This window comes from Nocardioides marmorisolisilvae, assembly GCF_003725775.1.
Taxonomy (GTDB): domain Bacteria; phylum Actinomycetota; class Actinomycetes; order Propionibacteriales; family Nocardioidaceae; genus Marmoricola; species Marmoricola marmorisolisilvae.
This window is the reverse complement of record NZ_RJSG01000002.1, coordinates 1,014,251-1,123,736: the sequence shown is the minus strand read 5'-3', so window position 1 is coordinate 1,123,736 and position 109,486 is coordinate 1,014,251. Positions and strand designations below refer to the sequence as shown.

The 109,486-nt window shown below is 69.1% G+C and carries 121 protein-coding genes and 4 tRNA genes (2 of these 125 cut by a window edge); 34 read left to right on the top strand and 91 right to left on the bottom strand.

The window, feature by feature from the left end; genetic code table 11:
- The 7 genes from carB to EFL95_RS09395 all read right to left on the bottom strand — a co-directional run.
- Positions 1-680: the start of a carbamoyl-phosphate synthase large subunit gene (carB, locus tag EFL95_RS09425; protein ID WP_123233732.1), read on the bottom strand. Its footprint begins 2,617 nt before the window's first position; the window shows 680 of its 3,297 coding nt (coding positions 1-680); it begins with the start codon at positions 678-680; its stop codon lies off the left edge, out of view.
- A gap of 1 nt (position 681) precedes the next feature.
- Positions 682-1,803, bottom strand: a complete 1,122-nt coding sequence (carA, locus tag EFL95_RS09420) for a glutamine-hydrolyzing carbamoyl-phosphate synthase small subunit (RefSeq protein WP_123233731.1) — start codon at positions 1,801-1,803, stop codon at positions 682-684.
- On the bottom strand, positions 1,796-2,293 hold the full coding sequence (locus EFL95_RS09415; protein ID WP_123233730.1) for a PH-like domain-containing protein: 498 nt from the start codon (positions 2,291-2,293) through the stop codon (positions 1,796-1,798). The genes carA and EFL95_RS09415 overlap by 8 nt, the downstream gene beginning before the upstream one ends.
- A gap of 1 nt (position 2,294) precedes the next feature.
- Positions 2,295-3,596, bottom strand: a complete 1,302-nt coding sequence (locus tag EFL95_RS09410; RefSeq protein WP_123233729.1) for a dihydroorotase — start codon at positions 3,594-3,596, stop codon at positions 2,295-2,297.
- Entirely contained in the window at positions 3,593-4,564 is a 972-nt protein-coding gene (locus tag EFL95_RS09405) for an aspartate carbamoyltransferase catalytic subunit (protein WP_123233728.1), read from the bottom strand. The genes EFL95_RS09410 and EFL95_RS09405 overlap by 4 nt, the downstream gene beginning before the upstream one ends.
- The gene (pyrR, locus tag EFL95_RS09400; RefSeq protein ID WP_123233727.1) at positions 4,561-5,139 is read right to left on the bottom strand and encodes a bifunctional pyr operon transcriptional regulator/uracil phosphoribosyltransferase PyrR; all 579 of its coding nucleotides are present in this window, start codon (positions 5,137-5,139) and stop codon (positions 4,561-4,563) included. The genes EFL95_RS09405 and pyrR overlap by 4 nt, the downstream gene beginning before the upstream one ends.
- A 138-nt stretch (positions 5,140-5,277) precedes the next feature.
- Entirely contained in the window at positions 5,278-6,168 is an 891-nt protein-coding gene (locus tag EFL95_RS09395) for an NADP-dependent oxidoreductase (protein WP_183407112.1), read from the bottom strand.
- A 103-nt stretch (positions 6,169-6,271) separates the two neighbouring features.
- Here EFL95_RS09395 and EFL95_RS09390 point away from each other — a divergent pair, with 103 nt between their 5' ends.
- Both EFL95_RS09390 and EFL95_RS09385 read left to right on the top strand, forming a co-directional pair.
- Complete coding sequence (locus tag EFL95_RS09390) at positions 6,272-6,670, top strand: winged helix-turn-helix transcriptional regulator (protein WP_123234892.1); 399 nt, start codon at positions 6,272-6,274, stop codon at positions 6,668-6,670.
- Between the two features lie 61 nt (positions 6,671-6,731).
- The gene (locus EFL95_RS09385; RefSeq protein WP_221176357.1) at positions 6,732-8,069 is read left to right on the top strand and encodes a WS/DGAT/MGAT family O-acyltransferase; all 1,338 of its coding nucleotides are present in this window, start codon (positions 6,732-6,734) and stop codon (positions 8,067-8,069) included.
- 1 nt (position 8,070) lies between these two features.
- Here EFL95_RS09385 and EFL95_RS09380 read toward each other — a convergent pair whose 3' ends face one another.
- A complete protein-coding gene (locus tag EFL95_RS09380) occupies positions 8,071-9,423 on the bottom strand; it encodes a dihydrolipoyl dehydrogenase family protein (protein WP_123233725.1) in 1,353 nt (450 codons plus the stop codon).
- A 44-nt stretch (positions 9,424-9,467) separates the two neighbouring features.
- Between EFL95_RS09380 and EFL95_RS09375 the strand changes: the two genes are divergently transcribed.
- Positions 9,468-10,442 carry an MFS transporter gene (locus tag EFL95_RS09375; RefSeq protein ID WP_342773194.1) on the top strand — a complete coding sequence of 325 codons (975 nt, stop codon included), beginning with the start codon at positions 9,468-9,470 and terminating at the stop codon, positions 10,440-10,442.
- 31 nt (positions 10,443-10,473) lie between these two features.
- Here EFL95_RS09375 and nusB read toward each other — a convergent pair whose 3' ends face one another.
- From nusB to EFL95_RS09265, 22 genes are all read right to left on the bottom strand, one after another.
- Positions 10,474-10,854, bottom strand: coding sequence for a transcription antitermination factor NusB (gene nusB / locus EFL95_RS09370; RefSeq protein WP_123233723.1), 381 nt, complete (start codon positions 10,852-10,854; stop codon positions 10,474-10,476).
- Positions 10,854-11,417 (bottom strand): elongation factor P, encoded by a 564-nt coding sequence (efp, locus tag EFL95_RS09365; RefSeq protein ID WP_123233722.1) that lies wholly within the window; start codon positions 11,415-11,417, stop codon positions 10,854-10,856. Before efp ends, nusB begins: the two co-directional genes overlap by 1 nt.
- Before the next feature lie 99 nt (positions 11,418-11,516).
- Positions 11,517-11,948, bottom strand: a complete 432-nt coding sequence (locus EFL95_RS09360) for a type II 3-dehydroquinate dehydratase (RefSeq protein WP_123233721.1) — start codon at positions 11,946-11,948, stop codon at positions 11,517-11,519.
- Positions 11,945-13,051: a 3-dehydroquinate synthase gene (gene aroB, locus EFL95_RS09355; protein WP_342773193.1), complete on the bottom strand. Its 1,107-nt coding sequence runs from the start codon at positions 13,049-13,051 to the stop codon at positions 11,945-11,947. Before aroB ends, EFL95_RS09360 begins: the two co-directional genes overlap by 4 nt.
- Positions 13,035-13,547, bottom strand: a complete 513-nt coding sequence (locus EFL95_RS09350) for a shikimate kinase (RefSeq protein WP_342773192.1) — start codon at positions 13,545-13,547, stop codon at positions 13,035-13,037. Before EFL95_RS09350 ends, aroB begins: the two co-directional genes overlap by 17 nt.
- 17 nt (positions 13,548-13,564) lie before the next feature.
- Positions 13,565-14,743 carry a chorismate synthase gene (gene aroC, locus EFL95_RS09345; RefSeq protein WP_123233719.1) on the bottom strand — a complete coding sequence of 393 codons (1,179 nt, stop codon included), beginning with the start codon at positions 14,741-14,743 and terminating at the stop codon, positions 13,565-13,567.
- A gap of 43 nt (positions 14,744-14,786) precedes the next feature.
- Entirely contained in the window at positions 14,787-15,566 is a 780-nt protein-coding gene (locus tag EFL95_RS09340; RefSeq protein WP_123233718.1) for a prepilin peptidase, read from the bottom strand.
- Complete coding sequence (locus EFL95_RS09335; protein ID WP_246004875.1) at positions 15,563-16,393, bottom strand: shikimate dehydrogenase; 831 nt, start codon at positions 16,391-16,393, stop codon at positions 15,563-15,565. The genes EFL95_RS09340 and EFL95_RS09335 overlap by 4 nt, the downstream gene beginning before the upstream one ends.
- Positions 16,394-16,395: 2 nt before the next feature.
- Positions 16,396-17,562: an endolytic transglycosylase MltG gene (gene mltG / locus EFL95_RS09330; protein WP_123233717.1), complete on the bottom strand. Its 1,167-nt coding sequence runs from the start codon at positions 17,560-17,562 to the stop codon at positions 16,396-16,398.
- The gene (gene ruvX, locus EFL95_RS09325; RefSeq protein ID WP_123233716.1) at positions 17,559-18,056 is read right to left on the bottom strand and encodes a Holliday junction resolvase RuvX; all 498 of its coding nucleotides are present in this window, start codon (positions 18,054-18,056) and stop codon (positions 17,559-17,561) included. Before ruvX ends, mltG begins: the two co-directional genes overlap by 4 nt.
- 1 nt (position 18,057) lies before the next feature.
- Positions 18,058-20,736: an alanine--tRNA ligase gene (gene alaS, locus EFL95_RS09320; protein WP_123233715.1), complete on the bottom strand. Its 2,679-nt coding sequence runs from the start codon at positions 20,734-20,736 to the stop codon at positions 18,058-18,060.
- Entirely contained in the window at positions 20,736-21,068 is a 333-nt protein-coding gene (locus tag EFL95_RS09315; RefSeq protein ID WP_123233714.1) for a DUF6167 family protein, read from the bottom strand. Before EFL95_RS09315 ends, alaS begins: the two co-directional genes overlap by 1 nt.
- On the bottom strand, positions 21,065-21,559 hold the full coding sequence (locus EFL95_RS09310) for a hypothetical protein (RefSeq protein ID WP_123233713.1): 495 nt from the start codon (positions 21,557-21,559) through the stop codon (positions 21,065-21,067). The genes EFL95_RS09315 and EFL95_RS09310 overlap by 4 nt, the downstream gene beginning before the upstream one ends.
- 11 nt (positions 21,560-21,570) lie before the next feature.
- Positions 21,571-22,929, bottom strand: a complete 1,359-nt coding sequence (locus EFL95_RS09305; RefSeq protein WP_221176356.1) for a replication-associated recombination protein A — start codon at positions 22,927-22,929, stop codon at positions 21,571-21,573.
- Between the two features lie 66 nt (positions 22,930-22,995).
- A complete protein-coding gene (locus EFL95_RS09300; protein ID WP_123234887.1) occupies positions 22,996-24,066 on the bottom strand; it encodes an ABC transporter ATP-binding protein in 1,071 nt (356 codons plus the stop codon).
- Positions 24,067-24,188: 122 nt separating this feature from the next.
- Positions 24,189-25,256, bottom strand: a complete 1,068-nt coding sequence (locus EFL95_RS09295) for an ABC transporter ATP-binding protein (protein ID WP_123233712.1) — start codon at positions 25,254-25,256, stop codon at positions 24,189-24,191.
- Between the two features lie 13 nt (positions 25,257-25,269).
- Positions 25,270-26,283, bottom strand: coding sequence for an ABC transporter permease (locus EFL95_RS09290; RefSeq protein ID WP_123233711.1), 1,014 nt, complete (start codon positions 26,281-26,283; stop codon positions 25,270-25,272).
- 172 nt (positions 26,284-26,455) lie between these two features.
- Positions 26,456-28,168, bottom strand: a complete 1,713-nt coding sequence (locus EFL95_RS09285) for an ABC transporter substrate-binding protein (RefSeq protein WP_123233710.1) — start codon at positions 28,166-28,168, stop codon at positions 26,456-26,458.
- A 105-nt stretch (positions 28,169-28,273) separates the two neighbouring features.
- Positions 28,274-29,299: an ABC transporter permease gene (locus EFL95_RS09280; protein WP_123234886.1), complete on the bottom strand. Its 1,026-nt coding sequence runs from the start codon at positions 29,297-29,299 to the stop codon at positions 28,274-28,276.
- 165 nt (positions 29,300-29,464) lie between these two features.
- Positions 29,465-31,231 (bottom strand): aspartate--tRNA ligase, encoded by a 1,767-nt coding sequence (aspS, locus tag EFL95_RS09275; RefSeq protein WP_123233709.1) that lies wholly within the window; start codon positions 31,229-31,231, stop codon positions 29,465-29,467.
- The gene (gene hisS, locus EFL95_RS09270; RefSeq protein WP_123233708.1) at positions 31,228-32,604 is read right to left on the bottom strand and encodes a histidine--tRNA ligase; all 1,377 of its coding nucleotides are present in this window, start codon (positions 32,602-32,604) and stop codon (positions 31,228-31,230) included. Before hisS ends, aspS begins: the two co-directional genes overlap by 4 nt.
- A complete protein-coding gene (locus EFL95_RS09265) occupies positions 32,604-33,338 on the bottom strand; it encodes an MBL fold metallo-hydrolase (protein WP_123233707.1) in 735 nt (244 codons plus the stop codon). The genes hisS and EFL95_RS09265 overlap by 1 nt, the downstream gene beginning before the upstream one ends.
- Positions 33,339-33,462: 124 nt before the next feature.
- On the opposite strand from EFL95_RS09265, the gene EFL95_RS09260 reads away from it, so the two are divergent.
- On the top strand, positions 33,463-34,704 hold the full coding sequence (locus tag EFL95_RS09260) for a DUF349 domain-containing protein (RefSeq protein ID WP_246004872.1): 1,242 nt from the start codon (positions 33,463-33,465) through the stop codon (positions 34,702-34,704).
- Positions 34,705-34,708: 4 nt separating this feature from the next.
- On the opposite strand, the gene EFL95_RS09255 is transcribed toward EFL95_RS09260, so the two are convergent.
- The 9 genes from EFL95_RS09255 to ruvC all read right to left on the bottom strand — a co-directional run bounded on the left by EFL95_RS09255 (position 34,709) and on the right by ruvC (position 43,932).
- Entirely contained in the window at positions 34,709-37,081 is a 2,373-nt protein-coding gene (locus tag EFL95_RS09255; RefSeq protein WP_123233706.1) for a RelA/SpoT family protein, read from the bottom strand.
- 26 nt (positions 37,082-37,107) lie between these two features.
- On the bottom strand, positions 37,108-37,653 hold the full coding sequence (locus EFL95_RS09250; RefSeq protein WP_123233705.1) for an adenine phosphoribosyltransferase: 546 nt from the start codon (positions 37,651-37,653) through the stop codon (positions 37,108-37,110).
- Positions 37,650-38,882, bottom strand: a complete 1,233-nt coding sequence (gene secF / locus EFL95_RS09245; RefSeq protein ID WP_123233704.1) for a protein translocase subunit SecF — start codon at positions 38,880-38,882, stop codon at positions 37,650-37,652. Before secF ends, EFL95_RS09250 begins: the two co-directional genes overlap by 4 nt.
- A complete protein-coding gene (secD, locus tag EFL95_RS09240) occupies positions 38,882-40,621 on the bottom strand; it encodes a protein translocase subunit SecD (RefSeq protein ID WP_123233703.1) in 1,740 nt (579 codons plus the stop codon). Before secD ends, secF begins: the two co-directional genes overlap by 1 nt.
- Positions 40,622-40,635: 14 nt before the next feature.
- Positions 40,636-40,947: a preprotein translocase subunit YajC gene (gene yajC, locus EFL95_RS09235; protein WP_183407111.1), complete on the bottom strand. Its 312-nt coding sequence runs from the start codon at positions 40,945-40,947 to the stop codon at positions 40,636-40,638.
- A gap of 161 nt (positions 40,948-41,108) precedes the next feature.
- Entirely contained in the window at positions 41,109-41,585 is a 477-nt protein-coding gene (locus EFL95_RS19220) for a hypothetical protein (protein ID WP_148045024.1), read from the bottom strand.
- Positions 41,586-41,690: 105 nt separating this feature from the next.
- Positions 41,691-42,734 carry a Holliday junction branch migration DNA helicase RuvB gene (gene ruvB / locus EFL95_RS09230; RefSeq protein WP_342773208.1) on the bottom strand — a complete coding sequence of 348 codons (1,044 nt, stop codon included), beginning with the start codon at positions 42,732-42,734 and terminating at the stop codon, positions 41,691-41,693.
- Between the two features lie 71 nt (positions 42,735-42,805).
- Positions 42,806-43,417, bottom strand: a complete 612-nt coding sequence (gene ruvA, locus EFL95_RS09225) for a Holliday junction branch migration protein RuvA (RefSeq protein WP_123233701.1) — start codon at positions 43,415-43,417, stop codon at positions 42,806-42,808.
- A complete protein-coding gene (gene ruvC / locus EFL95_RS09220) occupies positions 43,414-43,932 on the bottom strand; it encodes a crossover junction endodeoxyribonuclease RuvC (RefSeq protein ID WP_221176428.1) in 519 nt (172 codons plus the stop codon). The genes ruvA and ruvC overlap by 4 nt, the downstream gene beginning before the upstream one ends.
- Positions 43,933-44,060: 128 nt before the next feature.
- Between ruvC and EFL95_RS09215 the strand changes: the two genes are divergently transcribed.
- Positions 44,061-44,543, top strand: coding sequence for a cupin domain-containing protein (locus EFL95_RS09215; RefSeq protein WP_123233699.1), 483 nt, complete (start codon positions 44,061-44,063; stop codon positions 44,541-44,543).
- An 11-nt stretch (positions 44,544-44,554) separates the two neighbouring features.
- On the opposite strand, the gene EFL95_RS09210 is transcribed toward EFL95_RS09215, so the two are convergent.
- The 19 genes from EFL95_RS09210 to EFL95_RS09120 form a co-directional block, all read right to left on the bottom strand.
- A complete protein-coding gene (locus EFL95_RS09210) occupies positions 44,555-45,319 on the bottom strand; it encodes a YebC/PmpR family DNA-binding transcriptional regulator (RefSeq protein WP_123233698.1) in 765 nt (254 codons plus the stop codon).
- A complete protein-coding gene (gene pdxT, locus EFL95_RS09205) occupies positions 45,319-45,951 on the bottom strand; it encodes a pyridoxal 5'-phosphate synthase glutaminase subunit PdxT (protein ID WP_123233697.1) in 633 nt (210 codons plus the stop codon). The genes EFL95_RS09210 and pdxT overlap by 1 nt, the downstream gene beginning before the upstream one ends.
- A gap of 27 nt (positions 45,952-45,978) precedes the next feature.
- Complete coding sequence (locus tag EFL95_RS09200) at positions 45,979-46,938, bottom strand: signal peptidase I (RefSeq protein WP_183407110.1); 960 nt, start codon at positions 46,936-46,938, stop codon at positions 45,979-45,981.
- Positions 46,939-46,979: 41 nt separating this feature from the next.
- A complete protein-coding gene (locus EFL95_RS09195; protein ID WP_123233695.1) occupies positions 46,980-47,573 on the bottom strand; it encodes a TasA family protein in 594 nt (197 codons plus the stop codon).
- Positions 47,560-48,252 (bottom strand): LPXTG cell wall anchor domain-containing protein, encoded by a 693-nt coding sequence (locus EFL95_RS09190; RefSeq protein WP_123233694.1) that lies wholly within the window; start codon positions 48,250-48,252, stop codon positions 47,560-47,562. The genes EFL95_RS09195 and EFL95_RS09190 overlap by 14 nt, the downstream gene beginning before the upstream one ends.
- Complete coding sequence (locus EFL95_RS09185) at positions 48,249-48,833, bottom strand: signal peptidase I (RefSeq protein WP_123233693.1); 585 nt, start codon at positions 48,831-48,833, stop codon at positions 48,249-48,251. Before EFL95_RS09185 ends, EFL95_RS09190 begins: the two co-directional genes overlap by 4 nt.
- 22 nt (positions 48,834-48,855) lie before the next feature.
- A complete protein-coding gene (locus EFL95_RS09180; RefSeq protein ID WP_123233692.1) occupies positions 48,856-49,425 on the bottom strand; it encodes an alternate-type signal peptide domain-containing protein in 570 nt (189 codons plus the stop codon).
- Positions 49,426-49,620: 195 nt separating this feature from the next.
- Complete coding sequence (locus EFL95_RS09175) at positions 49,621-50,433, bottom strand: S26 family signal peptidase (protein ID WP_123233691.1); 813 nt, start codon at positions 50,431-50,433, stop codon at positions 49,621-49,623.
- A complete protein-coding gene (locus EFL95_RS09170) occupies positions 50,430-51,827 on the bottom strand; it encodes a LamG domain-containing protein (protein ID WP_123233690.1) in 1,398 nt (465 codons plus the stop codon). The genes EFL95_RS09175 and EFL95_RS09170 overlap by 4 nt, the downstream gene beginning before the upstream one ends.
- Positions 51,828-51,834: 7 nt before the next feature.
- Complete coding sequence (locus tag EFL95_RS09165; RefSeq protein WP_123233689.1) at positions 51,835-52,455, bottom strand: hypothetical protein; 621 nt, start codon at positions 52,453-52,455, stop codon at positions 51,835-51,837.
- Positions 52,456-52,582: 127 nt separating this feature from the next.
- Complete coding sequence (locus tag EFL95_RS09160; protein WP_123233688.1) at positions 52,583-53,257, bottom strand: hypothetical protein; 675 nt, start codon at positions 53,255-53,257, stop codon at positions 52,583-52,585.
- A gap of 92 nt (positions 53,258-53,349) precedes the next feature.
- Positions 53,350-54,069, bottom strand: coding sequence for a TetR/AcrR family transcriptional regulator (locus tag EFL95_RS09155; RefSeq protein WP_123233687.1), 720 nt, complete (start codon positions 54,067-54,069; stop codon positions 53,350-53,352).
- A complete protein-coding gene (locus EFL95_RS09150) occupies positions 54,066-55,718 on the bottom strand; it encodes an FAD-dependent oxidoreductase (protein WP_123233686.1) in 1,653 nt (550 codons plus the stop codon). Before EFL95_RS09150 ends, EFL95_RS09155 begins: the two co-directional genes overlap by 4 nt.
- A 27-nt stretch (positions 55,719-55,745) precedes the next feature.
- Positions 55,746-56,714, bottom strand: coding sequence for an AurF N-oxygenase family protein (locus tag EFL95_RS09145; protein ID WP_123233685.1), 969 nt, complete (start codon positions 56,712-56,714; stop codon positions 55,746-55,748).
- Between the two features lie 94 nt (positions 56,715-56,808).
- Positions 56,809-57,366 (bottom strand): DUF6891 domain-containing protein, encoded by a 558-nt coding sequence (locus EFL95_RS09140; protein ID WP_123233684.1) that lies wholly within the window; start codon positions 57,364-57,366, stop codon positions 56,809-56,811.
- On the bottom strand, positions 57,363-58,280 hold the full coding sequence (gene pdxS, locus EFL95_RS09135) for a pyridoxal 5'-phosphate synthase lyase subunit PdxS (protein WP_123233683.1): 918 nt from the start codon (positions 58,278-58,280) through the stop codon (positions 57,363-57,365). The genes EFL95_RS09140 and pdxS overlap by 4 nt, the downstream gene beginning before the upstream one ends.
- 55 nt (positions 58,281-58,335) lie before the next feature.
- Positions 58,336-58,989 (bottom strand): phosphatidylinositol phosphate synthase, encoded by a 654-nt coding sequence (pgsA, locus tag EFL95_RS09130; RefSeq protein ID WP_123233682.1) that lies wholly within the window; start codon positions 58,987-58,989, stop codon positions 58,336-58,338.
- Positions 58,990-59,001: 12 nt separating this feature from the next.
- Positions 59,002-60,033, bottom strand: a complete 1,032-nt coding sequence (locus tag EFL95_RS09125; RefSeq protein ID WP_123233681.1) for an ATP-binding cassette domain-containing protein — start codon at positions 60,031-60,033, stop codon at positions 59,002-59,004.
- Positions 60,030-61,082: an ABC transporter permease gene (locus EFL95_RS09120; protein ID WP_123233680.1), complete on the bottom strand. Its 1,053-nt coding sequence runs from the start codon at positions 61,080-61,082 to the stop codon at positions 60,030-60,032. Before EFL95_RS09120 ends, EFL95_RS09125 begins: the two co-directional genes overlap by 4 nt.
- Positions 61,083-61,314: 232 nt before the next feature.
- Here EFL95_RS09120 and EFL95_RS09115 point away from each other — a divergent pair, with 232 nt between their 5' ends.
- Positions 61,315-63,030, top strand: coding sequence for a sigma-70 family RNA polymerase sigma factor (locus EFL95_RS09115; protein ID WP_123233679.1), 1,716 nt, complete (start codon positions 61,315-61,317; stop codon positions 63,028-63,030).
- 18 nt (positions 63,031-63,048) lie between these two features.
- Here the strand turns inward: EFL95_RS09115 and EFL95_RS09110 are convergent, their stop codons facing one another.
- The 4 genes from EFL95_RS09110 to EFL95_RS09095 form a co-directional block, all read right to left on the bottom strand.
- Complete coding sequence (locus tag EFL95_RS09110; RefSeq protein WP_246004871.1) at positions 63,049-63,594, bottom strand: HIT family protein; 546 nt, start codon at positions 63,592-63,594, stop codon at positions 63,049-63,051.
- Positions 63,595-63,596: 2 nt separating this feature from the next.
- Positions 63,597-65,597 carry a threonine--tRNA ligase gene (thrS, locus tag EFL95_RS09105; RefSeq protein ID WP_123233678.1) on the bottom strand — a complete coding sequence of 667 codons (2,001 nt, stop codon included), beginning with the start codon at positions 65,595-65,597 and terminating at the stop codon, positions 63,597-63,599.
- 130 nt (positions 65,598-65,727) lie between these two features.
- Entirely contained in the window at positions 65,728-66,210 is a 483-nt protein-coding gene (locus EFL95_RS09100; RefSeq protein ID WP_123233677.1) for a carboxymuconolactone decarboxylase family protein, read from the bottom strand.
- Positions 66,207-67,301, bottom strand: a complete 1,095-nt coding sequence (locus tag EFL95_RS09095; protein ID WP_123233676.1) for an NAD(P)H-dependent amine dehydrogenase family protein — start codon at positions 67,299-67,301, stop codon at positions 66,207-66,209. The genes EFL95_RS09100 and EFL95_RS09095 overlap by 4 nt, the downstream gene beginning before the upstream one ends.
- 51 nt (positions 67,302-67,352) lie before the next feature.
- Here EFL95_RS09095 and EFL95_RS09090 point away from each other — a divergent pair, with 51 nt between their 5' ends.
- The 4 genes from EFL95_RS09090 (at position 67,353) to EFL95_RS09075 (ending at position 69,829) form a co-directional block, all read left to right on the top strand.
- Positions 67,353-67,778, top strand: a complete 426-nt coding sequence (locus EFL95_RS09090) for an SRPBCC family protein (protein ID WP_123233675.1) — start codon at positions 67,353-67,355, stop codon at positions 67,776-67,778.
- A 233-nt stretch (positions 67,779-68,011) separates the two neighbouring features.
- Positions 68,012-69,130: a tyrosine-type recombinase/integrase gene (locus tag EFL95_RS09085; protein ID WP_221176355.1), complete on the top strand. Its 1,119-nt coding sequence runs from the start codon at positions 68,012-68,014 to the stop codon at positions 69,128-69,130.
- 92 nt (positions 69,131-69,222) lie between these two features.
- Positions 69,223-69,501 carry a hypothetical protein gene (locus tag EFL95_RS09080; protein WP_183407109.1) on the top strand — a complete coding sequence of 93 codons (279 nt, stop codon included), beginning with the start codon at positions 69,223-69,225 and terminating at the stop codon, positions 69,499-69,501.
- 115 nt (positions 69,502-69,616) lie between these two features.
- On the top strand, positions 69,617-69,829 hold the full coding sequence (locus EFL95_RS09075) for a helix-turn-helix domain-containing protein (RefSeq protein WP_123233673.1): 213 nt from the start codon (positions 69,617-69,619) through the stop codon (positions 69,827-69,829).
- A 916-nt stretch (positions 69,830-70,745) separates the two neighbouring features.
- Here the strand turns inward: EFL95_RS09075 and EFL95_RS09065 are convergent.
- A complete protein-coding gene (locus EFL95_RS09065; protein ID WP_123233671.1) occupies positions 70,746-71,180 on the bottom strand; it encodes a hypothetical protein in 435 nt (144 codons plus the stop codon).
- Between the two features lie 638 nt (positions 71,181-71,818).
- Between EFL95_RS09065 and EFL95_RS19215 the strand changes: the two genes are divergently transcribed.
- The 6 genes from EFL95_RS19215 to EFL95_RS09045 all read left to right on the top strand — a co-directional run bounded on the left by EFL95_RS19215 (position 71,819) and on the right by EFL95_RS09045 (position 76,597).
- Positions 71,819-72,040: a hypothetical protein gene (locus EFL95_RS19215; protein ID WP_148045023.1), complete on the top strand. Its 222-nt coding sequence runs from the start codon at positions 71,819-71,821 to the stop codon at positions 72,038-72,040.
- A 104-nt stretch (positions 72,041-72,144) separates the two neighbouring features.
- The gene (locus tag EFL95_RS19210) at positions 72,145-72,465 is read left to right on the top strand and encodes a helix-turn-helix domain-containing protein (protein ID WP_148045022.1); all 321 of its coding nucleotides are present in this window, start codon (positions 72,145-72,147) and stop codon (positions 72,463-72,465) included.
- Positions 72,462-73,463 (top strand): hypothetical protein, encoded by a 1,002-nt coding sequence (locus EFL95_RS09060; RefSeq protein WP_123233670.1) that lies wholly within the window; start codon positions 72,462-72,464, stop codon positions 73,461-73,463. The genes EFL95_RS19210 and EFL95_RS09060 overlap by 4 nt, the downstream gene beginning before the upstream one ends.
- The gene (locus EFL95_RS19205) at positions 73,460-73,933 is read left to right on the top strand and encodes a hypothetical protein (protein ID WP_148045021.1); all 474 of its coding nucleotides are present in this window, start codon (positions 73,460-73,462) and stop codon (positions 73,931-73,933) included. The genes EFL95_RS09060 and EFL95_RS19205 overlap by 4 nt, the downstream gene beginning before the upstream one ends.
- A complete protein-coding gene (locus EFL95_RS09050; protein WP_123233668.1) occupies positions 73,930-74,220 on the top strand; it encodes a hypothetical protein in 291 nt (96 codons plus the stop codon). Before EFL95_RS19205 ends, EFL95_RS09050 begins: the two co-directional genes overlap by 4 nt.
- A complete protein-coding gene (locus tag EFL95_RS09045; protein ID WP_148045020.1) occupies positions 74,213-76,597 on the top strand; it encodes a phage tail length tape measure family protein in 2,385 nt (794 codons plus the stop codon). Before EFL95_RS09050 ends, EFL95_RS09045 begins: the two co-directional genes overlap by 8 nt.
- A 109-nt stretch (positions 76,598-76,706) precedes the next feature.
- Here the strand turns inward: EFL95_RS09045 and EFL95_RS09040 are convergent, their stop codons facing one another.
- The 5 genes from EFL95_RS09040 to EFL95_RS09020 form a co-directional block, all read right to left on the bottom strand.
- Positions 76,707-76,931, bottom strand: coding sequence for a DUF2188 domain-containing protein (locus EFL95_RS09040; protein ID WP_123233666.1), 225 nt, complete (start codon positions 76,929-76,931; stop codon positions 76,707-76,709).
- Entirely contained in the window at positions 76,924-78,498 is a 1,575-nt protein-coding gene (locus EFL95_RS09035) for a tetratricopeptide repeat protein (protein ID WP_123233665.1), read from the bottom strand. The genes EFL95_RS09040 and EFL95_RS09035 overlap by 8 nt, the downstream gene beginning before the upstream one ends.
- Positions 78,495-78,734 (bottom strand): type II toxin-antitoxin system RelE family toxin, encoded by a 240-nt coding sequence (locus EFL95_RS09030; RefSeq protein ID WP_123233664.1) that lies wholly within the window; start codon positions 78,732-78,734, stop codon positions 78,495-78,497. Before EFL95_RS09030 ends, EFL95_RS09035 begins: the two co-directional genes overlap by 4 nt.
- A 4-nt stretch (positions 78,735-78,738) precedes the next feature.
- Entirely contained in the window at positions 78,739-78,999 is a 261-nt protein-coding gene (locus tag EFL95_RS09025) for a type II toxin-antitoxin system Phd/YefM family antitoxin (protein WP_183407108.1), read from the bottom strand.
- Positions 79,000-79,091: 92 nt separating this feature from the next.
- Positions 79,092-80,201: a tyrosine-type recombinase/integrase gene (locus tag EFL95_RS09020; RefSeq protein WP_148045019.1), complete on the bottom strand. Its 1,110-nt coding sequence runs from the start codon at positions 80,199-80,201 to the stop codon at positions 79,092-79,094.
- A gap of 28 nt (positions 80,202-80,229) precedes the next feature.
- On the opposite strand from EFL95_RS09020, the gene EFL95_RS09015 reads away from it, so the two are divergent.
- Positions 80,230-80,886 carry a DUF2510 domain-containing protein gene (locus tag EFL95_RS09015; RefSeq protein WP_123233661.1) on the top strand — a complete coding sequence of 219 codons (657 nt, stop codon included), beginning with the start codon at positions 80,230-80,232 and terminating at the stop codon, positions 80,884-80,886.
- A gap of 354 nt (positions 80,887-81,240) precedes the next feature.
- Here EFL95_RS09015 and EFL95_RS09010 read toward each other — a convergent pair whose 3' ends face one another.
- From EFL95_RS09010 to EFL95_RS08995, 4 genes are all read right to left on the bottom strand, one after another.
- Positions 81,241-82,431: a tyrosine-type recombinase/integrase gene (locus EFL95_RS09010; RefSeq protein ID WP_183407107.1), complete on the bottom strand. Its 1,191-nt coding sequence runs from the start codon at positions 82,429-82,431 to the stop codon at positions 81,241-81,243.
- Complete coding sequence (locus tag EFL95_RS09005) at positions 82,428-82,766, bottom strand: hypothetical protein (RefSeq protein WP_123233659.1); 339 nt, start codon at positions 82,764-82,766, stop codon at positions 82,428-82,430. Before EFL95_RS09005 ends, EFL95_RS09010 begins: the two co-directional genes overlap by 4 nt.
- 111 nt (positions 82,767-82,877) lie before the next feature.
- Positions 82,878-82,952: transfer RNA gene (locus EFL95_RS09000), tRNA-Val, on the bottom strand.
- A gap of 57 nt (positions 82,953-83,009) precedes the next feature.
- A complete protein-coding gene (locus EFL95_RS08995; protein WP_123233658.1) occupies positions 83,010-83,330 on the bottom strand; it encodes a PGPGW domain-containing protein in 321 nt (106 codons plus the stop codon).
- Positions 83,331-83,641: 311 nt separating this feature from the next.
- Here EFL95_RS08995 and EFL95_RS08990 point away from each other — a divergent pair, with 311 nt between their 5' ends.
- Positions 83,642-84,067, top strand: coding sequence for an SsgA family sporulation/cell division regulator (locus EFL95_RS08990; RefSeq protein ID WP_123233657.1), 426 nt, complete (start codon positions 83,642-83,644; stop codon positions 84,065-84,067).
- Positions 84,068-84,215: 148 nt separating this feature from the next.
- On the opposite strand, the gene EFL95_RS08985 is transcribed toward EFL95_RS08990, so the two are convergent.
- Positions 84,216-85,037, bottom strand: a complete 822-nt coding sequence (locus EFL95_RS08985) for an aminotransferase class IV (RefSeq protein WP_123233656.1) — start codon at positions 85,035-85,037, stop codon at positions 84,216-84,218.
- A gap of 126 nt (positions 85,038-85,163) precedes the next feature.
- Between EFL95_RS08985 and EFL95_RS08980 the strand changes: the two genes are divergently transcribed.
- The 5 genes from EFL95_RS08980 to EFL95_RS19505 all read left to right on the top strand — a co-directional run bounded on the left by EFL95_RS08980 (position 85,164) and on the right by EFL95_RS19505 (position 88,122).
- A tRNA-Gly gene (locus tag EFL95_RS08980) sits at positions 85,164-85,236 on the top strand.
- 20 nt (positions 85,237-85,256) lie between these two features.
- Positions 85,257-85,327 (top strand) — tRNA-Cys (locus EFL95_RS08975).
- 25 nt (positions 85,328-85,352) lie between these two features.
- Positions 85,353-85,424: transfer RNA gene (locus tag EFL95_RS08970), tRNA-Val, on the top strand.
- 167 nt (positions 85,425-85,591) lie between these two features.
- Positions 85,592-87,874, top strand: a complete 2,283-nt coding sequence (locus EFL95_RS08965; protein ID WP_123233655.1) for an Ig-like domain-containing protein — start codon at positions 85,592-85,594, stop codon at positions 87,872-87,874.
- Between the two features lie 107 nt (positions 87,875-87,981).
- Positions 87,982-88,122, top strand: coding sequence for a hypothetical protein (locus EFL95_RS19505; protein WP_183407106.1), 141 nt, complete (start codon positions 87,982-87,984; stop codon positions 88,120-88,122).
- A 207-nt stretch (positions 88,123-88,329) separates the two neighbouring features.
- Here EFL95_RS19505 and EFL95_RS08960 read toward each other — a convergent pair whose 3' ends face one another.
- The 3 genes from EFL95_RS08960 to EFL95_RS19500 form a co-directional block, all read right to left on the bottom strand.
- Positions 88,330-88,509: a hypothetical protein gene (locus EFL95_RS08960; RefSeq protein ID WP_123233654.1), complete on the bottom strand. Its 180-nt coding sequence runs from the start codon at positions 88,507-88,509 to the stop codon at positions 88,330-88,332.
- Between the two features lie 5 nt (positions 88,510-88,514).
- The gene (locus EFL95_RS08955) at positions 88,515-88,712 is read right to left on the bottom strand and encodes a hypothetical protein (protein WP_123233653.1); all 198 of its coding nucleotides are present in this window, start codon (positions 88,710-88,712) and stop codon (positions 88,515-88,517) included.
- Positions 88,713-88,810: 98 nt separating this feature from the next.
- A complete protein-coding gene (locus EFL95_RS19500) occupies positions 88,811-88,954 on the bottom strand; it encodes a GPGG-motif small membrane protein (protein WP_183407203.1) in 144 nt (47 codons plus the stop codon).
- Positions 88,955-89,040: 86 nt separating this feature from the next.
- On the opposite strand from EFL95_RS19500, the gene EFL95_RS08950 reads away from it, so the two are divergent.
- Together EFL95_RS08950 and EFL95_RS08945 are read left to right on the top strand one after the other, a co-directional pair.
- The gene (locus tag EFL95_RS08950) at positions 89,041-89,730 is read left to right on the top strand and encodes a GAF and ANTAR domain-containing protein (protein ID WP_123233652.1); all 690 of its coding nucleotides are present in this window, start codon (positions 89,041-89,043) and stop codon (positions 89,728-89,730) included.
- Between the two features lie 235 nt (positions 89,731-89,965).
- Positions 89,966-90,784: a SigB/SigF/SigG family RNA polymerase sigma factor gene (locus tag EFL95_RS08945; protein WP_123233651.1), complete on the top strand. Its 819-nt coding sequence runs from the start codon at positions 89,966-89,968 to the stop codon at positions 90,782-90,784.
- Here the strand turns inward: EFL95_RS08945 and EFL95_RS08940 are convergent.
- Positions 90,781-91,257, bottom strand: coding sequence for a hemerythrin domain-containing protein (locus EFL95_RS08940; protein ID WP_123233650.1), 477 nt, complete (start codon positions 91,255-91,257; stop codon positions 90,781-90,783). The genes EFL95_RS08945 and EFL95_RS08940 overlap by 4 nt on opposite strands.
- 5 nt (positions 91,258-91,262) lie before the next feature.
- Complete coding sequence (locus tag EFL95_RS08935) at positions 91,263-91,595, bottom strand: STAS domain-containing protein (protein WP_123233649.1); 333 nt, start codon at positions 91,593-91,595, stop codon at positions 91,263-91,265.
- Positions 91,596-91,959: 364 nt separating this feature from the next.
- Between EFL95_RS08935 and EFL95_RS19495 the strand changes: the two genes are divergently transcribed.
- Positions 91,960-92,127, top strand: coding sequence for a hypothetical protein (locus EFL95_RS19495; protein WP_183407105.1), 168 nt, complete (start codon positions 91,960-91,962; stop codon positions 92,125-92,127).
- A gap of 10 nt (positions 92,128-92,137) precedes the next feature.
- Here EFL95_RS19495 and EFL95_RS08930 read toward each other — a convergent pair whose 3' ends face one another.
- From EFL95_RS08930 to EFL95_RS08910, 5 genes are all read right to left on the bottom strand, one after another.
- Positions 92,138-93,136 (bottom strand): potassium channel family protein, encoded by a 999-nt coding sequence (locus tag EFL95_RS08930; protein ID WP_123234881.1) that lies wholly within the window; start codon positions 93,134-93,136, stop codon positions 92,138-92,140.
- A 108-nt stretch (positions 93,137-93,244) separates the two neighbouring features.
- Positions 93,245-93,595 carry a hypothetical protein gene (locus tag EFL95_RS08925; RefSeq protein ID WP_148045018.1) on the bottom strand — a complete coding sequence of 117 codons (351 nt, stop codon included), beginning with the start codon at positions 93,593-93,595 and terminating at the stop codon, positions 93,245-93,247.
- A 66-nt stretch (positions 93,596-93,661) separates the two neighbouring features.
- Entirely contained in the window at positions 93,662-93,934 is a 273-nt protein-coding gene (locus tag EFL95_RS08920; protein ID WP_123233647.1) for a hypothetical protein, read from the bottom strand.
- A gap of 68 nt (positions 93,935-94,002) precedes the next feature.
- The gene (locus tag EFL95_RS08915; protein ID WP_246004870.1) at positions 94,003-94,971 is read right to left on the bottom strand and encodes a YihY/virulence factor BrkB family protein; all 969 of its coding nucleotides are present in this window, start codon (positions 94,969-94,971) and stop codon (positions 94,003-94,005) included.
- 59 nt (positions 94,972-95,030) lie between these two features.
- Positions 95,031-95,585 (bottom strand): hypothetical protein, encoded by a 555-nt coding sequence (locus EFL95_RS08910; RefSeq protein WP_183407104.1) that lies wholly within the window; start codon positions 95,583-95,585, stop codon positions 95,031-95,033.
- Between the two features lie 22 nt (positions 95,586-95,607).
- Between EFL95_RS08910 and EFL95_RS08905 the strand changes: the two genes are divergently transcribed.
- Positions 95,608-96,747 (top strand): phosphotransferase, encoded by a 1,140-nt coding sequence (locus EFL95_RS08905; RefSeq protein WP_183407103.1) that lies wholly within the window; start codon positions 95,608-95,610, stop codon positions 96,745-96,747.
- 1 nt (position 96,748) lies between these two features.
- Here the strand turns inward: EFL95_RS08905 and EFL95_RS08900 are convergent, their stop codons facing one another.
- A complete protein-coding gene (locus EFL95_RS08900; protein WP_123233644.1) occupies positions 96,749-98,197 on the bottom strand; it encodes a glycine hydroxymethyltransferase in 1,449 nt (482 codons plus the stop codon).
- A 288-nt stretch (positions 98,198-98,485) separates the two neighbouring features.
- Between EFL95_RS08900 and EFL95_RS08895 the strand changes: the two genes are divergently transcribed.
- From EFL95_RS08895 to EFL95_RS08885, 4 genes are all read left to right on the top strand, one after another.
- Entirely contained in the window at positions 98,486-100,204 is a 1,719-nt protein-coding gene (locus tag EFL95_RS08895; RefSeq protein ID WP_123233643.1) for a nitrite/sulfite reductase, read from the top strand.
- Between the two features lies 1 nt (position 100,205).
- Positions 100,206-100,382 carry a hypothetical protein gene (locus tag EFL95_RS19490; protein ID WP_183407102.1) on the top strand — a complete coding sequence of 59 codons (177 nt, stop codon included), beginning with the start codon at positions 100,206-100,208 and terminating at the stop codon, positions 100,380-100,382.
- Positions 100,379-101,125, top strand: a complete 747-nt coding sequence (locus EFL95_RS08890) for a phosphoadenylyl-sulfate reductase (RefSeq protein ID WP_123233642.1) — start codon at positions 100,379-100,381, stop codon at positions 101,123-101,125. Before EFL95_RS19490 ends, EFL95_RS08890 begins: the two co-directional genes overlap by 4 nt.
- 67 nt (positions 101,126-101,192) lie before the next feature.
- Entirely contained in the window at positions 101,193-101,936 is a 744-nt protein-coding gene (locus EFL95_RS08885; protein WP_123233641.1) for a sirohydrochlorin chelatase, read from the top strand.
- 6 nt (positions 101,937-101,942) lie between these two features.
- On the opposite strand, the gene EFL95_RS08880 is transcribed toward EFL95_RS08885, so the two are convergent.
- The 4 genes from EFL95_RS08880 to EFL95_RS08865 are packed head-to-tail and all read right to left on the bottom strand — an operon-like array spanning position 101,943 to position 105,773.
- On the bottom strand, positions 101,943-103,775 hold the full coding sequence (locus EFL95_RS08880) for an asparagine synthase-related protein (protein WP_183407101.1): 1,833 nt from the start codon (positions 103,773-103,775) through the stop codon (positions 101,943-101,945).
- Between the two features lie 35 nt (positions 103,776-103,810).
- Positions 103,811-104,185: a DUF3037 domain-containing protein gene (locus EFL95_RS08875; RefSeq protein ID WP_123233639.1), complete on the bottom strand. Its 375-nt coding sequence runs from the start codon at positions 104,183-104,185 to the stop codon at positions 103,811-103,813.
- A complete protein-coding gene (locus EFL95_RS08870; protein ID WP_246004869.1) occupies positions 104,182-104,949 on the bottom strand; it encodes a HipA family kinase in 768 nt (255 codons plus the stop codon). The genes EFL95_RS08875 and EFL95_RS08870 overlap by 4 nt, the downstream gene beginning before the upstream one ends.
- Positions 104,946-105,773 carry a PPK2 family polyphosphate kinase gene (locus EFL95_RS08865; RefSeq protein WP_123233638.1) on the bottom strand — a complete coding sequence of 276 codons (828 nt, stop codon included), beginning with the start codon at positions 105,771-105,773 and terminating at the stop codon, positions 104,946-104,948. Before EFL95_RS08865 ends, EFL95_RS08870 begins: the two co-directional genes overlap by 4 nt.
- A 54-nt stretch (positions 105,774-105,827) precedes the next feature.
- Between EFL95_RS08865 and EFL95_RS08860 the strand changes: the two genes are divergently transcribed.
- The 3 genes from EFL95_RS08860 to EFL95_RS08850 are packed head-to-tail and all read left to right on the top strand — an operon-like array spanning position 105,828 to position 107,850.
- The gene (locus EFL95_RS08860; RefSeq protein ID WP_123233637.1) at positions 105,828-106,910 is read left to right on the top strand and encodes an ATP-dependent DNA ligase; all 1,083 of its coding nucleotides are present in this window, start codon (positions 105,828-105,830) and stop codon (positions 106,908-106,910) included.
- Positions 106,907-107,443: a hypothetical protein gene (locus EFL95_RS08855; protein ID WP_123233636.1), complete on the top strand. Its 537-nt coding sequence runs from the start codon at positions 106,907-106,909 to the stop codon at positions 107,441-107,443. Before EFL95_RS08860 ends, EFL95_RS08855 begins: the two co-directional genes overlap by 4 nt.
- Positions 107,443-107,850 (top strand): hypothetical protein, encoded by a 408-nt coding sequence (locus EFL95_RS08850; protein ID WP_123233635.1) that lies wholly within the window; start codon positions 107,443-107,445, stop codon positions 107,848-107,850. Before EFL95_RS08855 ends, EFL95_RS08850 begins: the two co-directional genes overlap by 1 nt.
- A 1-nt stretch (position 107,851) precedes the next feature.
- On the opposite strand, the gene EFL95_RS08845 is transcribed toward EFL95_RS08850, so the two are convergent.
- The 3 genes in view from EFL95_RS08845 to EFL95_RS08835 are tightly spaced (at most 41 nt apart) and all read right to left on the bottom strand, a layout consistent with a single transcriptional unit that may run on beyond the window.
- The gene (locus EFL95_RS08845) at positions 107,852-108,085 is read right to left on the bottom strand and encodes a hypothetical protein (protein WP_148045015.1); all 234 of its coding nucleotides are present in this window, start codon (positions 108,083-108,085) and stop codon (positions 107,852-107,854) included.
- 41 nt (positions 108,086-108,126) lie between these two features.
- On the bottom strand, positions 108,127-108,570 hold the full coding sequence (locus EFL95_RS08840; RefSeq protein ID WP_123233633.1) for a PaaI family thioesterase: 444 nt from the start codon (positions 108,568-108,570) through the stop codon (positions 108,127-108,129).
- Between the two features lie 18 nt (positions 108,571-108,588).
- A protein-coding gene (locus EFL95_RS08835) for a DNA polymerase domain-containing protein (protein WP_123233632.1) crosses the window boundary here: on the bottom strand, positions 108,589-109,486 show its 3' portion. The gene runs 182 nt beyond the window's last position; only the last 898 of its 1,080 coding nucleotides appear in the window; its start codon lies off the right edge, out of view — the gene reads right to left on this strand; it ends in the stop codon at positions 108,589-108,591.

The following is a 109,486-nucleotide window of genomic DNA, read 5'->3' as shown; positions in this document are numbered from 1 at the left end:
TTGTCGGCCTTGTCGCGCATCACCTCCAGCTCGTACTCCTTCCAGCCGATGATCGACTCCTCGATGAGGACCTCGGTGGTCGGGCTGGCGGACAGGCCGGCACCGGCGATCCGGTGCAGGTCGGTCTCGTCGTAGGCGATGCCGGAGCCGAGGCCGCCCATGGTGAAGGAGGGGCGCACCACGACCGGGTAGCCGAGCTCGACGACCGCCTTCTCGACGTCGTCCATCGAGTGGCAGACGAAGCTGCGGGCGACCTCACCGCCGACCTTGTTCACGATGGCGTTGAACAGCTCGCGGTTCTCGCCGCGGTGGATGGCCTCGAAGCTGGCGCCGATCATCTCGACGTCGTACTTCTCGAGTACGCCGTTCTCGTGCAGCGCGATCGCGGTGTTCAGCGCCGTCTGGCCGCCCAGGGTCGGCAGCACCGCGTCCGGACGCTCCTTGGCGATCACCTTCTCGACGAACTCGGGCGTGATCGGCTCGACGTACGTCGCGTCGGCGAACTCCGGGTCGGTCATGATCGTGGCCGGGTTGGAGTTCACCAGGATGACCCGGATGCCCTCCTCCTTGAGCACCCGGCAGGCCTGGGTGCCCGAGTAGTCGAACTCGCAGGCCTGGCCGATGACGATCGGCCCGGAGCCGATCACCAGGATGGACTTGATGTCGTCGCGCTTCGGCACGTCAGGCCTTCCGGTCGTTCATGAGGGTCAGGAAACGGTCGAACAGGTAGGCCGCATCGTGCGGACCCGCCGCTGCTTCCGGGTGGTACTGGACCGAGAAGGACTTCAGCGCGCCCTCCCCGTCGCGGAGCTCCAGGCCCTCGACCACGTCGTCGTTCAGGCAGACGTGGCTCACCGTCACCTCGCCGTACGGCGTGGAGGTGCTGCCCTCCAGCGGTGCGTCCACGGCGAACCCGTGATTGTGGGCGGTGACCTCGACCTTGCCGGTGGTGCGGTCCATCACCGGCTGGTTGATGCCGCGGTGGCCGTACTTGAGCTTGTAGGTGCCGAAGCCGAGCGCCCGGCCGAAGAGCTGGTTGCCGAAGCAGATCCCGAAGTACGGCAGGTCCCGACCGAGCGCCTCCTTCAGGAGCTCGACCTGGCCGGTCGTGGCCGCCGGGTCACCGGGGCCGTTGGAGAAGAACAGCCCGTCGGGGTTGACCGCCAGCACGTCCTCGATGGTCGCGGTCGAGGGCAGCACGTGCACCTCGATGCCCCGCTCGCTCATCATCCGCGGGGTGTTGGCCTTGATGCCGAGGTCGACCGCGGCGACCGTGGCGACCTTCTCGCCGATCGCCGGGACCACGTAGGCCTCGGAGGTGGTGACCTCGTCGGAGAGCTCGGCGCCGGTCATCTCCGCACTCGCCAGCACCCGCTCGAGGAGTGCCTTCGGGTCGGTCTCGGTGCTGGAGATGCCCACCCGCATCGCCCCGCGCTCGCGCAGGTGCCGGGTCAGCGCGCGGGTGTCGATCCCGCTGATGCCGACGACGCCCTGCTCCTTGAGCTCGGCGTCCAGGCTGCGCACCGAGCGCCAGTTCGACGGGACCCGGGCAGGGTCGCGCACCACGTAGCCGCTGACCCAGATCCGGCGGGACTCCGGGTCCTCGTCGTTCATGCCGGTGTTGCCGATGTGCGGCGCGGTCATCACCACGACCTGCCGGTGGTACGACGGGTCGGTGAGCGTCTCCTGGTACCCGGACATGCCGGTCGAGAACACCGCCTCGCCGAAGGTTTCCCCCTCGGCGCCGTAGGTCTCGCCCCGGAAGGTCCGTCCGTCCTCGAGGACGAGGATGGCCTCAGTCATTGCTCTCCCCTGCTTTGCCGTTGGTGTTGGTTCTCACGAGCTTCGAGATGGTCCTGACCCACGCGCCGACCTCGGGCTGGGCGGGACCGGTGTTCTTGCCGAGCTGGGCCTTGGCCACGTCGCGCACGCTCTTGGCGGCGTCGAGGCGGAACCCGGTCTCCCAGTCGCGGCCGTCGTGCTGCCAGCGGATCACCAGCAGGTCGGGCACCGGTTTGCCGCCGAACTGCCGGTCGCCGCGCGCTCCGCGCAGTGCCTCGGTACGGATCCGGAACGACCCCGCGATGCGGACCACGTCGATGGCCTCGGCGGACAACGACAGCCGCGCCGCGCTGCGGGCCGACAGGCTGTGCCCGATGACCCGGCGCCCGTCCGCATCCAGGGTGCCGAGGTAACGAGCGCTCGCCTGCAGCTTCGCCGGCGGCAGGTCGGCGATCGGCGGGATCGGCACCAGCTCCGCTATCCCGTCCGAGGCTCGCTTGAACAGACCCACGTCAGGCCAGCTTCCCGTCCAGGACGGTCGGCCGTCCCCGCAGGAAGGTCGCCACCACGCGGCCGGGCAGCTCCATGCCGGCGTACGGGGTGTTGCGCGAGAGCGAGGCCATCTCGCTGGCCTCCACGGTCCGGGTCACCGCCGGGTCGTAGAGCACGACGTTGGCCGGCTCGCCCTCGGCCAGCGGGCGGCCGTGATCCTCGAGCCGACCGATCCGGGCCGGCGCGTAGGACATCCGCTCGGCCACGTCGGCCCAGGTGAGCGCTCCGGTGTCGACCATCGTGGCCTGCACGATCGAGAGCGCGGTCTCCAGGCCGAGCATCCCGAAGGCGGCGGCCTGCCACTCGCAGTCCTTGTCCTCGTGCGGGTGCGGGGCGTGGTCGGTGGCGACGATGTCGATGGTGCCGTCGGCCAGACCGGCGCGCACCGCCTCGACGTCGGCCGCGGTCCGCAGCGGCGGGTTGACCTTGTAGATCGGGTCGTACGTCGCGGCCAGCTCGTCGGTCAGCAGCAGGTGGTGCGGGCAGGCTTCCGCGGTGACGTTCCAGCCCTTCGACTTGGCCCACCGGACGATCTCGACCGAGCCGGCGGTGGACAGGTGGCAGACGTGCAGCCGGGATCCGACGTGGGCGGCGAGCAGGCAGTCGCGGGCGATGATCGCCTCCTCGGCGACTGCGGGCCAGCCGCGCAGGCCGAGCCGGCCGGAGAGCTCGCCCTCGTTCATCTGGGCATCCTCGGTCAGCCGGGGCTCCTGGGCGTGCTGGGCGACGACGCCGTCGAACGCCTTGACGTACTCCAAAGCTCTCCGCATCAGCACCGGGTCCGCGACGCACTTGCCGTCGTCGGAGAACACCCGCACCCGGGCGGCGGAGTCCGCCATCGCGCCGAGCTCGGCGAGCTGCTCGCCCTTGAGGCCGACGGTGACCGCACCGACCGGGAAGACGTCGCAGTGACCGGCCTCGCGGCCGAGCCGCCAGACCTGCTCCACGACGCCGGCGGTGTCGGCGACCGGGTCGGTGTTCGCCATCGCGTGCACGGCGGTGAAGCCGCCGAGCGCCGCGGCCTGGGTGCCGGTGTCGACGGTCTCGGCGTCCTCGCGGCCCGGCTCACGCAGGTGGGTGTGCAGGTCGACCAGCCCGGGCAGGGCGATCAGGCCGGTGGCATCGATGACCTCGACCTCGGGCGCGATCGCGTCGGCCACCGCGAGGTCGCTGCCGATCGCGAAGATCCGGCCGTCCTCGAGGTAGATGTCGGTCGCCTCGCCACCCAGGATCCGGGCCTTCTTCAGCAGGTAGCGGCTCACGCGTTGTTCTCCTCGTCGCCTTCGTTGGTTGAGCTCGTCGAAACCGCCGGCTCGGAGCCGCCCAGCAGCAGGTACAGGACGGCCATCCGGACGGCGACACCGTTGGTGACCTGCTCGACGATCACCGAGCGCTCGGAGTCGGCGACGTCGGCGGTGATCTCCATGCCGCGGATCATCGGGCCGGGGTGCATCACGATGGTGTGGTCCTGGAGGGCGCCCATCCGGCGGGCGTCCAGGCCGTAGCGGCGCGAGTACTCGCGCACGCTCGGGAAGTAGGAGGCGTTCATCCGCTCGCGCTGGACCCGCAGCATCATCACCGCGTCGGCCTTCGGCAGCACAGCGTCCAGGTCGTAGGAGGTCTGCACGCCCCAGGTCTCCACCCCGAGCGGGAACAGCGTCGGCGGCGCGACCAGGGTGACCTCGGCGCCGAGCGTCTGCAGCAGCAGCGCGTTGGAGCGCGCCACCCGGCTGTGCAGCACGTCGCCGACGATGGCGATCCGGCGGCCGTCCAGGTCGCCGAGGTGGCGCGTCATGGTGAAGGCGTCGAGCAGCGCCTGCGTCGGGTGCTCGTGGGTGCCGTCCCCGGCGTTGACCACGCTCGAGGTCGACCAGCCGGCGTTCGCCAGGTTGTGCGGGGCCCCGGAGGCCCAGTGCCGGACGACGACCGCGTCCGCGCCCATCGCCTCGAGAGTGAGCGCCGTGTCCTTCAGGGACTCGCCCTTGGACAGCGAGGAGCCCTTGGCGGCGAAGTTGATCACGTCGGCAGACAGGCGCTTGGCAGCCGCCTCGAAGGACATCCGGGTCCGGGTGGAGTCCTCGAAGAACATGTTCACGACCGTGCGGCCGCGCAGGGCGGGCAGCTTCTTGATCGGCCGGTCGGCCAGCGCCCGCATCTCCGCGGCGGTGGCCAGGACCAGCTCCGCGTCGTCACGGGTCAGGTCGCCCGCACTGAGCAGGTGCTTCTTCATCGGATCGTCACCGCGTCCTCCCCGTCGTACTCGCCGAGCCGGACGGCGACCTTCTCGGCCGTCGAGGTCGGCAGGTTCTTGCCCACGAAGTCCGCCCGGATCGGCAGCTCCCGGTGACCGCGGTCGACCAGGACCGCGAGCTGGACCGCGCGCGGGCGGCCGATGTCGTTGAGCGCGTCCAGCGCCGAGCGGATCGTGCGGCCGGAGTACAGGACGTCGTCGACCAGCACCACGACCTTGTCGTCGATGCCGCCGGCCGGGATCTCGGTCGGTGAGAGCGTCCGGGCCGGACGCATCCGCAGGTCGTCGCGGTACATGGTGATGTCCAGCGAGCCGACCGGCACCTCGGCGCCCTCGACCTCGGACATCTTCGCGGCGACCCGCTGCGCGAGGTGGACCCCGCGACTCGGGATGCCGAGCAGGACGAGGTCCTGGGATCCCTTGTTGCGCTCGAGGATCTCGTGGGAGATGCGCGACAGTGCCCGGGAGATGTCACGGGCGTCCAGGACGGTGCGTCCCTCGCTGGAACCCGGGGCAGAAGCCTCGTCGGGCAGCGCAGGCTGGGTAGGCGGCATCGCGCCTGACCTCCTTCTCCGCCTCACAGGACGGCTCGTTAAAGGATGTCGAACTCGGGTCCCACCCTAGCAGCCTCCGGGGACGCCGACAGCGGCGGCACCAGCCCTCGGACCGGTGCCGCCGCTGTCGTGACGGACTCAGGCGGTGACCACCCAGCGACCGCGGTTGCCGCCGGCCGCGACGTACGCGAAGGCCGTCGCGTGGTCCTCGATCGGGACCGATCCGGCCACCCGGACCGTCAGCTCACCGGTCGCGGCCTGCTCCAGCAGACCGGCCAGCGCGGCGCCGTCGGGCACCACCCCGACGGCGGTGACGGTGCGGCCCTCGGTGGCCTCCAGCGGCAACGACGGCTGGACGCCCACGAACAGGCCACCGGGTCGGACGGCCGTGAGGGCGGGCTCCTGGAGCGCCGCGGCGTCGAAGACCACGTCGTAGGTCGCATCCAGGTCGGTGACCAGCTTGGCGCCGCGGGCGGTCACGAACTCCGCATCGGCGTCCCGAGCCAGTCCGCTGAGCTCCCAGCCGGCGCCGGCGAGCAGCTCGAGGGCGAACCCGCCGACCGCACCGGCAGCACCGGTCACCAGCAGGGACCGACCCTCAGCGGGACCGAGCAGCCGGATCGCCTGCTGGGCGGTGAGCGCGTTGAGCCCGACCGAGGCGGCGTCGACGTCGCTCAAGCCGCTCGGCACCAGCGCCAGGTCGTCGGCCGGCACCAGGGCGTGGTCGGCGAGACCGCCGAGCGGGACGTTGATGGCCGGGAAGAGTCCGGAGACCCGGTCGCCGACCGCGAACGCGGTGACCCCGGAGCCGACGGCCTCCACGGTGCCGGCCAGGTCCCAGCCGAGACCGATCGGCCGGTCGTGGGTGATGACGCCGATCTGGTGGAACACGCCCGCGGTGAGCACGACGTCGATCGGGTTGACGGTCGCGGCGTGGACCCGCACCAGCACCTGGTCGGTGCCCGGCTGCGGGGTCGGGACCTCGGTGAGCTCGGTGGAGCCGTTGCCGAGGGTGGTGATCGCCTTCATGGTGTTCTCCTTGGTTCTGAGGGGTAGTAACTTCATCTTGGATGGGTTACTCTCTTTTGGTAAGTACGTACTTGGAAGTGCGTCAGGTACCCCGAGGAGAGCCATGCCGACGATGACCGCCGAGCGCCGCCGGGCGGAGGCCAAGCGCGAGTACGACGCGTTCATGGCTGACTGCCCCAGCCGCAAGCTGCTGGACCGGATCAGCGACAAGTGGGTCGCGCTGGCGCTCGCCAGCCTCTCCGAGGGACCGCAGCGCTACTCCGAGCTCAGCCGCCGCCTGGCCGGGGTGAGCCAGAAGATGCTCACCCAGACGCTGCGCACCCTGGAGCGCGACGGCCTGGTCTTCCGGGTCGTCACGCCGTCGGTCCCGGTCCGGGTCGACTACGAGCTCACCGACCTCGGGCACTCGCTCCAGGAGACGATGCTGGTGCTCAAGGCGTGGGCCGAGGAGCACATGGACCAGGTCGAGGCAGCCCGCACGGCGTACGACGCGGCGGTCTGACCGCCCACGAAACCCCTCCGCGCCCCTACGATGGCGCCTGCACCCGTCGGAGGGAGGTTCTGTGGTCAAGCTGCTCAGCCCCGTGGACAGCATGTTCGTCCGGATGGAGACCTCGCGCGCTCCCCTGCACATCGGCTGCGGCGCGATCTTCGAGCTTCCCGAGGGCGCCGGCCCCGGGTTCGTCCGTGACCTGCACCAGGCTTTCGCCCAGCTCGACTGGGTGCCCTTCCCCTACGACAGCGTGGTCGACCACGGCCCGGCCAACGCACTCTCCCGCTGGGTCAAGACCCGGCCCGACCCGTCGTACCACGTCCGGCTCTCGGCGCTGCCGAGCCCGGGCAACGACGCCCAGCTCGGCCAGCTGATCGAACGGCTGCACTCGAACCCGCTCGACCTGTCCAAGCCGCTGTGGGAGGCGCACGTCATCGAGGGGCTGGAAGGCAACCGCTTCGCCTTCTACTTCAAGGCCCACCACGGGGCGACCGACGGCCTCGGTGCGATGCGCACGATCAAGCAGTGGCTGAGCACCGACCCGAACGGTCTCGGCGGTCCCGGAGGCGAGGACGCCCCGGACAAGAAGGAGCTCGAGAAGGCGGACCGCGCGGCGATCCGCGTCGCACGCGGGATCGTCTCCAGCCTCGGTGCCACCGGCGAGATGGCCGGCAAGGTGCTCGAGATGGCGATGGGCGCGAACAGCGCCGTCCTCGGAGCCCTGCGCACCCCCCGCACCCCCTTCAACAAGCGGGTCACCCGGAACCGGCGCATCGCCAAGGCCGAGCTGGACCTCGGCCGGATGCGGGCGATCGCGAAGGCGACCGACACCACCGTGAACGATGTCGTGCTCACTGCCCTGGCCGGGTCGGTTCGCCGCTACCTCGCCGAGCAGGAGCAGCTCCCGAAGCGCTCGCTGACCGCCTCGGTCCCGGTCGGCATCGACCGCGACGAGGAGACCATCAACGCGGCCGCCGGGTTCGTGTGCCCGCTCGGCACCGACATCGAGGACCCGGTGGAGCGGCTGCGCCGGATCAACGCGGTGACCTCGCGCGGCAAGAAGGAGCTGGTCGCCCTCTCCCCCAGCGCGCTGCAGCAGTTCACGCTGGCCGGGCTGCTGCCGATCGCCTTCTCGCAGAAGGTCGTCACGGCGCCGCCGCTGTTCAACTTCGTGGTCTCGAACCTGGTCCTGTCCAAGGAGCCGCTCTACCTGGCCGGCGCGAAGCTGGTCAGCATGGTGCCGGTCTCGTTCCTCTCCGACGGCTACGGCCTCAACGTCACCCTGATCGGGTACGGCGACAAGGTGACGCTCGGGTTCGTCGGGTGCCGCGACACCATCCCGCACCTGCAGCGCCTGGCGATCTACACCCACGACGCGCTCGACGACCTCGAGAAGGCCGCCGGCTGAGTCAGAGCAGCGCGCGCAGCACCGGCAGCAGCGAGCGGTAGTACGTCGGGTAGGCGAAGTGCATCTCGGCCAGGGCCGCGATCGGGACCTCGCCCTGGATCGCGGTCTGGATCAGCGCGACGATCTCGCCGCCGGTGCTCGCTGCGACACAGCCACCCACGAGGACGCCCCGCGCGCGGTCGGCGACCAGCTTGACCATGCCCGGCTCCTCGGCGAGCCAGCCCCGGGTGCCCAGGTCACCGGTGGCGACCACGACGTCGATGCCCTGCTCGCGCGCCTTCGCCTCCGAGAGCCCGACCGACCCGATCTCCGGGGTCGTGAAGGTCGCCCGCGCCACGGCCCGGTAGTCGGCCCAGGGACCGTCGCTGTTCGTGAGGTCCCGGACCACGATGTCGGCCTGGTACATCGAGACGTGCGTGAAGGCTCCCTTGCCGGTGATGTCGCCGATCGCCCAGACACCGTCCGCGACCCGCATCCGCTCGTCGGGCTCGAGCACCCGGGCCATCGGATCCAGCCCGACGTGCTCCAGGCCGAGGTCACCGAGGTTGTTGCGTCGCCCGGCGGCGACCAGCAGCCGGTCGGCCTCGACGGTGCGGTCCTCCTCCAGCGCGATGCTGAACCGGTCGTCGGCGTGGGTCACCGAGTCGATGTGCACGCCGGTCAGGACCTCGATCCCGGCGTCGCGGAACGCCTTCGTGAGCACCTCGGAGGCTTCCGGCTCCTCGGGGGCGATGATCCGGTCGGCAACCTCGATCACGGTGACCCGGACGCCGAAGGACGCCATCACCTGCGCCAGCTCGCAGCCGATCGGGCCACCCCCGATGACGGCCAGCGACTCCGGCAGCTCGGTGGCGCGGACGATCTCCCGGTTCGTCCAGTACGGCGTGTCCGCCAGGCCCTGCACCGGCGGGGCCGAGGGCGTGGTGCCGGTGTTCAGCACGATCCCCCGGCGAGCCACGTACGAGGCTTCCCCGACCGCCACGGTACGCGGGGCGGTGATCCGTCCGCGGCCACGCACGAACGTCGCACCGGCAGCGACCAGCCGGTCCACCGCCACCTGGTCGTCCCAGTCGTCGGTGGCCTCGTCGCGGATCCGGGCCGCGACCGGCGACCAGTCGGGCGTGGCCGTGGCGGTGCCGGCGAGCTGGTTCACCCGCGCTGACTCCTGGAGCGTGCGTGCGGCGGTGATCATCATCTTCGACGGGACGCACCCGAAGTAGGGGCACTCGCCTCCGACCAGGCGCTCGTCGACGGCCACCACCTCCAGCCCGGCCTTCGCCAGGCTCGCGGCGGCGTGCTCACCACCGGGCCCGAGACCGATCACCACGACATCGCACTCGACCGCATCGCTCATGCGTCCAGCCAAGCAGGCGCCGGAAGCCGCGACCACCCCCGGAGATGACGAAGGTCTCACGAACGCCGCGTAAGGACGTCGGTCCCCGGGCCTCAGGTACTCAGACCCTGTCCGTACCGCGAAGGACCCGCGTGCACCCCTCCGACCGTCAGCGCCGTGCGATCGCGCTCGCCGCCTTCCTGTTCACGACCGGTGGCCAGGCGGTGCTCGTGCTCCTGCCGGCCCACCTCGTGCTCGACCTCGGCCTGGCACCGGCGGCGTACGGGGCGCTGGGGGCCGTCGCCGTCGACACGTCCGTGATCGCACTGGCAGTCGGTCGGTACCTGGCGGGGCGGACGCCCGGCCGCCTGGGCCTCGTCAGCGGCGGGGCCTCCGTCGCCGTGGTCTCGGCGGTGCTGCTCCTCCACTGCACGCAGGCGGCCCCGCTGATGGCCGTGCTGCTGGTCGGGACGGCGGCGCTCGGTCTGTGCCATCCGGCCTGGCGCGCCCTGACCGAGGTCTCCGGGGCCGCGGACGCAGCCGGCACCGCCCGCCGCACCGGCCTCGTCCTCGGTCAGCTCGTCGCCCTGGTCGCCGCGCTGCTGGACGAGGTGCCGGGGGGCATCGTGGCCGGCTCCTGCGCGGGACTGCTCGGCGTCGTGGTCCTCGCGCTGGTCGTCGAGGACCGACGTGCGCCGTTGGCACCCCGTCGTTCCGCCACGCTTGCCCGGGCACGCGCATCCCTGGAGCACGCCGCTGTTCGTCAGGCGGCCTGGTACGGCCTCGCGGCTGGATCGTGCCTGGGTTGCGGCGCCGTCGCTGTGGCCGCCATGCCCGGAGCTGACCCGCTCGCCCTGACCGCCACGTCCGGGCTCGCGACCGCGGTCCTGGTGGTGACCGGAAAGGTGCTGGCCACGCGATCCACCCGGGCGATCCGTGACGACCTCGCCGAGGCCGCACGGTCCGTTGTCAGCCACGCCCTGCTGGTCGGCGCAGCGGCCGCAGCGCTGGTCATCGGCCTGGCAGTGCAGTGCCGGTGAGGCTCAGCGCGTGAGGTTCAGTGCGTGAGGTTCAGCGGCGGGCGACGCTGGCGAGCACGCCGTTCACGAACGCGGGCGACTCGTCGGTCGACAGGTCGCGCACCAGGTTCAGCGCCTCGCTGATCGCGACCGCGTCCGGGACGTCGTCGACGAACAGGATCTCGTAGGCCGCCAGGCGCAGCACGTTGCGGTCCACCGCCGGCATCCGGTCCAGCGACCAGCCCTGGGCGTTGTCGGCGATCAGCGCATCCAGCTCGTCGCGCTTCTCCTCGACGCCGCGGACCAGCTCGCCGGTGTACTCGTTCGCCGGCGCCTCACCGGCATCGAGCAGCTCGACCGCCGAGAGGCCCTGCGCCTCCGCCGCGAAGATCAGGTCGAGGGCGCGCTTGCGGGCCTTGGAACGTGCGCTCATTAGCCCTTCACGCGACCCAGGTACGAGGAGTCCCGGGTGTCGACCTTGATCTTCTCGCCCTGGTTGATGAACAGCGGGACCTGGATCTCGTGACCGGTCTCCAGGGTGGCCGGCTTGGTGCGACCGGTGGCGCTGTCACCGGCCAGGCCCGGCTCGGTGAAGGTGATCTCGAGCTCGACCGAGGCCGGGAGCTCGATAAACAGCACGCGGCCGTCGTTGGTGGCGACGATCGCCTCCTGGTTCTCCAGCATGAAGTTCTTGGCGTCGCCGACCAGCTCAGGGCTGACCTCGGTCTGCTCGTAGGAGCTGGTGTCCATGAAGACGTAGTTGCTGCCGTCGTTGTACAGGTACTGCATCGTCCGCTTGTCGACGTTCGCGGTCTCGACCTTGGTGCCGGCGTTGAAGGTCTTGTCGACGTTCTTGCCGGACTCGACGTTGCGCAGCTTGGTGCGGACAAACGCCGGGCCCTTGCCGGGCTTGACGTGCTGGAACTCGGTCACCTGCCACAGCTGGCCTTCGATGTTGAGAACCATGCCGTTCTTGAGGTCGTTCGTCGTTGCCATGCGCGCAGGAACCTTGTCGTGTCTCGGGATGTTGTCGGTGGGTCGGGCGCTCACGGGGAGCAGGCCGACGGGAGAGTCTAGCCCGACCGCGATGCCTGGTCAGGTGCGGGCCAGGTGCTCCAGGGCCATCCGGTAGCCGTCGATGCCGTAGCCCGCGATCACCGCGGCGGCGTGCGGGGTGACCACCGAGGTGTGCCGGAAGACCTCCGGGCGCTTCTCCGGGTCGGAGATGTGCACCTCGACCAGCGGCGCGACCAGCTGCCCGCAGGCGTCGAAGATCGCGTAGGAGTAGTGCGTCCAGGCTGCCGCGTTCAGCACCACCGGGTTCTCGTTGTCCGCGGCGTCGTTGAGCCAGTCCAGCAGCTCGCCCTCGTGGTTGGTCTGACGCACCTCGACCTCCAGGCCGAGGTCCTGGCCCCAGCCGACGCAGAGGTCGGCAAGCTCGGAGAAGGTCGTGTAGCCGTAGATCTCCGGCTGCCGGCGACCCAGGCGCCCCAGGTTCGGGCCGTTCAGGACGAGGACCTTGTTCATCGCACACCCGCCAGGTGCTCGTACGCCGCCCGCAGGTGCTCCTCGGAGGGGTCGGCGAGGATCGCCGGCTGCGCGAGACCGTCCAGAACCACGAACCGCAGGTGCGACCCGCGGGACTTCTTGTCCACCCGCATGGTGGCCAGCAGGGTCTCGAAGGCGGCCTGGTCGAACCGGGTCGGCAGGCCGACCGCCTCCAGCGCGCTCGCGTGCCGGGCGGCCAGCTCGTCGTCGGTGCGACCCGAGAGCCGGGCCAGCTCGGCCACGTAGACCATGCCGAGAGCGACCGCCTCGCCGTGCCGGATGCGGTAGTCGGTGGCCTTCTCGATCGCGTGCGCCATCGTGTGGCCGTAGTTGAGCACCTCGCGGCCGGGGTGGCCGCCGCTGCCGCCGGTCTCCTTGAGGTCGTCGACCACCACGGCGATCTTGACCGCGATGGCCCGCTCGACCAGCTCCCGCAGCTCCGCCGAGCGGGGCTCGAGCGCGTCGGCGGGGTTCTTCTCGATCAGTTCGAGGATGGCCGGGTCGGCGATGAAACCGCACTTGACCACCTCGCCCAGGCCGGCGATCAGCTCCGGCTCGGCCAGCGTGCCCAGGACGTCGAGGTCGCAGACCACGCCGGCCGGCTCGTGGAACGAACCGACCAGGTTCTTCCCGGCACCGGTGTTCATCCCGGTCTTGCCGCCGACCGCCGCGTCGACCATCGCGAGCAGGGTCGTCGGCACGTGCACGACCGGGACGCCGCGCAGCCAGGTCGCGGCGATGAACCCGCCCATGTCGGTGGTGGCCCCGCCGCCGACGGTCACGACCGCGTCCGAGCGGGTGAACCCGGCGGCACCGAGCTGCTCCCACGCCTCGAGCGCGACGCCGCCGGTCTTGGCGACCTCGCCGTCGGGGAGCACGATCCGGAGCACGTCGTAGGCGTCCAGCCCGGCGATGACCTTGTCGGCCAGGTGCACCAGCGGCTCCGGGTAGCAGACCGCGACCCTCTCGGGGCGGTCGCCGATCATCCGGGCGACCTCGCCGAGCACGCCGTGCCCGACGACCACGTCGTAGGGGGACGCGCCGGCCACGTGCATCCGGGTCTCGCTACCGGTCATGGGCATGACCACCATCCTGCACCAGCGCGAGCACCCGGTCAGCAACCTCGGCGGCGCTGAGGCCGTCGGTGGGCACGGTGTGGCGGGCGACCGAGGTGTAGATCGGGGTGCGCTCGTCGAGCAGCTGCCTGATCCGGCCGCGCACGTTGCCGAGCAGCAGGGGCCGGGAAACTCCCAGCCCGACGCGGGAGGCCGCATCCGAGAGACCGACCTCCAGGAAGACGACCTCGTGCGCCGCCAGCAGCTCCCGCGTGTCCGGGTCCAGCACGGCACCACCGCCGAGGGCGAGCACGCCGTCGTGGCTCTCCAGGGCACGAGCCACCGCGGCACGCTCCAGCGCGCGGAAGTGCGCCTCGCCGTCATCGACGAAGATCTCCGCGACCGGCTTCCCGACCTCGTCCTCGACAAGCTGGTCCGTGTCGGCGAACCCGACGCCGAGCGCAGCGGCGACCAGGCCGCCGACCGTCGTCTTGCCGGCACCCATGGACCCGATCAGGACCACGCGTGGCCCCGCGGTGGTCACGAGTACCTCAGCGAGCCCAGGTAGCTCTCGAGGTTGCGCTTGGTCTCGCCGAGCGAGTCCCCGCCGAACTTCTCCAGCACCGCATCGGCGATCACGAGGGCGACCATCGCCTCGGCCACGATGCCCGCCGCCGGGACGGCGCAGACGTCGGAACGCTGGTGGTGGGCCACCGTTGCCTCACCGGTGGCGACATCGACCGTGCGCAGGGCCCGCGGAACGGTCGCGATCGGCTTCATCGCCGCACGCACCCGCAGGGTCTCGCCGGTCGACATGCCGCCCTCGGTCCCACCCGAGCGGCCCGAGACCCGGCGCAGGTGCCCGTCCTCGGTGACGATCTCGTCGTGGGCCAGCGAACCCGGGGTCGCGGCGAGCTCGAAGCCGTCGCCGACCTCGACGCCCTTGATCGCCTGGATGCCCATCAGCGCGCCGGCGAGGCGGGAGTCCAGGCGGCGGTCCCAGTGCACGTGCGAGCCGAGGCCCGGCGGCAGACCGTGCACGACCACCTCGACGACGCCGCCCAGGGTGTCGCCGTCCTCGTGCGCCTGGTCGATCCGGGCCACCATGGCGGCCGAGGCGTCCGGGTCGAGGCAGCGCACCGGGTCCTCGTCGAGGCGCGGGGTGTCGCCGGGCTGCGGGACCGACCCTGCCGGAGCCGGTACGCCGCCGAGCTCGACGACGTGGGAGAGCACGGTGATCCCGCCGACCTGCTCCAGGAAGTTCGTGGCCACCCGTCCGAGCGCCACGCGTGCGGCGGTCTCGCGGGCGGAGGCGCGCTCGAGGATCGGCCGGGCCTCGCCGAAGTCGTACTTCTGCATGCCGGCGAGGTCGGCGTGCCCCGGGCGCGGACGGGTCAGCGCGGCGTTGCGGCCGGTCTCCTTCAGCAGGGACGGGTCGACCGGGTCGGCCGACATCACGGTCTCCCACTTCGGCCACTCGGTGTTGCCGATCTGGATCGCGACCGGGCCGCCCTGGGACAGACCGTGCCGGACACCGCCGGTGATCGTCACCTCGTCCTGCTCGAACTTCATCCGCGCTCCGCGGCCGTAGCCGAGCCGCCGACGCGCGAGCGCGTCAGCGATGTCGTCCGAGGTCACCTGCACGTGCGCAGGCAGGCCTTCGAGGATCGCAGCGAGTGAGGGGCCGTGGGACTCCCCCGCGGTCAGCCAACGGAGCATGGCGTGAGTCTTTCACGCGGGCGCACCTGGTTTCCCGCGTGGCCTAGTAGCCGAGACTGCTCGCGACCCACGGACCGAAGGCGATCCCGGTGACCGCGCCGACGAGCAGGAACGGTCCGAACGGGACCCGCGCCTTGAGCCGGGACTTGTCCCGCAGCACCGCGGCGAGCACCAGTCCGGGGACGGTGAACTCCAGGAACGCGGCGTAGACACCGATGACCACCTCGGACCAGCCGAGGTAGCCGAGCACGAAGCCGAGCAGCGCGGCCAGCCGGACGTCTCCGAAGCCCATGCCCGAGGAGCGGAACCACCACAGCACCCAGAAGATGCTGCGGACGACGACCAGCCCGATGAACGCCCGGACCAGGGCGTGGCGGTCGTCCTGGGCGATGGCCACCACGGTCCCGAGCACGATGGCGACGCCGGTGGCGGGGAGCACCAGCCGGGTCGGCAGCAGGCGGGTCCGCGCGTCGATCACGGCCAGGGCGATCCCGACGCCGATCAGCGGCAGCGCCAGCAGCAGCGTCCACTCCCGGCCGAGCGCCAGACCGAGGACGGCACCGACGACCGCCCCTGCCAGCACCGCTCGGATGGTCAGGCCCGGCGCGTCGGCCAGGTCGGCGTACAGGATCTTGGGGGGCGGCGGCTCGGCAGGCTCCGGCACCTCGGCCGCCACGTCGTCGCTGTCCGGCTCCTGCTCAGGCTCGGGTTCGGGTTCGGGCTCGGGCAGCTGTCCGATCAGCGGTCGCACGGTCAGGCCGCCGAGGCCACCCGAGGCCAACCCGATGATCCCGGCCTGGATCGTCTCGGCGTCCCACGTCATCGCGGGGACCGTGCCGCCAGGGCGCCCTCGCCGGCAGCACGCATCGCGGCCGTCGGGGCGGTCATCGTGGTCATCAGGTTCACCTGGAGCGCGGCCTGGTTGATCAGCAGGTCGAGCCCGCTGATCAGGATCCGGCCGGAGACCAGGGCACGGGCGGCGAGCGGTGTCGGCCACGGGTCGTAGGTGACCTCGAAGACCACCGGGCACGGGTCGGCGCTGTGCACCAGCCAGTCCGTCTGCGCGGCGGCCGGGATCGTGGAGACGACGAGGTCGACCGCGCCGACCGGGTCGCCGAGGGTGCCGACCTGGATCTCGGGGCCGTTCTCGGCGCGGGCGACGACCTCGATGGTCTCCACCGCGCGCGACGGCTCGCGCACGAGCAGCCGGGCGTTCTCGCAGCCGAGCTCACCCAGGGCCAGCAGCATCGAGGCCGCGGTCGCTCCACCGCCGAGGACGACGGCGTTGGTGAACGGTCCGGGCACGCGCTCGCGGAGCGCGGCGATCGCGCCCGGGATGTCGGTGTTGTAGCCCTTCCGGATCGCTCCGTCGAAGACGACGGTGTTCGCCACACCCGACAGCCGGGCCCAGTCGTCGACGACGTCGAGCATCGGCATCACGGTGCGCTTGAGCGGCATCGTCAGCGACAGACCACGCCAGGAGCGGTCGAGGCCGTCGACGAAACCCTGCAGCTCGCGCTCCTCGATGTCGATCGCCTGGTAGGTCCAGCGCAGGCCGAGCTCGGCGTACGCCGCCCGGTGCAGGACAGGCGACAGGGAGTGCTCGATCGGGGAACCGAGCACCGCGCACTTCATCACCGGGTCGACCATCGTCAGCAGGCGTCCGAGGTCTGGCAGTACTGGTGGAAGAGGTTCACGTTGGCCTGGTGCTGGGCGAAGGTGTCCGCGAACCGGGTCTCGCCGGTCTTCAGGTTCACCACGACCCAGTACAGCCAGGACCCCTTGGCCGGGTGCAGTGCGGCCTCGATGGTCTTCTCCCCCGGCGACCCGATCGGGCCCGGCGGGAGGCCGGTGTTCTTGTAGGTGTTGTACGGCGAGTCGATCTGGCGCTGCGCGTCGGTCGTGTAGACCGTGCCGGTGAGGTTGTTCGCGTACGCGACCGTGGCGTCCGACTGCAGCGCCATGCCCTTGTCCAGACGGTTGTAGATCGCCCGCGCGATCTTCGGGTAGTCCTGGTCGCGGCTTCCCTCGTACTCCAGGATGCTGGCGATCGTCAGGATCTGCTCCGGGGTGTACCCGAGCGCCTTGGCCCGTGCGGCCAGGTCGAGGCTCGCGGTGACCTCCTTGGTCTTGGCGATCATCTGCTTGAGCAGCTCGCTGGCGGTCTCTCCCGGGACGACCGAGTACGTGGCCGGGAACAGGTAGCCCTCGACCTTGCCGCCCGCCGAGGCGGGCAGACCGAGCGCGGCCGGGTGCTTCAGGGCCGCGTTCAGCTGGGCGGCGGTGATGTCGGTCTTCTTGGCGATCGCCTTGACGATCTCCTTGACGCGGTAGCCCTCGGGGACGACGACCAGCGCCTGGACCAGGTTCTTGGGGTTGATCAGCACGGCCAGGGCGTCCTTGGCCTTCATCTGCTTCTTCAGCTGGTAGTAGCCGACCTGGATGCTGCGCGAGCGGCTGTCCGCCCGTGCCGCGTCGGTGAACGCTCCGACGCTCTTGACCACACCGGCGTCCTTGAGCGTCTGCGCGATCGCGGTCGAGCTGTCGCCGGAGTGCACCTGGACGACCACCGACCCGGAACCCGGCCCGGCGTAGTCGGCGCTGACCCCGACCAGGGACTTCACCTTGTCGACGGCCCAGCCGCCGCCGAGGAAGGCGCCGCCGATGACCAGCACCAGCACCAGCAGCATCGGGATGCACCCGCGCGGGGTGCGCGAGGTCGACTCGGCACGACGGGACCCGGCCCGCGGCAGCGCGACCGAGTCCGGCTCGGGCTCGTGCTCCTCGGCCGCGAAACCGCCCACTCCGATGTCGCTCACGGCGTCTCTTCTCGCTCTCCGGTCACCTGGACCTGCTCCCCGGTCGGCCTGCCGAGCGTGCGCTCGGCGTCGATCGCCCCCTGCAGGATCACCACCGCTGCGGCCTGATCCACGACTGCCCGACGCTTCTTGCCCTTCTTGCCGCGCTCCCGGAGCACCGCCTCGGCGGTGACCGTGCTCATCCGCTCGTCGACCAGGTGAACCGGACGCGGTGCCACCCGGACCGCGAGCTCCTGGGCGAACGCTCGAACCTTACCCGCCGCTGGTCCCTCGCCCCCGGCCAGCGATCGGGGCAGCCCGACGTACAGCAGCGCGGCGCCGAGCTCGTCGGCCAGGTCGGCCAGTCGCTCGAGGTCGCCGTCGGCGCGCGGCACGGTTTCCACCGGTGTCGCGAGGATCCCTGAGGGATCGCAGGTGGCCACCCCGATCCGGGCGTCCCCCGGATCGATGCCCAGGCGCACTCCGGGCACGCTCACCGGTTCGAGATCACCCATCTCAGCGTGCGGAGATCGCTCCGCGGACGGCCTCGAGGGCCTCGGCGACCTTGGCGGCGTCGGTTCCACCACCCTGGGCCACGTCGTCCTTGCCGCCGCCCTTGCCGCCGAGCAGCGTCGCAGCGGCGCGCACCAGGTCGTTGGCCGAGACCCCGGCAGCGCGGCCGGCGTCGTTGACCGCGGCGACCACGGACGGCTTGCCGTCCTGGACGCCGATCACGAGCACCGCAGCGGGGCGGTCGGCCGGCATCCGTCCCCGGACGTCCAGCGCGAGCGTGCGCGCCTCGCCGCCACCGGCGCCCTCGACGATCTCACCGACGAACGAGACCCCGGCGAGGTCGACCGCGCGCGCGGCGAAGTCACCAGCGGCGGACAGCAGCTGGGAGAGGCGGACCTTCTCGATCTCCTTCTCGGCGCTGCGCAGTCGCTCGAGCAGGTCGTCGATGCGCTCGGGCAGCTGCTCCGGCCGCGCTTTCAAGGTCTCGCTGAGCTGGGCGACGATCACGTGCTCGCGCGCCAGGAACCGGTACGCGTCGGAACCGACCAGCGCCTCGACCCGACGGACACCGGAGCCGATCGAGGACTCGCCGAGCAGCTTGACCACGCCGAGGTGGCCGGAGCGCTCCACGTGGGTGCCACCGCAGAGCTCGCGGGCCCAGTCGCCGACGGAGACGACCCGGACGACGTCGCCGTACTTCTCGCCGAACAGCGCCATCGCGCCGGACTTCACGGCGTCCGCCTGGGACATCAGCTCGGCCTGCACGGCCAGGTCGGCGAGCACCAGGTCGTTGACCCGGGCCTCGACGTCCTCCATCGCGGTCTGCGGCACGGCGCCGGTGGCCGAGAAGTCGAAGCGGAAGCGCCCGGGCGCGTTCTCCGAGCCCGCCTGGGTCGCGGTCTCGCCGAGCGCCTCGCGGAATGCCTTGTGCACCATGTGCGTCGCGGTGTGCGAGCGGCTGATCGAGCGGCGCCGCTCGATGTCGACCAGCGCCTGTGCGGGCGTGCCGAGGCCGACCTCGCCGCCGAGCACCTTGACCCGGTGCACGATCAGGCCGGTGATCGGCGACTGCACGTCAAGCACCTGCAGGCGAGCACCGTTGCCGAGCTCGATGACGCCCTCGTCGGCGAGCTGGCCGCCACCCTCGGCGTAGAACGGGGTCCGGTCCAGGACCAGCTCGACCTCGGCGCCCTCGCCGGCCGAGGAGATCACCGAGCCGTCGGCGCCGATCAGACCCCGGACGGCGCCCTCGGAGACGACCTCCTCGTAGCCGGTGAATTCGACCGCACGGCCGAGCTCGTCGGCGATCTCGCGGTAGGCGCCGGTCTCGGCGTGCTTGCCCTTCTTGGACTTCGCATCGGCCTTGGCACGGTCGCGCTGCTCGGCCATCAACCGGCGGAAGCCGTCCTCGTCGACGGCCAGGCCCTTCTCGGCCGCCATCTCCAGGGTCAGGTCGATCGGGAAGCCGTAGGTGTCGTGCAGTGCGAACGCGCGGTCGCCGGAGAGCACGCTGACCCCGGCCGACTTCGCCTCGTCCGCGGCCAGGTCGAAGATCGTCGTACCGGTCTTGAGGGTCTGCCGGAAGGCGTCCTCCTCGGCGTAGGCGACGGTGGCGATGCGCTCCCAGTCGGCCTGGAGCTGCGGGTAACCCTGCGCCATCAGGTCGCGGCTGACCGGGAACAGCTCCGGCAGGGCGCGGTCCTCGTAGCCGAGCAGGCGCATCGAGCGCACCGCGCGGCGCAGCAGGCGCCGCAGCACGTAGCCGCGGGACTCGTTGCCCGGGGTGACGCCGTCACCGATGAGCATCATCGAGCTGCGGACGTGGTCGGCGACGACCCGGAACCGGACGTCGTCACCGGGGTCGGCACCGTAGCGGCGCCCGGTCATCTCCATCGCGCGCTCGATCACCGGGAACATCACGTCGATCTCGTACATGTTCTGCTTGTCCTGGAGCAGGAAGGCCACCCGCTCCAGACCCATGCCGGTGTCGATGTTCTGCTTCGGCAGGGACCCCGCGATGTCGAAGTCCTCCTTGCTGCGCACCGCGGAGAGCTCGTCCTGCATGAAGACCAGGTTCCAGATCTCCAGGTAGCGGTCCTCGGCGTTGAAGTCGCCGTCTGCCCCGTACGCCGACCCGCGGTCGTAGAGGATCTCCGAGCACGGGCCGCCCGGACCCGGGACGCCCATCGACCAGTAGTTCTCCTTCTTCCCGAGCCGGATGATCCGGTCGTCGGGCAGACCGGTGGCCTTGCGCCACAGGTCGACCGCCTCGGGGTCCTCCTCGTAGACGCTCGGGTACAGCTTGGACTCCTCCAGCCCGAAACCGCCGTCGGCGATCGGCTTGGTGACCAACTCCCAGGCCAGGTCGATGGCTCCGGCCTTGAAGTAGTCGCCGAAGGAGAAGTTGCCGCACATCTCGAAGAAGGTGCCGTGCCGGGTGGTCTTGCCGACGTCTTCGATGTCGGGCGTCCGCACGCACTTCTGGATGCTCACCGCACGGGTGTACGGCGGCGTCTCCTGGCCGAGGAAGTACGGCTTGAACTGCACCATGCCGGCGTTGACGAACAGCAGGTTGGGGTCGTCGACCAGCAGCGGTGCCGAGGGCACGGCGGTGTGGCCGGCGGCCTCGAAGTGCTCGACGAAGCGACGGCGGATGTCGGCCGACGTTCCAACGGGGTCCATCAGTGCTTGCCTTCCAGCGCAGGGGTGCCGGGGTGCGTCCCGGGGAGATCGTAGGGGTGCAGCGGTGATTCGTCGGTGGTGCTCGCGGTCAGTTCGAGAGGACCATCAAGCACGCTGTGCCGTTCCAGGAGGGCAAATCGCTCGCGCAACTCGGTTTCGCGCTCGTCCATCCCGGTGCGGACCTCGTCGAGGAACAGGTGCGCCCCGACCTGGAGTCCGGCCAGTCGGTCGCGGACGCCGTCGGGGGTGAAGGCCTCGGCCGCGCGCCGGGCGCGGATCATCACGTAGACGCCGGCGCCGGCACCGGCCACGAACCAGAAACCGCGCCTCACGCCAGACCCTCCTGGGCGCGCTCCGCCGCACGGATGTCGCGCTGGTACTGCTTGAGCAGCTGGCGGCGCCGCTTGCGGGCGGCGCGCACCTCGCGCCGCATCTCGAACCAGATCCGGTTGCGCGACTCCGGCGAGAGCGCGCGACGCAGGCCGTGGCCGAGCGCAGCCACCTTGACCAGCGGCTCCCCCATCGTGGCGGAGAGCACGAGCCGGTCCGGGACCTGGATCTGGTCCTCGGGGACTGCCGGAGCGCGGACCACCCCGACGTCGGTGATCAGGTACGCCGGTTCCTCACCCTCCGGGGCGACGGTCACCAGGGCGGTCAGCTCCTCGAGTCGCGCCCGCAGGTCGTCGGCCTCGTGCTGGGCGGCGGCGAGCATCGCTTCGAGATCAGCCCGGGTCCGGCTGCGCCTGCGGACGACGGTGACCAGCCCGACTCCGAGCAGCGCCACGAGAGCGCCGCCCACGGCAGCCAGGATCACCGTTCCCATGGGGGTTGACCCTACCTGCCGCGGATCATCCGCCGAATCCGCTCCCAACGCTCGCGGAACCCGGCTTCGGCCCCGAGCGCGGTCGGTTGGTAGTACTCGGCGTCGAGGACGACGTCCGGGGCGTACTGCTGCTCGGCGATCCCGTAGGGCTCGTCGTGCGCGTACACGTACCCGACACCGTGACCCAGCGCCTTCGAGCCCGGGTAGTGGGCGTCGCGCAGGTGGGGCGGAACCGCGCCGATCCTGCCTGAGCGCACGTCCGCGATAGCCGCGTCCACCGCCTTGATCACCGCGTTCGACTTCGGCGCCAGCGACAGCTCGATCACCGCCTGCGCCAGGTTGATCCGCGCCTCGGGCATGCCGATCAGCTGCACCGCCTGCGCCGCGGCGACCGCGGTGGTCAGGGCGGCCGGGTGCGCCAGGCCGATGTCCTCGCTCGCCGAGACCACCAGCCGCCGCGCGATGAACCGCGGGTCCTCCCCTGCCTCGATCATCCGGGCCAGGTAGTGCAGCGCCGCGTCGACGTCCGACCCGCGGATCGACTTGATGAACGCGCTGATCACGTCGTAGTGCTGGTCGCCGTCGCGGTCGTAGCGCACCGCGGCCTTGTCGACCGCCGTCTCTGCCGTTCCGAGGTCCACCTCGGCGAGACCTTGCGCCTGGGCTGCTCCGGCGGCGGCCTCCAGGTAGGTCAGGGAACGCCGGGCGTCTCCCCCGGCGAGCCTGACCAGGTGATCGAAGGCGTCCTCGCTGACCTTCACGGCGCCGTCCAGGCCGCGCTCGTCGGCGATGGCCGCGCGCAGGACGTCGCGGACGTCGTCATCGGTCAACGGTTCCAGGGTGAGCAGCAGCGAGCGGGACAGCAACGGCGAGATCACTGAGAAGTGCGGATTCTCGGTGGTCGCCGCGATCAGGGTCACCCAGCGGTTCTCCACCCCGGGCAGCAACGCGTCCTGCTGCGCCTTGGTGAACCGGTGGACCTCGTCGACGAACAGCACCGTCTCCTGCCCGGTGGCCGCCAGCCGAGCACGAGCGCCGTCGATGGCGGCACGAACCTCCTTGACGCCGGCTGCCACCGCCGACACCTCGACGAAGACCCGGTTGGTCTGGCCCGAGACGATCGCGGCGATCGTGGTCTTGCCGGTGCCCGGCGGCCCCCACAGGAGCAAGGACATCGGCTGGTCACCCTCGATCAGTCGCCGCAGCGGCGAGCCGGCCGCCAGCAGGTGCTGCTGACCGACCAGCTCGTCCAGGGTGCGCGGGCGCATCCGGACGGCCAGCGGCGCTGAGGCGTGCACGTTGCCCGCGAGGGTGCCGCCGCCCGCCGGAGCGGGCGGTGGCGCAGCCTCGAACAGCCCTTCGTCGTCCACGGAGCCAGCCTAGGCTGAGGCGAAGCCGAAGTCCTGAGGGGTTGCGCAGCAACCGTCTCGAAGGGCTCAGGCGCTAGCCGTCTGTCCGGTCGACAGGTTCAGCCAGTGGTCCTCGAACCCCGGCTGGTTGGCCGGAGCACCCTCGCCGCCGTTCGCGCTCTGCGGGATCGGCTCGGCCGGGTGCGCACCGAGCTCGCCGGCGAAGTGGCAGGCCACCTTGTGACGCGGACCGATCTGCAGCAGCGGCGGCTCGACCCGGGAGCAGATCTCCTGGGCGAACTGGCACCGGGTGCGGAACCGGCACCCCGAGGGCGGGTTGATCGGGCTCGGGACGTCGCCCTTGAGCCGGATCCGCTCGCGCCGACCGCCGATCTGGGCCTGCTTCACGTCCGGGACGGCGGAGAGCAGCGCCTGGGTGTACGGGTGGTGCGGCCGCCCGTAGAGCGTCTCCCGGTCCGCGATCTCGACGATCTTGCCCAGGTACATCACCGCGATCTCGGGGCAGAAGTGCCGGACGATCGCGAGGTCGTGGGCGATGAACAGGAACGCGATGTTGAACTCGCGCTGCAGGTCCTGGAGCAGGTTGATCACCTGCGCCTGGATCGACACGTCGAGTGCTGAGACCGGCTCGTCCGCGACGAGCAGCTTCGGCTGCAGGGTCAGCGCGCGGGCGATGCCGATGCGCTGGCGCTGGCCGCCGGAGAACTCGTGCGGGTAGCGGTTGTAGTGCTCCGGGTTCAGGCCGACGATCTCGAGGAGCTCCTCGACCCGGGCCTTGATCTTGTTGTCCGGCAGCACGTTGTGGATCTTCAGCGGAGCGCTGATGATCGCGCCGACCGAGTGCCGCGGGTTCAGTGACGTCGCCGGGTCCTGGAAGATCATCTGGATGTCGCGGCGCATCGGCAGCATCTGCCGCTGGGAGATGTTCGCGATCTCCTTGCCGTCGAACTTGATCGAACCACCGGTCGGGTCGTACAGCCGGGTGATCAGTCGTCCGGTCGTCGACTTGCCACACCCGGACTCGCCCACCAGACCGAGGGAGCTGCCCTCGGGCACCTGGAACGAGACCCCGTCGACGGCCTGCACGTGGCCGACCGTGCGGTTGATGATGCCGCCGGACTTCACCGGGAAGTACATCTTCAGGTCGTCGACCTCGAGGATCGGCTTGGCCGACGGGTCCAGCTGCGGCGGCGGAGCGCCGACGACCACCTCGGGGACGTCGGGGATGTCTTCGGAGGCCGGCGTCAGGTTGATGTCGGTCACGGGGTCTCCTCCACCAGGTCGGGAGCGATCTCGGGCAGCACCTCGACGCGGTAGACCTCGTCCGGGTTGGGCAGGTGGCAGCGCTTCACGTGACTGCCGCCGCTGCGCGCCGGGGTCAGGTCGGGAAGCTCGGTGAAGCACAGGTCGCCGGGCACCTTGTCGCGGTGCACGCAGCGCGGGTGGAACGCGCAGCCCTTGGGCGGGCTGAGCAGGCTGGGCGGACTGCCCGGGATCGGGATCAGCCGGGCGTCGGTGTCGCCCTGGACGTCCGGCACGCTGGAGAGCAGTCCCCAGGTGTAGGGCATCTCCGGGTGCGTGAGGATCTCCTTGCACGGGCCGTACTCGACGGCCCGGCCGGCGTACATCACCAGCACGTCGTCTGCCATCTCGGCCACCACGCCCAGGTCGTGGGTGATGATGATGATCGCCGAGTTGAACTCGCGCTGCAGGTCCTGGAGCAGGTCGAGGATCTGCGCCTGAACGGTCACGTCGAGCGCGGTGGTCGGCTCGTCGGCGATCAGCAGGCCCGGGTCGTTCATCAGTGCCATCGCGATCATCGCGCGCTGGCGCATGCCGCCCGAGAACTGGTGCGGGTAGTCGTCGACACGGCGGTCCGGCTGCGGGATGCCGACGCGATCGAGCATCTCGATCGAACGGGTGCGCGCCGCCTTCTTGCTGACGTCGTTGTGCACCAGGTAGGCCTCACCGATCTGGTTGCCGACCGTGTAGTACGGGTGCATCGCCGAGAGCGGGTCCTGGAAGATCATCGCGACGTCCTGGCCGCGACGACGGCGCATCTGCTCGTCGTTGAGCTGGAGCAGGTCCTCGCCGTCGAGCAGGATCTCGCCGCTGACGATCGCGTTCGTGCCGCGGTGCAGTCCGAGGATCGCCGAGCTCGAGACCGACTTGCCCGAGCCCGACTCGCCGACGATGCCGAGGGTGGTGCCCTTCGCCAGGTCGAAGCTGAGTCCGTCGGTCGCCTTCACGATGCCGTCCATCGTCGGGAAGTGGACCTTCAGGTCGCGTACGGACAGCAGGACGTCCGCGTTCGTGGTGGTGGTCATTCCTCAGTTCCCCTCAGCCGACCCGCACCCGCGGGTCGATCACTGCGTAGAGCACGTCGACGATGATGTTGGCCAGGATCACGAAGGACGCCAGCACGATCACCAGTCCGACCAGGATGGGCAGGTCGTTGTTCGTCGCAGCAGCGACCGCGAGACCCCCGAGCCCGTTGAAGTTGAACACCGTCTCGGTGATGATCGCGCCGCCGAGCAGGCCGGCCAGGTCGAGACCGGCCATCGTGACCAGCGGCGTGAAGGCCGCTCGCATCGTGTGCTTGGTGAGGATCCGGCGCGCAGGCAGACCCTTCGCCTTGGCGGTACGGATGTAGTCCTCGGACATCGACTCGAGCACGAACGCGCGCGTCATACGCACGTAGCCCGCCATGAAGAACAGCGCCAGCGTGAGCGCCGGGAGGATCAGGCCGGTGAGCCAGCTCCACGGGTTCTGGGAGAACGGTATGTACTCGGGTGTCGGGACCAGCTGCCACTTGATCGAGACGAACTTGTAGAGGAAGAGCCCGATGAAGAACGTCGGGAAGGCGTAGAAGATCAGCGAGATGCCGACGATCCCGCGGTCGATGATCGTTCCCTTTCTCAAGGCGGCTATCACCCCGAAGAGGACGCCGCCGGTGATCCAGAGGATGAAGGCCACGATGGCCAGCGAGAGGGATATCGGGAACGAGGTCTTGATGAGCGTCGTCACGTTCTGGGTGAAGTACTTGGAGTACCCCAGGCACGGCGCGGTGCAGTGGACGACGAGCTCGGGGTGATCCTTCTCGAGCTTCTTGTCCTCAGGGAAGTTGCGGCCCTTGACGATGCCCTGCATGAACTGGCCCCACTGGACCAGGACGGGCTTGTCGTAGCCGAAGGCCTTCTTCGTCACCGCGATCTGGGCCGGCGAGCAGATCTTGCCGCAGGCGTGGCGCTCGGGGTGAAGCGGGCCGGAGAAGAACAACATCATTGTCACGAGAGTCATCACGACCAGGAGGACGAGTCCCGAAATGGTGCGACGAACGATGTAGGCGAACACGGGCAACCACCTCCGAGGGCCGGATCAGCCCTCGCTTGAACGGAGTCCGGCTCGGGCCGGACGTTGTGGCTCACGTGTCCGGAGCGGGGGCACGGGCCCCCGCCCCGGCATGTCGGGTGGCCCGCTCGTGGCGGACCACCCGACTCACGTGTCGGACGGGATGGATCAGCTACTACTGCTTGACGCCGATTCCACCCAGCTCCGGGTAGCCGTTCGATGCCGGGCTACTGATGTAGTTCGCAACGTCCGAACCGTGCAGGAAGTAGAACAGAGTGATCTCCAGCGGGATGTAGGCAACGTCCTTGCCCAGCTGGTCGTCGATCTCCGCGTACTTCGCGGCCTGGTCGTTCACGTCACCCATCTGAGCGGCCTCGTCGATCATGCTGTTGACGGTGTCGCTCTTGTAGTTGCCGTAGTCCTGACCGTTCGACTTCGCGGTCAGGTTGATCCGGCTGTCGAACAGCGGCGGAATCACCGTGGCGATCGACGGCCAGTCAGCACCCCAACCGCCCCACGTCACGTCGAAGTCCGCAGTCGGGTCCTGGACGATGTCGTAGTACGTGTCGGTCAGCGGGTTGAGGGTGACCTTGAAGCCGGCCGCGTCCCAACCATCCTTCAGCGCCGCCGCCTGCTTGTCGCTGGTCGGCGTGCCACCCGAGTAGGTGAACTTGATCGGGTACGGGAGCTTCTCGCCCGAGTCCTTCAGCGCCTGCTTCGCGGCGGCGAGGTCACCGGCCGGGAGCATCGAGAAGTTCGGGTTGGGCTTGTAACCGACCAGCGCCGGGTTCACGATCGACTGGGCCGGCTTGTAGGCCTTGTCGCCACCACCGGCAGTGATCCAGCCGTTGATGTTGGTCGAGAGCTTCAGCGCCTCACGAACCTTCGGGTTCTTCATCTTGTTGAAGTTCGGCAGCACGTAGTCCACGAACGGCGACTCCGTCAGCGTCGCCCGGTCGGCAACCGCACCCGTGATCTGGGTGTAGTAGGCCGGCGGGATGGCGCGGTCGGTGATCGCGGTCTTGTCCTGACCGACGTCAGCGATGAGACGGTCCGCGATGATCTCGTTCGTCAGACCCTGCTCGAACACGATCTTGTCCGGCAGCGCCTTGCGGATGTTGTCGTCGCTCCACTCGGGGTTGCGCACGAAGGTGCCGCCCTTGGCGACGTCCCAGGTGCCCTCGAGCTTGTAAGGACCGTTCGAGAACACGGCGTAGTTGGACTTGTCGCCCTGGTCCTGGTCCTTGCGGTACGGACCGAAGGAGTTCAGCGACGCGATCGCGAGCGGGAAGTCCGGGAACGGCTTGCTGAAGTTGTAGGTGATCGTGTTGCCGTCGCAGGTGATCGCCTTGTCGAAGTCAGCAGCGTTGTCGTTCTTGTACGGACCGTCGTAGAGCGGGAGACCGTCCTTGCCCTTCGGGACGTCGAGGAAGCCCAGGATGTAGTTCGGGCCACCGATGATGACGTCGGTCGCGAAGGTGCGCGAGGCGCCGTACTTGAAGTCCTCACACGTGATGGCCTTGCCGTCCTGCCACTTCACGTCGTCCTTGATCGTGAACTTCCAGGTCTTGCCGTCGTTCGACGACGTGCCGGTGTCGGTGGCGAGGTCCGCCTGCGGGACGACGGCAGCAGCCTTGTCGGTCGTGACCGGGAAGCTGACCAGCTGGCGGTAGACCAGACGGTTCATGTCAGCCAGGTCGCGGCCGATGTACATCCGCTGCGGGTCGAGGTGCTCGGCCGGGCGCTTGGTCAGGTAGTAGAGGGTGCCGCCCTTGGCGTCAGTCGTCTTCCCCTTCCCACCGTCGGAGCTGCTTCCGCACGCGACGAGCGTTACCGAGACGACAGCCGCTGCCGCAATTGCGGCGATCGGCTTTCGATAGCTAGCCATTAGATCTCCTTCTCTGTGACGCGCCGGGTCCGGCGGACACTTCCGGCAGCGGTTTGCTGCCGAAACTCGTGGGCCATTTAGTTGTGAACTGGCAATTGGGTGGTGCTAGTTGGTGCTCTTCGGGTCGAGCGCATCGCGCAGACCGTCACCGAGCAGGTTGAAGCTGACGACGATGATCGCGATGAGCGCCGCCGGGAAGAAGAAGAACTCGAAGTCGGAGACCGAGTAGGCGATCGAGTCGGTCAGCACGTTGCCGAGGGTCGGCGTCGGCGGCTTGACGCTCACCTGGAGGTAGGCCAGCGCGGCCTCGGCCGAGACGTAGGCCGGCATCGTCAGGGTGAAGTAGACGAGCAGGGGCGCCCACAGGTTCGGCACGATCTCCTTGAAGTAGATCCGCCACTTCGAGGCGCCCAAGGCCCGCGCGGCCTCGATGAACTCACGTTCGCGGATCGAGAGCACCTGGCCGCGTACGAGTCGGGCAATCGGCGGCCAACCGAACAGCGCGAGCACGAGGATCACGTAGACGGCCTGGACCGTGTTGCCGTTCTCCCCCTTCGGGATGTGCAGAGTGCCGCCGAGGAAGCCGACCATGGTCCCGGAGAGGGCCAGCAGCATCAGGGTCTGCGGGAACGACAGCGTCAGGTCGATGATCCGACCGACGACGGAGTCGACGATGCCGCCGACGAAGCCGGAGACGATGCCGAGAACGGTGCCGATCAGAACGGCCAGGATCGTCGCCGAGAGCGCGATACCGAGCGAGTAGGTGATGCCGAGCCACAGCCGGCTGAGCACGTCACGCCCGAGGCCCGGCTCGATCCCGAGCGGGTGGTGCCAGGTGATTCCACCGAACTTGCCGAGCGGGATACCGCCCTGGTTGACATCGAGAAGGTCGGAGTGCGGCGTGTTCGGCTTCAGGACCTTGAGCTTGACCAGCAGCGGGGCCGCGATGGCGGCGACGACGTAGAGCACGACGATCGAGAACGAGATCATCGACAGCTTGTCGCGTCGGAACCGACGCAGCGCCAACTTGGTCGGAGAGAGGCCTGCAATACCGCTGGTCCCTACCGGCTCCAGCGAGTCAGCGTCGTGCTGTGCTTCGTGACTCGACAGATCTGACGCCGAAAGAGACATGTTGACCTCAATCTTTCCCGTGGACACCGCTGCCGGTGCGAGGATCGCCCGCATCCGTCGGCGACTCTATGTGACGCACAGCGCATCCACGGTCACGTGGCGGTAACGATATGGACACGGTGGGAACCGTCTTCCGTCACCTTTCCACGCGTGGCGCAGAACTCCCTAGGAAGCGGGTTCGGCCTTCGCGTCGACGCCCGCTTCCTTGCGCTGCGCCGCCGTGATCGGGGCCGGTGCAGCCGTCAGCGGGTCGTACCCGCCGCCGCTCTTCGGAAACGCGATCACGTCGCGGATCGAGTCGGTGCCTGCGAGCAGGGCGCAGATGCGGTCCATGCCCACGGCGATGCCGCCGTGCGGCGGCGCGCCGTACTGGAAGGCGTCGAGCAGGAACCCGAACTTCTCCTGCGCCTCGTCCGCGGACAGGCCCATGACGCCGAAGACGCGCTTCTGGATGTCACCGCGGTGGATACGGATCGACCCGCCGCCGAGCTCGTTGCCGTTGCAGACGATGTCGTAGGCGTAGGCCAGGGCGCTGCCCGGGTCGGTGTCGAAGGTGTCGAGGAACTCCGGCTTCGGGCTCGTGAACGCGTGGTGCACGGCGGTCCAGGCACCAGCGCCGACCGCGACGTCACCACTGGCGACGGCCTCCGAGCTCGGCTCGAACAGGGGGGCGTCGACGACCCAGGTGAAGGCGAACACCGAGTCGTCGAGCATGCCCGCGCGTCGTCCGATCTCCAGCCGGGCAGCACCGAGCAGGGCTCGGCTCGACTTCACCGGGCCGGCCGCGAAGAACACGCAGTCCCCCGCGCTCGCTCCCACGTGCGCGGCCAGACCGGCCTGCTCGGCCTCGGACAGGTTCTTGGCGACCGGACCGCCGAGCGTGCCGTCCTCGTTGAAGAGCACGTAGGCCAGGCCCTTGGCCCCGCGCTGCTTGGCGAACTCCTGCCACGCGTCCAGCTGCTTGCGGGGCTGGCTCGCGCCGCCGGGCATGAGAACAGCACCGACGTACGGCGCCCGGAAGACGCGGAACGTGGTGTCGCGGAAGTACTCGGTGCACTCGACGAGCTCGAGACCCATCCGCAGGTCTGGCTTGTCGGAACCGAAGCGCGACATGGCGTCGGCGTAGGTCATCCGCGGGATCGGTCGCGGGATCTCGTGGCCGATCAGCGCCCACATCGCGGCGAGCACTTCTTCCATCAGGGCGAGCACGTCGTCCTGGTCCACGAAGCTCATCTCGACGTCGAGCTGGGTGAACTCCGGCTGCCGGTCGGCGCGGAAGTCCTCGTCCCGGTAGCAGCGTGCGATCTGGTAGTAGCGCTCCATGCCCGCCACCATCAGCAGCTGCTTGAACAGCTGCGGGCTCTGCGGCAGCGCGTACCAGCTGCCCGGCTGCAGACGTGCAGGGACCAGGAAGTCGCGCGCGCCCTCCGGGGTCGACCGGGTCAGCGTCGGGGTCTCGATCTCGACGAAGTTCCGGGCGGCCAGCACGTCGCGCGCTGCCTTGTTGACCTCGCTGCGCAGACGCAGCGCGGCCGCCGGGGCCGGGCGGCGCAGGTCCAGGTAGCGGTGGCGCAGGCGCGCCTCCTCGCCGACCTCGACGTGCTCGTCGATCGGGAACGGGAGCGGAGCCGCCTCGCTGAGGATGACCACGTCGGCGGCGACGACCTCGACCTCACCCGTGGGCAGGTTCGGGTTGACGTTGCGCTCCTCGCGCCGGACGACCTCACCGGTGATCTTGAGGCAGTACTCGTTGCGCAGCTTGTGCGCCACCTCGTCGTCGCGGATGACGACCTGCACCACGCCGCTGGCCTCGCGGAGATCGATGAACGTCACCCCGCCGTGATCGCGTCGGCTGGCCACCCAGCCTGCGAGGGTCACGGTCTGGCCGACGTGCTCGGCGCGCAGGGCGCCGGCGTCGTGGGTGCGGATCACTTCTCTGTCTCCATCTGGTTGGTTGTGCTGGTCGAAACCGTGATGCGGGGCTTCAGGTCTGCAGGCGGCGGCGTCCAGGTCGCCGGGTCGACCGCGACCTGCTCACCGCTGCGGATGTCCTTGATCTGGGGACCGTCCTCGGTGGAGAAGAGAACGTACGGGATGCCGCGGCGCTCGGCGTAGCGGATTTGCTTGCCGAACTTCTGCGGAGAGGGCGCGACCTCGCACGGGACGCCGCTGCTGCGCAGCTGGGTCGCCAGCGTGTCGCTGTCGGCCCGGCCGGCCTCGTCGGTGAGCGCGACCAGGACCACGCTCGGCACGCTGCGGTCCGCGACGAGCTCGCCGCGGTTGAGCAGCGGGACGAGCAGCCGGCTCACGCCGAGCGAGATGCCGACGCCGGGGTACGTCGTCCGGCCGTCGCTGGCCAGGGAGTCGTAGCGGCCGCCGGAGCAGATCGAGCCGAGCGACTCGTGCCCGTCCAGGCGGGTCTCGAAGACGGTGCCGGTGTAGTAGTCCAGCCCGCGCGCGATCTTGAGGTCGGCCTCGATGCGCACCCGGTCGGTCACCAGCGCCGCGCACCCGGCGACCACGTCGGCCAGCTCGGCCAGCCCCTCGTCGAGGAGCGGGTGCTCCACGCCGAGGCCGCGGACCTTGTCCACGAAGGACGTGTCCGGGGTGCAGATGGTGGCGAGCTCCAGGCAGCGGTCGGCCTGCTCCTCCGAGAGGCCGGACTCGACGAGCTGGGTGCGCACGGCGTCCGCGGGCAGCTTGTCGAGCTTGTCGATGAGCCGCATGGTCTCGTCGAGGTCGTCGATACCGAGACCCGCGTAGAAGCCCTGGATCAGCTTGCGGTTGTTGACCTGGAGGCGGAAGCCCGGCAGACCGAGCACGTCGGGGTGCGCGATGCGTCCGAGCGCGTCCAGCATCACCCGGGCGATCTCCAGGTCGTGGTGAACGGGAAGCTCGCCCGCCCCGACGATGTCGATGTCGGCCTGGGCGAACTCGCGGTAGCGGCCGTCCTGGGGACGTTCGCCGCGCCAGACCTTCTGGATCTGGTAGCGCCGGAACGGGAACTCGAGCTTGCCGGCGTTCTCCAGGACGTAGCGGGCGAACGGCACGGTGAGGTCGAAGTGCAGTCCGAGGCCCTTGTCCTTGCCGCCGTCCTCCTCCTGGAGCCGGCGCAGGACGTAGACCTCCTTGGAGGTGTCCCCCTTGCGCAGCAGCTGGTCCATCGGCTCGACCGCACGGGTCTCGATGTTCGCGAACCCGTGCAGCTCGAAGACGGTCGCCAGCGTGTCCAGCACCGTCGTCTCGACGTAGCGCTGGGCCGGCAGGAATTCGGGGAACCCGCTGAGCGGTGTGGGCTTGGCCATCACAGTCCCCTGGTGACCTGGCCGAGGGGACCGTCGTCGATGAGGTCGAGCAGGAACGGGTTGCTCATCCGCTCCTGGCCGATCGAGGTCTGCTCGCCGTGGCCGGGCAGCACCGCGATGTTGTCGGCCAGCGGCAGCACCTTGTCGCGCAGGCTCTGCAGCATCGCGCCGTGGTCGCCCCCGGGCAGGTCGGTACGCCCGATCGACCCGGCGAACAGCAGGTCGCCGGAGAACATCACCTCGGCGATGCCTTGTCCTGAGCCTGTCGAAGGGTCCTGGTCGCCATAGGGGGTGCGGAAGATGATCGAGCCGGGCGTGTGGCCCGGGGTGTGGTCGACGAGGAACTCCAGGCCGGCGAGCTCGAGGGTCTGGCCGTCGACGATCTCCTCGACCTTGTCCGGCTCCGCGAACTCGTACTTGCCGCCGAGCAGCATCGCGGTGGTCTCGGCTGACATCCCCGCCATCGGGTTCGCCAGCAGGTGCCGGTCGCTGGGGTGGATGTACGCCGTCGCGTCGTAGGTGCCGGCCACCGGGGCGACGCACCACATGTGGTCGACGTGCCCGTGGGTCACCAGCACCGAGACCGGCTTCAGGTTGTGCTCGCGGATCACCGCGTCGACACCCTCGGCCGCGTCCTTGCCGGGGTCGATCACGACGCACTCCGCGCCCGCACCGGTCGCCACCACGTAGCAGTTGGTGCCCCACGGCCCGGCCGGGAAGCCTGCGATCAGCACTGACGAATCTCCTGCTCAGGGGTGGTGGACAACGGGCCCAAGCCTACTGGCAGCACCGCCGACGGCCGTCATGCGTACGATGAACCCCGCAACTGATGCTCCACAGGCCAACGGAGGGGTCACAGTGACCGCGCAGGGCAACGAAGGCGCCGGCTTCGGTCGCGTCGAGGCAGACGGGACCGTGTACGTCCGCATCGGCGACGAGGAGAAGGTCGTCGGGCAGTACCCGGAGGGTACGCCGGAAGAAGCACTGGCTTTCTACACCCGGAGGTTCGAGGGCCTCGAGTTCGAGGTGCACCTGCTCGAGCAGCGGGTGCGCACCGGTGCGATGTCCCCCGACGAGGCCACCACCTCGATCAAGAAGGTCGCGGACCAGCTCGAGGTGCCCAACGCCGTCGGTGACTTCACCGGTCTGACAGCCCGCCTCAACGCCCTCAAGCCGATCATCGGCATGCAGCGCGAGAAGCGCCGCGAGGAGCGCGCCCAGAAGGTCGAGGAGTCGCGGGAGCGCAAGAACGCGATCGTCACCGAGGCCGAGAAGATCGCCGCCGGCACCGACTGGCGCAACGGCGCGAACCGGCTGCGCGACCTGCTCGCGGAGTGGAAGGAGCTGCCGCGCCTGGAGAAGGCTGCGGACGACGAGCTCTGGCACCGGTTCTCCGGAGCCCGCACCAGCTACACCCGCGCGCGCAAGGCGCACTTCGCCGTCGTCTCCGAGCAGCGCGACAGCGCGCGGGTGGCCAAGGAGCGCCTGGTCAAGGAGGCCGAGGCGCTCGCCGGGTCCACCGACTGGGGAGGCACCGCAGCGAAGTACCGCAGCCTGATGTCGGAGTGGAAGGCGGCCGGTCCGGCGCCCAAGGACGTCGACGACGCGCTCTGGAAGCGCTTCCGCGGAGCGCAGGACCAGTTCTTCGGCGCCCGCGACGCCGCCAACGCCGAGCTGGACCAGGAGTTCGCCGCCAACGCCGAGGTCAAGAAGACGATCCTGGTCGAGGCCGAGGCGCTGCTGCCGGTCACCGACCTGTCGGCGGCCAAGAAGGCGTTCCGGGACATCTCCGAGCGCTGGGACGCCGCCGGCAAGGTGCCGCGCGACCAGATCAAGTCCCTCGAGGCCCGCATCCGTAAGGTCGAGCAGGAGATCCGCGCGCTCGAGGACGCCCAGTGGAAGAAGTCCGACCCGGAGAAGTCGGCGCGCGCCGACGGCATGGTCGGGCAGCTCCAGGACGCGATCGCCAAGATCGAGGCCGACCTCGAGAAGGCCCGCAGCGCCGGCGACGCCAAGAAGGTCAAGGACCTCGAGGACAACCTCGAGTCGCGCAAGGCGTTCCTGGAGATGGCGAAGCAGACCGCTTCCGAGTTCAGCTGATCGGTCAGTGGGTGACGCGGTAGGCGTCGAACACCCCGTCGATCGACCGCACCGCCTTCAGCACTGCACCCAGGTGCTTGGGGTCGCCCATCTCGAAGGTGAACTTGCTCTTCGCAATCCGGTCGCGGCTGGTGTTCAGCGACGCCGACAGGATGTTCACGTGCTGGTCCGAGAGCACCAGCGTGATGTCGGAGAGCAGCCGGGCCCGGTCCAGAGCCTCGACCATGATCTGCACCAGGAACGTGGACGTCGAGGTCGGCGCCCACTCGACGTCGATCAGCCGCTCCGGCTGTCCCAGCAGGTCGGCGGCGTTGGTGCAGTCCTTGCGGTGCACCGAGACACCGGCGCCGCGGGTCACGAAGCCGAGGATGTCGTCGCCCGGCACCGGGGTGCAACACTTCGCCAGCTTCACCAGCACGTCGCTGGCGCCCTTCACGATGACGCCCGAGTCGCCGGTGCTCTTCTGGGGCCGGCGCGGACGCGTGATGGTGACGGTCTCGGCCAGGTCCTCGGCCGCGCCCTCGGCCCCGCCGAAGATCTCGATGACCTTGCGCACGACGGCCTGGGCGCCGAGGTTGCCCTCGCCGACCGCGGCGTACAGGGCGGAGACGTCGGCCAGGCGGAACTCGTTCGCGACCTGCGTCAGCGACTCGTGGGTCATCACCCGCTTGAGGGAGACGCCCTCCTTGCGCATCAGCCGGGCGATCTGGTCCTTGCCCTGCTCGATCGCCTCCTCGCGGCGCTCCTTGGTGAACCAGTGCCGGATCTTGCTGCGGGCGCGCGGCGACTTCACGAAGCCGAGCCAGTCGCGGCTCGGGCCGGCGTTCGGCGACTTGGAGGTGAAGACCTCGACGACGTCACCGTGGTCGAGCTTGGACTCCAGCGGCACCAGGCGGCCGTTCACCCGGGCGCCGATGGTGTGGTGGCCGACCTCGGTGTGCACGGCATAGGCGAAGTCGACCGGCGTCGAGCCGGTCGGGAGCCCGATCACGTCGCCGCGCGGGGTGAAGACGTAGACCTCGGCGGCGTTGATCTCGAAGCGCAGGGACTCCAGGAACTCGCCCGGGTCCTCGACCTCGTTCTGCCAGTCGAGCAGCTGGCGCACCCAGGGCATGTCCCCCGACGCGGTCTCGGCCAGCGACTTGTCGGTGTCGACCCCGTTGCGGGTGTCCTCCTTGTACTTCCAGTGCGCCGCCACGCCGTACTCGGCGCGGCGGTGCATCGAGAAGGTACGGATCTGCATCTCCACGGCCTTGCCGGACGGGCCGATCACCGTGGTGTGCAGCGACTGGTACATGTTGAACTTCGGCATCGCCACGAAGTCCTTGAACCGGCCGGGGATCGGGTTCCAGCGGTTGTGCAGCACCCCGAGGACGCCGTAGCAGTCCGGGTCGCTCTCCACCAGGATCCGGATGCCGACGAGGTCGTAGATGTCGGTGAACTCGCGGCCGCCGTGGATCATCTTCTGGTAGATCGAGTAGTAGTGCTTCGGCCGGCCGGTGACCTTCGCCTTGATCTTGGCGGTCTTCAGGTCGGCCTCGACGACACCGATCACCTGGCGCATGAACTGGTCGCGCGACGGCGAGCGCTCGGCGACCATCCGGACGATCTCGTCGTAGATCTTCGGGTGCAGCGTGGCGAACGCGAGGTCCTCGAGCTCCCACTTGATCGTGTTCATGCCGAGCCGGTGCGCGAGCGGGGCGAAGATCTCGAGGGTCTCGCGGGACTTCCGCTCCTGGGTCTCGGCCTTCACGTAGCGCAGCGTGCGCATGTTGTGCAGCCGGTCGGCGAGCTTGATGACGAGCACCCGGATGTCCCGGCTCATCGCCACGATCATCTTGCGGATCGTCTCGGACTGCGCCGAGTCGCCGTACTTGACCTTGTCGAGCTTGGTCACGCCGTCGACCAGGAGGGCGACCTCCTCGCCGAAGTCCTTCTCCAGCTGCTCCAGCGTGTACGCCGTGTCCTCGACGGTGTCGTGCAGCAGCGAGGCGACCAGCGTCGGCTCGGTCATACCGATGTCGGCCAGGATCGTGGTCACCGCGAGCGGGTGGGTGATGTACGGGTCACCGCTCTTGCGCATCTGGCCGCGGTGGTGGAACTCGGCGGTCGCGTACGCGCGCTCGAGCAGGCCCAGATCGGCCTTCGGGTGGTTCGCCTTCACCGCACGGAACAGCGGCTCCAGCTCGGGGTTTCCGACCTGCTTGCTGGTGCCGATCCGGGCCAGACGCGCCCGTACGCCGCGTCCTCCGCCGACCACTGCGTTGCCGCTCGGCGAGGGGCCGTCCTCGCGGGGCACCACCGGCGCAGGTGCTGAGACGGGCGCGGGCGCAGGCGCAGTCGAGACTGCGTCAGCTACGACCGGATCCTCCGCCATGAACCAAGTCTACGGGCGGCGGAGAGTCACAACGTGCGAAGTGCGAGCAGCGGGGTCTGGCCCAGCACCTCCCGGCCGTGCAGGAACGACAGCTCCATCAGGACGGCGAGGGCTTGGACCGTCGCACCGGCGTACCCGACGAGCTTCTGCGTCGCGGCCGCGGTGCCGCCGGTGGCGAGGACGTCGTCGACGAGCAGTACCCGGTCCCCCGCTTCGAGGGCATCGGTGTGCATCTCCAGGGTGGCCTGGGCGTACTCGAGCTCGTAGCTGACCGCGTACGTCGCCGACGGCAGCTTGCCGGCCTTGCGCACCGGCACGAACCCGACGCCCAGGGCCAGAGCGACCGGGGCGGCCAGGATGAACCCGCGCGCCTCCATGCCGATGACCTTGTCGACGACCGTCGCCCCGGACTCGTCCCGGCCGGCCGCGGCCAGCGCCTGCACGGTCGCGGTGAACGCGTCGTGGTCAGCGAGCAGCGGGGTGATGTCCTTGAACAGCACCCCCGGCTTCGGGAAGTCCGGGATGTCGCGGATCAGCGCGTCGAAGTACCGATCGATGTCGGACGAGGTCACTTGCCGCGCTTCGATCGGGGCTGCTTCGTCGGCTGCGGGCGGTGGGCCGACGCCGAGTCGCGGACCGGCGCCTTGGCCTCAGGAACGACCCGACCCGAGCCGCTCGCGGGCGGGCGGCTGACCGGACGCGGGGTGGTCGGGCGCTCCTCGACCGGGGCGCTGGGCTCCTCGCCCGCGACCGGGTCGGCGACCGGCATGCCCTCGACGAATGACGGGACGTCGGCGTACCGGTCAGCGTCGCGCTTGAGCCGCGCCTTGGCGCGTCGGTCCTGCTCGCTGATCTCCTTCTCCGCGGTCTTCAGCTGCACCACGAGCGGCGTCGCGATGAAGATCGAGGAGTAGGCACCGACGGCCATGCCGACGAACAGCGCCAGCGCCAGGTCCTTCAGGGCACCCGAGCCGAGGGAGAAGATGCCGACGTAGAGCAGCGCGCCGACGGGCAGCAGCGCCACGATCGAGGTGTTGATCGAGCGGACCAGAGTCTGGTTCACGGCCAGGTTGGCGAGCTCTGCGTAGGTCTTCCGGCTGCTGCGCAGGTCCTTGGTGTTCTCACGCACCTTGTCGAAGACGACGACGGTGTCGTAGAGCGAGAATCCGAGGATGGTGAGCAGACCGGTCACGGTCGCCGGTGTCACCTCGAAGCCGGAGAGCGCGTAGACGCCGACGGTGATGAGGATGTCGTGCATCAGCGCTACGAGTGCGGCCACTGACATCTTCCACTCGCGGAAGTAGCCCCAGATGAAGAGCACGACCAGGATGAGGAAGACGACGAGACCCTTGATCATCCGGTCGCGCACCTGCTGGCCCCAGCTGGCGCCGACCTCGGTCTTGGAGATCTTGGAGTTCGCGTCGACGTTCATCTTGGTCGCGATCGCGTTGGTGATCTGGTCGGCCTGATCCGGCGAGACCTCCTCGACCTGCACCCGGATACCGGACTTGCGCGCCGTGGTGACGATCGGCGACGACGCTTCCTTGATACCGGTTCCTGCGACGGCATCGCGGACCTTGTCGGCGTTGGTCTGGGTCACCTGCGACTGCGGCAGCGACACGGTGAACTCCGCGCCGCCCTGGAACTCGATGCCGAGGTTGAGGCCCTTGACGAACAGACCGCTGACCGACAGCACCAGGATCACGCCGGAGATCGCGTACCAGAGGTACTTGCGCCCGACGAAGTTGATCGAGGTGTCGCCCTCGTAGAGGGCGTTTCCGAGCCTGCTGAACTTGCCCATCAGGCCTTACCTCCCACGAGACCGGCCTGCACCGCGGCAGGGTGGTCTCCGTCGATACCGAGGGTCTCGGCGGACAGGCCGGAGAACCGGTGTCCGGAGTTGAAGAACGGACGCCGGGCGAGCAGTGTCACCGACGGCTTGGTGAACCAGAAGAACACCGCGAGGTCGATCAGGGTCGAGAGACCGAGGGCGAACGCGAAGCCGCGCACGACGCCGATGGCGAAGATGTAGAGCACCACCGCCGCGATCAGCGAGACCGCGTCCGCGGCCAGGCAGGTGTTCCGGGCGCGGACCCAGCCGGACTCGACGGCGACCCTCATCGACTTGCCCGCACGCATCTCGTCACGGATGCGCTCGAAGTAGACGATGAACGAGTCCGCGGTGATACCGACCGCCACGATCAGACCGGCGATACCGGGCAGCGTCAGGGTGAAGCCGGCCGCCTTCGCGAGCAGCAGCACCAGCGCGTACGTCACGCCCGCCGCGACGATCAGCGAGGAGATCACCACGAGGCCGAGGCCGCGGTAGTAGAGCAGGCAGTAGATCATCACGATCGCCAGACCGATGATGCCGGCGAGGATGCCCGCGGAGAGCTGGTCACCGGCGAGGGACGGACCGATGATCTCCACCTGCGGATGCGAGTCGAAACGGATCGGCAGTGCGCCGTACTTCAGCGAGTTCGCCAGCGAGGACGCCGTCTTCTCGTTGAAGCTTCCGGTGATCTGCGCGGACCCGTCGGTGATGACCCCGTTGAACCCGGGGTTCGAGAGAACCTTGCCGTCCAGCACGATCGCGAACTGGCCACCGTTGTTGATCAGCGTGCGACTGATGTTGGCGAAGACGCCGACCGCCTTGCCCTTGAGCGCCAGGTTGACCGCCCAGACGGCCTGGTTCTGCGGGATGCCGGCCGAGGCGCTCTTGAGCGAGGTGCCCTCGATCACCGCCTTCGAGAGCAGGTACTTGACCTTGTTCGTCGGGTCACAGGTGATCAGCGGCTGGTCCGGGTTGTCGGCGACCGGGGTGGTGTCGCCGTTCTTCGGGCACTTGAAGGCCGCGAACTTCGTCAGCCACTCGGTTCCCGGGTCCGCGGCCCACTTGATCGGGTCGTTGATCGAGGCGCCCTTGTCCACGCCGGCGGGCGTCGTCGGCGTCGGGGTTGCCGTCGGCTTGGCCGTCGAGGTCCCGGTCGGAGTCGCCGTCGGGGTCGCGTCGGCCAGCTTGGGAGCCGGACGCGGCTTGGGCGTCGAGGTGGCGCTCGTGGTCGGGGTCGCGGTGGGCGTCGACTTCGCCGTGGACTTGCCCGTGGGCGTCGCCGTGGGTGTCGCCGTCGCGCTCGGCGTCGGCGCCACCGGGCTACCGTCGCCGGCGCACGACTGGCCCCCGCACTGCGCCACCAGGCGGAACCGCAGTTGGGCGGTGCGCTTGACCGAGTCGACCAGGCTGCCGCTGTTCTTGCCCGGGATCTCGACCACGATGTTGCGGCTGCCCTGGACGGTCACGTTGGCCTCTGTGACACCGGTGCCGTTGGCGCGCTGGTCGATGATGCTGCGCGCCTGGTCCATCTTGGTCTTGGTCACGCCGTTACCGACGGCCTGCAAGGTGATCCGGGTGCCACCCTCCAGGTCCAGGCCGAGCTTCGGCTTGAACGTGCCACCGAGGGCGGCGAGACCGTAGAGCACGCCGACCACCAGGAAGAAGGTGATCAGGGTGCGTCCCGGTCGGGACGTCTTCTTGGCCACGGTCCAGCGTCTCCTCAGTCTTCGGATTCGTGCTCTGCGGGTGGTGCTTCGGTCTCGTCCACCTGGTCGGGCACACGTCGTACGACGACCTGCCGGGCCACCGTGATCACGGTGCCCTCGGCGATCTCGAGCCCGACCCGGTCGTCATCGACGGAACGGACGGTGCCGAAGATACCTGCGGAGAGGATCACCTCGTCGCCGATCTCGATGTCCGCCTGAAGTTCCGACATCTGCCGCTGCTGCCGGCGCGCCGGCCGCGTGACCAGGTACCCGAGGCCCACCAGGGCAACCAGGAACACCAGGAACTGCGCCAGCTCTGGGGACACGGTGGACTCTCGGATCGGGTTCGGGGGGTCTGGTGCGCCCATCAGCAGGCATTGGCACCGCCGGGAAGTGTAACCACCTTACGCGGCATGAAGGACCAGGTCCCCGAGGCTTCGACCTCGGGGACCTGGATGAAGACCCGCGTTCTTAGACAGCCCTGATGTCAGCTGTACGGGTTCGAACGGGTGGTCCCGACCTCGCAGCCGCTGTTGTCGCAGGCCACGTTGGCGTCGCGCTCCTGCAGCGTCAACCAGACAGACCTGATCTTGTACCCGTAGTTCGGAACCTTGTAGTTCGTGAAGGAGACAGACCCATTCCCGCAACCGTCTGTGTCCTTAACAAAGGTAATCGGACCGATAGCGTTGTTCATCGAGGCGCTGGTTACACCGTCAAGTACCAAGTAGGCGCCGGCACCGTCCGCGGGGCAGACATCGGTGATTGTTCCGGTGAGAGTGACGGTCGTGGCACTCGTCCATGTGATCTTGATGGTTGCCTTGGCTTGGCCTTTCGGCGTCCCGCCAAGGGTCGTGGCCAACGTGACCGTAGTAGTTGTCGCAGCTTGTGAAGCGGGACCGGTAAAGGCCACACAGAGGACGACACCGATGACTACCGCCATCGAGCGAAGAAGGTTCTTTAGCACCGAGACTCCTATTTGCTTTTTGGTTCCGAGAGTCAAAACTCGTTATGACTTCCGGAACGTAACACCGAAATACCATCGGTGCTGCGATAAGGAGAAGCGGTCTAATCAACCGTCGAACAGGCCCGGTTGACGATCGCTCTGCGCCGGTGCCGGTACGTCGAGACCGAGGTGAGCCCACGCGGCGGCGGTGGCGACTCGCCCGCGGGGCGTGCGCGCGAGCATCCCGTTGCGCACCAGGAACGGCTCGGCGACCTCTTCGACCGTCTCGCGCTCCTCGCCGACGGCGACCGCGAGGGTGCTCAGGCCGACCGGTCCCCCGCCGAACCGGCTGCACAGGGCGTCCAGGACGGCACGGTCCAAGCGGTCCAGGCCGGACTCGTCGACCTCGAACAGGTCGAGCGCGCGCCGGGCGATGTCCCGGGTCACCACGCCGTCGGCGCGGACCTGGGCGTAGTCGCGCACCCGCCGCAGCAGCCTGTTCGCGATCCGCGGGGTGCCGCGCGAGCGCGAAGCGATCTCCGCGGTGCCGTCCGGCAGGGTCTCGACCTCGAGCAGTCCCGCCGAACGCCGGACGATCTCGTCGAGCTCGTCGGCACCGTAGAACTCCAGGTGCCCGGTGAAGCCGAAACGGTCGCGCAGAGGGCCCGGCAGCAGGCCGGCACGGGTGGTGGCGCCGACGAGCGTGAACGGCGGGATCTCCAGCGGGATCGCGGTCGCTCCCGGCCCCTTGCCGATGACCACGTCGACACGGAAGTCCTCCATCGCCAGGTAGAGCATCTCCTCGGCGGGACGCGACATCCGGTGGATCTCGTCGACGAACAGCACGTCGCCCTCGTTGAGACCGGACAGGATCGCGGCGAGATCGCCGGCGTGGGTGATCGCGGGCCCGCTCGTGAGCCGCAGCGGAGCCGACAGCTCAGCGGCGATGATCATCGCCAGCGTGGTTTTGCCCAGGCCGGGCGGACCGGAGAGCAGCACGTGGTCGGCCGCGCGGCCCCGGGACCGGGCAGCCTGGAGCACCAGCGACAGCTGCTCGCGCACCCGTTCCTGGCCGATGACCTCGTCCAGCGATCGGGGGCGCAGTGCGGCTTCGACAGCACGCTCGTCGGCGTCGGCCTCGCCGCCGGTGAGCGCGGAGCGCTGCTCCAGGCTGCGCTGCCTCAGAAGCTCCAGCTCTGCTTCTTCCAGGGCCGCCTGGATCGAGGACTCGGGCTTCTCGGTCACAGCGCCCTGCTCAGAGTCTGGAGCGCGAGCCGCAAGAGGCGCGCGACGTCCGGGGTTTCCATCTGGTCAGCCTCGGGAGTGACGGCGGCGACGGCCTTGTCGGCCTCCTTGCCGGACCAACCGAGCCCGACGAGGCCACCGTGCACCTGGGTCTGCCACCCGGACCCCGTCACCGTGGTCGCGGCGGTGCTGGTGACCGTCGACCCCGGCGCACCGATCCGATCCCGCAGCTCGAGAATGATCCGCTGAGCACCCTTCAGCCCGATGCCGGGGACAGCGGTCAGCGTCTTGACGTCGTCGGTGCTCACCGCACGACGGATCGACTCGGGGCTCATCACCGCAAGCATCGCCTGGGCCAGCTTGGGTCCGACGCCGCTGGCTGTCTGCACGAGCTCGAACATCTGCTTCTCGTCCTCGTCGGCGAAGCCGAAGAGGGTGAGCGAGTCCTCGCGGACCACCATGCTCGTCGGCAGCGTCGCGGCTCCCCCGGTCGAGAGTGCAGCCAGAGTGTTCGGGGTGCACTGGAGCTCCAGACCGACCCCACCGACCTCGAGCACTGCCGAGGTCAGCCCGATCGCGGCGACCCGTCCGCTGACGAACGCGATCACCGCGCGCCTCCTGCTGCCTGGGCAGCCACCGCCGCCTGGATCCGGTTCGTGGCTGGGCCGCGCCAGATGTGGCAGATCGCCAGCGCGAGCGCGTCGGCGGCGTCCGCCGGCTTCGGCACCGCGTCCAGCCGGAGCAGGCGCGCGACCATCGCTCCGACCTGAGCCTTGTCCGCGCGACCGCTGCCGGTCACCGCGGCCTTCACCTCACTGGGCGTGTGCATGGTGACGGGGATACCGCGCGCCGCCGCGGCCACGAGCGCGAGACCGCTGACCTGAGCGGTGCCCATCACGGTCTTCACGTTCGCCTGCGAGAACACCCGCTCGACCGCGATCGCATCCGGTGCGGTGGCGTCGATCCAGGTGTCGATGCCGCGCGAGATCAGCAGCAGCCGGTCCTCGATCGGGAGCTCGGGGGTCGTCTTGACCACTCCCACCTCGACCAGGGTCAGCGCCCGCCCGATGCCGCCCTCGACCACGCCGACGCCGCAGCGGGTCAGTCCCGGGTCGATCCCCAGCACACGCATGGTGGTCCACTCCTGGTTGCCGTCGTACGAACACCTGTTCGGATAGAACTTAACCAGACCCGGCCTGCCGCGCGACGCCGACACACCGAACCCGATCGTGACGGTGGCACGATGGCGAGATGTCCTACCCGGCACCCCAGTACGACGGACCCGGCGAGCGAAGCGCGTTCGGACGCGTGTCCTCCGATCCCCCGGACCTCGGAACGCCTCCGGGCAACACGGTCGACTACCTGGCGACCCACGCCGCCACCGACGGCGCCTTCGGGCTGTACCGGTGGAACTTCGGCCCGCACGTGAGCGGCCCGGACCCGCACTTCCACAAGACCGTCTCCGAGTCCTTCTACATCCTGTCCGGGACGGTGCTCATCCACGACGGCGACGGGTGGAAGCCGCAGGCGCCGGGCGACTTCGTGCACGTCCCGCCGGGCGGCATCCACGGGTTCAAGAACGAGTCGGGCGAGCCGGCCTCGATGCTGCTGCTCTTCACCCCCGGTGCGCCGCGCGAGGAGTACTTCGAGACGCTGTTCGCCGGCGGCACCGCGACCATGACCGAGGAGGAGAAGGCCGCCTTCTTCCTGCGGCACGACAACTACTGGCTCTAGGCCGGTAACGCTCAGGCCTCGATGGAGGCCATCACGTCGTCGGATACGTCAAAGTTCGCGAAGACGTTCTGGACGTCGTCCAGGTCCTCGAGCGCGTCGATCAGCTTGAAGATCTTTGTGGCGCCCTCGGCGTCCAGCTCGACCTGCATCGACGGCACGAACGAGGCCTCGGCGGAGTCGTAGTCGAGCCCGGCCTCCTGCAGCGCCGAGCGCACGGCCACCAGGTCGGTGGCCTCGCTGACGACCTCGAACGAGTCGCCGAGGTCGTTGACGTCCTCGGCACCCGCGTCCAGCGTCGCCTCGAGCACGTCGTCCTCGCTGACGTCCTTGCCCTCCTGAGCCTTCGGCAGCACGACGACGCCCTTGCGGTGGAACAGGTACGACACCGAACCCGGGTCGGCCAGCGAGCCGCCGTTGCGCGTGGTCGCGGTCCGGACCTCCATCGCGGCACGGTTCTTGTTGTCGGTCAGGCACTCGATGAGGATCGCGACGCCGTTCGGGCCGTAGCCCTCGTACATGATCGTGGTGTAGTCGGCGCCACCCGCCTCGGCACCGGACCCCCGCTTGACCGCGCGCTCGATGTTGTCCTTGGTGACCGAGGACTTCTTCGCCTTCTGGATCGCGTCGAAGAGGGTCGGGTTGCCCGCCGGGTCACCGCCACCCATCCGGGCCGCGACCTCGATGTTCTTGATGAGCTTGGTGTTCATCTTGCTGCGCTTGGCGTCGACGACAGCCTTCTTGTGCTTCGTAGTCGCCCACTTGGAGTGGCCAGACATCAGCGTCCCTTTCCTAGCCCTGCGGCGGTTGAGCTTGTCGAAACCACCATCTCGACGAAGACCCGGTGGATGCGGCTGTCGCTGCCCACCTCGGGGTGGAAGGACGTCGCCAGCAACGGTCCCTGACGGACCGCGACGATCCTACCTGCGGCGTCGCCGCTCGCCACTCGTGCGAGCACCTCGACGTCCGCGCCGACCTGCTCCACCCAGGGCGCACGGATGAAGACCGCGTGCACCGGGTCGTCGAGTCCGGTGAAGTCGAGGTTGCCCTCGAAGGAGTCGACCTGGCGGCCGAACGCGTTGCGCCGCACCGTGATGTCCAAGCCTCCGAGGGTCTCCTGGTCGGAGGTGCCGTCGACGATGCGGTCGGCCAGCATGATCATCCCGGCGCACGTCCCGAACGTCGGCATTCCGCCGGCGATCCGTTTCTGGATCGGCTCGAAGAGCTCGAAGGTGCGAGCCAGCTTGAACATCGTCGTGCTCTCGCCGCCCGGGATGATCAGGCCGTCGCAACGCTCGAGCTCAGACGGCCGCCGCACACCGATCGCCTCGACACCAAGACCGGCGAGCGCGTGCAGGTGCTCGCGGACGTCGCCCTGGAGGGCGAACACGCCGATGGTCGGGGAGGTCATCCCTCGATTCTAGAAGCGCGCAGAGCGCTAGGCGTGACAGGCCTGGTTCGCGCCCGAGCCGTCGTAGAACCAGGCAACCGACGTCAGGTTGCCTCCGGGCGTGACAGCAGTGATCGACACCGTGCCGCCGGCACCGTTCTTCCCGATGGTGGTGGTCGTGAACGGCGAGGTCTTGTTCGTCAGCGTGCTGCTCGGGTTGCTGATGTTGACGTTGTAGCTGGTGGCTCCCGTGACACCGGTCCACGTCACCGTGATCTCTCCCGATGAGGTGTTGCGCGAACATGCGGTGATCACCGGACCCCACGTACCCGAGCTGATCGTCGACGTGCCGACCGTCGCCTGGTCGCTCCACAACGCCCAGGTCGACTGGCCCCACCCGGAGACGACCGCGACACCCAGGGCGAGCAGCGCGCCGGCCGTCACGATCCGGGCCGGGCCGCGACCCGGCCGGCGCGGCGGAGTCTCGTCCCCGACCTCCTCGAGCAGCGGAGCGGGCTCGGACTCGGGCTCGACCGGCGCGGGGCCGTCGCCGCCCTGCTCAGGGCGTCGCCGGGCGACGAGCAGCAGCATTCCCGCGACGTACAGCGCCAGCAGGTAGCTGCCGGGAGCGTTCGACAGCCAGCTCACGACGTACCCGGCGCGCGGCACCGAGAACCAGAGCCGCTGTGCGTGGGTGACCCGGTACAGGGCGTCGTCGGGCGCGTTGTTGGCATCGCCCTTCAGACGCAGCGTGGAGACGTCGTCGTGGTAGGTCACGTCGACGACCCGGTGGGTGACCCGGTCACCGCGCGCGGTCTTGACGGTCACCACGTCGCCGACCTTGATGTCGGGGGCGTCGATGCCGCGCGCGAAGCCAAGAGAGCCGGTCGGGATCCCCGGAGACATCGAGCCGGAGCGGAAGATCAGCGGCCGCACGCCGGTGACCAGCGCCAGGACGGTGAGCAGCAGTGCGACGGCACCCAGGACCGCGGTGACGCTCAGCGCCACCTGTCCCGCTCGGTGCAGCGTCTGCGACGCCCGGTCTCGGATCACGGCAGCTGGTTCGCGTTGAAGGTGAAGCCGACGTTGGTGGTCGCGTTCTGCAGCGAGGTCGAAGCGCCGGTCGGCAGCGTCGCCTGGATGCAGAGCGTCTCGGTGGCGCCCACGGCCAGCTGGCGCGGCGTGGTCGAGGAGACCAAGCTCGCCGCGAAGGCGGTGCCGGTGTTCGCCAGCGTCGCCCCACCGCAGGTGCGGCTCGGTGCGCTGCCGGTGACCGTGCTCGCGCCGGTCACCTTCACCACGAGTGCGGCTCCCAGGCCCTTGGTGTCCGCGTTCGAGGCGGTGGCGTCGACGTAGTAGGTGAACGGCGAGTTGCCGGCGTTCTTGACGGTGATCACGCCGGCGACGGTGTTGCCCGGCACCATCCCGGTCAGGTTCAGCTGGGTGTACGCCGAGTCGTTCGTCGTCAGGTTGTTCACCTGGAGGTCGATGCTGCCGGTGGTGATCGTCGTACCGGTCACCGTCGCGCTGTCGCTCCAGAAGGCGAACGTCCCGGTCGCCGCCGTGCCGAGGACCAGTCCGAGGCTGAGTGCAGCCCGGGCACGCGTGCTCCGGAGACGGCGGGCGAGATCAAGCTTGGGCATGGGAGGGCCTTTCCTCGAGACGGGTGACGCGTCGGCGGCTGTAGCCGATGAGTCCGGTGCCCGCTGCGACCAGCAGCGCACCGAGAAGGAGCATGGTCGGGGTGACGACGGTGCCGGTGCCCGGCAGGTCGCCGTGCCCACCGTTCCCGTTGTTGTTTCCGCCTCCGCCGTTGGACGGCGGCTGGACGGCGGTGGTGTCCTGACTGAGGCTGACCTTGAACCGGAAGTCGAGCCGCAGCTGTTGCGAGCTGTTCGTCGAGGCCGGGTCGAAGTCGACCTTTACCGAGAGCTTGCGCACCGCTCCGGCGGCAACGACGACCTGCTTCACGAGCTGGTGGTCCCCGGCGGTGGCCGCCGAGGTGTAGTCGCCGTTGCCGACCTTGGCGGAGATGGAGAGGTCACCGGTGTCGATCAGCGACTCGACCGGTCCGGTGAGCAGCGTGACGTCCAGGACGCCGTCGTCGCTGCTCTGGTTGCGGACGTAGAACGTGCGGACCTCGGAGTCGCCCGGCACCCAGCGCAAGGCCGGGTCGAACAGGGGTCCCGGCAGGGCGTCCCCCCAGGTGACGCCGTCCGGGCTCAGCCCCAGCTCGCCGGCCGCGGAAGCAGGAGGGACTCCCAGGCCGATCAAAGCGGTGGCTGCAGCGATCATCAGGCCGAGACGGGCGCGCCAGGTCATGACCCGACCTCCTCGAGCTCGCGTGCCGCCGTCCCGGGTTCGGTCCGGCGGCGCCGGGTTGCCCGGTGGTCCCGGGCCGCTCCGGCGAAGGAGAACAGGGCGTAGCCGAGAAGCAGCACCACCGAACCCATCACCACGAGCTCGCGGACGTCGCCGTCGACGAGCAGCGAGGGATAGGCCAGGTACGGCACGGCGTAGACGCGCTTGCCACGCACCTGCTCCGGCCGGACCGGGGAGGGATCTGCCACCTGGTTCGCATCGCCCTTCATGATGAACGAGTAGGTGCCGGAGAAGGTGACCTCGACGCGCTCCACGCGGTGGGTCGCGACGGCCTTCTTCCCCGACTCGATCTGGTAGGTCAGCACGTCACCGACGCGGACCTGGTCGGGCTCGACCGGCTTGACGACGACCAGGGTGCCCGGCGGCATCTTGGGTCGCATCGAACCGGTCAGGATCGTGTACGACGTGGCACCCATCAGCTTCGGGACGACCACGGCGAGCGCGAGGACCACGACGACGAGCCCCGTGACCAGCAAGGCGACTGCCTTGCCGGTCACGGTGCGCACGGTGCGCAGGCTCATCGACGAACTCCCCGGACTTCGATCAGTTGTGGTTCTGCTTGGCGGTGATGGTGATGGCGTCCAGCGCAGCAGCCAGACCGGCGGTCGGAGCGTTCGAGCTGTTGTCCTCGACGCCGTACGGCCAGGTGATGGTCAGGTCGACCGTCACGGTGTCGCCGTTCTGAACCGCCACGTTGGTGGTCGTGCCGGAGCCCGAACCCAGCGAGACGGCGCCCTTGCTGTACGCCGCGGTCAGGGTGAGCTCGTCGCCGAACAGCTGCGAGGACCCGCTGGTGGCACCCTGCGCGACGGTGAAGTCGGCGCTGGTGAAGTGGGTGCCGGCCTTGTTGACCGTGATGTTGCACTTCTTGGTGAGGGTGTCGCCGGGAACCAGACGCATCGTGGCCGGGTCGTAGGCGGTGCCGCCGTCGATCTGCCAGTCGTGCAGGCCGGCGCTGCTGCAGTCCGGCGTGCTCAGGTCCAGGTACCCGCTGGTGATGCTGGTGCCCGAGACGGTGGAGCTGTCGGTCCAGTACGCGAGCGAGCCGGCGCCTCCGAGCAGAAGGGTTCCTGCAGCCGCGGCGGCCAGGGCGCCCTTGGTGGACTTCTTCATGGTGTTTCCTCCAGGGAGGTCGAGGTTTGTTGACGTACCGAGCCAACGACGTCCCCTTCGAGGAGTTAGCACCTTGCGCCCGTTTATAGCCCGTTATGCCTAGGTGATCTGACCGATTGGCGATAATCTGTCCAGTCCGGCGATGCGACCTTTCGGACACTTTCGTCAACGGACCCCGTCCGTTCCGAAAGTGGGCTAGGAAGGCAGGTTCGTCCGGCGCCGCAACGTGGAGGCCACCCCGGGCACGAAGCACGCCGCGACCAGGGCGATCCACCACCCCATCGGGATGGCGGGTTGCACCGAGACCGTGAACTGCTTACCCGCCTCGACCCCGGTGGCGTGCTTGGCCACGATCGACCCGACCTCGCCGTCCGCGAGCACGACCGGCTCGGATCCCTTCGCAGAAAGCTTCACCGGCAGCATCCCGGTGGACACGTAGGTCGCCTTGGCGCCGGAACCGACCGGCACGAAGGACAACCGGTCGGCCTGGGTCAGCGGTCGGTAGACGACCAGGGCCGTCACGATCACCAGCGCACCTCCGACCAGCAGGACCGGCATCCGGGCCTCCCGCTCGCGGACCCGACCGGCGACCCCGGCCACGACCAACGAGCCGAGCACCAGCACCGGGGCCGCCAGGACCAGCCAGCCCGCCCCCGGCCAGCGCATCACGGTCTTGCCGACCACGTTCTGCGGACCGAGCCGCCACGGGTCCTGCGCGGTGATCCGGCCCTGGGTGGCCAACGTCCCGTCCGGGAAGACCTTCTTCACCTCGTGGCTGTAGGTGACGCCGTGCCCGCCCGGCGGTGTGAAGGTGATCAGGTCGCCGGGCTTCAGCGACGAGAAGGTGACCGGCTTGACCCACAACAGCGTCCCGACCGGCGCGCGGGTGCCCATCGAGGGCGTCTCGACGCGGACCCAGCGGCCGCCCTCAGCACGCCACCCGGCGAGCACGACGATGAAGGCCACCAGGAACGCCACCCCGGCCCAGGCCGCGATCCGCCGGGTCATCCGAGCACCACCGCCCCCGAGCCGGCCCAGGTCAGCGTCGCGGCCCAGTTCCCGCCGCCGGGCGAGGCCTGCACCCGGTGCCCGATCGGCAGGTAGAGACGCAGCCCGGCGATGTAGGAGTTCCAGGTCGCGTCCCGGCTCAGCGAGATCGTCGAGGTCTGGGTCGCCGCCGGTGCGGGCGCACCGATCGTGTGCCAGGTGCCGTCCGCGAAGGTCGAGACCTTGGTGCCGGCTGCGACGACCGTCCCCGCGGGCGAGGTCGTCGCCCAGCCGATGTCGAGCATCGTGCAGGGCGAGGTCGCCCCGATCACCGGCAGGGAGCCCCCGTACGTCGACGTGCCCGCATCGGTCAGCGGCCAGAAGTGCGTGATCCCCGACAGGGCCAGCACCGCGGTCGCGTACGCGCTGCTCGACGCGGTGCCGAACAGCGACGTACGGGTCGCCGAGCTGACCGTGGCAGCGGTGACGAAGGCTCCGGCAAGCGATCCGGTGAGCGTGCTCGCCGGCGGGCTGCCGACGCCGGTGAAGTCGGCCCAGCCGAGGTGCCAGTACGCGTTGCCACCGGTCAGCGCCGCCAGACCGAGACCGCTCACGCCGGCGGCGTTGTCGACGTACAGGGTCGGGGTCGAGACCAGGGTCGCCGCCACGCTGAGGAGCGCGAAGTGCCAGGAGCCGTCGTTGTACGCCGCGGCGGAGACCCCGCTGCTGGAGGTACCCAGCGTGCCGGTGACCCGGAACCGGATCTTGCCGGCGGTGTCCATGTAGATCATCGGCGTCCCGGCCGCCGATGTGCCGTTGTCCGCCGCTACGTCGAGGCTCAGCAGCGGTCCGCCCGAGGCGTACCCGTTCGCGACCTTGAACCAGACACCGAGGGCGTAGCTGCTTCCCAGAAGCGTGCCGGTGTTCGTGGCCTGCACGTCGGCCGCGTAGGCACCGCCCGACAGGCCGATCGCGCCGGCACCCGCCCACGGGTCCGACCCGGCGAACGACGTGCTGTAGCGCGGCAGCATCGGGTCGGCGGCGGTCTTGCTGTTCGCGAGCTGGACCGGGGCGCAGGACGTCGCCCGGAAGTCCGAGACCAGCTGCGCAGCGGTGAGGGTGCCGTCGTTGGTGATCGAGTCGACGGCCGTCTGGGTGGACCCCGAGGACGCCGCGGCAGGGGCCGGGGACCCCGAGCACGAGACGGTCCCGGACGTCCGAGCGGTCAGCGAGCAGCTGCCGGTCGGGTAGCTGTGCGTGAAGGCGAGGCTGGCGTCAGCGGCGTTGTTGGTGCCGTTGCTGACGGCCGCCGCGGTCCAGCCGCTCAACGAGGCCGACGTTCCGGTCAGCACGAGCAGGACGGCGGCTCCGGCGAGGAGCACCGAGACCCGGGCTGGCGTGAGGAGCGGCGTCATCGCCGGCTCAGACGTTGAGCGTCCAGGTCAGCGCCTGGCTCGCGGTGATCCCCTGGGCCAGCACTGAGGCGGACGCCGAGAGCGCGACCGTGAACCGGCAGGTGAAGGACGAGCCCGCGGCCAGGGTGGCGGTGTGCGTCAGGGTGGCCCCGATGCTGCCGGGCGCGCCGGCCGCGTAGACCAGGTCGGCCCAGGCCGAGCCGGCGGAGTAGGTGGCCCCGTTCGAGCACGAGATCGCCACCGTCAGGTCACCTGAGGTGCAGACGTTCGCGGCCGGAGGCGTGCCGGACCCGGCCGTCGGTGACTGCGTGCAGGAACCCGTGGTCAGCACGAACGTCGAGGCGGCGGCCGATCCGACGTTGCTGAAGACCACGTCGGTCACCTGGCTGCCGCCCGGAGCCAGCGGGCTGCTGGTCCCGCCGTACTTGTTCACCGTGCTGCAGGTGTAGCTGTTCGAGGTTCCGCTGCTCGACAGGCAGGTGGCGCTCGGCCCGACTTCGCGCAGGATCACCGCGGAGGCGGTCGCGACGGTGTTGGTGTCGTTGCTGATCACCGCGCTCGTCCACGACGACAGCGTGCCGTTGACGCCGAGCACGAGGATCGTCGCGGCGATGGCGCTGCTCCCCAACGCCCATCGCGCGGGGCGGGGGCCGCGTCGGGCTGCCCGACGCCCGGGCCGTCCTTCGGACGCGCGGGCCGACGCCCACCTCGCGGTGCGAGGTGGGCGTCGGGTGGCGCGTCGTGCGGTCATCGGATCAGACCGCGTCCAGCTGCCAGGCGATCGGCTGCGAGACCTGCGAACCGGCGTCGACCGGCGGCGATGCCGCGTCGAGCGTGGTCGTGAACCGGCAGGTGATCGCGGTCGCCGAGGCGGCGTCCAGGGCCGGGGCGGAGGTCCACGTCTTGGCGACCAGGGAGCCCGGCGCCGCGGCACTCTGACCGAGGGCGGCGATGTCGTTGCCGGCGTTGTAGCTGGTGCCGGTCGAGCAGGCCACCGCCACCGTCAGGTCGCCCTGCGAGCAGAGGTCGATGCCACCGGTGCCGTTGGTCGGGGTGCAGGTGCCGGGTGTGTACGCGAAGGTGTTGCCGACCGCGGTACCCGGGTTGGTGAAGGTGACCGAGACGACCGAGCTGTCACCCGGCGACATGGTGGTGTTGCCGCCGTACTTGTTGATGCTCGAGCACGCCGCGATGGTGTTGTTCGGCGCGGTCGTGGTGTCACACGTGTTGGTGTTGTCGGTCTCGACGAGGGCCAGGTAGCTGGCGGTGGCGCCCGCGGTGTCGTTGCTGTTGGTGATCAGCGCCGAGGTCCACGAGGACAGGGTCCCGTTGACGCCGAGGACGAGCACCGTCGCAGCGATCGCGCCGCTCCCCCAGAGCGCAGCGGTACGCCGAGACTTCTTGGTTTTCGTGGGTGTGTCCTGGTTCATTGCCGTGCTCCTTCCGGAGTCGGCTTCGGGACCCCGTCAGCACCCCTATCGGCACCAGGACCAGAGCACCTGACCGGAAACGATCAGGAAATTCACTCCCCGCGCAGCGCCGCGAGGATCAGGTCCTCGATCGGCGTGCTGGGATCCAGCTCCACACCGCGGTCGCGGGCGTGGCCGTCGATCTGGAACCAGACCGAGCGGGACAGGTGCGAGGCGAGCACCTCCACCGAGGGCTCGCGCACGTCGCGGGCCAGCCAGAACCGGACGGTGCCGACGGCCTGGCCGACGATGCCGAAGACGAGCGGGTCGAGGATCAGCTGGTCCTCCGCGGTCAGCTCGACCTCGAGCAGGCTGGCACCCGAGGTGACCAGCGCCGCGATCAGGTCACCGATCTGCTTGGTCGTCTGCATCACGTCGGAGAGACGCTCACCGTCCTGCGATTCGGCGGCGCCGATCCGGTGCAGCGCGGGGTGGGCGTCCGCCCAGGCCACGTAGGCGTGCACGATCCGCGTGATGATCTGCTCGATCGAGCCACTCAGCTCGAACTCGGGGGTGAGGGTGTCGACCAGCATCTCCAGGATCCGGCGCTGCACGGCGCGGTCCAGATCAGCCTTGTCGGCGAAGTGCCGGTAGAGCACCGCCCGGCCGAGCCCGGCCTGCTGGGCGATCTGGCGGACGTGGATCTCTTCGCCCTCGGGCGTCTGCTCGATGACCGCGATCGCTGCGTCGAGGATCATCTCCCGACGCTCCTCGCGGTGCGCAGCCCAGCGCTCGTCACGCCCGTCGGGCGCGGAGGTGGGCTTCTCGGTCACAGGGTGAAGGGTAATGACCTTCGGCCCCGCGCTCGCGGAAGGCCCGCGGTGGCGACCGTTCGCATCTCCTCCACGTCGAGCAGCTTCACCCGCGGTCGCCCCTGCTCGGCACCGCGGCGGCGCTCCTCGGCGTCCAGTGCCTGCCAGCCGGCCAGACCGATGTGGGCAGGCACCCGCTCGGCCAGCCAGCGCTCGAGCTCCTCGGCGTCGGCGTCCGGCTCGGTGAGCAGTCCGGCGGACAGGTCGTCGAACAGTGCCGCGACGGTCTCTTCCGAGCAGGACTTGTTGGTGCCGATGAAGCCGGTCGGTCCGCGCTTGATCCAGCCGGCGACGTACAGGCCCGGCTCGACGCGGCCCTCGGTGTTCGGCACCGTGCCGGTCGCGTCGTCGAACGGCAGTCCGGCCACCGGCTCGCCGTGGTACCCGACCGAGCGGAGCACCATCTGCGCCTCGAGGATCTCGGTCTCGCCGGTCCCGATCGCGACGGTGCGTCCGTCGACGACCTCCAGCCGGGTGCGCTCGAGCTCCACGCCGGTGACCGACTCGGTGCCCAGGATGCGCACCGGCGCGACGCAGAAGCGGAGCACGATCCGGCGCCGACCCGGCGTGCTCGGGCGCGCAGCGATCTCGGCGAGCATCCGGCCCTTGGCGGTGGCGAGGTCGAACCCGACGCCCGCGTCGTCGACCACCACGTCGACGTCGGTCAGGCCAGCCAGACCCACGAGCTCGGGAAGCGTGAAGGCAGCCTCGGCCGGTCCGCGGCGGCCGATGACCACGACCTCGGAGAGCCGGCTGCCCCGCAGGGTCGCCAGCGGCAGGTCCGCGATGTCGGTGGTCGCGAGCCTGGCCGGGTCGGCGGTGAGCACCCGGGCGACGTCGAGGGCGACGTTGCCGTTGCCGACGATCACGACCCGCTCGCCACCGAGGTCGACGAAGGCGTCCTCGTGGTCCGGGTGGCCGTTGTACCAACCGACGACCGAGGTCGCGGGCACGCTGCCGAGCAGGTCCTCCCCCTCGATGCCCAGCGCCTTGTCGGACGAGGCGCCGACGGCGTAGATGACGCCGTGGTAGCGCTCGGCGAGCTCGGTGTCGCTGATGTCGGCGCCGACCTCGACACCGAGCCGGTAGCGGAACCCGGGCTGCCCCTCGATCGCCGCGAACAGCTTGGTGACCTGCTTGGTGTGCTGGTGGTCGGGCGCGACCCCCGCGCGGGCCAGTCCGTACGGCGTGGGCAGGCGGTCGAAGACGTCGACGGTCACACCCGGGTGCTTGAGCAGCTCGTCGGCGGCGTACAGGCCGGCCGGACCGGAGCCGACGACCGCGACCCGGATGGCGTCGGTCGGCAGCGCCCGGCGCTTCGGGATCACCGCCAGCGGCGTCCGGTCGGCGTGCGGGTTCTCGGCGTAGTAGAGCCGGTTGAGCTCGATGAACGGCAGCTCGTCGGCGCTCAGCTTGGTGTGCGGCTTGAGCGCGTCGACCGGGCACGCGGTCGCACAGGCGCCGCAGTCGACGCACGCCTTCGGGTCGACGTACAGCATCTCGGCCTCGGCGAAGCCGGGCTCACCCGGGGCCGGGTGGATGCAGTTGACCGGGCAGGCGATGACGCAGGACGCGTCGCTGCAACAGGACTGGGTGACGACGTACGGCATGGCACGTTCCTCCTCGAGGGACCGCGGTCAGGCGGCCTTGGCGCCGGCGTTCACCGGCTCGCTGCGGAAGCGCGCACCGGGACCGTCGATGTGCAGCGCCTTCCAGACCCGGCGCGAGACCGGGTTCATCAGGTCGAGCTCCTCGGCCAGCGCGCGGACGTCGTAGAAGACGTCGCTGAGCATGTCCTGGGCCTCGGGGCTGTCCCAGAAGATCTCCTTGAGGACCTTCTTCGGGACGCCCACCTGCCGGGTCATGTCCTTGCTCGGCACCATGATCGCGTCGCCGAGCAGCCGCATGATCACCGGGAACACCACCGAGAGCACGCCCTTGCGGATCTTGCCGACCTTGGGCACGTTCCGCTTGAGGTACTCGTGCGCGAACGAGATGTGCCGAGCCTCCTCGGCGATGTGGATCTGCATGATCCGCTGCAGCAGCGGGTGCATCCGGTCGCCCTCGCGCAGGATCGCCTTCTGCAGGTGGTCGATCGGCTCCTCGCCGGCGAGCACGCCCATGAAGAACACGATCGAGAGCGGCCGGGCGGCCAGTGGCAGGAACGGGGCCAGCACGCGGAAGTAGCGCGGACCGCCGGGGACGTCGACGCCCGAGCGGTTCACGAACTCCTGGAACATCTGGGTGTGGTGGGTCTCCTCGGTCGCCTCGTGCGTCACGTAGCGGTACTCCGCCGAGCCGTTCGGCAGGCCCATGACGTACTCCATGAGGCCGCGGATGAGGATGTTCTCGAACTGCAGCCCGACCTTGGCGACGTTGGCCTGGCGCCACAGACCGATCTCGATCTGGCGCTCCAGCGGGAGCGACTGGTACCAGTCGCTGCGGCCCAGCGCGTCTGCCTTCGGCAGCACCCAGCGCGGGTCGTCGGCGTCGATCGCGTAGTCCGGGTTGTCCCAGTCGATGTCCGTCCACGGATCGAAGTGCTGGTGCACCGAGCCCTCGGAGAGGGTGAGCAGCTTCTCTTCGTACGTCTGGATCGCTGTCATGCTGCGAGGTTAGTGAGACGCGGTGTCACAAGTAAAGAGATACACGTGACTTCGTGTCACATGTATCGATTCCCCGCGGGGGTTGTGGCTCAGGTCACGCGGGTCCGAGACCGTCCGGATGGCGCTGCCAGTACGCCGAGACCTCGATCCGACCCTCGTCGAAGTGCCCTTCCAGGCCCGCCGCGGCGAACGCCGCCAGGGCGTCGTCCAGCAACGGGTCCCCCGGCGCGGCGTTCGCGGTGCTGCCGTGCCACAGGTTCACCTCGAGCATGCCCTCGTCGACGGCGTGCCAGACGTCCTGCGGCGTGAACCAGGCGATCCCGCGCGGCGTCGGCTCGCGTCCGGCGAGCTCGTCGCGCGCCGACCAGTGGTCGGCACAACCCGCGAGCACGACGATGCCCGCGGCCTCGAGGCTGCCGAACGCCTCGGTCAACCGGTCGTGGTCGGTCGTCGTCGGCCAGGCCGCGGACTCGGTGACCCAGGCTTCGCGGGCGTGCGCGAGCCAGGCGTCGGCCGTCGAGACGGCATCGAGCCCGGGGTGGTCGGCGCGGATCACGTCGACGACCTGGTCCCGGAGCGCGTCCGGGTCCTCCAGACCCGAGCGCAGCGCGCTGGCCACCCAGGCCTGGGTGTCCTCGGGGCGGGGCTTCACCAGCCGCGTTCGGCCAGGCGGTGCGGCTGCGGGATGTCCTCGACGTTGATGCCGACCATGGCCTCACCCAGACCGCGGGAGACCTTGGCGACCACGTCGGGGTCGTCGTGGAAGGTGGTGGCCTTGACGATCGCCTCGGCCCGCTCGGCGGGGTTGCCGGACTTGAAGATTCCCGAGCCCACGAAGACACCCTCGGCGCCCAGCTGCATCATCATCGCCGCATCCGCCGGGGTCGCGATGCCACCGGCGGTGAACAGCACCACCGGGAGCTTGCCCTTCTCGGCGACCTCCTTGACCAGCTCGTACGGCGCCTGCAGCTCCTTGGCCGCGACGTACAGCTCGTCGTCGTGCAGCGCACCGAGCCGGCGGATCTCCCCGCGGATCGTGCGCATGTGAGTGACCGCGTTCGAGACGTCACCGGTGCCGGCCTCGCCCTTGGAGCGGATCATCGCCGCACCCTCGGTGATCCGCCGCAGCGCCTCACCCAGGTTCGTCGCACCGCACACGAAGGGAACGGTGAAGGCCCACTTGTCGATGTGGTTGGCGTAGTCGGCCGGAGTCAGCACCTCGGACTCGTCGATGTAGTCCACGCCCAGGGACTGCAGCACCTGCGCCTCGGCGAAGTGACCGATCCGCGCCTTGGCCATCACCGGGATCGAGACCGCCTCGATGATGCCGTCGATCATGTCCGGGTCGCTCATCCGGGACACGCCACCCTGCGCACGGATGTCCGCGGGAACCCGCTCGAGGGCCATCACCGCGACGGCTCCGGCGTCCTCGGCGATCTTCGCCTGCTCCGGCGTGACCACGTCCATGATCACGCCGCCCTTCAGCATCTCGGCCATCCCGCGCTTCACGCGCGAGGTCCCGGTGCCGGTCAGGTCAGTGTCTGGAGTGATGTGGTCTGCTGCCATGAGGCCAGTTTAGGCCCGGACCGCCAGCCCTTTTCACCTGGGTGAGGGGCGTGGATCAGTTCTCCGCGGCCTCGCGGGCCGCGTCGATCGCGAGCGCCTGCTGGTGGACCGTCTGGACGCGCTGGATGACCGTGATCGTGTTCGCCAGTGCCATCAGGCCCAGGATGATCGGGATCGCGATCAGCCAGTCCTCGTTGCCGGTGAGCAGGTGGATCAGATCCGCGATCCCGGTGGTCACCAGGGTGAACACCAGCCGGTCGGCGCGCTCCGCGATGCCGACCTTCGCGGTCATGTTCAGCGACTCCGCACGGGCCCGGGCATACGAGGTCACCGAGCCCATCGAGAGGCAGTAGATCGCCAGGCCGGCGTACCAGTTGTTGTGACCGGGACCGACGTAGTACATCGCGAGACCACCGAAGATGGCGGCGTCGCCGATCCGGTCCAGGGTCGAGTCCCAGAACGCGCCGAACGTCGAGACCTTGCCCGAGGCGCGGGCCATGTAGCCGTCCATGATGTCGCTGAACACGAACGCCGTGATCACCAGGACGCCGGTGAGCAGCGCCCCCTGCGGGAAGAAGATCACCGCCCCCGCGACGACGCCGATCGTGCCGACGAAGGTGACCGTGTTGGGGCTGATCCCCCACGTGAGGAACAGGTTGGCCAGGGGCGCCCAGACGTTGGTCCAGAACTGGCGGAATCTCTCGAGCATGGTGGGAAGAGGCTAACGGACCAGGTCCTCCCCGGTTGCCACCGCGTGCCGGGCGCTGCGGGCCCAGCCGCCCAGGTTGTTGGCCAGGTCCGGGTGCTCGTAGCGGAAGCGGCGTACGGTGTAGCCGACCACCTCCGTCGGGCCGAGCGCTCGTGCCGAGGCACTGCGTGGCAGCCGCAGCAGCGGGCCGAGCTCGCCGAAGTACTGCCCGGGACCGACGACGGTGACCCGGTCCTCGCGGCCGTCGGCGAGCTCGCGGAAGATCTCGATCCGCCCGGACCTGACGAGGTAGACCAGATCGCCGGGGTCGCCCTGGCGGAAGAGCACCTCGGCAGCGTCCAGCTGCACGTGCTCGGGTTCGCGGTCGACCGCGGAGTGCGCGCTCTGCGCCGGCGGCACCAGCTCGATCACCGCGTCCGCGATGTCGGTGACGCGATCGTCGTGGGTGGCCACCAGGAGCGTGCGCCCGGGTGAGGCGAGCTCGCGCATGAGCTGGAGCACGCCCTCGACCTGGACGTGGTCCAGGTGCGCGGTCGGCTCGTCGGCGAGCACGATCGGCGGGTCGTGCACCAGCGCCCGGGCGATCGCGACCCGCTGCTGCTGTCCCCCGGACATGGCCGAGGGCCGGTGGTCCTTGCGCTCGGCGAGCCCGACCCGCGCCAGCAGCTCGTCGGCCCGGCGCGAGGCCTCGGCCCGCGGGACCCGGGCGAGCGCCATCGGCGCCACCACGTTCCCGTGGGCCGTCAGGCTGGGCAGCAGGTTGAACGCCTGAAAGACGATCCCCACCTGCTCCTGCCGGTAGCGCGCCAGGGCTGCTCCCGCCAGCCCGACGACCTCCTTGCCCCCGACCCTGATGCTGCCCGAGGTGGGCGTCAGCAGACCGGCGATGCAGGAGAGCAGGGTGGTCTTGCCGCAGCCGCTCGGACCCAGCAGCACGACCAGCTGCCCGTCGCCGGCGTCCATCGACTTGTTCACCAGCGGGCGCACCAGGATCCCGCCGGAGTTGTACTCCACGGTCAGGTCACGGATCTCGAGCCCGCTCATGCGCCGGCTCCGAACGCGAGCGCCGGGTCCACAGTGACGGCCCGTCTCATCGCGATCAGCGAGGAGATCAGGCCGACCACGACCGCGATCACCGGCAGCGACCAGTACGCCGAGGCCGGCACCACCAGCGGCACCAGGTAGAGCGGCCGGAACAACCAAGCCGTGCTCGCCGCCAGCGCGGCCGCGCCGAGGGTGACCAGCACCGCCTGGACCGCGACGCTGACGAACAGGTCGCGGCCGCTGGCTCCGACCGCCTTGAGGACCGCGAAGTCGCGGGTGCGTTGCAGGGTCGAGACGTAGATCAGCGCGGCCACGATGATCACCGCCACCGCCCACATCAGGTAGCGGGTGTTCTCCACCGAGGACACCGAGTCGGCCATCGGGCCGAGGCTGTCCTTCTCCACCGACGCGATGCTCATCTCCTTCAGGCCCTTCGGCAGACTCGTCGGCGTCCCCTGGACCGAGACCGCGGTGACGAGGCGCTGCCCCCCGAACAGCACCTGCTGCGCGGCCCGCAGCCCCACGAAGACGTCCGGCGTCCCGCCGAGCATGGTGTGGCCCGAGGTCAGCCCCACCACGGTGAACCGCTGGGTGCCGAGCGTGAAGTGCTGGCCGATGTCCAGACCGAGGCGCTCGTCCGCGACCGCGTCCCCCGGCTTGACCACGGCGGAGCCTCGGGAGGGCACGAACGTGGTCGGGCCCGGCTGCGCCCCGAGCATCATCACCCGGATCAGGCCCTTGCTCCCCCGGTCGACGGTCTGCAGGGAGATCACCATCCCGGCCGCGGACTTCACGCCCTTGGCGGACCGGACCGCGCCGACCCGGTTCTCGGGGATCGCCCGCACCGAGGTGAACGGTCCGGAGGAGCTCGTCGGCACGACCCAGCGGTCGGCGTGGGTGCTGTTGACGGTCTTCGTGATCTCGGCGTGGAAGCCGTTCGCCATCCCGGACATCAGCACGGCCAGCGCGAACACGACGCCGGCCCCGACCACGGCGATCAGGAACTGCCGTGACCGGTAGCGCAGGTCGGCCAGCGTGATGGCGAGCACCGCAACCTCCTCGAAGAATCGGACGCCTCGACTGTGGCAGCACCGAAATCCGCTGCACAGTCACCGCGGGAACCATTCAGGCGTGAGGTAGGGCACCTGCACAAGGTCTGAAATTCGATTCCGAGAAGTGGTAAGGATCCGCTCCCTCGGTGCTCCTACCCCTGACCGAGGAAGGAGCGAGGAATGTCGGAGCACACCGGTGCGGGCCTGTTGGTGCCCGTAGGATCCGAGCGTGACCGCTCCTCTCGGGCTGCCCGAAGCCAGCGATGCCGAGCTGGTCGGGCTCGTCCTGCAGGCCGACCGGGAAGCCTTCGCGGTCGTCTACGACCGCTACGGTCCGCGGCTCTACGACTTCGCCTACTCGATGCTGCGCCAGCGCGAGGACGCTGCGGACGCGGTGGCCGACTCGTTCGTGACCTTCGCGGAGAAGCTGCCGCAGCTGCGCGAACCCGACCGGCTGCGCCCCTGGCTGTACGCGATCGTGCGCAGCGAGTGCCTGCGCCGGCTCAAGCAGCGCAAGCGGGTCAGCTACGGCGACGACGACCAGCTCGCCGAGATCGCGGATAGCGCGATGACTCCGGACGAGGCCGCCGAGCAGGCGGCGCTGCAGAAGCTGGTCTGGGACGCGGCCGCCGGCCTGGCGGACCGCGACCGGGCGCTGCTCGACCTGCACCTGCGCCAGGGGCTGGAGGGTTCCGAGCTCGGCGAGGCGATGGGCGTCAGCGCGTCGAACGCCTACGTGATGCTCAACCGGCTCAAGGGTCAGGTCGACAAGTCCCTGGGCGCGTTGCTGGTCGCCCGGCTGGGTCGCGAGGACTGCGCCGAGCTGGACAAGATGCTGGGCAGCTGGGACGGCTCGTTCTCGCCGCTGATCCGCAAGCGGGTGGCCCGGCACATCGAGAACTGCGAGATCTGCGGCGAGCGTCGCAAGCGGATGCTCAGCCCGTGGGCGCTGCTGGCCGGCATCCCGCTGTTCGCAGCACCGGCCGCACTGCGTCGCCGCGTCCTCGACGACACCCAGCTGGTCGCGTACGTCGAACCCGGTTCCGGCGGCGCCGGGGCTCAGGCCGGTGGAGAGGCAGTGCCGACCGTCGCGCCCCGGCGCCGGGGTCGCCTCGCGGCCGCGGGGATCGCGGCCGTCCTGCTGATCGGCGGCGCCGTCTACTTCTGGCCCTCGAACGACGACGCGACGAAGTCCGACGACCTGATCGCCGGACAGCCTCTCGGCGGCGGAACTCCGTCGGTGCCGACCCCGACGCTCCCCACTCCGACGTTGTCCTCGATCCCGACACCGTCGCTGGTGCCGCCTACCCTCGTGCCTCCGAGCGCGACGGCCGCGACGGCGACCGCGGCTGCGGGAGCACTCAAGCTCTCCACGGCGAGGATCGATCTCGGGAGAACCCGTTCGAGCGCGTCCTTCACCGTGACGAACACCGGCGGAACCGCGCTCTCGTTCCTGGCCTCGACCGGGACCGCTGCGGTCACCGTCTCGCCCGCCTCGAAGATCCTCGACCCGGGCGCGAGCGCGAAGGTCAGCATCGTCGTCAAGCGCGGTCAGCTGGTCGAGGGGCCGATCGACGAGACCATCTCGGTGACCTCCGGCAGCCTGGCGGCGTACGTGAAGCTGACCGGCGACAACGAAATCCCGCCGAGCGTCTCGGCCCCGAGGATCGGTGCGGACAGCTGCAACGGCTCCAACCGCTTCTACGCGGTGACCGTGAAGGCGTCGGACGTCTCGGCCGGTGTCACATCGGTCAAGCTGATCTGGAGCGGTGCCGTCTCGGGATCGACCCAGCTGACCTCGTCGCCGACCACCTGGCACGGCAGCCTCGGACCGGTCACCGCGATCGGAACCGTCACGGTGCGCGCGGTCGCGACCGACGGGCGCGGCAACACCACCACCAGCGCCCCGAGGACATTCACCGCCGGCGGGCCGTGCCCCCAGTAGCCGTCGGCCCGTGAGCCGCTAGGTCGGCCAGGCCTCCGCGAGCAGGCTCCGGGTCTCGGTGAGCAGCTGCGGCAGCGGCTTGGTGCGCCCGATCACCGGCATGAAGTTGGCGTCCCCGGACCAGCGCGGCACCACGTGCTGGTGCAGGTGCGCGGCGATCCCGGCACCGGCGATCGGACCCTGGTTCATGCCGAGGTTGAAGCCCTGGGCGCCGCTGACGGCCCGGATCGTGCGCATCGCGGTCTGGGTCAGCGCGGCGACCTCGTGGGTCTCCGCCTCGGTGAGGTCGGTGTAGTCGGCGACGTGGCGGAACGGGCAGACCATCAGGTGACCGGAGTTGTACGGGTACAGGTTCAGCACCACGTACGCCGTGTTTCCCCGGTGCACGACCAACCCGTCCTCGTCCGCCAGACGTGGGATCCGGCAGAACGGGCACTCGTCCTCGGTGTCGTCGGCCGGCTTGCTCTCCCCGCGGATGTAGGCCATCCGGTGCGGCGTCCAGAGCCTCTCCAGCTGGTCGGGCTCGCCGACGCCGTCCTGGTGGACCTGCTCCGGATCCGTCACGGTCAGACCTGGATCCGGTCGGCGACCGCAGCCGCGACCCGGGCGATGGCCTCGTCGATCGGCACCCCGTTGTCCTGGCGTCCGTCGCGGTAGCGGAAGGACACCGCACCTGCCTCCACGTCGTCGGCGCCGGCGATCATCATGAACGGCACCTTCTGGAGCTGGGCGTTGCGGATCTTCTTCTGCATCCGGTCGTCGGAGTCGTCGACCTCGACGCGCAGACCCTGCGCCTTCATCTTCGCCGCGACGTCGTACAGGTAGTCGGCGAAGGTGTCGGCGACCGGGATCGCCTGCACCTGCACCGGCGCCAGCCAGGGCGGGAACGCGCCGGCGTAGTGCTCGACGAGGACCCCGAAGAAGCGCTCGAGCGAGCCGAACTTCGCGGAGTGGATCATCACCGGCTGGTGCTTCTGGCCGTCGGCACCGTTGTACTCCAGGCCGAAGCGGGCCGGCTGGTTGAAGTCGTACTGGATGGTCGACATCTGCCAGGTGCGACCGATCGCGTCACGGGCCTGCACGGAGACCTTCGGCCCGTAGAACGCAGCACCACCCGGGTCGGGCACGAGCTCGAGACCGGACTCGATGCAGACGTCCTCGAGCACCTTGGTCGCGATCGCCCAGTCCTCGTCCGAGCCGACGAACTTGTCGGGCTTGGAGTCGTCGCGGGTGGAGAGCTCGAGGTAGAAGTCGTCGAGACCGAAGTCCTTGAGCAGACCCAGCACGAAGTTCAGCAGGTGCTTGATCTCGCCGGGCGCCTGCTCGGCGGTGACGTAGGAGTGCGAGTCGTCCTGGGTCAGACCGCGCACGCGGGTCAGGCCGTGCACCACTCCGGACTTCTCGTACCGGTAGACCGAGCCGAACTCGAACAGGCGCAGCGGGAGCTCGCGGTAGGACCGACCGCGGGAGCGGTAGATCAGGTTGTGCATCGGGCAGTTCATCGGCTTCACCATGTAGTTCGAGCCCTCGAACTCCATCGGCGGGAACATGGTGTCCGCGTAGTACGGCAGGTGACCCGAGGTGTAGAAGAGCTGGTCCTTGGTGATGTGCGGAGTGCCGACGTACTCGAAGCCCTCCTCGATGTGGCGCTGGCGGACGTAGTCCTCCATGACGCGCTTCAGCACGCCGCCCTTCGGGTGGAAGACCGCGAGACCGGAGCCGATCTCGTCGGGGAAGCTGAACAGGTCCAGGTCGCGGCCGAGCTTGCGGTGGTCCCGGCGCTCGGCCTCCTCGATCCGGTGCAGGTGCTCCTCGAGCGCCTCCTTGGACTCCCAGGCGGTGCCGTAGATGCGCTGCAGCTGCTTGTTCTTCTCGTTGCCGCGCCAGTACGCAGCAGCGCTCCGCATCAGCTTGAAGGCCGGGATCCGCTTGGTGGTCGGCAGGTGCGGACCGCGGCAGAGGTCCTTCCAGGCGACCTCGCCGTTGCGGTCGAGGTTGTCGTAGATGGTCAGCTCGCCGGCACCGACCTCGGCGTCGGCACCCTCGGCAGCCTCGGCGGCCGAGCCCTTGAGACCGATCAGCTCGAGCTTGTACGGCTCGTCGGCAAGCTCCACGCGGGCGTCGTCGTCGGAGACCGGACGGCGGGAGAACCGCTGGTTGTCCTTGATGATCTTGCGCATCCGGGTCTCGATCTTCGCGAGGTCCTCGGGCACGAACGGGGTCTCGACGTCGAAGTCGTAGTAGAAGCCGTTCTCCACCGGCGGGCCGATGCCGAGCTTGGCGTCCGGGAACAGGTCCTGGACCGCCTGGGCCATCACGTGCGCGGTCGAGTGCCGCAGGATGTCGTGGCCGTCCGCGCTTTCGATCAGCACGCCCTCGACCTCGTCACCGTCAGCGAGCTCGTAGGCGAGGTCCTTGAGCGAGGCTTCGCTGGTTGAGGCTGTCGAAACCCTCGCCGCGATCACGTCCGGCTCGTCCTTGAAGAGCTCCCAGGCCTTCGTGCCCGTGGTGACCGCCTGCTCGGCCTTGCCGGCTGGGCTGATCACGGTGACGAGTACGTCGGACACAGGTGCTCCTGGAGGAGAAGGGAACGGACCGGGCAAGCCTAGCGACGTCACTCTCCGCGATTCTCACCAATATGGCTGAGCATCCTGCCCATGGACGACCAGATCGGTCAGAGACTCCGACGAGGGCCCGTCACCGGTGGGTCGGCAGCACGCAGGCGGCGTCCAGGCCGTAGATCCGGTTGAGCCGACCGAAGCCCATCCACGAGCCGATGCACATGCTCAGCTCGACCGTCTCTGCCTGGGTGTAGTGCTCGAACATCCGGTCCCAGAACGCGTCGTCGATGGCGTGGTGGTCGGTCGCGTAGAGCTCGGCGAACTCCGCGGCGAGGCGGGTTCGCTCGTCGAAGCGGTCGGTCGTGCGCCAGTTCGTGACGGCCTCGGCGAACTCCTCCTCGACCTTCTCCCCGTCCCGCTCGGTGCGCCAGTCCAGGCAGAACAGGCAACCGTTGACCTGGGCGATCTTCAGCCGGGCAGCCTCGAACTCGCGCAGGCCGAGCGTGCTGTGCTCGTAGACGGCCATCGCGAACATCGAGGCGGCGATGCCGATGCCGGGAACCATCTCGCCCCAGACGTAGTTGATCGGGTCCTTGTCCTCGGGGATGTCGATCCTCATGCCGTGCTCCTCTGTTGTGCGGCCGCGCCGAGTCGCCCGGCAGCCGGTCGTAGGGGGATGTCCAGTGCGTCGTACAAACCGGGGTGGGCGGCGACCAGCCAGTCGATCGCGCCGACGAGCCGTCCGACCGCGGTGGCGTTTCCGCCGTCCGCGCGGTTGCCCTTCTCATCGGTGGCCTCGACGCTGACCTCGATGCGCGGCACGCCCTCGATGATCACGCGATGCGCGCCGTCGCCGGTCGGCGGCACCGGCCAGTCCGGGGCGCAGGAGGCGTGGATGCGGGTGACGTGCTCGACGACGATCAGCGGCTCGCCGCCCACGATGCCCTGCACCTCGAACCGGATCGCGCCCTGCGTGCCGGCCTCGAAGACCCCCATGGCCTCGGTGTTCACCGTCGCCTCCAGCGGCCGGCGCTCGACGACCTCCCGGATCTCGTCGAGCTCGACCTCCAGGGCCCGGGCGATCATCCGGACCTGTCCGCCCCAGACCATCGTCGGCACCGTCGCCGCGATCATCGGGGCGTCGTACTCCATCGGCTGCCCCATGCCGACGAGGTAGCGGACCGAGTCCTCCTGGTCGTAGGTCGTGTAGTCGAAGATCTCCTGGCAGCGGATCACGTCGATCTCGGTGCCCAGACCGCTGATCAGCACCGGCAGCACGTCGTTGCCCCAGCCCGGGTCGACACCGGAGGCGAAGAGCGAGCCGCCTCCCTCGGCGACGGCTGCCAGTAACCGGTCGCGCATCTCGGCCGGCGCGTTCGCCTGGTCGTAGAGCGCGTAGAGCGCCGGGGTCACGACGACCGCCCCTGCCCTGATCGCGCGCTCGACATCGGCCAGCGCGTCATCGGGGCGGATGTCACCGGAAGCCGCGTACACGATCGCCTGCGGCCCGGCCGCCAGCACGGCGTCGACATCGTCGGTCGCGGCCACGCCGAGGTCGCGGTCGAGCCCGGCGAGCTCGCCGGCGTCGCGTCCGACCTTGTCCGGGTTGTGCACGATCACACCCGTCAGCTCGAGGGCCGGGTGCGCGGCGACAGCCCGGACGGCGAACCGTCCGACGTTTCCGGTGCCCCAGACGACCGTCGAGATCATGGGTCGACCATAGAACGAAAGTGGAACGTGTTCTAGTCCTAGGATCCAGGCATGGCTACTCCTGAGCGCGTCCGCGTGACGCACGTCTTCAAGTCCGACCCGCAGACCGTCTTCGAGAAGCTGGCCGAGCACGAGAACCTCGGTCCGGTCTTCGGCGCGAACATCACGCGCCTCAGCGACGGCACCACCTCCCGCAACGGCGCCGGCTCGGTACGCCGCCTCAAGATCGGTCCGCTGCCGGCGTTCGAGGAGACCACCACGACCGCCGAGCCGTACTCCCTCATCGAGTACCGCATCACCAAGGGCAGCCCGCTCAAGGGTCACTGGGGCCGCCAAGAGCTCTCCCCCACCGCGGACGGCGGCACCCAGCTCGTCTACACGATCGGCTTCGACTCCAAGATCCCCGGCATGGCCGGCATCGTCGCGAAGCAGCTCCAGGCCGGGCTCGCCAAGGGCCTGCCGAAGCTCACCGACTGACCTGCGCGCCAACGACGAAGGCCCGGCCGTCTCGGCCGGGCCTTCGTGCTGCGGTGGGCGATACTGGGTTCGAACCAGTTTCCGTAGGGCTTTGCGTTACTGGGCCTGACCTGGGTTTTCACCGCAGTTTCACGCTTAAAACCGTACAGTAGCGCGTGTCGCTCATGGACACAGGAAGACACGCTTTTACTCTCGATCTGGCACGTATCTGGCACGACGAGAGGACTCCCCCGGTGGCGAACGCCAAGGGCAGCAAGGCCCGCTTCGGCAGTACCCGGCGACTCCCGAGCGGCCGCGTCCAGGCCCGCTACACCGGCCCCGACGGGGGGTCGCACACAGCGCCGACAACCTTCGACACGATCGGGGACGCCGAGACCTGGCTGGCCACCGTCCGCGCCGACATCGTCCGTGACAGTTGGGACCCCACCCTGGCGGCAGGACCTCGGAAGCAGCTCCGCTTCGGCACCTACGCCGAAGCGTGGCTGGGCGGCCGCACCCTCGAGGCCCGCACCCGGGCCCACTACCGAGCACTGCTAGATCGCCAGATCCTCCCTACCTTCGAAGACCTCGCCGTCCGACACATCACACCCGACCTGGTGCGCGCCTGGTACTCGACGACGGCTCTCGACAAACCCACGCTTCGAAGCCACGCCTACGGCCTGCTCCGCACCATCCTCGGCCAGGCCGAGCGCGACGGACTGATCCCGGCCAACCCCTGCCACATCCGAGGCGCCGGCAACGCCAAGCGCGCCAAGAAGGTCGAACCGGCCACCCTCGCCGAGCTCGAGCAACTCGTGAACGCGATGCCCGAGCGCTACCGGCTCATGGTCCTGCTCGCATCCTGGTGCGCGATGCGCTTCGGTGAGCTCGCAGAACTCCGACGCGAAGACGTCGACACCAAGACCGGTGTCATCCGAATCCGCCGAGGCGTGGTGCGCGCGGCCGGCGAGACGATCGTCAAGAAGCCGAAGACCGACTCATCGATCCGCGACGTCGCGATCCCCCCACATCTCCTGCCGTTAGTGCGCGAACATCTGCTCAAGCACGCCGCGCCAGGCAGAGGTGCGCTCATGTTCCCTGCTCGAGGCGGCGGCCACCTGCAGCCCTCGAGCCTGTACCGCGTCTACTACCCGGCCCGCCTCGCCGCCGGCCGACCCGACTTGCGCTTCCACGACCTCCGCCACACCGGCGCCGTTCTGGCCGCGCAAACCGGCGCAACCTTGGCCGAGCTCATGGGCAGGCTCGGACACTCGACACCGGGAGCCGCGCTCCGCTACCAGCACGCAGCTCAAGACCGAGACATGGAGATCGCCCGCCGACTCTCGGCGCTCGCCGATGGACTCGAGGCATGAAGCTCGTCTGTTCTGGTGGCACCACTGATCGCCGACCTCCGCACAAGCCGCGCGCTCTGATCAGCCTGTACCTGGACGACCGCGGGGAGATCATGGCCGCCGAGCGCGGCAAGGTACTCGCCGCATACACCAGCCTCGACGGACACCTGCAGTCATCGACAGCTCGAGAGGACACCTGGCGTTGGGTTCAACCACCCAGCTACCTGCTCGACGACGAGTCACTGCCCGGATGGGACGAGCACGCTTGGCGGATCACCTGTCCGAGCTGCCCGACCCTCGACCAGCTCGTCAACGAAGATCGTTTCAAGCAGCGATTCCACGAAGCCCTGCGTGTCGGGGACACGGCGATCGACGTGCGCGACCTAGAGTGACGTTCTGTCACCGAGAGTCCGCTCCGGTGACCCCGAGGCGCTACCGGACACGAAGCGCACAGCCAGACCCGCTTACCCGGTGGGGTGTGATTTAGCCACCCCCAGGAGCGGCCTCATGGCTTCCAAGGACTCCCCCACCAACAAGCGCCGGCTCGTCACGATCGCCGCCGCGGCCCAGTACGCCGACGTGAACCCGCGGACCATCCGCCGGCGAATCTCTGACGGCTCGTTGCCCGGCTACCGCATGGGCCCGCGCGTGATCCGAGTCGACCTGAACGAGCTCGACGCGCTCCTCCGGCCGATCCCTGCGGCCGGTCCTGCGGCCTGATGCCCGCGAACGCAAACGACCGCCCAGGGCGAAACTGGGCGGTCGCCTACGAAAACACTGCTGACCATGTCACGGCGCCCCGACAGATCGGCGTGACATGACCTGGACGAAACTCTCGGACGACTTCACCGATCGCCCCGAACTGCTCGAGATCTCGCGCAGTGCACGGATGCTCCTCATCGAGCTGATCGTCTACTCGAACCGGATGCTCACTGACGGCCGAATCGCGGCTGGGGCTGTGCGACGCCTCACCGACTCGACCGACCCAGAGACGGAGCTGCTCGAGCTCGAGAGTGCAGGGTGGGTGACGCTCGTCGAGAACGGCCGCGCCTACCAGGTCGACTGGTCCGACCAAGAGAGTGCCTCCGACGTGAGGGACCGGCAAGATGCAACGAAGGAGCGCAAGCGGCGAAGTCGCAAGCACCTCGCCGGCGACCACTCACTCTGCCTCCCGGGCGCACGGTGCCGGGCGCTGGTCACACATCCCGTCACGCGTGACAAGACGCGTGGGTCACAGAGTGGGTCACACTCCCCCGTCCTGCCCGTCCCGGCCCAGAGCCGGGACGGGGGGCAGACCCGGCTACGGTGCGCAAACGGATCACCGATCGCGCCCGACGGCACTTGCTGCGGGCGCACCCACCTAACGGCGGAGTCGGCATGACGACCGGGTGCGACGAATGCACTGGCGGACTTCTTGACCCGAACTCGGACCTGCCGCGACCTTGTCCGACCTGTCGCCCGTGGCTCGCGCCTTGTCCGACCTGCGGCGATAGGGCATCGCATTGCCGGGCACGCCGCGCGGAAATCGGCTCGTGTTGCCCCGGATGCCCTCACACCCCGCCACCCCTCAAGAAAAGGGCTAACCACGATGACTGAACCGAATGCCGTCGACAAGAGCGAACTCAGTCACGCACGCCTACAGCTTGATTTCCCGCCGGGCGATCACGTAACCGGCAGCCATCAGGACAGCCACTCCGGCCGCGACCCCGAAGAGCTTCCAAGTGTCAGCCGAGAACATGGATCCATTCGTGTCCCAGCCCATCAGCGCCGCGCCAAGACTGCCAGCTGCCAGCGAAACCAGCGTCATCAACACCGCCGTGGACTGCACATCGGTGGCCGTGTCTGCGGGCGTTGGCGGGGTCGCGTATTCAACGAGCCGTTCTTGGATCTTCTGCTTGAGCTGGTCGGCGCCGTCCATGTCGTCCGGGACCTTGGCCAGAAGGTCCAGGTCACCCATGAGTTGGTTGCGCGTCCGCGCGGCCTTCGAGCCGCGCGCCATCGACTCTTTTGCGACCAAGACCACAAGACCGCTAACGGCCGAGATCAGCGCAGCCCAGACAGCATCCGGCATGGTGCTAGACGCTATCCCCACGTAGTGCCAGATGACGAAGGTTCCGAGGCGCTGTCTGGACCGCCAAGAAATCCAGCCACCGCCCCAACGAGCGGTGCACTGGACTATCCGGTCCTCTCCCCCCGGCAGACCCTGGGAGCGCGATCGGACCTGGAACTACGTTGGTTCTGGCTCTTCTATCGCAGCTCCCGGCCAGTGCGAGGCGGCCGCCGTGGCTAAGCGCCCGACGATCCCGTGCACCCGATGTGGCCAGTTGCTCTGGTCAGGGCCCACAACCCGGCCTGATGCTGAGCGGGTCTGCCGCAGCTGCACCGCAGCGCCACCTGTCGCGGTTGGCCAGCTCTGGGAAAGCGCGGACAGGCGATACGCCGGCTTCCGAGTCGAGGTGGTCGCAGTCGACGGCGACTTCGCAACGTGCCGAGTGGTCGCGGGCTCGACCGGAGCCCGAGTCAGCACGGTCGGCCGCACCTGGCGGGTTCAGGTTCGGCGCTTCAGACCGAAGAACACCCGCGGGTATCGCCTGGTCGGAACGGTCGAAGGCGGTGCGACCAATGTCTGATCCGTGGCCACCGCCTGAATCCTCGGCGCGGCCCTGGCATGACCAACGGCTTCCTCTCCGGTCCGGCCACGGCACCGCAATGATCCGTGTCCGTCTGGTGCGCCTTTGGGGTCAGGACGTCCTGATCAACGAGCAAGACCATGTCTACTGCCCAGACTGCTTCCAGTTCCTCGCCGTCGAAGAACTCGGCGCGCCGGACAACTACCACCGAGTTGGTATTCGTCGCCCAGGCGTCACGTTTCCGATGAAGAACGATGACGAACCACGCGGCCATCCGGGGCCGGCGGGAATGCAATGGTGACAAACGCATCCGCGACGGAGGTTAGATCCTGGGAAGGCTTCGCGATCGCCATCTCTTCGGACCGCGTCCTGCTAAGTGCACAGGGTGCCGCGATCGTCGCCGTCATGGCCGCCCAGCTCGAGCGCTCGGCGCAGCGACCGCTGACGCCATCGCTGCGCCACATTCGTGACGTCTGCCGGTATGTAGCTCTAAACGGACTAGTGCATCCCGACGACGGCGGACATGCGGACGTCCGCCCGACGCCGGTCGGTGCAACATCGTGGATCAACAGCACGGAGGCAGGCGAAGCGCTACGGATCTCACCACGTCACTGCCGCCGACTGGCTGAGGACGGTTCGCTCCTGGCGGCCCGCAAAATCCGCGGCCGGTGGAAGTTCGACGCCAACGAGATCGCCGCACTGGCAAAGGAAAGGAGATCAGCATGAGGTTTCGCAACAGGCCGAAGGCGGACAAGGCCCACGGGAACAGCGCCGCCACAGACGTCCACATGCACACGCCCGAACGTGTGGCGATGACCGCTGGGATCCGCGACCTGCTGGGACTCGATCCCAACGCTTCTGCGGACGAGATCGCCGCTGGAGCCGTGAAGGTGGCCGAGGACGCCCAGGCTCGGCGTGTAGCTGAGGCCGAGTTCGAGGCACTGCCGTTTGAGGAAAAGATGGCGAAGATGCTGGGGTTCCCGGCCGGCATGCCCCACGACAAGCTGGGGACGGCGATCATCGCGCGCCTCGAGGAGATGAATCAGCGCCGAGCCGAGCAGTTAACGCGGCCGCGGCTTGAGCTCTCGCTCCCAACTTCCCAAGCCGCTACCGGCCGCGAAGTCGAGATGGACTCGATGTTCAACAGCGGCGTGGTCGTCAGGATCGACCCGTGGGGCCGCAACCCGTTGGCCGAGGACGCGCGGCAATCCCTTCCGATGGACTACGCGGCCGCCCTCACAGAGGGACCCGTCCCGAAGCTCTTCAAGGCGGGCGGTGACCTCCCCGCGTTCATCGCGTCCGGAACTGACCCGTCGATTCTGCTGCGCTTGCCATGGAACGCCCGTCACGCGGCTGCCAAGGCCGATGGGGCGAAACTCTTCCAGATGGTCGAGGACCTCTCGGGCGATGGCGGGTTCGTCATCGCCGAGACAGAGTCGGTGAATGGCGCCGGCTATATCGACCATGAGGCGAACCAGGAGTACTTCATCCGCGTTTCCGACTGGGTCACCGGCAAGGACCAGGACAAGCTCAACCCATCGCCCGCGCGGATGAAGGCAATCAACTCGGCCTACGACTCGATGTTTCCTGCGGAGGCAGAAGCCAAGCGCGAGGCGGCGATCGCCGCAGCGCAGAAGAAGGCGAAGGAGAAGCACGTAGCTGAACTCCAGGCAATCCGAGAGGGCGTCCAAAGGCTCGACGCACGGGACGGGTATCGAGCGTGACGATCTGGCGCGCGATTCGAGCCGGCTGGGTTCTCCTTCGGGGCCTAGACGGACGGCTCCAAGCTGCGCGCCGACGCTCGCCGGGCGCCTCGGGAAACGGCGGGGCGGACGACCCGTCCCGAGGCGCCCGGTCGGTCTACAGCTCGGCCGAACTCGCCGTCAGTTCGAACGACGAGCTCCAGGCATACGCGGGAATGCGGCTAGCCGCCCTCTACATCCAGGCCATTGCCGCCGGTGACGACGAAGCTGCCCTCAAGTTGCTCGCCGGGGCCGACTCTGTCGAGCTGTGCTGGATCGCGGCGTGCCTCGGGGCCGAGCTCCGTGCGTCGATCTCCCGGGAACTAGGTGAAGACCACGAGCTCCTAGCAAGGGCCTTCCACGGTGCTGTTACGCGTGCGCAGGGCATGGCCGCGGTCTACAGCGCAGAGCTGGTTCTCCGCGACGCCGACATGGGCGGGCATGAGTCATGAATAGTCTCGCGCGGGCCGCGATCAGCGATGGCGAGGCAAAGATCCGGATGCTCGAGCTCGCGCAAATGGTTCTGGATCCCGAACGCGCCGACCCGCGACACCCTCGAGAGGTTCTCGCTGCCGAGCCCGATCTTGCTGGGATCGCCTTCCTGGCGATCGGGACGGTCGTCGTGCTGTTCCTGGAGAAGGACCAGGACGCCGTTCAGTTTCTTCGAGCGATGATCACCCAGGCCCGCGAGGACCTGATCAACCTCCGACTGTTAGCGGGAGGTGACCACCTTGGCTGACGATCTCGTCGCAGAACTCGATGTCGAGCCCGTCCTGCGCAACGTCCGCGCGTCGATCGTCCGCCAGGCCGGCGGCGACTTCGAGCGCGCAGGCGCCGACATTGGCCGCCGTGCTGGCGACTCCGCCGCGAAGACGATGTCCACCCGCCTCGGCCATGGCCTCAAGGAAGGCCTGTCGGGGATCGGCCTCGGCATCGTCGCCGGCCTCGGTGTCGAGCGGCTCTTCGACTCCATCATCGAGGAGTCCGAGCAGGCCATCCGGGTCACCAAGATCACCGCCCAGGAGATCGCCACCACCGGCGGCGCAGCGCACGTCACGGCAGGCCAGGTCAACGAGCTGGCCAACCAGATGTCCGAGTACGCGGCGATCGACGACGAGGTCATCCAGTCCGGCGAGAACGTCCTGCTCACCTTCCGCAAGGTCCGCAATGAGGTCGGCGCCGGCAACGACATCTTCGACCGCGCCACCAAGGCCAGCCTCGACCTGTCCACGGTGCTCGGCACCGACCTGAACTCCACGGTCAAGCAGCTCGGCAAGGCACTCAACGACCCGGTCAAGGGCATCACCGCGCTCGGCCGCGCCGGCGTCCAGTTCACCGCCGGCCAGAAGGCCCAGATCAAGGCCCTGGTCGACAGCAACCGGCTCCTGGATGCCCAGAAGATCATCCTCACCCAGGTCGAGCACAACGTCGGCGGCGCGGCCGGCGCCAACGCCACCGCCTTCGACCGCCTCGGAGTCTCGGTCAAGAACCTCGAGGAGTCCCTCGGCACCGTCCTGCTGCCCGTTCTGGACAAGGCCGCCGAGGCGACCTCGGACGAGGTGATCCCAACTCTTCGCACGGGTGGTGGGATTGTCGAGGACTTCGCTCATGCGTGGGACGGGCTGCCTGGTCCGATCAAGGAGGCCGCCGGGGCTGTCGCAGCGTTCAAGGCTGCACAGGCTCTGGGGCTCACCACGTCCCTTGCCTCCGGTGCGGCAGCAGCTGGCTCTGCTGTCTCGTCGCTGGCGCTTCGGACCTCGTTCATGGTCGGGGTCTATCGGCAGGAGATCGGCGCTGCGACCGGAGCCACCGCGGCCAACGGGCGCCTGGCCGCGTCATACACGGCCGTGAAGGCCGCCGCCGCAGGGTCAGGGGCTGTGGTCGGAACGTTCGCGAAGACAGCCGGGAGCGTCGCCCTCCTCGCTGGCTCGTTCAAGCTGCTCGACTCCCTAGCCCCGGACGACAAGGCCGTCGCGCGGTACGTCGACCGCCTCGAGGCACTCGCCGGGCCGAAGATCCCGGACCAGATCGACAGGCTTAACGAGGAGCTGAAGAAGCAGCAGCAGATCGTCGACGACGCCTTCGGGCCGACATTCCACGTCTTCGGCTCCACAGTCACACCGTTCGACTTCGGCAGCGACTGGAAGACCGCGGACGAGAAAGTCCGTCAGATCAAGGACCAGATCTCCGAGCTGAAGCACCAGGAAGACCTCAACACGATCGCGACCAAGCAGGCCGCCTCAGCAACCGGCACCTACGTCTCCGAGGTCGACAAGGCCAACACCTCGATCCAGAAGCTGATCGCCTCGGAGAACAAGCGCCACAACGCTCTCCTCGGCCAGTTCAACGACGCCACCGCCCTGGCCCAGCAGCTGCGCGACGCCCGCAAGGAAGCCGCCGACGGCGCCCGCACCCTGGACATCAACACCGAGGCCGGCCTGAAGAACCGCGACGCGCTCGGCCAGCTCGCCGGCCAGTGGAACAGCTCGGCGAACGCGGTGAAGAACGCCAAGGGCGCCTACACCGGATTCCGTGACGACTTCATCAAGATCGCCGAGTCCATGGGCGCCACCAAGGGCGAGGCGAAGAAGCTCGCCGACCAGCTGATCCAGATCCCCACCAACAAGGCGATCAACGTCGACACCCCCGGGATGCGGGAAGCCCGCGAGCAGGCGCGGCTGCTGAAGCTCGACCTGCTCGCAGCCCAGGTCGCCGGCCGCAACATCGTCATCGCCCAGGGCGCACGGAACCGCAGCGAGCTCCAGGACCGGATCAACAAGGCCGGCGGCGGCTCGATCTTCGGCCCGGGCACAGCGACCTCAGACAGCATCCCAGCCTGGTTGAGCAACGGCGAGTTCGTTCAGCGCGCGGCCGCGGTCGACTACTACGGCCTGCCGTTCATGAAGGCCATCAACGAGATGCGGCTCCCCCGGTTCGCCGGCGGTGGCCAGGTCGGCTCAAGCTCCTCGAACGCACCGGTCAGCCTCGCCGGCACCCGGCTCGCCCTGCTCATCGGCGGCCAGGTCGTCGAGGGCGTGATCGCCGAGATCGCGGACACCCGGATCGGCGCACAGCGCCAGATCGACGCCATGCAAGGAAGGGCCTACGGCGGATGAGTCCGAAACGCGAGGAGGTCGCGGTGAGATCAGCGTAGGCGCTCTGCGGACAGCAAGAGACCCCGGCCGCGTGGGGTGGTCGGGGTCTCCGCTCGAGCGCTCGCATGGTTCAGCCCTTGATGTTACGAGGGTCGTTCCCGTAACTGTTCTTCTCGCCGATCTTGCCGTCCATGTTCCGGATCGTGTGTTCGACATGTCGGTCTCGCGCCATGTCCCGGCCTTTGGACTGCGCCTCAGCCTTGGTGTCGTGGACGTTGGCCGCCCGGGAGCTGCCCTCGACCTTGTTCTTCCACTGGCCGTCCTCGTGGTACGTGCTGATGTCGCCCTTAGCCATGCTTTTCACCTCCCTCGTCGGTCTCGTTCTCGTCAATCGCGCGGTTGCCTTCTTTTGCGCGCGGAAGCCATACGACGTCGGCAGTGAGCGCGATCGATTGCCTCTCCCTGCACCCGGCTACGCACTCGTCGATGTGGGTCGTGAGCGCACTCGCGTACTCAGCGAGAACGACCAGCTCGACTCGTGGCTCGCCGTCGTCCACCGCCCACATGAAGGCGCTGTCGCCAAGATCGGGGCGCTCGTAGACCTCAGCGAGGTAGCGCTGAGCGTCGGCGTTTTCGCCGACGCGGTGGTGCGCTAGTGCCAGATTGAGGAGGGTCACGGTGCCGAGGCCGGTTGCAGGCGACAGTGTTGCGCTGCGCTTCAGCGCGCGGATCGCATCGGGCGGGTTGTCGATGATCTGGCAGAAGCCGAGGTTGTTGAGCACCTCCGCGTCGTCCGGTTTCACCTGCGCAAGCGCCCGGTAGACGGCTGCCGCCTCTGCGCGTTTACCGGCGTTGAGGCGCTGTACGGCTACTGCGGTGAACAGAGAGACGTTGACCGTGCTGCTGTCTTCCTGCGCAGAAGACGCTCCATCGCTGGCCTTCACCGCGATCATCTCGGCGATCTTGGCGGCCTCGTGATGGTTCTCCTTCATGATCGCCGACGGGGCGCATCCGGCGCGGTTCGAGAGCAGATACCTGTACTCGCTGAGAAGAGAGTCGTAAGCCCAGCCGTCGGCGTAGGTCTCGGTGAACCGGTCGAGCATCCACCGCGCGTCGTGAAGCGCCACCTTGCTGATCGCCGGCAGGTCCTCGACCAGCCGTAGCTCTTCGAGCGAGGGGACGTCATCGGAGAAGATTCCTGCCGCACCGCGACTGCGGAACCAGTTGGTCAGTGTCGAGACAGTCCTAGGGTCGGTGACGATCGTCGCCGGGTCACTGTCTTCGGGATGACCCAGGAAGTCGCGCAGCACAGGAGCCCAGGCCTTGCCCGATGCGATGAGCTTCTTGAAGGACTTGCTGAGCTCGGAAGCGTCGATGGCAGCCAGCTCTTTGTCGGCGAGGATCGCGACGGCCACGCGGGCGGCACGAGGGAGCGCGAAAGCCGCCGGGATAATTGCATCGGGGTTCATGCCGCGATCGGTGATCGCGTCCAGCAGGTCTGAAACGGCCACGTTGGCGCCATGACCCTCAGAGCCAAGAGCCACCGCACGGTCCTTGAGCACCATCAAGATGGACGTGAAGGTCCACTCTGAAAGCGGCTTCCCGATGTCGGAGAGCAGGCGCCTACGTGCGTCGAACGCATGAACTTCTGCGGTTCGGGGGGCGCGACGTGGTCGGCGCCGCTGGACAGCATCGAGGGACGCGTGACCAAGGTCGTGCCCGGTAGAAGCCGACGCGTGGTCCTCCGGGTATCGCTCCATCAGATCGCGGCACTGCTCGGCGCACTCCGGTCCAGACGAACCGATCTCGAAGAACGGGCAGTCCGGGGTCAGGTCCGGCATCTCGCAGGTGTCGCTCATCTTGGCGACTGCGCGGATCATCAGTCTGCGCTCGGCCTCGTTGGCCCAGGGTCCGTCGGTCACCGGTAGGCATCCCTCCGCTGGGGGATCGTCAGGACGAAGACGAGCGGGTCCGTCTCGTAAATGATCCGGTGGGTACGTCCGAGCCAGATCGAGCGCTTGCCCTCGAGCTTGCCCTTCAACTTCTTGCCGAGTGCCGGCTCGGCTTCGAGGCGCGCGATCAGGGCTTCCGCCTTGTCCCGGAGTGCCGGGGTCATGGCATCGAGGTCCCTGATCGCGCGCTTGCTCAGTTCTGTCATCGGGTCAGTTGTCCGCCTGTCGGGTCTCGGCCTCAGCCTCGGCGATTGCGTCCATGGCGTCGTCGTCGCTGAGGATGTTCAGGGTCTCGATCAAGGACTCGTACTCGTCGTGAGCGATGAGCACCGCCACGGGCTTCCCGTGTCGGGTGATGGTGTAGCCAGCTCCGGTCTGCGAGACCTCGTCGATCAAGCTTCGGAAGTTCTCTCGTGCTTCAGCGATCGGCAGGGTGGGAACGCCAGTCAGGTTTGGAGTGTCGGCAGTCATGATGAAATCGTACGAACTTTTGTACAAAACTCCAAATCCATTCGTATTCACTCCTGGATCTCTCCGCAAACTACGAAGCCGCAACCGACAGTTCATGAACTAAGGACGGCGTTGATCACCCCTGGCGTCAGCGCATCAGCAAGCAGAGGAGTCGTTCGGAGGAACTGGTCACGTGATCGCTGTTCGGTCGTGAGGCCGATGTACTGCTCGGTGGTGGACGACGTCGTGTGGTGCAGGGCCGCCATGACGATCCGGAGAGCGTTCTCGTACTTGCTCTCCTCGATGAGCTTGTCGAACATGATCCGCGCCGCTGAACGGCGCAGGATGTGCATCCCTTCGCCCTCGGCCGAGAGGCCGATCCGCTTGAGCGCGCGCTTCACCAGCTGGTACGGCATCCGTACCGGGCGCCCGGGCTCAAAGGTCTGGATCCAGGCGTCGCGCGACTTGACGCCGTCGACGACCTGCCAGCTGTACCGGTGCGGCGTCAGTGCCGGGACGAGGAAGTCGGCGGGCTCGAGATCGCGGGACCACGAGCGCCGCACGGACGCCTCGTAGAACGGCAGCCAGGCGTCGAGCTGGGCCCGCAGCTCTGGCCCGATCGGGAAGTCGTCCTCTTGGTGCGTCTTCCAGACCTGCACCCGGAGCGTGTTCGAGGCCAGGTCCACGTCGCCGATCCGCAGACTGGTGGCCTCGGTGGCGCGGAGGGCGGCGAAGAACGCAAGGCTGAATAGCATTCGATCCCGCGCCGGCGCTGCGTCCAGCAGGGCGATGATCTGTTCCGGATCCAGGCGCCGCTTGATCGGTCTCCTCGCGCGAATCCGCTCGATCCCGGCGGTGAGGTCCACCGAGACCATGGCGTGTCGCAGGAGCCACTTCGAGAACACGCCGAGCGCGCCCAGGTACTGGTTGTAGCCGGCCGGCCCGATCGGAGGCATGGATCTCCCGCGGCGATCGACGTGCGGTCGTCGACGTTCAGCCAAGAAGCGCTCGATGTGGTCGGGTCGCAAGCCGGAGACCATGACATCTCCTGTCACCTGGAGGAACAGGCCGAGCGCGCTGCGGTAGCTGCGCCAGGTCTCATCTGCGAGGTTGGTCTTGCGCCAGGTCAGGAACTGTTCGCAGGCGTCGGAAAGCCTGATTTGTTCGGTCATGACATCTTGATCCCCGCCGGTGGGACCAGAGAATCGTCGACGCGCTGACACGAGCAGGATCCCGACCTACGCTGCCCGCATGACGACCGCACCCGCGGGATGGCATCCCGACCCTCGCGCTCCGGGCCAGGAACGCTACTGGAACGGCGCCGAATGGACCGAGCAGGTCAGGCCAGCGGCACCAGCTCCGCCGCCGGTTGCAGCAGTACGCCGGGCAGCCTGGTACCGCCACGCCGGGCTCGTGGGCCCTATGGCGCTGGTGGTCGGAATCGGCATCGGAGTCGCGATCGGGGCGGCTGCTGCCAGCGGCGGCGACGACTCAAGCAAGACTCCGATCGGATCGCTCGCAGAGAAGACACCTGAGTCGACGCCGACCGAGGACACTGACACCCCTGAACCCGAGCCGGCAGCGGACCCGTCTCCCGACGGCTCGTACCAGTCCGGCTGCGACTACCTGCTCGATCCGTACAAATTCACCGCCGACGCATCGATCGAGAACACCGGCAACATCACCACCGTCTACGAGCTCGACGCCGTCTGGTACCTCGCCGGCGGCCAGTCGATCAAGGCCTCGAAGAGAGTCACCATCCAGCCCGGACGTTCGCGACGAGTAGGGATCGAAAAGCCTGCCACCGTCGGCCAGATCGACGCCCACCAGAGCTACACGGCCGGCGACGAGGACTGCAAGGCAGTCGTGAAGATCATCGACACCGTCGGCGAGGCGCAAGCCGACTAGATCGCTGGCCAGGCGTAGACCGCCATGGCGATCTGGGGACCCACCGAGGGCAGCCACCTGATGCGCGTCACAACGCCCACGGCGCTCGGGGCCGCTGGTGACGGCCAGGCCCTTCCAGCGTATGCCGCGAAACTGGTCGCCGAACCTGCGTAATGCGCGGGATGATCGTTCGTCCTAAGACAGTGTCCGGCCGGCCCGGAACGCTCTAGACGGTCCCATGGGGGCAGGGTTGACGGGCGATCCACGCCGCGAGGCAGTCGCGGTCGATCCGCCAGCGGCCGCCGACGATTCGCTGGGTTCCGTGCAGTTCGCCCGCCTGCATCGCCTTGGTCACAGGACCGGCCCCGTTTCGGGCTAGAGCCTGACTGCCGCCACGGCGCCTGCGGCTGCTGCGTCCGGGACCGCGGCGTACCGAGCCGTCGTTTCCGGCCGAACGTGACCCAACAGGTGCTGCACGGTCAGGAGATCCCGCTGATCGGCGTAGGCCTGGGTCGCGAACCGGTGCCGCAGAGTATGCGCGGTCCAGCTCGCCGGCAGGACCCGTGAGATCAGCTTGCCCAGGTGCGCCGGCGTCATCGGCTCTGGCGACTGGTCGGACGGGAACACGTATCCCGACTCCGAGACGAAGTTTCCCGATCGCTTCGCGGAGGCGTTCCAGCCGCTCCCGCACGTCCCATGCTGCCGTCGGGTCATCTCGCGCGAGTACTCGTCCCACAGAACCGGGTGCATCGGAACGCGCCGGTGATGACCGCCCTTCCCGATGACGAGGATGTCTCGAGCTGTGACGTCGCGCGTGTGCAGGCGGGCGATCTCTGCACGCCGCAAACCAGTGAGCGCCGCGAACATCAGAGCCAGCCGGACCCGGTCATCGGCCAGCTCGAGCGCTGCCGCCACGGCCTCGTCTGGCGTCGGCCTAGGAAGCGTTCTCGGCCGCATCACCGGATCCAGCTCGTCGGCCGGCGACGCCGCGATTCGCTGCGCGCGGACTCCCCAACGGTAGAACTCGCGAAGCGTCGTGCGAAGGGCTCGCCGGTACTCGGGCGACCAGTCGGGGCAAGCGAGGAACACCGCAAGCCTCGTCGAGTCGACCCGCCACGGGTCCGCGCAGACTTCGGCGAGCTTCAGCAGGTGGAACCGACGGGCGGCGATGGTTCCCTCTGCGCGGCCGCCGGCGCGTAGCCAGGCCTCGAACCCGGCGACGTCGTCGCTCCACGCCTCCGGGAACGTGAGCAGGCGCGGACCTCGCTTGCGAGGCTTGGCGCTCGGCAGACCGGCCACCGGCGCCCACTCCACAAGTCCGCGACGGACCGCCCAGGCGTAGAACGCGCGAATAGCTAGCAGCACTTTGCGCCGAGTCTCGGTCGACCAGCTCTGCGCGTCGAGCCACGCCCCGAGCTCGGTACTCGTCACTGCCCACGGATCTGCCGGATACGCCGCGGCCAACCATCTGACGTTTCGCACGTAGGTCTCAACGGTCGCGGCCGCACGGTCCGACGCCACCAGGTGCTCACGAAAGCCGCCCAGGGCGGGCTCCCAGGCCTTCACAGCGTCTCTCCGTTGACCAGCGCCGCAGCGGCCTGCAGATCCGCGCACAGCGCCTCGACCTCGGCCGGGGCGATCTCGTCCGGATCCGCAACGAGCAGGCCGGCCGGCAGCCGGTCGACCTCACCGGGCCGCTCAACTTCGGCGACGGCGCTCGAGGCGATCGCGACGCGTCCGACGGTCGCGGTGCACAGGAACGACCCGGCGCTGTCTGCGAACTCGCTGACGACGTGGTCGGCCGTGCACCAGCCGAGGCACTCGGGGTTCGGCTCGGTGATCCACCACCAGCCTGCCTCGAGCAGCTCGAGCGCCTTTTCGACTCCGATCACCGTTTCCATGCTGGGCTCCTTCGTCTGGGGAGACCAGCCTCGCGCGCGCCAACTGGCACGTTCATGGCACGAGGCCGGTTCCGTTGGTACGGAAACCGGCCTCTGACCTGCACAAATGCTTGGTGGGCGATACTGGGTTCGAACCAGTGACCTCTTCGGTGTGAACGAAGCGCGCTACCACTGCGCCAATCGCCCCGCTTGTGGTGCCGCAGAAGGTTAGCCCATCGGGCACGGCGAGTTCACATCGGGCTGCTAGCCCCCGAGCAGGTCCGGTGCCAGCAGCAGCGCCGCGAGCCCTGCGGCCAGGGCTGCCACCCCGGCGCCGCCGGCGAGCCAGCGACGTCGACCACGCTTCGCCGGGTCGTCCCCGAGCGCCGCCACGCGGGCCTTCTCGAGCCGACGTCGAGCCGCGTCGAGCCACCGCGCGGCCCAGTCCCACTCGGTCGCCAGGATGGCCAGCCCGGCCGCGATGCCCAGCAGGCCGGGACCGGGAGTGACCATCATGACCAGGCCCGCGGTGAGCACCAGGGCGCCCACGATCGTCACCACCAGCTTGGTGGCCAGCGCGGTCACGCGGTTGCGGTGGAGGTGGCGGTGGACGCGCCTCCAGCGGGATGATTCAAGCGGTTCGTCAGCAGGACTCTCGGGCACGAAAACAGCCTGCCAAACAGGTGTCTGACCGAAGGACAATCTGGTCTAGTCCAATCGACACCTTAATTAGACCACTCGCGTGATTTCGGTAGACCACCCCACGCTCAACGCCCTCAAAACGGGCACTTTCGCTTGCCAAATGCGGCGTACGTCACGCAACCTCATCTCGTTGCGCTGGGAGTTTGCGGGAGGGCTTTCTCCATCAGACGCACCACCTGAAAGAGGCAAGTCCGATGCAGAAGCAGATCACCGCTCAGGCCATCACCGAAGCCATGCAGATGGAGTTCGTCGACAACGAGGGAACGTCGACCCCGCTGGCCGCTTCGTTCGAGTTCACCACCAGCGACCCGTACGCGGTCAGCATCCTCTTCCAGGGGGAGCCGACTCCGGTCCGGTGGACTTTCGCTCGGGACCTGCTCATCGAGGGCTTCTACGAGCCCACCGGCGACGGGGACGTCCACGTGTGGCCGTGCCTGTCCGCCGAGGGCAACGCCGTGGTGATCCTGGAGCTGAACTCGCCCAGTGGCGAGGTCCTCATCCAGGCCAGCTCCCGGGCGGTGTCGACGTTCATCCGTCAGATGCTCGACCTGGTGCCCCAGGGCGCCGAGGCCGACCTGCTGGACTTCGACACCGAGCTGACCCAGCTGCTCAGCGCCTGACGCCGACTCGACCCTGATCTCGGGTCAGGGGTCAGATCCGAACTTCACAGCTGCCCGTCGTCGTGGGGATGCCGACGGATCAGTAACGAGAAACCCGCGCCGGTGGGGAAACGGTGCGGGTTTCTCCGTCTCCGACCACGGGCTCGCGTCACGGGTCGATCGACTCGGCCTCACGGTCGGACCAGGTCTTCATCGCCTCAAGTGTGACCGGCCCCGGCTCCCCGAGATCGCGACCGTCCAGCCGGCTCAACGGCTGCACGTCGCGGGTCGTGGAGACCAGGAAGATCTCCTCGGCCTCGTCGAGGACCGACAACGGCTCGTCCACCTCGCGGACGCCGCACCACTCCACCACCAGCGCGCGGGTCACTCCCGCCAGGCACCCTGACGCCAGCGTCGGCGTCCTGGCCTCGCCGTCGATCACGTAGCAGACGTTGGATCCGGTGCCCTCGCAGAGATTGCCCAGGGTGTTCGCCATGATCGCCTCGGTGGCACCGCGCTCGCGGGCGTAGGCCAGGGCCACCACGTTCTCGGCGTACGACGTCGTCTTCAGACCGGCCACCGCACTGCGCTCGTTGCGGACCCACGGGACGCGCACGGCGTGCGTGGACGCGGCCGCCGGATCCATCGGCGAGGCAGCGACCACCAGCGACGGCGGTCCTCCCCCGCGACCTGAACCCATCGGCGCCGGTCCGGCGGTCCAGGTGATGCGGAGCCGTCCGAGTGGCAGCTCCTGGCCCTCGAGGACCGCGGCCACCGCCGACTCGACCTCGCCGCGATCGGGCTCGGGAAGTCCCAGACCCGCAGCCGAACCGACGAGTCGGTCGAGGTGACGGGTCAACGCGAACGGTCGACCGTCGAGGACCTTGACCGCCTCGAAGACACCGTCACCAACGGTGAACCCGTGGTCGTCGACGCGGATCGCCGGCGTCGTCACGTCGTCGACCAGAGCACCGTTGAACCAGACCCGCATGCGCCGAGCCTACGGGGCAGGTGCCACTCCTTTTCCCTTCAGACCCGCCTGTCACAGGCCCGGTTTGGGCGACCGCGCGAGTGTCCGCTATGGTTCTCTTCGCGCCGCCGGAAACGACGGTCGCAAGCGGACGTAGCTCAGTTGGTAGAGCGCAACCTTGCCAAGGTTGAGGTCGCGAGTTCGAGCCTCGTCGTCCGCTCTGAGGTGCACAGCCTCCCTGGTGGGTTGGCCGAGAGGCGAGGCAACGGACTGCAAATCCGTGTACACGGGTTCAAATCCCGTACCCACCTCGAAACAAGTAAAGATGTTCCACCCGGGCGATTGGCGCAGCGGTAGCGCGCTTCCTTGACACGGAAGAGGTCACTGGTTCAAACCCAGTATCGCCCACAGCAAGCAACAGCTCCTGAGTCGCAGACCAGGAGCTGTTGTCGTCTCCGGCCCCAAAAGTTCACCAGAGCAAATGGGACGCGGCCATCGATACCCGGGCATGTCGCCGCCCCTATCAGCCGAACGGCTGATGCCTGGACTCGTCCCGACGTCACTACCTTCGCGCCATGCGCAAGACACTCGGGCTCGCTCTCGCGGGTGCACTGGCTGCCTCGTTCGCCACCGTCGTCGCCACGACGGCCCCCGCCGCTGCCGACGTCGTCGTCCCGGCGACGTTCGGCTACACCGGCGGCGAGCAGGTGTGGAACGTCCCCGCGAACGTCACTGCGGTGCACATCACCGCGGTCGGCGCGCGCGGCGGTGACGGCGGCGCCAGTGGCAACACCGGCGGCCAGGGAACCGTGGTGAACGCCGACCTGCCGATCCCGGCGGGCGTTACCAAGCTCTACGTGCACGTCGGCCAGGACGGCTCGACCGGCAGCACCGACGGCACCTACAACGGCGGTTCCGGAGGCGGAGGAGGCGCCGGTCCGTTCGGTGGCTCCGGTGGCGGTGGCACCGACGTGCGCACCTGCCCCGAGGGTGCACCGTGCGACACCCTGGGCTCGCGCCTCGTCGTCGCCGGTGGTGGTGGCGGCGGTGGTGGCCGCTGCGTCGCGATCGGTTGCGCTCACGCCAACAACGGTGGTGACGCCACCGACACGGCCGGCGGCAACGGCGGCATCGCACTGTCCGGGGGCCCCGGCTTCGCCGGCGGAGTCTTCGCCGGCGGCATCGGCGGCGTCGTCGTCCTCCCCGCCGGTGGTGGCGGCGGTGGCGGTGGCGGCGGCTGGTACGGCGGCGGCGGTGGAGCCGGCGGCGACGGTATCGGCTCGCCGATCTTCGCGACCGGCGGGGGCAACGGCGGTCGCGGATCCGACCACGTCACGCCGACCGCGACCAGCGCCAGCTCCGAGCTGACCGACCAGCCGGCACAGGTGACGATCAGCTACATCGTCCGCAGCACGACGATCACCTACACCGGGCCGGCCGGCGGTGACATGAACACCTCGGTGCCGGTCTCGGCGAAGCTGACCTCCGCGCTGGGCCCGATCAACGGCGCGACCCTGAACTTCTCCCTCGACGGCGGCGGCTCGTGCTCCGGGGTCACCAACGCCGCGGGCGTTGCCTCCTGCACGCTGACCCCTGCTGGGCCAGCTGGCGCTCACACGATCTCGATCAGCTACGGCGGTCTGACCAACGCGTTCCTTCCGACCGCTGCCAGCGCCCCGTTCCAGGAGCTCAAGCGGCCGACGACCATGACGTACACCGGCGCGACCACCAGTCCGTTCCACCACGCGGCGACGGTCTCAGGTGTGCTGACCACGACCGACGACCACCAGCCGGTGCCGGGCGCGACGGTCTCGTTCACGCTGAACGGATCCGAGACCTGCTCGGCCACGACCGACAGCGCCGGTGCTGCGAGCTGCTCGCTCACCCCGAACGAACCGCAGGGCACCTACGCGATCGTGGCGGCGTACGGCGGCGACGCCTCGCACCTGCCCTCGATGAAGAGCACTCCGTTCAAGGTCACCGTCGAACCGACCGTGCTGACCTACGTCGGCCCGGCGACGGTCGCCAACGACGAGCCGGCCACGCTGAGCGCCAAGCTCACCGAGGACATCGGTCCGCCGGTCGTCGGTCGCAACGTGACGATCAAGCTCGGGTCCGGGCTGACTGCGCAGAGCTGCACCGGACCGACGAACACGTCCGGCATCGCCAGCTGCACCATCCCCTCGGTGCACCAGCCGCTCAACGCTGCCGCGACGCTTCCGGTGGGGTTGACCTTCGCGGGCGACAACTTCTACATGAAGTCGACGGGATCCTCGACGATCGGCCTGCAGTACATGACCGGTCGGGCCTTCGCCGTCCAGGCGTCGGTGATCATTCCGGGGCTCCAGCTCACCATCAAGCCGACCCCGGACACCGGCAACGTCCGCACGGCCGTGCCGTTCACCAAGGCGCCTGCCTGCGTGCTCGCCGTGAACGGCAAGATCGGTGTGAAGACGCTGTGCGCCAAGGTGGTCGCCGGGACGGCGCCGGGACGGATCACCTCGACGTCCTCGATCGCCGGGGTCACGGTGTCCCTGCCCAACCTGCCCGTCATCGCGATCGGGGCGGTCAACGCCAGCTCGGCGACCTCCTGTGCCGGTTCGGTCGGACAGACCACGGTCGCCTCCGTGACGATCGGCGGTACGGCGTACAACGTGGCGCTGCACCCGGAGCCGAACTTCACCATCCCGATCCCGGGCACCGCGGCGAAGCTCGTGCTCAACGAGCAGAGCGCGGCCGCCGGAGACCACGGGATGACGGTGACCGCGGTCGACCTGGTGCTCCCCGGCCCGGGCACCTCAGGCATCCACGTGGCGCTGGCGACGGCCACCTCGGCGATCCACAACTGCACGTCCTGACGGCAGGCAGGATGAACGACGCGGGAGGCCGGGACCAAAGGCCCTACTTCCCGCAGGATTTCCGGATTGTCGACATTGCGGACTCACGCGGTGCCTATATTTCCGGCATGGAGGAGGCCTGGGAGGACCCCGACACCGGACTCGGCGCAGAGCCGAACGGTCCGGCGGTGGTGTACCGCACCCAGCGCGAGGTCGACGCGATCTTCGCCAGGCTCAGAGCCTGGCGTGAACGCGACCGGACGGTCTGACGCCGGTCGGTCGCGAGCTCGAGGTGGCCTATCCCCCGGCAGCTCGAGCTCGACACGGTCCCTGCCGGTTCGACCGGCAGGGACCGTTGCCGTTCCCGCGCAGGAGCCTGGTGATCGAGCCGGCCCGAGGGCCGAGAGGCCCTTCGGACCGGGGTGGCGTGCACCGACGGCCGGAATCTCCCCTGCGAGATCCAGCCGCCCCCGAGATCAGGTGAAACGGACGGCCGAGCAGCCGTCGCACTCGAAACGGTGCAGGGTCAGGCCGTTGTCGTACTCGGTGTCCCGAAGGGCCCAGGTGTGGTCGTGCTGCGGGACCAACCGGATCACCTCGGCGAGATAGTCGTGCTCGACCGCCGTCTCGACCGGGACGACCTGCAGCACGGACACCGCGACTACCGCCGTTCTTCGACGACGGTGTGCCGGGTGCGCTGCTGATTGACGATCAGCGAGACCACGATCGCCAGGATGCCGACGGCGAGCAGGATGCCGCCGAGCGCGTGGTCGTTGACCGCTGACAGATCGATGTTCACCACGTCGAGAAGCAGGATCAGACCTGCGGCGATGAGGACGATTCCAAGACCGATAGCCATGGTGGTGTTCCTTTCAGGGTCAGGGACAGGGGACGTTGACCGGAATCAGCAGTACCCGGATCCGACGCCCTCAAACAGCGCCGGGTTCCGTCGGGTACCTAGAAGATGCTGACGCCGCCTGGGCCGACGAGCAGCCCGACGATGATGAGGACGACGCCCACCAGGACGTCGCCGCGGACGAGACGGACGATGCCGGTGACCACGAGGATCACGGCAGCCAGCCAGAGCAGGAAATACAGCATCAAGGGCCTCCTTGTTCGAGCCGGGAGTACCCAGCGGTCTTCGACCCGAAACTGCGCGCCGCCCGGCGAAGCCCTAGGCTCGGACAGTGACTGAGTCCTCGATCCTGGAGACGCTGCGTGCCCTCGCGGCGCTTGCGGTGAGCGACGACGACCTCGCCGAGACGGCGGAGGGCGTGGTGGCGCTGGCCTGCGAGACGCTCGACTGCCAGCACGCCGGCCTGACCGTGTTCCGCTCAGGCGGTTCGTTCGAGACCCTGGCTCCGACCGGGCCGCTGGTCAGCGAGGCCGACCAGCTCCAGTACCAGCTCGGTGAGGGCCCGTGCGTCGAAGCGGCCTGGGAGGAGGAGACGTTCGTCTCCAACGACCTGGCCCGCGATCCGCGGTACCCGAACTGGGGCCCGAAGGCGGCGGCGATGGGATTCGGGAGCCTGCTGGCCGCCCGGCTCTCGATCGGTGGCAGCACCATCGGTGCGCTGAACCTCTACGCCACCGAGACGCGCGAGTACTCCGCCGACGACCGCGACACCGCGGTGGTCTTCGCCAGCCACGCGGCCGCGACCCTGATGACCGTCCGCGAGCGGGACAACCTCAAGGAAGCGGTCGAGGGCCGCACGCTGATCGGCCAGGCCCAGGGCATCCTGATGGAGCGCTTCGACCTCGATGCCAGCCGCTCCTTCGCCGTGCTCCGGCGGTTCTCCCAGGCGCAGAACATCAAGCTGCGCACGGTGGCGGAGCTCGTCATCGAGAACGGCACACTCCCTGACCTCGAGGCCTGAGGCGGCCCCGGCGCTGTTCAATTTCAACGCCGGGACCTGGAGGCAGAACCACGCGCATGACTCCGACCCTTGGTGTGGCACTGCCCGATGGGCCGGATCCGATGCGTCACCCGAACGGATGACGACAAATATCAGCCGTTTGGTTTAGGCGGCATCTCGCCGCGGGTAGGTACCCGGGGCGCGTGGTCCAACAAGCCGCCACGTCTCACGCAGGTCTCCCGAGAGGGTCTCCCTAGTGACAACCGCATCCGGCACGACATCCCTGACAGACGACCAGGTGCACCACCTGAGCAACGCCGAACGTGACCGCGTCACGGTCGACCTCCTGGTGGAGGCGGCAGCCGGCGACGACCTCACCCGCAAGACCGCCCGTGACCGGGCCGTCGAGCTCAACCTCCCCCTCGCCCGCTACCTGGCCAACCGCTATGCAGGCCGTGGCATCGCGATCGAGGACCTGCAGCAGGTCGCCAGCCTCGGTCTGCTCAAGGCGGCGCGCGGGTTCTCCCCCGAGCGCTCGACGAGCTTCGCGGCGTACGCCATCCCGACGATCCGCGGCGAGCTGCGCAAGCACTTCCGCGACGCCGGCTGGACCGTCCGTCCCCCGCGGCGCATCCAGGAGCTCCAGGCTCACATCCGCGCAGCGGAGGCCGAGCTGGTGCAACGCCTGCAGCGCTCCCCCTCGGTGCGCGAGATCGCCGACGAGCTCGAGGTCGAGATCGACGAGGTCCTCGAGGCGACCTCGGTCGACAGCTGCTTCACGCCGTACTCCCTCGACGCCCCGGTCCCGGTGGACGGCGGGTCGGAGAGATCAGTGCAGGCCGATCTCGGGTCGTGGGACCCGCAGTTCGCCAGCGCCGAGGCGCGGCTGGTCCTCGGACCGGCGATCCGTGGCCTGGGCGAGCGCGACCGGACCGTGCTGCGACTGCGGTTCGTCGAGGGCCTCACCCAGCAGCAGATCGGTGAGCAGGTGGGCGTCTCGCAGATGCAGGTCTCCCGCATCCTCAACCGGGTGCTGGCCCAGCTGCGCGACTCGATCCTGGGCCAAGCGGCCTAGCCGCTGACCTGGGGGCTCGCCGGCGCCCGCCGGCGGGCCCGGACCAGCTCGACGCCGATGGCGTCCAGCGTCGCCGGCTCGAGCTCGTCGACGATGCGCGGGAACCAGACGTCCTCCTGGGCGCCCAGGTGCAGGCGGAGCTGCGCGATCAGTGCCGTTGCTCTGTCGGCGAAGCGCCCGTCCTCGGGTCGCATGGTCCACAGGTCGGAGGCGATCTGCTCGGCCCGGCTGTGCTGGTCGTAGAGCCCTTCGAGCTCGATCTCCGGGATCAGCGAGGTGAGCCGCGGGTAGAGGACCTCACGGGTGATGAAGGCGTGCACGGTGATCAGGTCGATCATCTGCGCGGCGACCTTGCTCTTGCGCACGTACGCCGTCGGCGGCAGGTTCTCGAACTCGTCGAACAAGGTCCGCATCCGGCGGTGGTCCTCGGCCAGCACCGCGATCGCGTCGGTCCGCTCGGCGTCTGACTGCACCGGCCTCACCCGGTCCCGGCGATGTCCGCCTCGTGAACGGTGAACGCCTCGTCGAGCCCGGTCAGGCGGAGCAGCCCGAGCATCTTGCGCTGGGTGCAGATCAGCTCGAGCGTGCCCTGACGGCTCTGGGTGTCCTTCAACGCGCCGACCAGCACCCCGAGCCCCGTGGAGTCGATGAAGTCGACGGCACTGACGTCGACGACGATGTCGCGACGGCCGTCCTCGAGCAGGTCGACGACCGCAGAGCGCAACGCAGGGGCGGTGTCGATGTCGACGTCCCCGCCGACCCGGATCACGGCCCGGCCGGCCACGTCGTTGACGCCCAGCGTCAGGTCCATGGTCCTCCTCGGTGCGCCCATGTGGGCAGCCTCGTCCCAGCGGTTACCCACGCCGGTGCCCGTTAAACCACGAGCGGCCGATCGGACTCGTCTCGACGGATCAGTTTCGGAACGCCTCTCCAGAAATGGTCCTGATTGACTATGGGGTGAGAGACCCGCATAACGCCATGATTCCCCCGCGAGGCCAACGAGCTGCATTTCCCCAGAGTGCTGCTCGTCCGGTCGAGCCGGGTGCGAACCCGTCATGCGGCCCTGTTGTCCGCATCCGTGCCGCCCCGGGCCCGAAGCCCCGGGGCGGCACGTCGGCAACAGGGGTCGGGCCGCGAGAACCACCTGGGGACCGGCACCGACAGGGGGAAGAACGATGACGTCCGAGACTGCCTCGGCGGGGCCGAAGCACCGGTCGCCGAAGCGACGCTGGTGGCAGCGCGCCGAGAAGCCGGCGCCCGAGCCCGTCTGGGTTCCCGGCTGGGCCGCGGACTGGCAGGTGGTCGACCCGGAGCCGGCGATCACCGGCGACGACGCGGGGTGACTTTCCTGGATCAGTCGCCCTCGTCGGCGACAGCCTCGCCGTGGGTCCCGGGTCGGGGTGCCCACGGGAGCTCCTTGGACGGCCGTACGACGACCAGCTTGTCGCCGCGGGCGAGCTGGGTCACCGTCGGGTCGAAGTAGCGGTAGACCTTCTCGTCCCGCAGCACCGCGATGACCTGGTCCGGCAGGCTCTGCGGCGCCTTGCCGACCTCGCTGACCAGGAGCTCGCGCTCGGCGACCTCCAGGCCCTCGCCGTAGGTGAGCAGGTCCTCCAGCACCGACGCCAGCGGCGGGGAGATCGAGGAGAGCCCGACGAGCCGGCCGACCGCCTCGGAGGAGGTGATGACCGAGTCGGCGCCGCTCTGCCGCACCAGCGGGACGTTGTCCTGCTCCCGGACCGCGGCCACGATGTAGGCCTGCGGGTTGAGCTGGCGCACGGTCAGCGTGGCCAGCACGGTGGTGTCGTCGCGCGGGGTCGTGATGATCACCTGCTGGGCGCGCTCGACGCCGGCACGACGGAGTACCTCGCGCCGGCTGGCATCCCCGGTGACCACGGCCAGCCCGTTGGCGTGCGCCTCCCCCAGCGCGATGCTGCTCGGGTCGACGATGACGATCTGCTCCTTGTCGACACCGTTGTTCGTCAAGGTGTCGACGGCGCTGCGGCCCTTGGTGCCGTAGCCGATCAGGACGATGTGCTGCTCCATGTGCTTCCTCCACCGGGCGTTGCGGAACAGCTCGCGACCCTGGTTGGCCAGGACCTCGAGCGTGGTGCCGATCAACAGGACCAGGAACGCGATGCGCAGCGGGGTGATCACGAAGGCGTTGATCAGCCTGGTGTGCTCGGTGACCGGCGCGATGTCGCCGTACCCGGTCGTGCTCAGCGTGACGGTCGTGTAGTAGATGGCGTCGGTCAGGTCGATCGCCTTGTCGCCCGGGTGGGCGCTGTCGCGGTAGTGGTACCGGTCCAGGTAGACCAGCAGCACCGTGAAGGCGAGGATGCCGAGCGCCATCAGCAACCGGCGACCCAGCTCCCACCAGGGCGAGCGCGTCGAGACCGGCAGCTTGAGCTGTCCCGGAACGAGCTTGGACTCCAGGTCCGGCACGGCCACGTCCTCCCGCTACCGCTCGACGGTGCCGTAGATGACGGTGGCGCTCCGCGGCTCGGAGCCCTTCACACCCGAGGTGTCCATCGAGACGAAGCGGAAGGTGTCACCCTTGCGCGGCTTGGTGGCGTCCACCGAGTGGCTCCAGGTGCCGCACAGCACGCCGTTGGCGTCGACGTCCTTCTCGTTCTTCACCGAGTCCCCCTCCAGGCACAGCTGGGAGGTCTTGGAGTCGAAGCTGACCACGGTCGCGGTGGTCCGGTGCGGGGTGTCCGGTCCGGCCACGGTCCCGATCAGGTACCCGGCCACCAGGCAGAGTGCGCCACCGGCGACGAAGACCGGGGTCGGCAGGGTCACGTTTCCCACAGGCAGAGCATGGCACGCGGGGTGTGAGCAGACGCGCAGCGACCCCGGTGGTTCACCGGGGTCGGGTCAGTTCGGGTGCAGCCGGATGACGTCGGCTACCTGCGCGGACTGCACCCAGACGTCTTCGATGGTGACCCGGTTGTCCGGCCAGCGCCGCAGCACCACCCAGTCGCCCGGGGACGCCGCGCAGCCGCGGTCGCGCGCGATGCGGCAGAGCATCGAGCCGCCGTAGCTGGCTCTGATCTCACCTCGGTCGGTGAGCACGCGTGCGATCCCGGTCTCGCAGGCGAGGACGCACCCGACCCAGGGGTCGAGGCGGGCGACACGCTGGGCGCTCATCCGCGCCCGTGCCGGAAACGGGTAGTCACGCCTCCAATGTAAGGCCGTCCCGGGGGTGCCGCACCGGATTATTCGTCCGTATCGTCCGTTGGACTCCGCCACGGGAGCACCGCATCCAGGGAGAGGCGGTTGCGCAGCTCCGAGCGGGCGGTGGTGATCTCCTTCTGCGGCCAGATCTGGTCGAAGGCCGCGTTCAGCGCAGCGCCGATCAGCACGGCGATGGAGAGCAGGTAGAGCCAGAGCAGGACCGCGATCGGCGTGGAGAGCGGGCCGTAGATCGAGGTGGAGTTCTTCGCGGTCGCGACCAGGGTCCAGCGGAGCACCGCCGACCCGACGATCCAGCAGAACAGCGTGAACACGGCACCCGGGACGTTGTACCGCCAGGCCGTCCGGACCGGCACCGAGACGTGGTACAGCGTGGTGAGGAAGCAGACCGAGAGCACCAGCACGATCGGCCAGTACAGGTGGAAGAGCCAGTCCATGCTGTCCGGCAGCGCTTCGTTGACCAGGCTCGGGCCGGCGAGCACCAGCGGCAAGGTGATGACGCCGGTGAGCATGCCGAGGATGTAGAGCAGGAACGAGAGCGCGCGGGTGCGGATGATGCCGCGGACGTCGCCGAGCCCGTACATGATCGTGATGGTGTCGACGAAGACGTTGAGTGCCCGCGAGCCCGACCAGAGTGCGAGGACGAAGCCGACCGAGATCACGTCGTAGCGACCGCCGGAGAGCACGTCGTTCAGCGTCGGCCGGATGATGTCGTGCACGGTGTCCGGGGTGAGCGCCTGGCCGGAGAGGTCGAGGACCTTGTTGCGCACCTCGTCGATCCGGGTGTCGCTGAACTGCGCGAAGACGTAGCCGATGGAGCCGGCCAGCGCGAAGATCAGCGGCGGCAGCGAGAGCAGTGCGAAGAAGGCCGCCTCGGCCGCGAGGCCGGTGACCCGGTTGCGCATGCAGATGGCCACCGTCGAGACGATCAGCCGCCAGATCGCGTGCCGGAACCTGGGCAGCGTCCAGTCGAAGCTCGCTGCCTGGGCCATGGGGTCAACCGTACGGCCCACGAGCGCGAGTTCACCGCACCTCGGGCGTGGGGTGTGACCTACTCGAACCGGACCGATGCCGCCACGGCGTCGTACTGGGCGGGCGGCGTCTTCACGTCCGCACCCTTGGCGGCGTACTGGAGCTGGAACAGGCGTCCGCCCAGGTCGACCATCCGGACGAACACGGTGATCGCGGTGCCGCTGGCGTCGGCGGTGAACCGGCCGTTGCGGGCGTCGTGCCCGCGGTAGTTGGCGGTGTCGTTCTCGCGGACCACCCCGCCGATGTTCTTGGCCGCCCCGGTGACCGCCTTGTCGAGGTCCACGACGGTCCCCGTCGGGTACGCCGTCAGCGCGACCAGGTACGTCCCCTTCGGGTCGTCCGGAGTGCTGTAGAGCACCGCCTTGACCTTGCCGGTGGCGGTCGGCACGGTCCGCACCGTCCGGGTCGCCTTGGCGGGGAGCCTCATGGTGAAGCCGTCCCCCTTCAGGGTGACGAAACCGGCGGTCGGGCTCTTCGGCGCGGAGTCGTCGCCGCTGCCACCGCATCCGGCGAGCGCCAGGCAGGCGACGAGCAGCGTCGCCAGAGCGATGGTCAGGGCACGCGTCCGAGGCACCCGGCGACGATATCGTCCGGTCATGAGCGGACGTGAAGCGCTCGGAGCAGCAGCTGTCAGCGACGACGAGCTCGCCGCGATCGTGGCGCGCAGCCACGGCACCGAGGTGCCCGGGACCTTGCTCGACGTCGACGTCACCGAGGTCCCCTACGGCCTGGACGCGATCAGCACCGCGGGTCGGCACCGGGTCCGCGGCACCGCCCGGTACGCCGACGGGGATCGACCGTTCAGCCTGTTCGTGAAGCAGGTCCAGTCCTGGGAGCGCTCCGCGATCTTCCAGCAGGTCCCCGAGGAGATCCGCGAGCTGGCGGCCACCGGCTTCCCGTGGCGGATCGAGCCCCTGGTCTACCGCTCCGACCTGGCAGCCCGGCTCCCGGACGGGCTGCGGATGCCGCGCTCGTTCGGCGTCTTCGAGCTCGACGAGCTCTCGGCATCGATCTGGCTCGAGGACGTCCCGATCCGCGCCGTGACCTGGGACCTGCCCCGCTACGAGCGAGCCGCGCACCTGCTCGGCCGGATGGCCGGCAGCCCGGAGGTGGCCGTCCGCGCCGGCGTCGGCGAGTTCGACTGGAACGTCGGTGCCTACATCGGCGGTCGGCTGACCCACCAGGTGTTCCCGATGCTGCGCGTCGACGAGCTCTGGGAGCACCCGCTCATCGCCGGCTCCTTCGATGCCGCCCTGCGCGGGCGGCTGCTCGCGATCGCCGAGAACATCTGGGACTACGGCCACGAGCTGATGGCCCTGCCGACCGCCAACGCCCACGGCGATGCCTGCCCCAACAACCTGCTGGTGCGTCCCGACGACGAGACCTCGTTCACCCTCATCGACTTCGGCTTCTGGATGGAGCTGCCGGTCGGCTTCGACCTGGGCCAGCTGCTCGTCGGCGACGTCCAGATCGGGGCGCGCAGCAGCGACGACCTGGCCGAGCGGGACGAAGCCTGCCTGGTGGCCTACCACCACGGGCTGGCGGCTGAGGGCTACGCGATCGACCTGGCCGTGCTGCGCAGGGCGCACGCCGTGCACCTGTTGCTGTTCACGGGGGTGTCCGCGTTCCCGTGGGACCTGGTGCACGGACCGCTGACGCCCGAGGTGCAGGCGATCGCCGCGTCGCGCGCGGCGATCACCCGCTACGTCCTCGACCTGGTCGAGGCCACGAGCTAGGTCAGCTCAGCTCGAGACCCGGGTACAGCGGGTTCGCCTCGAGCAGCTCGGCGGACTGCGCGCGGATCCGGTCGGCGACACCGTCGGCCAGGTTGTACGTCGCCTTCGACGGCGCGCCGGCACTGATGGTGCCCGGCGTGGTGTTCGAGAGCACCTCGACGATCATCGAGGCGACCGTGTCGAACTCGTCCTTGCCGAAGCCACGGGTGGTCAGCGCCGGCGTGCCCAGGCGGACGCCGGTCGTGTACCAGGCACCGTTCGGGTCGTTCGGGACCGAGTTGCGGTTGGTGACCACTCCGGCGTCGAGCAGCGCCGACTCGGCCTGGCGACCGGTCAGGCCGAACGAGGCGACGTCGAGCAGCACGATGTGGTTGTCGGTGCCGCCGGTGACGAGCTTGGCGTCGCGGGACAGGAAGCCCTCGGCCAGCGCCTTGGCGTTGTCGGCGATGTTCTGGGCGTAGGTCTGGAACGACGGCTGGCGCGCCTCGGCCAGCGCCACGGCCTTGGCAGCCATCACGTGCGAGAGCGGGCCGCCGAGCACCATCGGGCAGCCGCGGTCGACGTCGGCCGCGAACTCCTCCTGGGCCAGCACCAGGCCACCGCGCGGGCCGCGCAGCGACTTGTGGGTGGTCGTCGTGGTGATGTGCGCGAACGGCACCGGGTTCTCGTCACCGGTGAAGACCTTGCCCGCGACCAGACCGGCGAAGTGCGCCATGTCGACCATCAGGGTCGCGCCGACCTCGTCGGCGATCTCGCGCATCTTGGCGAAGTTCACCCGGCGCGGGTAGGCCGAGTAACCGGCGACCAGGACAGCCGGCTTGAACTCGCGGGCCTTGGCGGCGACCACGTCGTAGTCGAGCAGGCCGGTCTCCGGGTCGGTGCCGTACTGCTGCTGGTGGAACATCTTGCCGCTGATGTTCGGGCGGAAGCCGTGGGTCAGGTGACCGCCGGCGTCCAGGGCCATGCCGAGCAGGCGCTGGTTGCCGAACTCGTGGCGCAGCTGCTCCCAGTCGGTCTCGGAGAGCTCGTTGACGTTCTTGACGTTGTACTTCTCCAGCGCCGGGGTCTCGACGCGGTGGGCCAGGATCGACCAGAACGCGACCAGGTTGGCGTCGATGCCCGAGTGCGGCTGGGCGTAGGCGTACGGCGCGCCGAAGAGCTCGCGGGCGTGCTCGGCGGCCAGCGACTCGATCGTGTCGACGTTCTGGCAGGCCGCGTAGAAGCGGTGCCCGACGGTGCCCTCGGCGTACTTGTCGGAGAACCAGGTGCCCATAGTGAGCAGCACGGCCGGGGAGGCGTAGTTCTCCGAGGCGATCAGCTTGAGCGACGAGCGCTGGTCAGCCAGCTCCTTGCGTGTGGCCTCCGCCACACGCGGCTCGACCGAGGCGATGACCTCCAGCATGGCGTCGTAGGCGGCAGAGGTCGTCTTCGCGAGGGATTCAGCGCTCATGGGCACAGCCTAGGGCCGGGTTCCGGGGGTGTCCGGGGCGGCCAGCCGTGTACCAAATGCCGGACAAGCATCTCATTGCATGAGATTCCGGTTTGTGGAAGAGCAGTCCGGAACCTGAGACTTGTCCCATGATCAGTGCCGCCACCTCGACCTGGCTCGTGACGCGTCGTCACGTGGACCTGGGTCGTACCGGCAGCATGATGTGTTGGCCCCGCTGAACTCGCCGACGTTCACCACGTACGCAGCGTCGCGTGCGCCCCCTTTTTCAGCGAAGGACCCACCCGAGAAATGCCTGACCTGCGTTTCGATTCGCAACCGCCTCGCCACACCGAGGTGCCCCGGCCCAAGCGCGCCGAGGGCCAGTGGTCGTTCGGCCTGCGCGAGCCCCTGAACAAGAACGAGCAGTCCAAGAAGGACAACGACCCGCTCAACGTGCGGGACCGGATCCTCTACACCTACTCCAAGCGCGGCTTCGACTCGATCGACCCGGCCGACCTCGGTGGCCGCTTCCGCTGGATGGGTCTCTACACCCAGCGCAAGCCGGGCATCGACGGCGGCAAGACCGGCGCGCTCGAGGAGCACGAGCTCGACGACCGCTTCTTCATGATGCGGGTCCGCACCGACGGCCAGATCCTCTCGGCCGACGCGCTGCGCACGCTGGGCGCGATCAGCACCGAGTTCGCCCGCGACACCGCGGACGTCACCGACCGCAACAACATCCAGTACCACTGGATCGAGGTCGAGAACGTCCCGACGATCTGGGAGCGGCTCGACGCGGTCGGCCTGACCACGCTCGAGGCGTGCGGCGACTCCCCCCGCCCGTTCCTGGGTTCGCCGGTCGCCGGCATCGCCAAGGACGAGCTCATCGACGGCTCCGAGGCGCTGCTGGAGATCAAGCGCCGCGCGCTGAACAACCCGGCGTTCTCCAACCTGCCGCGCAAGTTCAAGACCGCGCTCACCGGCCACCCGAGCCACGACGTGGCCCCCGAGGTCAACGACGTGTCGTTCGTCGGCACGGTGCACCCCGAGCACGGCCCCGGCTTCGACGTCTGGGTCGGCGGTGGTCTCTCGACCAACCCGATGCTGGCCCAGAAGCTCGGTGTCTGGATCCCGACCGAGCAGGTCCCCGACGTCTGGGAAGGCGTGGCCGGCATCTTCCGCGACTACGGCTACCGCCGGCTGCGCTCGCGGGCCCGCCTGAAGTTCCTGGTCGCCGACTGGGGCGTGGAGAAGTTCCGCGAGGTCCTCGAGAACGAGTACCTCGGCACGAAGCTCGTCACCTGCGACTCCCCCGAGGTCCCGCAGCACCAGGGTGACCACATCGGCGTGCACGAGCAGAAGGACGGCAACTTCTACATCGGCGTCGCTCCGGTCGTCGGCCGCACCGCCGGTCCGGTCCTGACCGGGCTGGGCGAGCTCGTCGAGAAGCACGGTGCCCAGGGCGCCCGCCTCACGGCGTACCAGAAGCTCGTCGTCATCGGCGTGCCCGGCGCCAACGTCGACGCGTTCGTCGCCGACCTGGAGACCATCGGCCTGACCGCGAACCCGAGCAACTGGCGCCGGCGCACGATGGCCTGCACCGGCATCGAGTTCTGCAAGCTCGCGATCGTGGACACCAAGGACCGGGCGACCGCCCTCATCGGTGTCCTGGAGAACCGGTTCCCCGACCTCGACTCCCCGATCTCGATCAACGTCAACGGCTGCCCCAACGCGTGCGCGCGGACCCAGGTGGCCGACATCGGCCTCAAGGGTCAGCTCGTCCTGGACGACGACGGCAACCAGGTCGAGGGCTTCCAGGTGCACCTCGGCGGTGGCCTCGGCCTCGGCGCGAACTTCGGCCGCAAGCTGCGCGCGCACAAGGTGACCAGTGCCGGTCTCGACGACTACGTGACCACCGTGGTGACGAACTACCTGGCCGACCGCGAGGACGGCGAGCTGTTCCAGACCTGGGTGCAGCGTGCCGACGAGGTGCTGCTCAACGGCGAGAAGACGCTGGAGAGCATCTGAGATGACCGAGCGCACCGTGCTGAACCACTGCCCCTACTGCGGGGACCAGAACCTGTGGCCGCACGAGTCCGACCAGGGCTCGGGTCACGGGGAGTGGGAATGCCGGTCGTGCCTGCGGGCGTTCAAGGTCACCATGATCGGAAACCTGTCCCGGCCGCCTCTGGGAGGTGACCGATGACTGCCGCCACCACGCAGGCCGCCCGCAACGCGCGCGGCTCGCTCACCGAGGGCCGCAGCACCGAGGAGCTCAAGGACCTGGTCTTCCAGGTCGGAGCCGAGCTCGAGCTGGCCCCGGCCGAGAACATCATCGAGTGGGCCGTGGCCACCTTCGGCTCACGCTTCTGCGTCACCTCCTCGATGGGCGACGCGGTCCTGGCGCACCTGGTCTCCAAGGTCGCTCCCGGCGTGGACGTGATCTTCCTCGACACCGGCTACCACTTCGCCGAGACCATCGGCACCCGTGACGCCGTGGCCGCGACCATGCCGGTGAACCTGCTCAACATCACCCCGGTGCAGACCGTGGCCGAGCAGGACGCCGAGTTCGGCGCCGAGCTCTACAAGCGCGACCCGGACCTGTGCTGCAAGATGCGCAAAGTCGACCCGCTGAACAACATCATGAAGTCCTACGACGCCTGGGCCACCGGCCTGCGGCGCGCGGAGACCCACAACCGGGTGATCGCGCCGGTCGTCGGTTGGGACGAGAAGAAGCAGAAGGTCAAGGTCTCGCCGCTGGCCCGCTGGACCGACGACGAGGTCGAGAAGTACATCGCCGAGAACGGCGTGCTCGTGAACCCCCTGCAGTACGACGGCTACCCCTCCATCGGCTGCTGGCCGTGCACCTCGCGCGTTGCGCCCGGTGACGACCCGCGCAGCGGACGGTGGGCCGGTCAGAACAAGACCGAGTGCGGAATCCACCAGTAACCACCACCACGCAACATCGCACCGACAACGACGTCACCGCGAGATCGAAGAGAAGGGAGACCGGTCCATGACCGCTCCAGCCCTCATCGCGCTTGCCCACGGCAGTCGTGATCCCCGATCGAAGGCGACCATCGAAGCGCTCGTCGCGGAGACCCGTCTGATGCGACCGGACCTGCGGATCGAGGTCGCGTTCCTCGACCACGTGCGGCCGTCGTTCGAGACGACCGTGAACAAACTGGTCCGTGCGAAGTTCGAGGAGATCGTGGTGGTCCCGCTCCTCCTCTCCGAGGCGTTCCACGCGAAGGTGGACGTGCCCGAGGTGATCGCTGCCGCGACGGCCTCTCACCCGGGCCTGCGCATCCGCGCCACCAAGGTCCTCGGCCTGGAGCACGCGTTCCTCGAGGTGCTCGACAAGCGCCTGCGTGAGGCGCTGAGCGCCGCCCGCGTGCGCGAGCTCGACGCCCTGGTGCTGGCTGCTGCCGGTTCCTCCGACCCGCTGGCCAACCAGGCCGTCGCGCGGCTCGCCCGCGTCTGGGGTGCTCACCACAAGCTCCCCGTCACCGCGGCCTTCGCCTCGACGACTCCCCCGGCCACCGGTGAGGCGGTCCGCGCCTTCCGGGCCGAGGGTCGCCGCCACGTCGCCGTCGCCTCGATGTTCCTGGCCCCCGGCTTCCTGCCGGACCGGGCAGCCGAGCTGGCCATCGAAGCCGGCGCGGTCGCCGTCTCCGAGCCGCTGGGCGCCGACCCCGAGGTCGCCCGGACCATCCTGGCCCGGTACGCCGTGGGAGCGGTCGAGCTCGTGCCGGTCTGACACTGATCAGCGTCGTCGGCTGAAGGCCGCTCTGGCCGACGCCAGTCGCAGATAGACGCGCTTCGCGGCAGCACGTGAGTACGCGGAAAGCGTGATCCGGGGTGCCGTCGGCGCTTCACCCGACGATCGGCGAACGTGGATCGCTGTGGGTGCCGGAGAGAACTTCTCCTCACCCAGTTCTACGGAGCTCGCCACGGCGTGAGCGACGGTAGCGAGGTTCCAGAGTGGCACCGTCTGCGTTCGGTCCGCCGTGGGCACTCGCTGCAAGTACCGGTCGACGGCTTGGTGGTCGACCACGGCCCAGAACGCGTCGGGAGCGGACTCGACGATGGAGCCGAGTTCCGCACGAACCTCCGCGAGATCGGTTCGCCAGTTGAAGCTGGGTCCTTCGCCGTGCGCACCCTTCAGCGGTGCTCGCTGCACCCAGCGTGCACGCTCACCTGGATCGGAGGGCGGCAGCTCCTCAAACGCCCAGCGCTTGCCGACGAAGGGCACATCGGCGAGTTCCGGCACCAGCTCGTCGATCAGGGAGGCGAAGAACCGTTCGCTGGTGCGCTCGGCGAGTGGCACGGCCTGCACCGCCTGCACGACGTGATGATCGAAGAACGGGCGCCAGGCGAGGGAGCCCATCGAGGACGATCCGCGGGCGGCGCCGGACCAGCGAGCCGTTCGCTGCCGCAGGTAGAAGTCGGACAGCGCCAGCCCGGGAGCGCGCACGACAGCGTCCATCCAGTCCTGGAGGTCTGCCAGGTACTGCTGCTTGGCGTCCGCGGTCAGCAGCTTCTCCTGCGCCAGGGCGCGTCTGCGCAGCACCCGTCGCGCGACGTCGGGCAGTTCCGCGCCGTGCAGTGCGTTCGCGTAGTAGCCACGGAGGATCTCGCCGCCGCTGCCCGAGAACGGGATGAGAGCCGGCTTGAAGGACTCGTCGATGCGCCCGACCCGGTCGTAGGCCCCGAGCATGCCCTCTCCCAGGGCGACGGCCTCGCGCACCCGCGCCCGCGGGTCGACCTCGAGATTGTCGCCGCGCGCATTGGATCCGCGCGGGCCGGTCACCGAGTGCTCGATGCCAAGCACCTCCGCGACGCGACGGGCGATCACCACGTCCGGGTCGGCTTCGTCGCCCGCGGTGTAAGCGCGGACCGGAACACCTGCCTTGACCAGCAGCCCCGCGAGGAGGCGTGAGTCGCGACCACCAGTCAGGCCCAGCCGGATCGTGCTCGCTGTCGCGGGAAGCCCGGACACCGAAGCGATCAGTGCCTGTCCGGCCGATCCGTCGAAGTCAGCCGAGACCGCCGGCTCAAGGACGACGCCTGCTCCCTGAGTCGCGACGATTCTCCAGCCCGGGCGGAGCACACGTACACCGTCGAAGATGGTGCGGTCGGTCGTGCTGAAACCAGCATTCACGATCGCGGCCAGCCCAGCGGTGTCGAGAACGAGCTGTTCACCGAAGGCGGCGAGAGCCACCAGCTGTGCGCGGGTGCCGACGACCACGTGCTGTGCGCTCTCGGCGTAGAAGACTTGTTCTGTTCCGGAAGCGCACGAGGTTGCCACCGCACCCTGCGCCGTGACGTGGAAGTGCGCCCAGACTCCACCCGTGGCACTGGGCTCGCGACGATCCGGTGACCCGACGAAGTAGCCCGACCAGCCCTCAGCACCGTCCGGATGAAGGTTCAGTGGCTTCGCGGCGTCTGACTGCTCGTTGTGCCACACCCACAGCCCGGCGAGACCGTCTTCAGCGGACCACGACGCATCGCATCCCGTCGTACGGAACGGCAGGCTCGCCCGGGCCACCCGGTCGACCTGGTCGAGCGACGGCAGGGGCGATCCGCTCTTAGACACGGCGAGAAGGTAGGTACGCACGAATCAACGCGCCTCTACCGGACGAGCTGGCCGAGGAGTCGCTCCAGCTCAGCCGCAGGGTCCGCAGTGATGCCGCCGTGCACCGGGCCGGGCTGCACGACCGTCGACCGCGGCGCCTTGAGGAAGCCGAACCGAGTCCCGAGGTCACCGCTGGCCACGTCGCCCAGCGAGGCGTCGCCCCGGCACACGCCGTCGATGAAGGTGAGCCGTTCGCAGAGAGCATCGAGGTCGACCGCCGAGTCGAGCGCCTGGATCCGGTCGCGGTCGACGTGCCAGCGCGCGTCCAGGAAGTCGCCAGCCTGGCAGTAGAGCACCACCCCGACGTTCACGAACTCCTCACGGTCGATCCGCGGGACGCAGCGCAGCACGACGTATTGGTACGGGCTCATGCCGCACCCCGCTTGGGGAGCCAGCTGCGGTTGCCGTCGCGACGAGCCACCAGGAACGCCCGGTACGCCGCCCGCATCTCGGCCGGGCTCACCGGTCCGACCAGCCACTCGTCGGGGACCCGGCCGAGGATCTCATCCAGAACAGCGTCGGTGATCCGGGCTCCGAGCTCGACATCCAGGCGCGCCACCGCATCCAGGTGCGCGCCGAGGACGTGGTCGTCGGCCGACCACGGCTGCTCGGCGAACCGCTGAGGATCCGTGAGCCCGCCCGCCCAGCCGTGGTGGAAGTACAGGGAGGCCCCGTGGTCGATCACCCAGACGTCGCCGTGCCACACCAGCAGGTTCGGGTTGCGCCAGCTTCGGTCGACGTTGGCGACGTACGCGTCCAGCCACATCACCGTGGCGGCGTAGGTGGAGTCGACCTCGACGCCCGAGTCGAACCCGAAGGAGCCCGGCAGGAAGTCCACCCCGAGGTTGAGCCCGAGGCTGGCGTTCAGCAGGTCCTGGACCTCCTCGTCGGCCTCGTAGCGTGCGATCGGCTCGGTCAGGTCCACCTCGACCAGGCTCGGGGTCTTCAGGCCGAGCGCCTCGGCCAGACCGCTCACGATCACCTCGGCGACCAGCACCGGGAGACCTTGGCCGGCGCCGCGGAACTTGCAGACATAGGTGCCCAGGTCGTCCGCCTCGACGATGCCGGGCAGCGACCCGCCCTCCCGCAGCGGGGTGACGAACCTGGTGGCGGTCACCCGGGGCAGGCCGCTCACTTCTCGTCCTCCAGCCGGGCGCGCTGCTCCGCGATGTCGTAGTCGGGCGCCGGCCAGTCGAGGTTCATCGCCGCCAGGTGGTCGCGCAGCAGCCGACCGATCGCCCAGTTGCGGTACCACTTGCGATCGCTCGGGATGACGAACCACGGGGCGTGGTCGGTGTTGCAGCGCTCGAGCGCGATCTCGTACGCCTTCTGGTAGTCGTCCCAGTAGCCGCGCTCGTCGACGTCCTCGGGCTTGAACTTCCACTGCTTCGTCGGGTCGTCGAGCCGCGCGAGCAGGCGCTCCTTCTGGGTCTCCTTGGAGATGTGCAGCATGCACTTCACGATCACGGTGCCGGAGTCGACGAGGTTCTTCTCGAAGGCGTTGATGGCGTCGTAGCGGCGCTCGATCTCAGGTGCGTCGGTGAGCTGGTGGACCTTGACCACGAGCACGTCCTCGTAGTGCGAACGGTCGAAGATGCCGATCTCGCCCGCGGCCGGCACCTCGCGCTCGATCCGCCAGAGGAAGTCGTGCGAGAGCTCCTCCCTGGTCGGCTTCTTGAACGACTTCAGGTGCATCCCGCCCGGGTCGAGCAGGCCGACCGCATGCGAGAGGATCCCGCCCTTGCCGGAGGTGTCCATGCCCTGGAGCACCAGCAGGAGGCGTTGCTTGCCTTCGGTGTAGCCGTGGGCGAAGAGCTTCTCCTGAAGGTCGGCCATCTCCGGGCCGAGCTCGGGCAGCTCCTTCTCGGCATCCTTCTTGCCGCCGTCGAACCCCGGCGTGCCGTCGGTCGGATGGTCGGCCAGGCTTCCCCGGAATCTGAGCTCGTCGCGCAGCGCCATGGGCCGAGGTTATCCATCCTCGCGATGTCGGGGCGCACGGCTAGGCTCACCGGCATGGATCTCCCGGTGATGCCGCCCGTCCAGCCGATGCTCGCCAAGTCGGTGAAGGGCATCCCGGACCCGGCCAAGTTCGACGGCGGGCTCTCCTTCGAACCGAAGTGGGACGGCTTCCGGTGCATCGTGTTCAAGGACGGCGACGAGGTCGAGCTGACCTCGCGCAACACCAAGCCGTTGACCCGGTACTTCCCGGAGGTGGTCGAGGCCCTGGCCGCGCAGCTGCCGGAGCGCTGCGTCCTGGACGGTGAGCTCTTCGTCGCGATCGGTCCTCGCCTCGAGTTCGAGGTGCTGCAGGAACGAATCCACCCCGCGGCGTCGCGGATCAAGCTGCTCTCGGTCGAGGCCCCCGCCAGCTTCGTCGCCTTCGACATGCTCGCCCTCGGCGACGAGGACCTGACGCCCCTCCCCTTCAGCGAGCGGCGCTCCCGGATGGAGAAGGCGCTGACCGGCCTGTCCGGTCCCGTGCACCTGACCCGGACGACCCTGGACCCGACCGAGGCGGAGGGCTGGTTCGAGCAGTTCGAGGGCGCCGGCCTGGACGGCGTGGTCGCCAAGCCGATGTCGGCGCCGTACCAGCAGAACGCGCGCACGATGCTCAAGATCAAGCACGCCCGGACCGCCGACGTCGTCGTCGCCGGTTACCGCGAGCACAAGAACTCCACGCCGGAGCGGCCGCTGCTGGGCAGCCTGCTGCTCGGCCTGTACGCCGACGGCGAGCTCCAGCACGTCGGGGTCGCGGCCTCCTTCACCGAGGCCCGCCGCGCCGAGCTGATCGAGGAGCTCCAGCCGCTGGTGGTGCCGCTGTCGGACCACCCGTGGGGCAAGTGGCAGGAGTTCCTGACCGCCAACCCCGACCGGGTGCCTGGTACCCAGTCGCGCTGGAGCCAGGGCAAGGACCTGTCCTTCACGCCGCTGCGACCCGAGCGGGTGCTCGAGGTCGGCTACGAGCACATGGAGGGCCGCCGGTTCCGGCACACCGCGCAGTTCAAGCACTGGCGGCTGGACCGTGACCCGGAGTCGTGCACCTATGAACAGCTGGAGGAGCCGGTGAGCTACGACCTGACTAAGGTGTTGGGATGAGCGACTACGACGTGGTGCTCCTGGTGGAGCAGGCGCTGACCGCCCAGGACGCGCAGCAGGTCCGCAGCCTGCACGAGGACATCGAGGACCCGGTTCTGTACCACGTGCTCGTCCCGGTCGAGGACAGCGCGGCGCGCATCGAAGCAGGCATGGGGACCCTCGCGACCGGCGAGGTGCTGTCCGCGCCGACCCTGCTCAGCGACCCGGAGTCGTTGCAGAGCCTGCAGAACGACCTGCTCGACGTGGCCCGCGAGGCGGTGAAGTCGTCGGTCGCGGCGATCGAGGCGGCCGGAGGCAAGGCTGTCGGCGACCTGATCTCGGTCGACCCGATCCAGGGACTGGCCGGCAAGGTCACCGAGGTCGACGCCCGCGAGGCGATCATCCTCACCCGCCCGCACGTGGTCTCGGAGTTCTTCCACCTCGACTGGACCTCGCGTGCGCGCCGCAAGCTCGGCGTCCCGGTGCTGCACCTGCTCGAGCACGAGACCTTCGACGAGCAGGCCGGTGAGGGCGAAGGGATCAGCGGGCTCTGATGCTGATCTCGGCGATGGACGGTCGCGGCATCAACGTTCAGCGGCGGTGGTTCCCCTGGAAGGTGAAGAAGCGTGACGTCTCGGGGAACGCGCTCGAGGCGATGGACCTCACCGACGGCATCGAGGGCATCGTCTTCGGGCTGATCTTCGCGATCCTGGTCGTCCTGTTCGGCAGCATCATCTTCTTCGGCTTCGAGCTGGTCGTGGTCCTGGTGCTGCTGATCCCGATCCTCGCGCTGCTGCGCGTCTTCTGGGTGCTGCCCTGGATCGTCGAGGCCACCCACGGCAACGAGCTGCTCGGGGTCGAGAAGGTCCGGGGCTGGCGGGACTCCGAGGAGCGCATCCGCGACATCGCGGCGGCCTACCAGCGCGGCGAGGACCCGTTCCTGGGCAAGCGGATCCCCTGACTCAGGGAATCGCCGGCGGCTTGGACTTCACCGGCACCAGGTAGTTCGCGAAGACCCACTCAGCCTGGGTGGTGCCGTACCGGTCGTCGACGTGCACGACCATCGCCTGCCACAGGCTCGGACCCGCCAGCTGCGCGACCTGGCGCCAGGCGATGACCAAGCCCGGGCGCGGAGCGGCGTTGAACGCACCGAGCACCCACACGTGTCGCACGCGGGCGGGCTGGGCGGGCTCCATGGGAGCCCATCGTAGGACAGTTGTTCGAACGCTTGTTCGAATCAGCCCATCACGCGCAGCTGGTAGAACCCGTGCGTCCTGGCGACGACGGTCCCGTCCTCCCCCACGACCTCGGTGAGCAGCTCGAAGTTGGCCTTGCCGGTTTCCGTCGCCTCCGACTGGACCCGAGCCTGCTCCTCCTCCGACAGCGTCGTGCTGGCGGTCGCAGCCGTCATCGCCGGCCGGGTGAAGTCGATCTCCAGGCGCTTCACGATCGGGATCGCTCCCGGGACCTGGAAGAAGCCGCCGATGATCCCGCCGAGCATCTCGGCGACGGAGAACAGCGAGCCGGCGTACGCGACGCCGAAGTGGTTCACGTTCGGCCCGGTCGGGATCCGGGCTGCTGCCCGCCCTGGCTCTGCCACCAGGACCTCCAGGCCCATCTGCCCCAGGATCGGCACCACGGCGTGCACCATCTCGGTCTGCTCGGTCAGCACGTCAGTCATGCGCCGAAGATAGCGGCTCTACTCCTCGATGCGGTTGCCGTCCTCGTCCCAGTGCGCGGCGACCTTCTTGGACGGCTGCACCCGGGGCGGCTCGCCGGGCATCTTGGGGTAGTCCGGCGGGTAGTTCAGCTCGACCGCGCCCTGGGCCTCCCAGCAGTCCAGCAGCGGCTGCAGCGAGTTCGCCACGTCGTCGATCCCGGCCCACGGGTCGCCATCGGTCATCCGCTCCGGGACGGTGAACAGGTTCCAGACCTTCGGGTCCTTCACACCGGCGAGCTCCTCCCAGGTCATCGGGGTGGAGACCGGCGCACCGGGCAGCGGCCGCAGCGAGTACGCCGAGGCGATCGTCCGGTCGCGCGAGTTCTGGTTGAAGTCCACGAAGATGCGCTCGCCGCGCTCCTCCTTCCACCAGGCGGTCGTGACCTGGTCGTCGCGCTTCTCCAGCTCGCGGCCGAACGCGATCGCCGCGTGGCGGACGTCGGTGAAGTCCCAGCGCGGCTCGATCCGCACGTAGATGTGCACACCCCGGTTGCCCGAGCTCTTCGGGAACCCCACCAGTCCGAGGTCGTCGAGCAGCTCCTTGGCGACCCCCGCCACGCGCACCGCGTCGCTGAAGCCGGTGCCTGGCTGCGGGTCGAGGTCGATGCGCAGCTCGTCGGGTCGGTCCACGTCGTCGCGGCGTACCGGCCACGGGTGGAAGGTCAGCGTGCCCATCTGCGCGCACCAGACCGGTACGGCGATCTCGGTCGGGCACACCTCCTTGGCGGTCCGTCCCGAGGGGAAGGTGACCTGGCAGTCCTCGAGGTAGTCGGGCGCGCCCATGGGCACCCGCTTCTGGTAGAACGCGTCAGCCTTCTCCCCCGGCCGGCCGGTGCCGAGCTTGATGCCCGGCTGGACGCCCTTGGGCCAGCGCTCC

What these genes read in the sequence shown, in the direction of transcription:
- carA (WP_123233731.1), bottom strand. Translation starts at nt 1,803, where the DNA reads ATGACTGAGGCCATCCTCGTCCTCGAGGACGGACGGACCTTCCGGGGC.
- EFL95_RS09405 (WP_123233728.1), bottom strand. Translation starts at nt 4,564, where the DNA reads ATGAAGAAGCACCTGCTCAGTGCGGGCGACCTGACCCGTGACGACGCG.
- pyrR (WP_123233727.1), bottom strand. Translation starts at nt 5,139, where the DNA reads ATGCCGCCTACCCAGCCTGCGCTGCCCGACGAGGCTTCTGCCCCGGGT.
- EFL95_RS09395 (WP_183407112.1), bottom strand. Translation starts at nt 6,168, where the DNA reads ATGAAGGCGATCACCACCCTCGGCAACGGCTCCACCGAGCTCACCGAG.
- EFL95_RS09390 (WP_123234892.1), top strand. Translation starts at nt 6,272, where the DNA reads ATGCCGACGATGACCGCCGAGCGCCGCCGGGCGGAGGCCAAGCGCGAG.
- EFL95_RS09380 (WP_123233725.1), bottom strand. Translation starts at nt 9,423, where the DNA reads ATGAGCGATGCGGTCGAGTGCGATGTCGTGGTGATCGGTCTCGGGCCC.
- EFL95_RS09375 (WP_342773194.1), top strand. Translation starts at nt 9,468, where the DNA reads ATGACGAAGGTCTCACGAACGCCGCGTAAGGACGTCGGTCCCCGGGCC.
- nusB (WP_123233723.1), bottom strand. Translation starts at nt 10,854, where the DNA reads ATGAGCGCACGTTCCAAGGCCCGCAAGCGCGCCCTCGACCTGATCTTC.
- efp (WP_123233722.1), bottom strand. Translation starts at nt 11,417, where the DNA reads ATGGCAACGACGAACGACCTCAAGAACGGCATGGTTCTCAACATCGAA.
- EFL95_RS09360 (WP_123233721.1), bottom strand. Translation starts at nt 11,948, where the DNA reads ATGAACAAGGTCCTCGTCCTGAACGGCCCGAACCTGGGGCGCCTGGGT.
- aroB (WP_342773193.1), bottom strand. Translation starts at nt 13,051, where the DNA reads ATGCCCATGACCGGTAGCGAGACCCGGATGCACGTGGCCGGCGCGTCC.
- aroC (WP_123233719.1), bottom strand. Translation starts at nt 14,743, where the DNA reads ATGCTCCGTTGGCTGACCGCGGGGGAGTCCCACGGCCCCTCACTCGCT.
- EFL95_RS09340 (WP_123233718.1), bottom strand. Translation starts at nt 15,566, where the DNA reads ATGACGTGGGACGCCGAGACGATCCAGGCCGGGATCATCGGGTTGGCC.
- EFL95_RS09335 (WP_246004875.1), bottom strand. Translation starts at nt 16,393, where the DNA reads ATGGTCGACCCGGTGATGAAGTGCGCGGTGCTCGGTTCCCCGATCGAG.
- ruvX (WP_123233716.1), bottom strand. Translation starts at nt 18,056, where the DNA reads ATGGGTGATCTCGAACCGGTGAGCGTGCCCGGAGTGCGCCTGGGCATC.
- alaS (WP_123233715.1), bottom strand. Translation starts at nt 20,736, where the DNA reads ATGGACCCCGTTGGAACGTCGGCCGACATCCGCCGTCGCTTCGTCGAG.
- EFL95_RS09310 (WP_123233713.1), bottom strand. Translation starts at nt 21,559, where the DNA reads ATGGGAACGGTGATCCTGGCTGCCGTGGGCGGCGCTCTCGTGGCGCTG.
- EFL95_RS09300 (WP_123234887.1), bottom strand. Translation starts at nt 24,066, where the DNA reads ATGTACTTCCCGGTGAAGTCCGGCGGCATCATCAACCGCACGGTCGGC.
- EFL95_RS09295 (WP_123233712.1), bottom strand. Translation starts at nt 25,256, where the DNA reads ATGACCACCACCACGAACGCGGACGTCCTGCTGTCCGTACGCGACCTG.
- EFL95_RS09285 (WP_123233710.1), bottom strand. Translation starts at nt 28,168, where the DNA reads ATGGCTAGCTATCGAAAGCCGATCGCCGCAATTGCGGCAGCGGCTGTC.
- EFL95_RS09280 (WP_123234886.1), bottom strand. Translation starts at nt 29,299, where the DNA reads ATGTCTCTTTCGGCGTCAGATCTGTCGAGTCACGAAGCACAGCACGAC.
- hisS (WP_123233708.1), bottom strand. Translation starts at nt 32,604, where the DNA reads ATGGCCAAGCCCACACCGCTCAGCGGGTTCCCCGAATTCCTGCCGGCC.
- EFL95_RS09255 (WP_123233706.1), bottom strand. Translation starts at nt 37,081, where the DNA reads ATGGCGGAGGATCCGGTCGTAGCTGACGCAGTCTCGACTGCGCCTGCG.
- secF (WP_123233704.1), bottom strand. Translation starts at nt 38,882, where the DNA reads ATGGGCAAGTTCAGCAGGCTCGGAAACGCCCTCTACGAGGGCGACACC.
- EFL95_RS09215 (WP_123233699.1), top strand. Translation starts at nt 44,061, where the DNA reads ATGTCCTACCCGGCACCCCAGTACGACGGACCCGGCGAGCGAAGCGCG.
- EFL95_RS09210 (WP_123233698.1), bottom strand. Translation starts at nt 45,319, where the DNA reads ATGTCTGGCCACTCCAAGTGGGCGACTACGAAGCACAAGAAGGCTGTC.
- pdxT (WP_123233697.1), bottom strand. Translation starts at nt 45,951, where the DNA reads ATGACCTCCCCGACCATCGGCGTGTTCGCCCTCCAGGGCGACGTCCGC.
- EFL95_RS09195 (WP_123233695.1), bottom strand. Translation starts at nt 47,573, where the DNA reads ATGCCCAAGCTTGATCTCGCCCGCCGTCTCCGGAGCACGCGTGCCCGG.
- EFL95_RS09190 (WP_123233694.1), bottom strand. Translation starts at nt 48,252, where the DNA reads ATGACCTGGCGCGCCCGTCTCGGCCTGATGATCGCTGCAGCCACCGCT.
- EFL95_RS09185 (WP_123233693.1), bottom strand. Translation starts at nt 48,833, where the DNA reads ATGAGCCTGCGCACCGTGCGCACCGTGACCGGCAAGGCAGTCGCCTTG.
- EFL95_RS09180 (WP_123233692.1), bottom strand. Translation starts at nt 49,425, where the DNA reads ATGAAGAAGTCCACCAAGGGCGCCCTGGCCGCCGCGGCTGCAGGAACC.
- EFL95_RS09175 (WP_123233691.1), bottom strand. Translation starts at nt 50,433, where the DNA reads ATGACCCGGCGGATCGCGGCCTGGGCCGGGGTGGCGTTCCTGGTGGCC.
- EFL95_RS09170 (WP_123233690.1), bottom strand. Translation starts at nt 51,827, where the DNA reads ATGACGCCGCTCCTCACGCCAGCCCGGGTCTCGGTGCTCCTCGCCGGA.
- EFL95_RS09160 (WP_123233688.1), bottom strand. Translation starts at nt 53,257, where the DNA reads ATGAACCAGGACACACCCACGAAAACCAAGAAGTCTCGGCGTACCGCT.
- EFL95_RS09150 (WP_123233686.1), bottom strand. Translation starts at nt 55,718, where the DNA reads ATGCCGTACGTCGTCACCCAGTCCTGTTGCAGCGACGCGTCCTGCGTC.
- EFL95_RS09145 (WP_123233685.1), bottom strand. Translation starts at nt 56,714, where the DNA reads ATGACAGCGATCCAGACGTACGAAGAGAAGCTGCTCACCCTCTCCGAG.
- pdxS (WP_123233683.1), bottom strand. Translation starts at nt 58,280, where the DNA reads ATGGCAGCAGACCACATCACTCCAGACACTGACCTGACCGGCACCGGG.
- pgsA (WP_123233682.1), bottom strand. Translation starts at nt 58,989, where the DNA reads ATGCTCGAGAGATTCCGCCAGTTCTGGACCAACGTCTGGGCGCCCCTG.
- EFL95_RS09125 (WP_123233681.1), bottom strand. Translation starts at nt 60,033, where the DNA reads ATGAGCGGGCTCGAGATCCGTGACCTGACCGTGGAGTACAACTCCGGC.
- EFL95_RS09100 (WP_123233677.1), bottom strand. Translation starts at nt 66,210, where the DNA reads ATGAGGATCGACATCCCCGAGGACAAGGACCCGATCAACTACGTCTGG.
- EFL95_RS09095 (WP_123233676.1), bottom strand. Translation starts at nt 67,301, where the DNA reads ATGATCTCGACGGTCGTCTGGGGCACCGGAAACGTCGGACGGTTCGCC.
- EFL95_RS09090 (WP_123233675.1), top strand. Translation starts at nt 67,353, where the DNA reads ATGGCTACTCCTGAGCGCGTCCGCGTGACGCACGTCTTCAAGTCCGAC.
- EFL95_RS09080 (WP_183407109.1), top strand. Translation starts at nt 69,223, where the DNA reads ATGGCCGCCGAGCGCGGCAAGGTACTCGCCGCATACACCAGCCTCGAC.
- EFL95_RS09075 (WP_123233673.1), top strand. Translation starts at nt 69,617, where the DNA reads ATGGCTTCCAAGGACTCCCCCACCAACAAGCGCCGGCTCGTCACGATC.
- EFL95_RS09065 (WP_123233671.1), bottom strand. Translation starts at nt 71,180, where the DNA reads ATGCCGGATGCTGTCTGGGCTGCGCTGATCTCGGCCGTTAGCGGTCTT.
- EFL95_RS19215 (WP_148045023.1), top strand. Translation starts at nt 71,819, where the DNA reads ATGATCCGTGTCCGTCTGGTGCGCCTTTGGGGTCAGGACGTCCTGATC.
- EFL95_RS19210 (WP_148045022.1), top strand. Translation starts at nt 72,145, where the DNA reads ATGGCCGCCCAGCTCGAGCGCTCGGCGCAGCGACCGCTGACGCCATCG.
- EFL95_RS09060 (WP_123233670.1), top strand. Translation starts at nt 72,462, where the DNA reads ATGAGGTTTCGCAACAGGCCGAAGGCGGACAAGGCCCACGGGAACAGC.
- EFL95_RS09050 (WP_123233668.1), top strand. Translation starts at nt 73,930, where the DNA reads ATGAATAGTCTCGCGCGGGCCGCGATCAGCGATGGCGAGGCAAAGATC.
- EFL95_RS09040 (WP_123233666.1), bottom strand. Translation starts at nt 76,931, where the DNA reads ATGGCTAAGGGCGACATCAGCACGTACCACGAGGACGGCCAGTGGAAG.
- EFL95_RS09030 (WP_123233664.1), bottom strand. Translation starts at nt 78,734, where the DNA reads ATGACAGAACTGAGCAAGCGCGCGATCAGGGACCTCGATGCCATGACC.
- EFL95_RS09025 (WP_183407108.1), bottom strand. Translation starts at nt 78,999, where the DNA reads ATGACTGCCGACACTCCAAACCTGACTGGCGTTCCCACCCTGCCGATC.
- EFL95_RS09015 (WP_123233661.1), top strand. Translation starts at nt 80,230, where the DNA reads ATGACGACCGCACCCGCGGGATGGCATCCCGACCCTCGCGCTCCGGGC.
- EFL95_RS09005 (WP_123233659.1), bottom strand. Translation starts at nt 82,766, where the DNA reads ATGGAAACGGTGATCGGAGTCGAAAAGGCGCTCGAGCTGCTCGAGGCA.
- EFL95_RS08990 (WP_123233657.1), top strand. Translation starts at nt 83,642, where the DNA reads ATGCAGAAGCAGATCACCGCTCAGGCCATCACCGAAGCCATGCAGATG.
- EFL95_RS08985 (WP_123233656.1), bottom strand. Translation starts at nt 85,037, where the DNA reads ATGCGGGTCTGGTTCAACGGTGCTCTGGTCGACGACGTGACGACGCCG.
- EFL95_RS08965 (WP_123233655.1), top strand. Translation starts at nt 85,592, where the DNA reads ATGCGCAAGACACTCGGGCTCGCTCTCGCGGGTGCACTGGCTGCCTCG.
- EFL95_RS19505 (WP_183407106.1), top strand. Translation starts at nt 87,982, where the DNA reads ATGGAGGAGGCCTGGGAGGACCCCGACACCGGACTCGGCGCAGAGCCG.
- EFL95_RS08955 (WP_123233653.1), bottom strand. Translation starts at nt 88,712, where the DNA reads ATGGCTATCGGTCTTGGAATCGTCCTCATCGCCGCAGGTCTGATCCTG.
- EFL95_RS19500 (WP_183407203.1), bottom strand. Translation starts at nt 88,954, where the DNA reads ATGCTGTATTTCCTGCTCTGGCTGGCTGCCGTGATCCTCGTGGTCACC.
- EFL95_RS08935 (WP_123233649.1), bottom strand. Translation starts at nt 91,595, where the DNA reads ATGGACCTGACGCTGGGCGTCAACGACGTGGCCGGCCGGGCCGTGATC.
- EFL95_RS19495 (WP_183407105.1), top strand. Translation starts at nt 91,960, where the DNA reads ATGACGTCCGAGACTGCCTCGGCGGGGCCGAAGCACCGGTCGCCGAAG.
- EFL95_RS08930 (WP_123234881.1), bottom strand. Translation starts at nt 93,136, where the DNA reads ATGGCGCTCGGCATCCTCGCCTTCACGGTGCTGCTGGTCTACCTGGAC.
- EFL95_RS08920 (WP_123233647.1), bottom strand. Translation starts at nt 93,934, where the DNA reads ATGAGCGCCCAGCGTGTCGCCCGCCTCGACCCCTGGGTCGGGTGCGTC.
- EFL95_RS08915 (WP_246004870.1), bottom strand. Translation starts at nt 94,971, where the DNA reads ATGGCCCAGGCAGCGAGCTTCGACTGGACGCTGCCCAGGTTCCGGCAC.
- EFL95_RS08905 (WP_183407103.1), top strand. Translation starts at nt 95,608, where the DNA reads ATGAGCGGACGTGAAGCGCTCGGAGCAGCAGCTGTCAGCGACGACGAG.
- EFL95_RS08900 (WP_123233644.1), bottom strand. Translation starts at nt 98,197, where the DNA reads ATGAGCGCTGAATCCCTCGCGAAGACGACCTCTGCCGCCTACGACGCC.
- EFL95_RS08895 (WP_123233643.1), top strand. Translation starts at nt 98,486, where the DNA reads ATGCCTGACCTGCGTTTCGATTCGCAACCGCCTCGCCACACCGAGGTG.
- EFL95_RS19490 (WP_183407102.1), top strand. Translation starts at nt 100,206, where the DNA reads ATGACCGAGCGCACCGTGCTGAACCACTGCCCCTACTGCGGGGACCAG.
- EFL95_RS08890 (WP_123233642.1), top strand. Translation starts at nt 100,379, where the DNA reads ATGACTGCCGCCACCACGCAGGCCGCCCGCAACGCGCGCGGCTCGCTC.
- EFL95_RS08885 (WP_123233641.1), top strand. Translation starts at nt 101,193, where the DNA reads ATGACCGCTCCAGCCCTCATCGCGCTTGCCCACGGCAGTCGTGATCCC.
- EFL95_RS08875 (WP_123233639.1), bottom strand. Translation starts at nt 104,185, where the DNA reads ATGAGCCCGTACCAATACGTCGTGCTGCGCTGCGTCCCGCGGATCGAC.
- EFL95_RS08865 (WP_123233638.1), bottom strand. Translation starts at nt 105,773, where the DNA reads ATGGCGCTGCGCGACGAGCTCAGATTCCGGGGAAGCCTGGCCGACCAT.
- EFL95_RS08860 (WP_123233637.1), top strand. Translation starts at nt 105,828, where the DNA reads ATGGATCTCCCGGTGATGCCGCCCGTCCAGCCGATGCTCGCCAAGTCG.
- EFL95_RS08855 (WP_123233636.1), top strand. Translation starts at nt 106,907, where the DNA reads ATGAGCGACTACGACGTGGTGCTCCTGGTGGAGCAGGCGCTGACCGCC.
- EFL95_RS08850 (WP_123233635.1), top strand. Translation starts at nt 107,443, where the DNA reads ATGCTGATCTCGGCGATGGACGGTCGCGGCATCAACGTTCAGCGGCGG.
- EFL95_RS08845 (WP_148045015.1), bottom strand. Translation starts at nt 108,085, where the DNA reads ATGGAGCCCGCCCAGCCCGCCCGCGTGCGACACGTGTGGGTGCTCGGT.
- EFL95_RS08840 (WP_123233633.1), bottom strand. Translation starts at nt 108,570, where the DNA reads ATGACTGACGTGCTGACCGAGCAGACCGAGATGGTGCACGCCGTGGTG.